The organism is Cobetia sp. BMC6, assembly GCF_029991385.1.
GTDB lineage: Bacteria > Pseudomonadota > Gammaproteobacteria > Pseudomonadales > Halomonadaceae > Cobetia.
Genome location: NZ_JAKUMF010000007.1, coordinates 1 through 115343, shown reverse-complemented (window position 1 = coordinate 115343; position 115343 = coordinate 1). Strand labels below are relative to the sequence as shown.

Sequence of the window (115343 nt, the reverse complement as noted above, 5' to 3'; positions counted from 1 at the left end):
CATGAGAATCGTGGCCCTGTCTATCTTGATTACCTGATCGCCCAGAACCTGACCAAGAATCTGCTGACCTTCGGCGTCGCCAACGAGGATTTCGATATCATTGCCGATTTCGATGTCCAGTATCGTCTCTACGACAAGAACGAGCAGTTGCTTTACAGCAAGGATTACGCCGTTCAGGACTCCGTGCCTCACCAGGCAGGCAACTTCGACTTCGGCGATCGCATCTTCCTGCCGGCCCAGAACATGATGAAGAAGTACCTGCTGTTGACGATGAATGACTTCTTCGTCAACGCCAGCCGCCCGAGCCCAGAACTTGCCGTCGTGCTCAGCGATAGCTGACAGCGAGCCAGATCAAGCACGCACTGGCAACACTCGACTTCCTATATGTCACATCACGACAACGCCTCGCCAGCCATGCTGACGAGGCGTTGTCGTAAGTGACTATTAGTCTAACTTCGATAGCTTTTCTGCATAGGTCTTCACTGACAAAACTAAAAAACTCATCAACAGATTCAATGACTTGATGACCAGGAAATTTTGTTGAGCCACTGGTAATACCAGATGACCTCAAGTAGCAGAAACAAATGGACTCTCTTACCTTGAGCTAGCGTCAGGTGCGACATGACAACGCACCCATCCAGCAACAAAGACTTCCAAACGATGTTCGCCACGCAACATAGGGAGAGTGCTGCACATGAATCAGTCGCTATTGGCACTATTGGCCTTTGTGCCATTGCTGCTCGCCGGGGTGCTGTTGATCGGCTTTCGCATGGCCGCCCGCCTCGCCATGCCCATCGTCTTCGTGGTCACTGCATTGATCGCACTGCTGGCCTGGGACATGACCTTCACTCGTGTACTGGCCTCGTCCCTGCAGGGGCTGATACTGACGGTCGCGATCCTGTGGATCATCTTCGGCGCCCTGCTGCTGCTCAACACCCTCAAACATTCCGGCGGCATTGCCGCAATACGCAACGGCTTCTCCGGCATCAGCCCGGACCGCCGCGTACAGGCCATCATCGTGGCCTGGCTGTTCGGCTGCTTCATCGAGGGGGCCTCCGGCTTCGGCACTCCCGCCGCCGTCGCCGCTCCCTTGATGGTGGCGCTGGGCTTCCCGGCCCTGGCGGCGGTCGTGGTGGGCATGATGGTGCAATCGACACCGGTCTCCTTCGGCGCCGTCGGCACGCCCATTGTGGTCGGGGTTTCCGGTGGCCTCGACAAGGCCGGTATCAGCGAGACACTGGCCGCGAATGGCTCGAGTTGGGATGCCTACTTCCAGCTGGTGACGTCTGAAGTCGCCATCACTCACGGCATCATCGGCATCTGCATGCCGTTGATCATGGTTGCGGTGATGGTGCGGTTCTTCGGTGCCAATCGCTCCTGGCGTGAAGGATTGGAAGTCGCCCCCTTCGCGCTGTTTGCCGGCGTCTGCTTCGTGGTGCCTTACGTACTGGCCGGCATATTGCTGGGGCCGGAGTTCCCGTCGATGATCGGCGCCATGGTGGGGCTCGCCATCGTGGTACCGGCGGCGCGCAAGGGCTTCCTGCTGCCCAGCCGGACCTGGGACTTCCCGAACGCTGACAGCTGGCCCGCGGAGTGGATCGGCAAGCTGGACATGACACTTGTGCCCGTCGAGGGCCGCAAGCCGCTCTCGGTCGGCATGGGGTGGCTGCCGTACGTGCTGCTCGCGGTGCTGCTGGTGATGTCGCGCGTCATCGCACCGATAAAGGAAGCACTGACCTCTTGGAGCTTCGGCTGGAGCGGCATTCTCGGGGAGGGTGACATCTCCGGCAGTCTGCAGCCCCTGTACCTGCCCGGCGGTATTCTAGTGGTGGTGGTACTGCTGACCATCGTGCTGCACCGCATGCGCATGCGCGATGTCAGTGCTGCCGTCAGCGAATCCAGCCGCACCATCCTCGGCGCAGGCTTCGTGCTGCTGTTCACGATTCCGATGGTGCGCATCCTGATCAATTCCGGCGTCAACGAGGCGGATCTGGTGTCGATGCCGGTGGCGATGGCGCAGTTCATCGCCGATGGCGTGGGCGATATCTACCCGCTGTTCGCGCCGAGTGTCGGTGCCCTCGGGGCCTTCATCGCAGGCTCCAACACCGTCTCCAATCTGATGCTGGCCGATTTCCAGTTCAACGTCGCCCAGGCCCTGGGCATCTCCAGCGCCATGATGGTCGCCCTCCAGGCGGTCGGCGCGGCTGCCGGCAACATGATCGCCATCCACAACGTGGTCGCCGCCTCGGCAACCGTCGGCCTCCTGGGTCGCGAAGGCGTCACGCTGCGCAAGACGATCCTGCCGACGCTCTACTACGTGATCTTCGCTGGCCTCATCGGCATGATTGCCTTCCACGGCCTGGGGGTGATCGACGGCTTGATGGGCTGACAGCACACCGCGTATTACTCTGGCAGACGACAGCAGGCCCGCATTGTGTGCAGGCCTGCTGTCGTGTGGAGATCATCAACGAGATATTGAATGTGTTTACTCCAGAGGGCTGTTTATCAACAGGGTGCGGCGTAATAAATTGCCCAACATCACCGAAACGCCAACCCTCATACCGCAAGTTTCTGGAGCAGACACCCCATGACCCACTCTGTATTGCACCCTACCCGATTACAACAGGCCCGCGAGCTCGAATTGCCTTCCCGCGAGGCCATGCTGCGGCGCGCGCCCTCCGTCCAGCAATTCTGGGACGATCACCGTCAGCTGCTGAGTGACGCCTGGCGTGAATGGGAAGCCGTCGAGCAAGACGACCTCGCCATCCTCGACAGTACCTTGATCGACGAGGCGCTGCGCACTGCCGTCAAGCAGGCGTGGGAGAATCCCGAGCGCGAGACGGACGTCAAGGCGCTGATGACCGAAGTCGCCACTGACGTCTATCAGTTCCAGCTCTTCGATCCCGAACGCATCGCTGACCTGCGCAACCTGCTGGAGCAGGCATGGGACGCCGGCATTCCACTACGCCCGCCGTATGGCATCGTGCTCAATCGACGCGGCGCGATGCTCGACCAACGCTCACAGGGCTACTTGGCGGCACCGAATTTCCAGGCGTTCTACCAGCAGCTGCTCGACACCTACATGCGCCCGATCTCCCGCATGCTGTTCCCGGAGATCATGGGCTACGATGGCCAGACCTTCGGCTTCTCGATCCACTATCAGCCCACCACGGACGCCTCGATTCGACCGCATACCGATGCCTCATCCGTGACGCTCAACATCAACATGAACCTGCCGGACGAGCCCTTCGAGGGCTCTGAACTGGACGTTCTCGATGCCGCCAGCGGTGATGCGGTGCGCTTCTCGTTCACGCCCGGCTCGGCCATGCTGCATCGCGGTAACGTGCCGCATGCCCCGCAGCCGATCACCAGCGGACAGCGCTCCAACCTCGTGCTGTGGCTGTATGGTGAACGAGGCCAGATACCGCCGCAGAGCGCCCAGCGTCGGGCGATACCTGCCGAGGATCGCTGGGTCGCCTCGAGCGCTGAACAGGATGATTACGCTCCGTTCTGATGGATATCGCTATCGAACAAAAACGACAAAGGGGGCCTTTGATAGGCCCCCTTTGTCGTTGTCATGTGATCGAAACGCCGCTCGATCACCCGCTCATGACCATCGGATCATGGCCTCGCCTGGCATGACGGGAAAGCCGAGCAGATCACGAAGGAACGCGGCATCCGGCGAGAGCGTCAGCCAGCTCACGGCGGCGATATTGAGCAGTACCACACACCAGAACACGAACTGGTAGCTTGTCTTGCGCGTCTTGTGGCGCAGACTCTGCTGGGCGATCAACGCGCCCGGCCAGCCACACGCAAGCTCCATGAAGTGCAGGGTATCCTCGCGGACTCTCTGTTCACTCTCAGCAGCGGCCAATTTATCTACCCGATACGCCATGTACGCCACCAGGCTCATGCCCAGATACGCTACAGGCAATATCCATGGCAGACGCTCCTGCCACCATCCTGCACCGAGCACCACCGCAACGGCCAACGCCACCAACCATGCAAGCCCCACCCCGGTTGAAGTGCTGGAAGCTCCGGCCCCATGGGTGCGAAAGCAAATGGCACGTGGACGATTGTTGTCATCCATGCCCAACTGATAATGCACCTGCGCGCTGGCCTTGGGTCGCCCACGCCCCTTATATGCACTGATGTGGGCAAAGACATCCTTGCCACCCGACGCCGGGGTAATGAAGCCGAAGCCCTTGGCATCGTTCCAACGCGTCAATCGTCCTTGAAGGTTCATCGTCTCTTCTCTTCCTGGTCTGGCCCCTTAGCCGATGAAGGTACCGGAGGTATTGCCGCCCCCCTTGCCGCCGGCGCCACCTTCACCGTGGTCGTCATCATCTCCATCATGTCGGCCATCCTTATGCTCTCGCTCGACGTCGCGCTGCCCCTGGGAAACTCCCTGATCCTGAGAGCGAGCGCCGCCTTGTTCATGATCACGGATATCGCCAGCGGGAGACGCCTGCGCATTGGCATACACCGCCAGCGCATCATCGGAATTGCGCGCCTCGACCTGAGCCTGCTCTCGATAGCCCTGGGTTTCCAGCAGGCTCGCGTACCACTGGTTGCCCTTGAGGCTGATGGTCAGATTCAGGCCCAGAAACAGCACATTGGAGATGAGCTGCCCTTCCATGGTCGCCGGAATGAAGACCGAGCTGAGCACGATGAAGCCGAACAGGCTGCCCGCCAGCAACCACATGCGCTTGTAGAGCGCCCAGAACATGCCGAAGAAGAACGCCGGCCAGGACCAGCCGATCTTGACGGCGAGCGTGCCGTGCTGGGGATGCGTCAGAATGCGAAATGAAGCCATCGAGGAGATCCTAGTCTATGGCGCCGGGCCAGCCGTGAGCCGCCAGGGGCGCGGAACAAATGACATACATCGTCCACTATACCGCTGCCCACTTGTCAGGACCATGAACCTCGCTGGCGCTATCTCACTGATTCTCCTCAATCTTGTCAGCCGCGCGAGTCATCGAGCTCAGTCATTCAAGCTCAGTCATTCACAGCGGGCCATTCGCGCCTGACGACACAGCTCACAGCGTCTGGATGACCAGAGGCGCCTCTCCCGCCGGGTAGGCACAGCACATCAGCACCTGCCCCGAAGCCACGCCAGCCTGTGGCGGCTCGGGATACTGCACCTGCCCCTCGACGAGTCGCAGTGCACAGCTACCACAGCGCCCGGAACGACAACTGGACATGGCATTCACGCCTGACTGCTCGGCTAGCTCCAGCAGGCTGCCCTGTTCGGGCGTCCACTGACGTGTGATGTCCGCATCGCTATCCGGCGGCTGGCCGGGTGCCCCGCGCGGCGTGAAGGTGACTTGGGCATGTTCCGGCAAGCTCGCCTGGAAGTCTGCCGATAGTGCAACCGCAGTTGCCTCGCCCTCCTCCAGTGAGCCGAGGCCGAAGAATTCGTGATGCAATTGCTCTCGCGGCAATCCCAGTGTCATCAGGGCGGCGTATTGCGCGCGCATGAAGCCTTCCGAGCCACACAGGTAGACATGGCTCACGGCAAGCTCTGGCAGGCTTGCCGCCAGACTCGCCAGCTCCAGCCTGCCGACCGATTGATGGTGTCCGGCTGCGAGGTCCGCCTCGGTCGGGCGTGACAGGGCGATATGTAACCGCAACCACGCATGCACACGCGACCAGCGCTTGAGCGTGTCGAGAAATGCCAGCTCTTGCCCATCCCGCGCGGCATGCAGGAAGAGCACCTCGCCGAGCGGAGGGTCGCCCGCCTCTGCCTTGTGTATCAGCTCTTCCAGCATGGCGATCATCGGCGTGATGCCGACTCCGGATGACAACAGCACGATAGGTGCGGTCGCGTCCTGCAGGATGAAATCCCCTGTCGGGGGTAGTGCTTCCAGTTCATCTCCCACCGCGATTTCATCATGCAGCAGTCGTGAGGCGAGCCCCTTGGGATCGCGGCGTACCGAGATGCGGTAGGCACTCTGCCCCTCCTGCCAGGCCCGGGAGAGACTGTAACTGCGCATCACCGCTATCTCGCCGATGGACAAGGGCTTGCGTGGCGTGGAGGCCAGACGCAGCGTCAGAAACTGGCCGGCCTGATAGGCAGGTGTCGGTGTCGCGGCGGACTCCTGCTCCGCCTGCGACAACGGTGCCAGATAGAAGGAGGTGATCGACTCGCTTTCGCGCACCTTGTCGATGACGCGCAGTCGGCGCAGGCGGGCGGGCGCCTCGTCAGCGGCCGGCCAGTCACCGGTCTGCTCAAGCGACGGTGAGAGTTCGATCAGACGTCCCTGGGCGGGCAAGACATGCTCGACGTGCAATATCTGCTCCGGCACCACATCCACGATGCGCTCGGCCCCTTCGACCAGTGCTGCTCGCTGGGGATTCCAGTCGACCCGGGCATGTCCCTTGAGCAACAACACCTCGCCCGTGATGAAGTCAGGAATCAACAGGCTGACCCGCGCATCCAGCTCGATATTGCCCAGGGTGTTGAAGAAGCGATTGCCAGCAAAGTCCGGAAACGACAGGCTGCCATCGGCATTCAAATGCACAAAGCCGGGTCTGCCGCCACGATGCGAGACATCCACTCCGTTGGGCGCAGAATCGTCAAGCTCACCTGCGCGAGTGGCGATGAAGAAGGTGTCCGCCCGGGCCAGCAAGGCCCGCGCCGCTGCATCGTGGCATGTCGTCTCATCATTGAGTGACACCTCGCGACTGACCAGCGATTTCGTCTGTCCACCCGCCCAGTCGATCTCACGTTGCTGGATATATTGCGGACAGTTGCCAAAACTCTGGTCGACCCCGATCCGCAGCCCATCCGGCACCCTGCCCGCCACCGCTTGCGGGGCAAGCAGGGTGCCATTCATTCGATTGCGTCGACGACTGGCAAGATCCAGCCCCAGCACGCCGATTCTAGTGCCGGGAGTGAAGTCCAGTCCCAGCAAGTTCTCCAATGCGGGACGCACCTTTACCTGCAGCTCAGCGGACGTGGCGTCACACAGCTGCCCGGGCGGCGCGTAGCTCACCACGGCCCATGGCCAGCCATCGCCGTCAGGCACCCCCATGAACAGCACCGGCAGGCTTTCGAAGAAGGCGACGTGCTGCTCGGGCATCCGCTCGCGGACGTAGGGCGCGACCTGCTCGAGATAGCGCTCTGGTACCCCTGCACGTGCCTGCACACGCTGCTCACCTGCATGAAAGACCTGCCGATGCTCACTCATGGTCAATCCCTCGCGAAGATGTGGAGACTCAGGCCAGTACAGGACTCGTGGCCATGCCGACGAAACCCGGCTCGCCTTCGATACGCGCAAGCCAGCCACGGATATTGGGATAACCTCCCAGGCCGACACCTCCCTCAGGGGCATGGGCGATATAGCTGTAACCCGCGATATCGGCCAGGCTGAGGCGCTCTCCCACCAGGTAATGACGCTGATCCAGATGGGACTCCATCACGGCGAACAGGGCATGTGCACGAGCGATGGCCTGTTCGTGGTCGAAGGGAGCACCGAACACGGTCACCAGACGTGCGGTGCAAGGCCCGGCAGCGATCTCACCCGCCGCCACCGAGAGCCAGCGTTGCACTTCAGCCACGGCCAGTGCCTCAGTGGGCATGAAGCGCTGCTCGCCGTCATAGCGCCGGGTCAGATAGACGAGGATGGCATTCGAATCGCTGAGGAAGACCCCATTGTCCTCGATGGCCGGCACCTGCCCGAACGGGCTGATCTTGAGAAACTCGGGGGCCTTGTGCGCGCCGTTGGCCATGTCGAGATCCACCGTCTCATAGGGAATCTCCAGCAGTGCCAGCAGCAGCTCGACGCGGTGGCAGTGGCCGGACTTGGGATTGCGGAACAGGCGAATGGGAGATGCTTCAGCAGGAAATAGCGAGTTCATGGGTCACCTTCGTGGGCAGTGGAAAGACACGGTCTGAATCGTCTCATGCAGTCGAAACACCACGACCTATCAGACCTCCCCACGGTAATCCAATCACCACAAGGCTAGAATCCTCGAACAATACAATTCATCATTCCATGAAATGATAGTAATCGATGCCAACGAGGCGCGAAGAATGGATAGACTGCAGACACTGGAGGTCTTCGTGGCCGTGGCCGATGCGGGAGGCTTCGCGGCCGGCAGCCGCGCACTGGGGATGAGTGCCCCCTCGGTGACCCGCGGCATCAATGCCCTGGAAGCTCGCCTGGGGACGCGACTGTTCACGCGTAGCACGCGACGCGTGCGTCTGACCGAGATCGGGCAGCGCTATCTGGAGGATGCACGCAGAATCCTGGCGGAACTCCAGGCGGCCGAGGACAGTGTCAGCGGCGCCGCGACTCGCCCGACTGGCGTATTGCGTATCACCTGTCCCACCGAATTCGGTCGCCTGCACGTGATGCCGTTGCTGATGGAGTATCTCGAGCGCTATCCCGAGATGCGAGCCGAGGTGGTGATGGTGGACCGCGTGGTCAACATGATCGAGGAGGGTTTCGATATCGCCGTGCGGATCGGCTCACTGCCCTCCTCGGGACTCTCGGCATTGCGCGTCGGCAGCGTGCGACGCGTGGTATGTGGCTCACCGGCGCATTTCGCCCGCGAAGGCATACCGAATTCGCTGGAGGCCCTGGCCGCCCAGCGCATCATTGCCTCCAGCAATCTGGGCGCTGGCAAGGAATGGCGCTTCGGTCGTGAGGGCGAGTATGCGATACGCATCAGCCCGAGGCTGACGATGAGCAGTATCGCCGCCTGCATCGAGGCGGCCCGCAGTGGCTGGGGCATTACCCGCGTGCTCTCGTATCAGGTCGGCGAGGATCTCGTCGCCGGTCGTCTGCAGGCGGTACTGGAGGAACTCGAACCGCCTGCCCTGCCGATTCATCTGCTGCATAGCGAGGGACGCGGCGCAGTGGCCAAGGTACGTACCTTTCTGGATTTCGCCGCCGAGCGCCTGCGCGCCAATCCCGTACTGAATCCCTCACCGTCAGCGCGATTGACCGACTGAGCCTGCCTATGGCGGGTTGAAGGCCGCCATGTCCTCACGCAGCAAACCAAGCAGCCGATTGGCACCGACGCTCAGTTGCCGACCCAGTCGGCTGATCAGTTGCACATGGGGTGTGACGAACTGAGCTTCCTGCAACGGAATGCGGCACAGCCGTCCAGCATCGACCTCCTCAGCCACCACGAAATCCGGCAGCAGGGTCACGCCGCCCTGCAGCGCGAACTGCTTGAGCATCGCCAGCGCGTTGCAGGTGAGCGTCGGGCTCAGCATCACCCCGGCCTGATACTCCGCCTGGGCGACAATCTGACGGATGCCGAACGACACCTCCGGCAGCGCCAGGGCATGGCCCTCGAGCGCCGCCAGCGTCAGTGGCTTGCGTGGATCCTGGGTCTGACGTGCCAGAGGGTGCTCGGGATTGACCACCGCACACACCGGCTGCGGCCGCGAGGCATGCGTGCGGATCTTGGGATCGCGTGTCGGATGGAACACAAGTCCGAGATGCGCCTCGTCCTCGACGACCTGACGGATCACTTCATTGGTCCCGCACAGATTCACCTTGAGCTCGATGCCCGGATGGCGGGCGGAGAAACGGCTCAAGGGCCCTGCCAGCCCCTCGATGAACCCCTCACCGATCGCCAGCACCAGCGAGCCGCTCTGCAGTCCCTTCAATGACTGCAATGACTCCAGCAACACCTCCTGCTGGGCCAGACGCTCACGGTAATACTCCAGCACTCGCTCGCCGGCCTCGGTGGGCTTGACCCCGCGGCGATGACGCTCCAGCAGCGGCATGCCCAGCTCATGCTCCAGCTGGGAAATCTGACGACTGACCGCCGACGGCGCCACATTCAGGAAATCCGCCGCCGCACGCACACTGCCAAGCCTTGCAGCCTCATGAAAGTGACGGATACGCCGCTCCTGCACCAGACTCATCACGCCTCCAGCATTGCCTTGAAGGCAACATTATAGTGAATTCGGGATTATTGCTGGAACACAGAAGCGCTGTCCATACTCGAGTCACCGGGTAGTACTCCCCCTTTCACCACGACAGGCACACCACAATGACAACAACCGTCGGTGTCATCGGCCTGGGCAACATGGGTGGCGGCATGGCCGCCACACTTGCTCGCCATGACTTCCCCGTCTTCGGGTTCGATCTCTCACAGGCTGCGCGTGACAAGGCCGCTGCGGCAGGCGTCACACCGGTCAGTTCACTGGCAGAGCTGCTGGACAGGATCGACGTCGTAATCCTCTCGCTGCCCAAGGCAGAGCAGGTAGAGCAGCTATGTCTGGGCAAGGAAGGCGCACAGGAAGAGGATCAAGACGCCACTCGTCTCCTTACGCTGGGCAAGCCCGGCCTGATCGTGATCGACACCACTACCTCGACTCCCGAGACCAGTCGCAGGGTGGCGGCGGCGCTGGCGACTCGTGGTATCGACTTCATCGATGCCCCGGTGTCCGGCGGCCCCAAGGGCGCGGCGAGTGGCAGCATGTCGATGGTGATCGGCGCCGAGGAGGAAGTGCTGGCCCGCGCCATGCCGGTACTGGAAGCCATGAGCGGCAGCCGCGTACACGTTGGCAGCTGTGGTGCGGGCAACGTCGCCAAGATCGCCAACAACATGCTCGCGGCCTGTCATCTGATCAGCACGGCGGAGGCCGTCAGCATGGCCGCCAAGGCAGGCGTATCGCCGGAGAAATTGCTGGAAGGCGTGAATGCGGGCTCGGGACGCAGCGGCGCGAGTCAGGTCATGTTCCCCAGCTGGGTGATCAACCAGGCCTATGATTCCGGCTTCACCATGGGCCTGATGCGCAAGGATGTCGGGCTGGCCAGTGATCTGACGGCAGAACTGGGGCTGGCGCTTCCGCTCTCCAGTACCGTCGCGCAGCTCTGGGATGAGAGCCGCGCGACGCTGGATGACAGCGAAGACTTCTGCGCCATTGTGCAACGCACTGACCCGACCCTCTTTGGCCACGGAGAATAAGCCATGCTGACCCAGAACATGACCCCGACCTCCCCGATCGCTAAGCGCATCGCCGAGCTGATGCAGAATTTTCAGAACGGCAGCCAGCCTCATGACGACAACTTTGTCATCAGCAGCCTGATCGGTGGTGAGTTCATCACCGGCACGGGTGAGCCCATCGAGGTGCGCAACGCCCAGGATGACAGCCTGATGCTGTCCTTCCCGGATGCCGATGCGTCTCAGGTCGCGCTCGCCAACGCCGCCACGCGCCAGGCACAACCGCAGTGGGCCGCCATGACCGCCCAGGCACGTGGGCGCGTCATCTATCAGGTAGGGACCTTGATTCGCGAACAGGCCGAGGCGCTGGCCGAACTCGAGGCGCTGAGCGCCAACAAGCCGATTCGCGATGCGCGTGTCGAGGTGGCCAAGGTCGCCGAGATGTTCGAGTACTACGCGGGCTGGGCAGATAAGCTGCACGGCGAGGTGATTCCGGTCCCGACCTCGCACCTCAACTACGTCACCTACGAGCCGCTGGGCACCGTGCTGCAGATCACGCCATGGAATGCCCCCATCTTCACCGCCGGCTGGCAGGTAGCCCCGGCCATCACCGCCGGCAATGCGGTGATCCTCAAGCCCTCGGAGCTGACGGCGCTGTCCTCGCTGGCCCTCGGTGTGTTGATCGAGCGCGCCGGCGTGCCACGCGGACTGGTCAACATCATCGCAGGCTACGGCCATACCATTGGCCAGGCCTTCATCGCCGAGGGCGACATCCGCAAGGTGGTGTTCGTCGGCTCGCCCGCGACTGGCCGCCACATCGCCACCGCCGCGGCGCAGCGCTGCATTCCCAGCGTGCTGGAGCTGGGCGGCAAGTCGGCCAACATCGTCTTCGAGGATGCCGATCTCGAGGTGGCACTACGTGGTGCCCAGGCGGCCATCTTCTCCGGCGCTGGTCAAAGCTGCGTGTCGGGTTCGCGCCTGCTGGTACAGGCCTCGATCTTCGAGAAGTTCACCACTGCACTGGCCGAGGCCGCCACGCAATTCACCCTCGGTGATCCTCAGGACCCGGCGACCCAGATCGGCCCGATCAACAACGCCAAGCAATACCAACATGTGACGTCGATGCTTGCCGGCGCCATCGAGGACGGCGCGCGTCTCGCCGATGGCTCAGCAGACCCCATCCCGGACACCGGCGGCTATCATGTCGCGCCGACGGTACTGCTGGGCGACAACGCCATGGCCTGCGCACAGGAAGAGATCTTCGGCCCGGTCGTGGTGGCCATACCGTTCGAGGAGGAAGCCGACGCCATCCGCATCGCCAACGACAGTCGCTTCGGACTGGCCGGCGCCGTCTGGACGCGCGACGTCGGCCGCGCCCACCGCGTGGCACGCCAGGTACGTGCCGGCACCTTCTGGGTCAATGGCTACAAGACCATTCACGTCAGCTCGCCCTTCGGCGGCTACGGCGAGAGTGGCTATGGCCGCTCCTCAGGGCTGGATGCGCTGCGTGAATACAGCGAAGTGAAGAGCGTGTGGGTCGAGACGGCTGCCGAGCCCGCCGCCAGCTTCGGCTATGGGGCGAGTCTAGAGTAGCAAGATAGCGTCGTGTTGCCTGTCAGCTGGGCAGCACTCAAGACACGCAGTGGTTGACGGGATGCATGGCCTTGAAAAGTCCTGCATCCTTGCTCCCTCCCCGCATGACACCGCAAGGCGCCGTGGATTTCCCACCACGGTGCCTTGCGGCGTTTGACGGCTTGCGCCAGCATCGACTTCTGATTTCCGACTTCCGAGTTCTGAGTCCCGGCATCGCGGCCAGTGGCAAGCAGTACTCCCGTGGCAAGCAGTACTCTCGTGACAAGCAGTACTCCCGAGACAAGGCATTCGTCCATCGCCCCGACGACTCAAGGATACGTGAATGCGCGTCAAGACCGACTTCCCCCATCGCGTCCGCGAGATCGAGCACACGCTGATTCCGCTCTCGGACGGCACCCGGCTGGCCGCCAGAATCTGGCTGCCGCAAGATGCGGATCGCACGCGTGCCGAGATCGTCTGGCACTACCATGCCGGACGTGGTCAGCACGGGCGTGACAGTGCGCTTGGCGAGACCACCCCGGGCCAGTTCGACGTCCGTGTCGAGAGCCACTACCGCATGCGCTGCGACGCCGAGAACTTCTATCTCGAAGCCGAGCAGATCGCCTGGCAAGACGACGAGGAGGTCCACCGACGTGGCTGGCAGCGTACAGTGCCGAGATCATCGGTCTGAGACGCCCGCTCAAGCGCCTGGCGCATACCTGTCCTGCGAGCGTTGCTGCCAGGACGCCAGCTCCGCCGCCAGATAGGGCATGAAGCGCTGCCCCTGACGCGAGACGGGATGAAAGCGCGAGGTGACCAGCGCGATGTCAAGGGTGATGCTCGGTGTGAAAGGCACGATGCGTATATGGCAATCGTGGCGCGCCAGCATCGCCTCCGCCGTCACCGGATCGATCAGCGCGATCCCCAGCCCTTCATTGACGAGCATCGCGACCGAGGGAAACAGATGGGTCTCGATGCTCGCCTGCAGTGTCATGCCGACCTGCTGGAAGGCCCGCGCGAGTTTCAGCGTGCTCTGATGATGCTGGTCCAGCGTGATGATGGTTTCCCCGGCCAGGTCCGCAGGGCCCAGTGACGTCTTCTCGGCGAGAGGGTTGTCTTCTGGAACTGCAAGCGCCATGCACAGCCGGTACTCCTCGAGTATCAGCTCATCGATGGCGGCGTCCGACTCGATCACGCCGAGATCGAACTGGCCCTCAGCGACCCACTCGGCGATCTTGCGCGAACTGAAGGTCTGCAACGACAAACGACTGTCGGGAAAATCGACAAGATAGCGCGCCATCACTCGAGGCATCACCGTGGGAGACAGCCCCGGCATCGACGCCACGGTGAGCTTTCCGGCATGGCCGTCACGCAGTCCATCGGTCAACTCATCAAGGTGGCCCACCGAGGCCAGCACCTTATCGACCCCTTCGGCCAGATGGACGGCCTCCGGCGTCAACTGGGTACCGTAGTGGTTGCGGCGAAAGAGCAGAAAGCCGACTTCACTTTCCAGATTGGTGATCGCCGTGCTCACCGCGGGCTGGGTGATGGCCAGGCGACGCGCTGCCTGGGAAAGACTGCCCGTACGTACCACCTCCTGAAAGATCTGCAATTGACGCAGGTTGTGCCTGAGTTTCATGACGGCTGGGCTCTCATCTGATGGCAGGGCTCTTGTGGCAGAGCTCTCGCGGCGAGGCCTCATGCCCGGATTCTCGAGACTAGCCTTTCTCGGGCAGACTCTAAATTGTTCTTATGACTTAATAGATCGCCTTTAGTTGTGCTTATACCCTCTGTGGGAGGAAGCTGACCAGACCCTCATAACCAACAACAAAGGGCCACACAATGCATATGATCGACCTCATGGGGCTATTGCTGTATTTCGCGATACTGCTCTACATCGGCTACCGCAGCGCCAAGAAGACCTCCAGCAGTGCCGACTTCGCCGTCGCTGGCAACAAGATCATCTGGCCGGTGCTGTTCGCCACGCTCGCTGCCTCCTTCCTCGGCGGGGGGGCCTCGATGGGTCGCGCCGGCAAGGCCTTCGATGAAGGCTACGCCTTCATGTTCGCGGCCTCTGCCTTCCCCATCGCCACCATCATTGCAGGTCTCTACATCGCACCGCGCCTCAAGCGCTATGCGGGTGCCCAGACGGTTGGGGACATCATGGCGCACCACTATGGCCGCAGTGCTCGCCTGCTGACCGGCGTCTTCTCGCTGATCTTCTGCGTCGGCATCCTCGGGGCTCAGGCGCTGGCCATCGGCACCGTCTTCAATGCCATCTTGGGCATCGACATCAGCACCGGCATCCTGATCGGCATGGCAGTGGTGCTGGTGTACTCCACGGCCGGTGGCATGTGGGCCGTGATCCAGACGGATGTGGTGCAGTTCGTGATGCTCGCCGTCTTCCTGCCCATCACCATGATCGTCGGGCTCGACAAGATCGGTGGCCCCGATGCCTTGATCGCCGCGCTACCCAGCGAGCACTTCAGCCTCATGGGCGATTACACGCCGCTGATGTTCATCAGTATCTTCATCGCCTTCCTGCTCGGCGAGACCCTCGTCCCGCCCTACACCCAGCGCGCCCTGTCGGCACCGGATTCCCGTCATGCCAAGATCGGCTACTCGCTGGCCGGTGGCTTCGGTCTGCTGTTCTATGCCGTCAGCTCCACCATCGGCCTGATCGCGCTGGTGCTCTATCCGCAGATCTCGCCGGATCAAGCCATGCCGGAACTGATTCGCGACGCCCTGCCGCTGGGCCTGACCGGCCTGGTGCTCGCCTCACTGCTGGCCGTGGTGATGTCGACGGCGGATTCCTACCTGAACTCGGCAGCGGTCATCTTCGTGACCGACATCTACAAGCCCTTCCTCAACCCCGCCATGTCCGGCAAGCAGCAGCTGTGGATCGAGCGCGGCGTCAACCTCGCCATCGGCATCGGCGCCATCGTCTTCGCGCTCTACGCCACCTCGATCATCGATGCACTGCTGCTGAGCTACGCGCTGTGGGCACCGACCATCCTGCTGCCGTTCATCTTCGCGGTGCTGTTCAAGATCCGCTGCAAGCGTGCCGGCATCGCCGCGATGCTCGCCGGGGCACTGGCCACCAGCATCTGGAAGTGGAGCAGCCTGGAGCTCGAGGCATTAAGCGGCATCACGCCGCTGATCGCCGGCGTCATCGCCAATATCGTGGTCTTCACCCTTGTCTATCAGTTCTTGAACGCGGCGCCGGATCACAACGGCAAGAATGCCCCGACCCAGCCCACCCACTCCTGAGGACCTGACCATGTTCGGATTGACCCTGTATGTGATCTGCCTGCTGAGCATCCTCACTGCCGTGGGCATCGCCATCGCCTCCTGGAAGTTCTACCGCGACAACTGAGCCACCGGCAGGGTCTGCAACGCTCGGCCCAAGGTCACCCAAGGCCCCGTCGTGCCCTTGTCATGGCCCTGCCACCGTCTTCATCACGCCGAGCATGCCGGGTAACCCGCCCGGCACGCTCGGTCAAGAGAGTCCACGCGATGACCCCGCAATCCCCTGCCGCCGAAGCGGCGAGTCACGCCAGCATTGCCGTCATTGGCGCCGGCATCATTGGCCTCGCGACCTGCCGCGCCTTGCAGGCACGTGGCTATCACGTTCATTTGTATGACCCGAAGCCCGTCGGCGAAGGCACTTCCTTCGGCAACGCGGGTCTGATCGCCAACTACGCCACCTCGCCGATGGCCAACGGCGATACCCTGCGCCAACTGCCGGGCCAGCTGCTGAGCAGGCAGCCCTCCCTTGGCATCGCCCTGCGCCACACCCCTGCCCTAGCGGACTTCGGCTGGCGCTTCCTCAAGGCGGCAACGCCCACCAATTTCCAGCGCCACAAGTCAGATCTGATCGCCCTGCTGGCCAATGCCGTCGAGCGACAGCATGCCCTGATCGATGATCTTCAGGCCCACACATCCGCACCACTTTTCCAGCAGCACGGCTGCCTACAGATCCAACGCGACACCGCCATCACCCCGGCAGCGCTGGAGACGATGGCCCGAGCGAAGCGACATGACGGGGTCGAATGTCAGGCACTGAGCGCAAACCAGCTGCGAGATCTGGAACCGTCGCTCAACTCGAAGGGACTGGCAGGCGGCCTCTACTATCCTGACACCCGCCACCTCACCAGCCCACTGTCACTCAGTCGCCAACTCTACGCACAGCTGAAAGAAGGCGGCCTGGAGTGGACGGCGCAGCAGGTTGACACCCTCACGCCGCTTTCCAGTGGTGGTTGGCGCATCAACACCGCCGCCACCTCGCAGGAGGCCTCGCATGTGGTGATCTGCGCCGGCATCGCGAGCAATACGCTGCTGACGGGGCTCGGCAAGCGACTGCCGGTGGTCAGCGAGCGCGGCTATCACATCGAACTCGCCACCTCACTGCCACTCTCACGCCCGGTGGGTTGGCTGGCGCATCACTTCTACGCCTCGCCCATGGCCGAAGGGATACGCCTGGCGGGCACCACCGAATTCTGCGCGCCCTCGCGTCCCGCATCGTCACAACGCTGGCAAGCCCTGAAGCAATGGGGCGAGACACTCTTCGGTCAGCCGCTGGACGTCGCCAGCCACTGGATGGGCGTGCGCCACTCCACCCCTGATGGCCTGCCGGTAGTGGGCGAAATGCCCGGCTGCCCCGGCCTGCTACTCGCCTACGGGCACGGCCACCTGGGCCTGACACTCTCGGACGAGACGGGCGATCTGGTGGCACGCACAGTGGCGCACGAGCCCCTGCCGGAATACGCGCGCAGCCTGTCGCCCGCCAGGTTCTGCCAATGATCCCGCTGCCCTGAGCAAGCAGGACGACACCCTTGCCCCTGAAGACGAAAGCCCCTGAAGACGAAAGCCCCTGACAGGCGAACCTGTCAGGGGCTTCTTGCGTCAGAGCTTCTGCTTACAGAAGGTGAAGAGAAAATTTCCCTTCCTCAATACACGAAAGCGAACAGGAAATTGAAGATCAGCGCAGCCCCGAAGCCCAACGGCGCTGCCTTGAACAGCAGCTTGGGCAACAGGTCATTGCGACGCTCTTCACTGGGGCATGAACCCAGAATCAGGCTACCGCCGGAAGAGAATGGCGAGATAGCGGTGGACTGAGCACCGATGACAATGGCGACAAACAGGATCATCGGGTCAATTCCCAGCTGGGTGGCCAACGCCGGCACGACAGGGAACAGCGCAGGCGTCACCACTCCCAAAGTGCTGGCGAAAAGCGACATGATCGCTGAGATCACTCCAAATACGATCGGCACCGCGTAGACCGGGATATTGCCGCTCACCCAGGAAGCCAGAAGATCGATCGTGCCGACCTTGATGGCAATCGAGATCAGCATGCCGACGCCACAGATCATGATGATGGTGCCCCACGGCAGCGAGGCGATCGCCTTGCGCTCATCTCCCAGCTTCATCAGCAGCGCGATCACCGAGAACACGCTGGCGATCAGGCCGATGTTGATACGGTCATTCACGTAGGCCACCAACGCATTATCCGGCAGGATCATCGCGGCGATCGGCGGTGCCAATACAGTGACCATCAACAGCAACGTCAGACGCAATGTCAGTCGCTGCTCACGATTCATCGGTGAGGGCTGGGCGGCATCGGAAATCTGTACACCGCCCTGACTCCCTCGCAGCGAGAACAGCACCAGCAGTCCCAGCACCACGATGGGCACGACCATGGTCGCCAGGAAGATGCCGAAACTGTAATGGAAGGCATCACCGGACGAGATACCGGCACCGGTCATCAAACCTTGAAAGATGATGCCACTCTGACTGGAAACGAAGTTGGCCCCCGCCAACGCGCCGTAGTTGACCGCCATGGCACCGACGATCAGCGACAGGCGAGTCTTGTCACACAACAGCAGTGTGATGGGCGCCATGAAGGCCAGTACCGTGTAGTAGCCTGCACCCAACGCCGAGATGATCACCGACGAAAAGAAGATGGCAAACGGCAACAAGGCTGGCACATTGCGACAGCGGTACAGCAGATGTTCCGCCAGCTTCTCAAGCGTGCCGTTGACGATGGCGAAGTTATAGAACAGACAGACCGAGAAGATGATGAAGAAGATCTTCAGCGGCCATAGGCCGATCACCTCGTTGGGCGACATTCCAAGCCAGAAGCAGCCAATCAGATAGGAGAAGGCAATGGCGAACAGACCGATATTCAGGCGCAAGCGATAGCCCAGGACGATCGAGACCACGATGGCCAGTATGACGACAAGACTCGACATGGCGAACACTCTTGTTATGTGGGGACAGGGCAGATGTGGCAGGACAATGAAGTTACAGCTGCAGCAAACGACGCGGGTTGTGGATCATTACCTGTTCGATCAGCTCCGGGCTCAGCAACAGCTCGCGTATGCGCCGGGTCTGGGCTGCATGATCGGCCACGTGTTCGAAACGGGTGTGCGGCCAGTCGCTGCCCCAGATCAGCCGCTGGTCATTGCCCATGGCCTGGCGCAACACGGCGAGCGAACGTCGTGACTGCTCAAGCGTTGCGTCCGAGCGATACGGTGCGGAGACCTTGACCCACAGCTGCGGAGAGCTCAGCAGTGTCAGAAAACGCTGATGCTCAGGAAGTGTCGGGACCAGCTCGCCCTCCTTCGGCAGGCCGAAGTGGTCGATCACCAGTGTCACGCCGGTCTCGATCAAGCTCGGCAGAAAGTCGGCGAGATCGGCCACGCTGCGCTGGATTTCTACATGCCATCGGCGGCGCGCCAGCTCACGATAGAGCGACAGCCATTCCTCCCCTAGATAGTCCGCCGGTGTCGCACCGATCAGATTGAGGCGAATGCCGACCACGCCCTCCGCTTCCATGCGATCCAGCTCCGCCATGGAGATGGCACTGTCGACCACTACTACGCCCTTGAGGCGCTCAGGAGATGCGGCAAGCGCCTGCAGCAGGAAACGATTGTCGGTGCCCAGAAAGCTTGGCTGGACTAGCAAGCCATGTGACAGCCCCTGCGAATCCAGCTGCGCCAGATATGCGTCGACCGTGGCATCATACTCAGGGCAATAGCGACGACCTTCCACCATGGGGAGGTCATGAAGAAAGACGTGGGCGTGGCAATCAACGCCACGACAGGAAGTCAGGAAATCTACAGTCATCAGGGTCACTCACTATCGGTGTGTATGTCAGGAAGCCCGAATATCAGGCCATACCGCCCGAAATTCATGCAAACATATATATGTATTTCGAGTGACAGGTTAGCGTAAAACTTACGCTGATAGCAGAGACCCATGACCAAAGGAGTAATGCATGCCGCAAGCACGGTCAGTTCGGAGGATCACTGGAACGGACAGCCGACTACCGCTTTACCAGCGCCTTCGCGATGAATTCCTTCTGCAGATCGCCGAGGGGCATTGGGTGCCGGGCACCCCCATCCCGACCGAAGCCGAGATGACGCGAGAGTATGAAGTCGCGATCGGCACGGTTCGCAAGGCCATCGAGACACTGGTGCAGGACGGTATCCTGGAGCGCCAGCAAGGACGCGGTACCTTCGTTCGCCGCCCGGAATTCACGCATTCGTTGTCGCGCTTCTTCCGTCAGGTCGACTCACAGGGCATTACCCGGATTCCGGAGAGCGATATCCTGTCATTGGAGAGCGAGCCTGCCAGCCAGCATGTCAGGCAGGCACTGAACCTTGGAGCCAGAGCAGGAGTCATCCACTTGGAGCGTCTACGCCGCCTGGAGGGAAAACCGCTGTTCCATGAGCGAATCTGGCTCCCTCAGAAGCGCTTTGCCGCACTGCTCGAGACCCCGAAGGATGCACTGGGTGACCTGCTCTACCCGACCTACGAAACACTATGTGGGCAGCTGGTCGCCCATGCGCGGGAAACACTCTCCATCGGCGTGGCAGACGCGTCTACCTCTGAGTTGCTAGGTGTAACTCTCGAGACACCAGTCGTGGTGATCGACCGCATCGCCAGTGGCTTTGATGGCACTCCGTTGGAGCTGAGGCGCTCCTACGGTATCGCCAGCGAGTTCCGATATCAGATCGAGATCGCCTGAGGTAATTGAAAGGAAACAGCAAGATGTGACGTTGCAGGTTCAGTCTGCAAGTTGTCATGTCAGTCACCCTCAACGACAAGGCCCCTGATCGGTGACGATCAGGGGCCTTGTCGTTGAGGGTGTAACACCTGACGGGTATTCATCAGGGCGCATGAACGCCTTCGAACATGCGTCGGCGCGCGCCTTCGAGATGCGCCCGCATCGCGTTTTCGGCCGCCGTGGCGTCCTTGTCGGCAATCGCATCGATGATTGCCTGATGCTCGTCCTGGACGATGCGCAGGCGCTCCTCGGAGGCGCGCAGTGACAGGCCGCGCGTCAGATTCATGCCTTCCTTGATGCTCTGATTCAGCGAACGCAGCACGGTGGCGTAGTAATGATTGCTGGCCGCCTCGGTGATCGCCAGATGGAACTCGAAGTCTTCATCCGAGGCCCGGTCATGATTGAGATTGGCCTGGTTGATGGCCTCGAAACGCTGGCGGATCTGCTCCAGCTGTTCCGGGGTGCGTCGCTGTGCGGCAAGCCCCGCCGCACTGGCCTCGACATTGGTGCGAAACTCGAAGCAACGCTGGATGTCGGCGATGCTGGAGATACGTGCGAATTCGAGCACGGCGCTGTCGGGTCGATTGATGACGAAGCTGCCGGAGCCCCACCGAGGCCGCGGTGATCGCGGTGGTCTACGCGCTGGTTCTGGGCTTCGTGATTTATCGCGAGCTGGATCTCACCAAGCTGCTCAATGCCTCCACCGACACCGTCAGGCTGTGCTCGCTGTCGCTGTTCAGCCTGGTGGGCGCGGCCATCTTCGGGTATCTGATCAGCTTCTATCAGATTCCGCCCAAGCTGATGGCAGGCGTCAGCATCACAGACCCGACGGTGCTGTTGATCGTGATGACCATCGTGCTGCTGGTGATCGGTACCTTCATGGATGCCCTGCCCGCGATGGCGATCATGGCGCCCATCTTCTATCCGTTGGCGATGTCGGCAGGCGTGCACCCCGTGCAGTTCGGTGTCATCGGCGTCATGGCGATGGGCCTGGGCCTGATCACACCGCCCTACGGCCTATGCATGATGATCTCCGCCAAGATCGGCGGCATCCCCCTGCTCAAGGCCATGGCGACCACCCTGCTGTACCTGGGCGTGATGTTGGCCGTGATTCTGATGATGATCCTGTTCCCGGAGTTCGTGTTGACCATTCCGCGCCTGATCGCCCCCGATTTCGTCTGATCCACTGCATTATCCGGACATTCTGAAAACTGTTTGAGGAATGTCCGGAGTTCTCCTTTTCTTGCCCAGACGCAACGCCTGTCTTCTCCTCGCGGCTCATCCCTGCCCACTTCACCCCGCCGGCCTCAACGTAGTGCCTGCATGAAACCGCCCTGAAAGTACGCCAACGTCGTGGTTCGTCAAGAAAATTTCTCGCTTCACGGCAAGAACTGCTACGCGTATCGTGACGTCCCTCGGGAAATGTCGCCGGTAACATGCCAAAGATGAACTCACGATTATCGTGTTTTTATTGAAAGTCTTTCATCCATATGCCGCTATATTCGGGCACCTGCCCACTACAGGATTTACGGCGTCAATCGTCAGCACACTGGCGATTCATTTTTCTTTTCCATGTTCAGACAGGCAGGCAATTCTCATGAAACGCCCCTTTTCCCTTGCTCTTCTCGGCCTCTCGGTCGCCTTCGCCAGCATGACCGCCCACGCCGATGACCACGCCACGCTCACACCAACCAGTGAAGTCGTCCAGCAGTCTGACGTCGACTGGGGCTACCTGAACCCGCTGCGCGGTGACAAAAGTCCCGCCGCCGGCGACCTGTGGGGTGATCGCACCAAGGATGGCGCTTCGGGCTTCCTGGTGAAGTTCAACGAAGGCTTCTCCTCACCGCCCCACATCCACAACATCACCTACCGTGGCGTGGTCATCCAGGGCGAGGTCCACAACGATGACAAGAACGCCGATGAGCAGTGGCTGCCCGCAGGCTCGTTCTGGATCCAGCCGGCAGGGGAATCGCACATCACCGCGGCCAGAGACAAGGTCAACATGGCCTACATCGAGATCAATGAAGGGCCCTACCTGGTAAAGCCGGAATCCGAGGCCTTCCACAACGATGAAGAGCCGCTGAATGTCGCAGAGAACAACATGGTGTGGCTTGATGCCAATGACATCCGCTGGATCAACCTGCCGGGCAGCGACGACGCCGAGCAAGGCCCGAAGACCGCCTTCCTGTGGGGCAACCCGGAGGTCGGCCAGCTAAGCGGCCGCCTGGTGAAACTGCCGGCCGACTTCTCCGGCGAGATCGAAAGCCACGCCGACGAATTCCGCGCCGTGGTCATCAAGGGCGACCTTACCCACGAGACCGAAGGCAAGGACGATAGCCAGAGTCTGGCGACCGGCAGCCACTTCGGCTCTCAGGGCGAGATCACCCATGTCATCACTACCGGCGCTGACGGCGAGGCCCTGCTCTACGTGCGCACCAATGGTGATTTCGACATCGTCGAGGACTGAAACCTGAGGTCGTCTGAACTCTTGGCTCTGAGCTCTGAGACCAGAAGCAGCAGACATCCCGACCTGCAGCAAACACGAACGGCCACCCCGATCTCAAGACCGCGGGTGGCCGTTCGTGTTTGTGTTGCGTTGGTATGCGTACCCGCCATCAGGCGACGCGGTCAGGCCAGTCTTTGGACCGCCATTTCGAGGCCACGGATTTCCGCCAGCCCCTTCATGCGGCCATAGAGAGGATAGCCGGGACGGGTCTCGCGGCGTGCATCGTCCAAGATGTGGTGGCCATGGTCCGGGCGCATCGGCAGGGGAGCTCCGCCCGATACCAGGCGACGGCGCTCCTCCGCGACCAGCACGCTGATGATGTCTACCATGTCCAGGTCGCCCTCGAGATGCTCAGCCTCATGGAAGGAGCGCTTGTCTTCACTGTCACGCCCGGTGGCCCGCAGATGGGCAAAGTGGATGTGAGGGGCGAAGCGCCGCGCCATGATGCTCAGGTCGATCTCCAGATTGGCCCCGTAGGAGCCGGTGCAGAACGTCAGGCCATTGGCGGGACTAGGCACGACGCCCAGCAGCCAGTCAGCATCGACCATGCTCGAGACCACGCGCGGCAACCCGAACATCGGCCGCGGCGGATCATCAGGGTTAATGGCCAGACGAATGCCGACCTCTTCCGCCACCGGCACGATGGCCTTGAAGAAGGTGGCCAGATGCTGGCGCAGGCGCGCGGCATCGATACCGTCATAGGCCGCAAGCGCCGCTCGGAACTGGGCCAGCGTGTAGCCTTCTTCCGCCCCCGGCAACCCCGCGATGATGGTGCGGATCAACGTCTCGCGCCCGGCATCATCCAGCGTCTCGGGATGCTGCCGCGCGGCAAGGGTCAGCTTATTGAGCAACGCCACTGCCCCCTCCACGACCTCCGGCGACAGGCCTTCGATCATGGAGGCCTCTTCCGCGACCAGCTCGGCGTGAATCTGCTGGTACAGCGCCCTGCCCTCTGGGGTCAGCGAGAGCTCAACAGCACGCCGGTCGCTGGGGTCTTCGATCTTACGCACATAATGCTTGCGGATCAGCGAGTCGGCGACCCGGCTGGTCGTGCTCTTGTCGAGGTACATCTCGTCCGCCAGCGCCTGCAGCCTCAGCGAACCACGCTTGACCAGCGTCTCCAGCGCATAGCATTGAGCGACGGAGACGTTGTGGTGACAGATGCTTTCCCTGTCACGAAACTGATGGACACGAATGAGCTGATTGACGGCTTCGTACAGCGCTTCTGCTTGATCCACTCTGATGCCTCACGTGACGGTGGTCCTAAAGGGAGGAAGATGCTGGCCAAGATAACCGAGCACGACCAAGAGTGCACCGAGTCCAGCCACCCTTATCCTTCCCCCTTATCCAGCTTCCCTTGACCAACCACCCTATTCGGCCTGCACGTGGCAGTGCTTTGCGCGAGCAACTCAATCGCGACTCTTCCCCCCGAGACGGCTCCAGCAAACCTTTCAGGCAAAGACTGTGCAAGAATCTTGCAATTCAATATTGAGAACGATTAGCATTGCCAGCCGCAATATATAACTATTCATGCAAGGGAATCCACGTGCATCTTCGTCTCCATCCGCTTACCGCAGCCGTCCTCTCCGCCAGCACATTGACCCTGAGCCTCTCGGGCCACGCCTCGGCCGACGACATGTCCACCCTCGTCATCAGCGAAGACCGTCTTGAACAGAATGTCGTGATCAGCGCTGAAGAGATCGATCAGCGCCAGGCAGGCGATCTGGAAGACCTGTTCCGCGCCGAACCGGGCGTCAGTGTCGGCGGCGGCATCGCCATTGGTCAGAAGGTCTATGTACGCGGTCTGGAAGACACCAACCTGAACGTCACCATCGATGGCGCGCGTCAGGGCGGCTACCTCTTCCACCATACCGGCCGATTGACCATTGATCCGGCGCTGCTCAAGCAGGCGGAAGTCGATAAAGGCCCCGCGACCGCCGATGACGGCCCCGGCGCGCTTGGCGGCAGCCTCCGCTTCGAGACCAAGGACGCGCAGGACCTGCTCAAGCCCGGCCAGGACCTTGGCGCACGCGTCTCCGTCGGCACCGAAAGTGCGGCGGATGCCACCTCCGGCACCACGGCGTTCTATGGTCGTCTGGGGGAGAATCTCGGCCTGATGGGATACGTCAGCGGCCGCAACAGCGATGACTATGAAGTTGGCGGTGGCGGTGAGCAGGAACAGACCGCAGGCCAGCAGCGTGGCTACCTGCTCAAGATGTCATTGCTGGACGTCAATGATCAGGACCTGCGCATCAGTGCCGAGCGCACCACCGATCAAGGCACCTATTTCACGCGTCCGCACATGCCGAGCTTCAGCAGTCAACAGCCGACCTACCAGGAAATGGAGCGTGAGACCTTCACCATCAATCATGCTTGGCACCCGGGCAATGATCTGATCGACACCAAGACCACCCTCTACCACACCACTCAGGAACTGGATCGTGTCGAGGCGGGCAGCACCAGCCGCTCCAGCGAATTCGGCGCGGATGTGCGTAACACCTTCCGTCTCAAGACGGGTGATGTGGCACATGCTCTGACCACTGGTGTGGACTTCTACGATCAGGACACCCGTCGTTCCGATGATGCCGGCAGCTCCGGCCCCAACAACGAAGACACGTCACGCAACCTGGGGGTCTACGCCCAGAATCGTATGACACTGGGTCCGTGGGCCCTGTCCGTCGGTGCACGCTTGGATGATTACGACAGTGATTACGGCGAGGCCGGCAGCGTCAGTGGCAGCGAGGTATCTCCCAACGCGATTCTGAGTGTCGATGCGACTGACAACCTCACCCTGCATGCGGGCTACGGCGAGGCCATTCGTGGCGCCAAGGCGCGGGAAGTGATCCTGATCGGCGATGAAGTCGCCATCGCACAGGGGCTTGAGCCGGAGAAGGCACGTCAGCGCGAAATCGGTCTGGATTGGCATCAGAAAGATGCCTTGATGGAGGGAGATCGTCTCGGCTTCGCGCTGACCGGCTTCCATACCGATATCGAGAACTATCAGGCCTATGATCGCCGCAGTGATCCGGCGCTGCTCTACAACCTGGATGGCGAAGTCGAGAGCCGTGGCTATGAAGCCAGCCTGAACTGGGGCGTGGGCGGCTACGACACTCGCCTGGGCTACGCCAAGGTCGTGATGAAGAACAATGAAGGCAACCCGCTGGGCGACGAGATGAACATCGGTGCTTCCACCGGCGACAAGTGGACCTGGGATCACCAGTATCGCCTGCCGAACCACAACGTCACCCTGGGCTATACCCTGAACGCGGTAGAACGTCTGGAGCGTGTGGCTGAAGGCGACGAGGAGAAGCCGGGCTACGTGACGCACGACATCCGCGCCCAGTGGACACCCGCCTCCTATCAGGACCTGACGCTGACACTGGCGGTCAACAACGTATTCGACAAGCGCTACAGCGATCACAGCAGCTTCCTGCTCAGCAGCGGTGACAGCATGCTGGAGCCGGGCCGCGACATCCGCCTGGGTGCCAGCTACAGCTTCTGACCCAGTCCCTGGCTTCACGAACAGCTCGCGATCAGCTGACGGAAAAATGCCCCACAGGCCAGGCCTGTGGGGCATTTTCCTATCTGGGACTCGGTAATATCGCATTTGAGGGAACAGACTTCAGTTCGCCTCTTCCGCCTCGGCATCCTGCTGTTTGGCCAGCTTGTGGCCATCTTCTGACTGCCCGATCTTCCAGTAGCTGGAGACATAGAAGTGGGACTTGGGAATCTCGTAGGCCTGCTTGAGGTGAGCACGTAGCGCTCGCATGCTGCCGAATTCACAGGCCGCCCAGACAGAGATCTGACCTTCCTGTCGGGGCAGTGCGGCAACTTTCTCCAGCAGCGGCCGCCCTTCCGGGTCAGGCTGCGGATTGACCAGCCAATGCAACTCGATCCCCGGCGGGTGCTCCAGCGTCTGGATATCGGCCTCGCTGATCACCTCGATGACGGCGTGACCGCACGCATCAGCCGGTAGCTCGGCTAGATTGACGCTGATCGCCGGCAAGGCCGTCATGTCACCCGCCAGCAGGAACCCGTCGGCCTCCATATTGATCAGCTTCGTCGGGCCGGGGCCGCCGATAGTGATTCGATCCCCCGGCTGCGCATTGGCGGCCCAGGAAGATGCCGGACCGGCATGATCGTGAAGTGCGAAATCGACATCGATCTCGGTCGCACGCTGATGACGAATGGTATAGGTGCGCATCATCGGGCGCTCGCCTTCCCCACGCGGAAACACCAGTTTGATATAGGCGCTCTCCTGCCCCTCGGGGATGGAGTCGATATTCTCCCCGCCCAGGGTGACGCGCAGCATATGCTCCGTCACCTGGGCAGAACGAATCACTTCAAGCTCTCGCATCGCGGGCTTACCCATCTTGCGCACTCCTCTGGCAAACGCCTTCAAGTTGTTCGGCAGCGCGAGTTTCATACTCGCCTGCATTGTGAATCATGGCAGATGCCGTCTTCACGAATGCGGCGACCTCCTCATCGCTGAGGTCGCCCGCCATACGCTGAGCTGTCTCAGCTTCCAGAGCTTCAATTTCCTTGAGCATGCTCTGCCCCGCCTCCGTGGGGGCGAGAAGCAGGCTGCGACGGTCTTGCGGGTTTTTCGACTTGACGATCAATCCCGCCGTCATCAATTCATTGAGCACCCGCGTCACGCGCGCCTTGTCCTGCCCCAGATGCTGCACGATCTTGTGCGCGGTGCACTCGGAGGTACGGTTAATGCCCTTCAGCACCCGAATATGCGTGACTGGCAGATCAAGCTGGTAACGCTGGATACCCAGACGCAGCTGCCTGCGATAGACATGCATCAGCTGATGCAGCACATCATTGAGTGATGCCTGACTCATGTGTCGCTCACCATATGGTTGGTACAAGTCAACTATATTGGCAGATGGTTGACACTGTCAACAAAAACAGGATCGAGAAGCATTCTCATATTAATACCAAAAATCTCATATGCCTATCACTGTTCCTTCCACTACCAGACGCCTATCAGACAACACTTGCCGCGTGAGATGGTGACAGCGAGCAAGAACCTGCTAAGGTCGAAGGCCCCACATTCCTGACGCCCACGAGAGGCATCGATGGCTGAACTCTGCCTGCTGTTTGATTCCGATGGCACCCTGGTCGATAGCGAAATCCTCCTCGCCGAAGCCATGTCCAGCACCCTGCCCCGCTATGGTCTGCCATTTACCAGCGACCGCTATATGAACGAGTTTCGCGGCATGCGTTTCATGAGCATCGTGCGCACGCTGGAGGCAGCACATGGCGTTCTGGAAGAAGAGCCCATACGGCGCATGGAAGGCGAGATGCGAGCGCTGCTGGAAGAGTTGATGAAGGCGCGCCTGACAGCGATGCCCGGCATGTCAGCCGCCTTGATGGAACTTGAGGGCTATCCCTGTGGCGTGGTGTCCAATGGGCCCGAACGCAAGGTACGTCTGGCGTTGGACACTACGCGGCTGGCGCGTTTCTTCGACGGGCATATCTTCAGTGCCTATACCCTGGGCGTGTGGAAACCGGACCCTCGAATCTATCGGCTCGCCGCTGAGCATATGGGCTTTGCGCCTTCACATTGCGTGGTGATCGATGATGCCATCGTCGGTGTACAGGCAGGATTGGATGCTGGCATGCAGGTCATCCACTTCGCCCACCACGACGACGGCCATGAAACGCCGCATGGTGCATTGCGCATGCACCATGCGCGCGAGCTGCCGAGGCTGGTGGCGCAGATTTCCCAGAGACTCGCTGCGCAGTACTAGACGTCGTCGATTCTTCTCTCTCAATTCCCGCTCGCTGAAATTCTGCACCGAGAACTTCTTCATCGAGAAATCCTGCCCCTCGAGGCGGGGTTTTTCATGCCCGGCGTACAATACGGCTGCTCGTGGTGTGACTCGCTTTGCGTGTCGCGCCAACCAGTACTCCCGTTCAAAAATACCGCATGCCGCCCCTCACCCTTTGATATAAATAGGCAAGTTTTAGCGACTAAAGCGCCTATATATCACCTTTCCCGATACCTATAGTGCCTCTACAGCAAACCCGCGCAAGACACGCAAGGCTCGCGCACGGACAGCCAGATGCAGCTGTCTTGCGCGCCCTTGACGTGATCAGAGCGCAACCGCCGCACACCTGATATCAGGATCATGACCATGACTCGCAATATCCCCTTTGGCCCCAAGGGCTGGACCCCAGACAGAATCGGCTCGCTCGTCGGCAAGACCTATGTCATCACCGGCGCCAATAGCGGCGCGGGTTTTCAGGCGACGCGCATATTGCTGAGCAAGGGGGCGAGCGTCGTGATGTTGAATCGCAACCCGACCAGATCAGAGATCGCCATCGCGGCGCTGCAAGAGGAGTTTGGCCCCGCGGCGAATGTCCGCCATATCCGCATGGATCTGGCGGAGCTGGCCTGCGTACGCAGCGCGGCCGCGGAAGTACTGGAGAAGGTCCCGCAGATCGATGCCCTCATCTGCAATGGCGCCATCGCTCAGGTTTCCCGACAGCAACTCACCGTCGATGGTTTCGAAAGTCAGCTCGGCGTGAATCATTACGGGCATTTCCTGCTGTGCGGGCTGCTGTTCGAGCGCATCGATGCCTCCCACGGGCGGATCGTCGTGGTTTCCAGTGAAGGCCACAAGATGGGCCTCAAGACCATCCAGTTCGATGACATGAACTGGGAGCACAACTATCACCCAAACAAGGTCTATAGCCACAGCAAGCTGGCACAGATGATGTTCGCCTATGAACTGCAGAACAGGATTGAGGCCGCAGGCCGCCAGGCAAGAGTTCTTGTCTGCCATCCGGGCGCGTCCAACACCTCACTGATTCGTGACGACGCCAACCTGGCGACTCGACTCAGCTGGGCACTGATGGTGAAGACAGGGATGGCGCAGACGGCAGAGAAAGGCGCTTACCCGGAAGTCATGTGCGCCACCGAGGAGAACCTCAGACAGCATGCCTACTACGGCCCGACAGGGCTGATGAATTTCGGCGGGCCGGTAGGCGAGTGTGAGTTGGGAGCATTCGTTCTCGAGAAAAACGTCATGACCCGACTGTGGCAAGTCTCGGAGCAGGCAACGCGGTTCAGCTGGTCAATCTGATCTTGAACCGACCATCGCCCTTCCCACCCACTTTCAGGGAGGTGAGTTACATGAACGCATCAATGGTACTTTCAGGACTCCTGATGATGATTCCGAACCTGTCGTTCGCCAACAGCCTTTATGACGAGCTGATCCAGCCGGAGACCTCGATTCAGGACAGTGAAGGCAATCTCTATCGCAGCGTGAAGATCGCCGATCAGACCTGGCTTGCCGACAACCTCAGAACGACTCGCTATCAGGATGGCTCGCCCATCAAAACGGCATTCATTCCTGATGATGATCACGACAACCTTCTGCCGTATGGCCGTCTTTACGACTGGCACGATGTCAATGATGCTCGCAATCTCTGCCCAGCGGGCTGGAGAGTCGCCTCGGATGAGGACTGGAAGACACTGGAACGCACCATTGGAATTGCAGAAAAGGAAATCGACTCGACGGGCTGGCGTGGCGATGATGATATCGCCATCACGCTCAAGGCGGCTCAACCCGACTCCCTGTTGACGTCCTTCGATCAGGCACGCATCAATCTCAGCGGCTTTTCTGCCAGACCGGCGGGCGTGAAGTGGAAGGGTTGGTATATCACCTAGGGGGCATACACCGAATTCTGGACCCGCACGGAGGCCACACCGGCGAAAGCGTTTGCCAGAACATTGGCCTACTCCTGGTGGAATCCGCACAAGGGCGAGATCCGCCGCGCGGCACTTGGCAAGAATGGCATGTTCTCGGTGAGATGCATCAAGGAGTGATCAGGTCAAGATACTGGTGTCGCGCTGATGCGGTTTTCAGGTCAGATGAAAACTCCTCCCTCATCAATCGCCCAGCGAGAGATCGCCAACTCAAGACCTGAGGGCCAGACGTTCAGGCCAGGATTGTTGCGTCCTGTCATCCAATCCGCGCGGCTCGACACACTCGATGCTGCCCCTCAACCACCATCAATCCGCACGGACGCAGGCCCACCGCGACCCCACTCCCCCACTCTCTGCCTTGTCCGCCGCTGCCAACGCCTTGTCAGGCATGTCCATACGCCAGAAACGACAACGGCCCCTCATGTTGAGGAGCCGTGAGTGAGGAGCCGTTGTCGTGAAGTCTTGCGACGTATCTGTCAGCGCATCCCGCGGTTACGCCTGACGATTCGTCTTCTTCGGCTTGCGCTGGAAGGCCGGCATGTCATCGATGACCAGTACTGGGTTCAGCTCTTCCTTGGGGAAGTCATTCTTGAGCCAGCGCAGCATGGACAGCCCCAGAATCAGCATCACCGGAATCATCGGCAGCGCCACCACGATGGTGGAGGTCTGGACGGTCTTCAATCCCCCCAGCTGGATCAGAGCCACCCCGACAGCGGCGATCAGGAAGGCCCAGATCAGGCGGAACGAGCGCTTGGGCTCCTGATACCCGGAGAGCTTGCGCGACGTGACCGAAGCCAGCACGTAGGCCGAGCTGTCCAGGGTGGTTGCCAGGAAGATGAAGCACAGCAGAATGAAGGCCACCGTGACCAGCTTGGCAAACGGCAGGGTCTGCAGGATACCTTCCACCGCCAGCGGGATACCGCCGCTGTCCAGCAGCGCCTTGATGTCAAGTGCGCCACTGATCTGCAGGTCCAGCGCGTAACCACCCCACACCGCGAAGAACACCCAGGTGCCCAGCGAGCCGAATACCAGCTCGGCGATGATCAGCTCACGGATGGTACGGCCGCGCGAGATGCGCGCCACGAACAGGCCAACCATCGGCGCGTAGGCGATCCACCAGGCCCAGTAGAAGACGGTCCAGTCCTTCCAGAAGGTGGAATCCCCCGCCGGGTCGGTCCACAGGCTCATTGGGATGAAGTTGCCCAGGGTCTTGCCGAGGCTGTTGACGAAGCCTTCGACCATGAATTGCGAGTCACCGACGAGGAAGGTGAAGGCCAGCAGGAAGATCGCCAGGATCACGTTGACGTCGGAGAGAATCTTGATGCCCTTGGCCAGGCCGAACCAGACACTGGCGGAGAACATCGCCGTCCAGATGCACAGCACCGCGACTTCCAGCCCGAAGTTGGCTTCCATGCCAAGGATGCCACTGACCAGCTGCGAGACCAGCGGGACCGCCAGCCCCAGCGAGGTGCCGACGCCGCCGACAATCCCGAACACGACGATGGAATCCAGCAACACGCCCCAGGCACCATCCGCATGACGACCCAGTACACCGCGTGAGGCGACGGACAGACGCACGCCATCACGCTTCTTGACGTACATGGAGTAGGCGATCGGCAGGCCCGGCAGGCAGTAGAAGGCCCACGGCGTCAGCCCCCAGTGGAACTGACCGAAGGCCAGCGCCCACTCCGCGGCCTCACGACTCTTGGCCGCCACGTGGTAGGCCGGCGAGGTGTAGTAGTAGATCGGCTCGACCCATGCCCAGTTGACGATCGCGATCCCCATCCCGCAGGTGAATATCATCGCCACCCAGCTGAAATAGGAAAAGTCAGGTGTATCCTCAGCCCCGCCCAGGCGGACGTTGCCGTAGCGGCTGAACGCCAGCCAGATGAGGAACCCGACGACACTCAGGCCGGCCACCAGGTACAGCCAGCCGAATTTGCCGGTGGCGAAGGAGAAAGCGGCATTGATCAGCGCGGTGCTGGCCTCCGGGAAGAGGATGACCGGAGCGATGAAGGCCACGATGACCAACACGGCAGGGATGAAGACACGCGGGTCCAGATGATCGCCATCACTGGCGGGGGGAACGGCTTCTTGCACGGCTACCACCTTGGTGAGAAAGCCCGAGCAGGAACGGCGAGACGCCGCTCTTGCTCGGGCTATTCGCTATATTCGATAATTTTTCGTAATGGAAAGAGCGCGGCATTATACATTTTTTTATTCCACGCGCATTATACTTTCCCGGCAACCGCGGGGAGCATGAATCGCGACACGGTATTTTCTCATGAAAACATGAATTTCATTCATCAATCTTGCACTGCGCACTTCACATCCTCGCGCCCTCCTCATGCCTTCTTCGCGCCCTCCTCGACCCAAGGTTCCACCAGACGCGAACAGGCCGCCGACACGTCGATGTCGGCGGCCTGTGGGTCTCAAGCGCTCATGAGCGGCGACTGTCACGCAGAAGCCAGCACCTGACGCGGCAGTCTTTCCGCCCCTTGCTTCGCGAGGGTCACGCCAGCTGATGCATCACTATCAAGAGCAGCATCATCAACGTTAACCTCATGTCACAAGAGGCTCAGCGCTTGAGCACTTCTCATGCGCGGTAAGCTGCCCTCTGCAAGCTCAGGGTCAGACGAGCCGGCCTTGAGCGATCAGCACTGGCTGACGTGATGAGTCACGAAAACGCCCCACCTCGTGAATCACGAGATGGGGCGTTGGAACGTCTCAGACGCTATCGACTGCCTTCAATCGGCGGCCCTCGGTGAACAATCACCGCATGGCGGGATCAGCTTGGCAGGTACTCCTCACTCCAGCTTTCGGACACCACGCCCTCCTCAATCAACTGATCGATCTCTTCATCGCTGTGATCAAGCCCTTTGAGTACCGAGCGAGTCGAGGCGCCGTATTTTTCGGCCGGCGACAGCGGGTAGATACGTCCACGCCGCGGACGGATGGCGTAGGGATCAAGCTGGGTGATCTCGTGACCACTGGGGTGATCCGAGTAGACCGAGAACGAATAGCTGCCGGCATCGATCCCGGTCCGCTCGCCAGCCGGATGGACGTTGTAGGAGCGCAATGTCTCCAGGTTCTCGCACACGGCCGCTGCGATATCCGCCGCCTGCAGCCGCTCGACCCAGTCACTGGCTCGCGCGCTGATGAAACGCGGTGCCAGGTAGGCGGCCCGCTCCTCACGCGGCATTTCCGGCAGCTCTTCCAGCCCCTCGACCTTGCGGAATTTTTCCAGCTCCGACTCATAGACACTGACCAGCAGGATGCCATCGGAGGCCGAATAGAAACGCGCCAGATCATCGTAGCCGGTTGCCTCACGACCGGACGGCTCGTCGAACAGGCCACGGCGCTCATAGTCATAGCAGAACGGCAACTGGGCCAGACCGCTCAGTGCCGACAGCGAGGTCTTGATGCGCGAGGTGCGGCCGGTCTTGAGCTTGCGATACAGCGCGGTGGCTATCCCCAGCGACGCGCCAAAGCCGCACATGACATCGATGGTGCCGACGTGGGCGTGCTCTTCCGGAGTGTCCATGCTGCCGCCGAAGCGCAGCATGATGCCGGTGGTGGCCTGCACCAGATCGTCATAGCCAAGGTAGTTGGTGCGCGGCCCGGGCAGCACGCCACTGAAGCAGTCCAGCTGACAGAAGACGGCGTCCGGATTCAGCTCGCGCATGGCCTCCTCGCTCAGTCCCATGGAGGCCACCTGTCGGTCGGTGGCATTCCAGACCACCACATCACTCTGACGAATCAGCTCATCCAGGATGGCGCGCCCGCGAGGCTGTCTGACGTCGGTCAGCAGCGAGCGCTTCGAGCGCATGTGCGACAGGCCGAAGATGACGGTATTCCAGCAGTCATAGAACGGCTTGGCCGGGTCAACCTTGATGACCTCGGCACCGAAGCGTGCCAGATAGGCTACCGAGTGCGGCCCGGCGATCACGTTGCACAGGTCCAGAATCTTGACGCCTTCCAGCCAGCCATCGCGGGCATTGCGTGCCCGCACCCGTGGCAGCTTGGTCTCGATGCGGGTCAGCACCGACAGCGCATGCGTGACGCTCACCCAGCGCCGCGGCCTGGGCGTCAGCATCTCCTGGCCGCTGTCGGCCATCCACACCATCGGGCCAGGCTGGATCATCAGCCCGAATTCCGGGTCCTCGACCTCGACCATCAGGCCCGCCGTCTCGGCGTGGTCATCGTGGATCCACTCCTGCAGCCAGCGCTGCGGCGCGCCGGGGAACTTGCCCTTGCCGAAGATCTTCTCCCATTCCTTGGAGGTGCGCGTGAGGAAGACTTCCTTCATGCGCGCCGCGATATGGTCCGCCCAGGATTTGGGCAACGGATAGACGCCCAGCGACATGTCGGATTGCCATTCGCTGCTCGGGCGATAGGTATCCGGCTCCTCGCTCATGCCTTCGGCGACCAGCTCATCGTAGAGGCCCAACACCTTCAGGCAGCGCTTGGCGTGCTCGCGGTGGCTCGGACAGACCACATAGAACATGCGGCCATCCTTGCACTTGTAGCTGCGATAGAAGGGATCGAGCAGCTCCTGCAGCTCGTCGTAGTCGAGATTCATCGGCTGGCCTTCGATACGCCGACGCTCGATCTCCTTCTCGCGCTGGGTCTTGTATCGCTCTGGCAGGCCCTCGATCTTGATCGAGTTGTAGCAGAGCCCTTCCATCAGCGCGCAGACCAGCGGCACCTCGATCTCGTCGCCCATGCCGGTCCGCTCGCGGGCCTGCAGCGCCAGTACCACCGAGGAAGCCGCCAGCATGGTGCCGTAGGCCGAGCCCAGCGGCAGCGGCGAGAAGGAGGGGTTGATGCCCATCAGCACTCGGTTGAGGCCCATGTCGGTGAAGACGCCGGAATTGGCGGCGATCACGCTCTCGAAGGCGCGCCAGTCGCGGCGCAGGGTGTCATTGGAGGCAAAGCCGGGAATCGACAGCGTGATCAGCTCATTGCGCTCTTCACGCAGGGTCTGGAAGTCGATGCCCAGCCGCTTCATGACCCCGGGGCGGAAGCTCTCGATCACGATGTCGGCCTCCTCGATCAGCGCCAGCGCCTGCTCGACGCCCTCCTCGGACTTGAGGTCCAGCGAGACGATCAGCTTGTTGCGATTGAGCGTGGCGTTGGCCGGCGACTGCCACATCGGCCCGCCGGGCGGGTCGACGTGAACCACGGTGGCGCCCAGGTCGGCGAGGATCATGGCGACGGCCGGGCCCGCCATGTATTGACCGAAATCGATGACCTTGACGTCAGTCAGCGGCAGGCGGGTTTCGGAGTGGATTGTCATCGGTGCGGTCCTTCTGTCCGGGGGGCATGCGGGTCGCGTCAGCCCCGGTGAGCGTCATATGTTGAGAGAGACAGGAAAAAGTGCACTCAGCGAGGCTTGGCGTCATCGCGCGAGCTGGGAGTCTCCAACACCAGATGCGGTTCCAGCACCTTGCGCGCGAAGTCCTGGCGCAACCAGCGCACCAGCGACCAGGTCAGGATAAACAGCACCGGAATCATCGGCAGCGCGACCACGATGGTCGAGGTCTGCACCGCCTTGAGGCCGCCCAGCTGGATCAATGCCACCCCGACACCGGCGATCAGGAAGGCCCAGATCAGACGCACGCTGCGCTTGGGCTCCTGATAGCCAGAGAGCTCACGAGTGGTCACCGACGCCAGCATATAGGCGGAGCTATCCAGGGTGGTGGCCAGGAAGATGAAGCACAGCAGGATGAAGCTTGCGGTGATCAGCTCGGAGAACGGCAGCGTGGCGAGAATCGCGGACACGGCGCCGGGGATACCGCCGTCGCTCAGTGCAGCCGCGACATCCAGGGTGCCACTTACCTGCAGGTCCAGCGCATAGCCGCCCCAGACCGCGAAGAACACCCAGCAGCCCAGCGAGCCGAACACCAGCTCGGCGATGATCAGCTCACGAATGGTGCGCCCCCGCGAGATACGGGCGACGAACAGCCCCATCATCGGCGCGTAGGCGATCCACCAGGCCCAGTAGAAGACGGTCCAGTCCTTCCAGAAGGTCGAATCGCCCACCGGGTCGGTCCACAGGCTCATGGTCACGAAGCTCGACAGCATGGTACCGAGACTGTTGACCCAGCCTTCCACCATGAACAGCGACGGCCCGGCAATGAAGGTGAAGGCCAGCAAGGCGATGGCCAGAATCACGTTGATGTCGGAGAGAATCTTGATGCCCTTGGCCAGCCCGAACCAGACACTGGCGGAGAAGATCGCCGTCCAGACCAGCAGCACTCCCAGATTGAGCGCAAAGGACGGCTCGATCCCCAACAGATCGCCGAGCAGTCGTGATACCAGCGGCACTGCCAGCCCCAGCGAGGTGCCGACACCGCCGACGATGCCGAACACCACCACGGCATCCAGCAACACGCCCCACCAGCCATCGGCACGCTTGCCGAGCACGCCGCTTGAGGCCACGGAAAGACGCACACCCGGGCGGTTGCGCACATACATGGAATAGGCGATGGGAATCGCCGGCAGGCAATAGAACGCCCAGGGCGTCAGCCCCCAGTGAAACTGGCCATAGGCCAACGCCCACTCGGCGGCCGCATCACTGCCGGCCTTGACGTCAAATGGCGGGCCGGTGAAATAGTAAATCGGCTCGACCCATGCCCAGTTGACGATGGCGATACCGATGCCGCCGGCGAAGATCATCGCGACCCAGCTGAAATACGAGAATTCCGGGGTGTCCTGCGGGCCTCCCAGACGGACGTTTCCGTAGCGGCTGAACGCCAGACCGATCAGGAACACGACGACGGAGAAGCCCGCCAGCAGGTAAAGCCAGCCGAAATTGCCGGTCGCGAAGGCGAAGGCCGCATTGACGGCAGCCTCACCGGATTCGGGAAACAGGATGATGGGAATGATGAGGCCGGCGATGACGAGCACCGAGGGCAGGAAAACCCGCCAGTCGATCTCGTCGCGGGCCTTGTGGGAGGCGCGGGGCTCGCGTGTCGGGCTCCCGCTGCCGGAAGACGTCTTGGGCGCAGAACTGCTCATGTTGATCACCGTTATTGTGGTTGTGCGGTTCGGTGTTTAGGCGAGGTCCACCGCGATTGGCGTATCGCTGGTGGACCACTCAACGCATGGTGTTGAAAGGGGCTAAAGGGTCTGGCTGGCTAAAGTCGGAATCTCTGACGCGTCACATCGATTGCTGTCACTTCTCAGACACGGCACAAACGATGCCGAGGCTCATCAGCCCCGCTCAATCCGGACAGAATTGCGCAATGCCATCCTCGAATGACCAATCGATATCGTGATTCTCCGAGATCGTGATCAGGACGTTGCCGGGGGCAATCCCCGGGTTTCTGCCCAGCGCCTCGACCACTCTGGTGTAGAACGCCTTCTTGGCCTGGTCCGGCTTTCCGCTGCGCATCACCAGATGCATCATCACGCGGTCCTGATCACGTGACTGGAATTCGAGGTCCTGATCGGTACATTCATGGATCACCTGGTAGCGATCATCTGCCGGGAAATCCAGGGTCTCGATGACGGCGGCATTGACCTCATCGGCAATCGCCTTGCGATAAGCATCAGACTTGCCTTTCAGAACATTGATCGTGACAAAGGGCATCATGGCCTCCGCTGGCACCCGGACAAGGGGTGCGGTGAATGAACATCGAACTTGCCAGACCCCGGGGCCTAGCGATGACGGAAGACCGGCGCTCGCTTGGCAACGAAGGCGCTCATGCCCTCCTTCTGGCCCTCGGTCGCGAAGGCGGCCTGAAAGAGCAGACGCTCTTGACGAAGCCCCTCATTGAGCGGGGTCTCGAATGCCGTGTTGACGGCTGACTTGGCCATCTTGACCGCCGGCGTGTTGTAGCCCGCGATGGTATGCGCGGCCTCGAGCGCGTTCTGCATCAACTCATCCTTGGGCACGACCCGCGCCACCAGGCCAATCTCCTTGGCCTCCTGAGCGCCGATGTTGCGGCCGGTCAAGACCATATCCATCGTCATCGCCTTGCCGACCGAGCGGGCCAGGCGCTGTGATCCGCCGATGCCCGGCAGGATGCCCAGCTTGATTTCCGGCTGGCCAAACTGGGCGTCTTCCGAGGCGATGATGAAGTCGCACAGCAGGGCCAATTCACAGCCGCCACCGAGAGCAAAACCACTGACGGCGGCGATGATCGGCTTGGAAATCCTGCGCACCTCGTCCCAGGGCGAGAGAAAGTCATCCATGTAGAAATCAGTGAAAGATTTCTCGGCCATTTCCTCGATGTCCGCACCGGCGGCAAAGGCGCGGGGATTGCCGGTGATGACGATGGCGCCGATGCCCGGGTCGGCGTCCAGCTCGCGGAGGACCGCCAGCGTCTCCTCGGCCAATTGGCGGTTGAGCGCATTCAGGCTTTTTGGACGATTGAGGATGATCAACCCGACGCGCTCACGACGCTCGACGACGATCATCTCGAGACTCTCCGACTCCGGCGCGTCAGAGGCCGACTGCTTGGCTTGGGGTTGCGATTTCACTATCTTGTTCATTCTTGTCTCCCGGTGTGGAGTGGCGTCACTTTGGCGTAAATTCGGCGTACTCACTGCGCATCGCAGATCGTTGTGCCGCTGGACGATGACGCGTCGCTGAATGACGAGGTGTCTGGCGCTGCGCTGCGCTTTTTCTTGGCGGTACCTGATGGCTTGCGAACCGGACGGGCCTTGTATGCAATGCCATTCTCGACGGACGGTCCGGTGTTCTTCTGGCGGTCAGATTCGGGCAGATGATAGGCACCATGGCGTGCCATCAGCTCGTCCAGAATCGCCTCGCGATGCTGGCCAAGGCCCGGCGCACTGCATGGCACCTGACTGTCGATGTCCCGACGTCCCGTGAGCTTGATCGGATTGCCCGCCGTCCTGAATGGCTTGCCGGCCTTGCCCTGGACCTGAACGATCATGTTGCGGGCCTTCAGCTGCGGATGATCGAACAGCTTGTCGATGGTATTGATCGGCGAGCACGGCACGCCCTCCTCATTGAGCAGGTCCACCCAATGCTGAACCGGCTGCTGCACCAGGACCTTTTCCATCTCGATCACCAGTTCCGGACGATTCCTGCAGCGCATGTCGTTGCTGAGAAAACGCGGATCGAAGGCCAACCGCGCCGCACCGATGGCATCGGCCATCAACAGGAACAAGGTGTCGTTGCCGGCCGCGATGACGAGCTTGCCATCTTGCGCATTGAAGCTTTCAAACGGCGCCAACGAAGGATGACAATCGCCGGTGCGGTGCGGCACCTTGCCCTCGATATCGAAGCGCGCCAGCGCCGTTTCCATCAGCGCCGCCTGGCAGTCGAGCATGCCGATATCCACCCGCGTGCCTTGGGCATCCCGGGTGCGGCTATAGAGCGAAGCGAGAATGCCCACCGCCGCAAACAGCGCCGCACTCAGGTCGCCAAAGCTGGTCCCCACGCGGGCGGGCTCTCCATCAGGCCAGCCCGTCAAGCTCATGATGCCCCCCATGGCCTGCACGACCATGTCGTAGCCGGGCAATTCACTGAAGGGGCCGGTGTGCCCGAAGCCCGAGATCGAGGAATAGATCAGGTGAGGATGCGTTCTGGCCAGGCGCTCAGGGCCATAGCCCAGGCGATCCATCACCCCAGGGCGGAAGTTCTCCACCAGTACATCCGCCTCATCCAGCAGACGCTCAAGCAGCTCGCGATCACGAGGCGACTTGATATCCAGCACGATGCTTTCCTTGTTGCGGTTGAAGCAGCTGAAATAGGCGCTTTCTCCCTCCACGAAGGGACCGAATTCGCGGGTATCGTCTCCGGTCCCGATCTTCTCTACCTTGATGACACGTGCGCCCAGGTCAGCCAGCACCATGGTGCAATAAGGCCCGGCGAGTACCCGTGAGAAATCCAGCACGGTGATCCCGTCCAGCGGCCCCTTCTTGAGTTCCGGTTGCGTCGAGATGGCCATCGGTCAACTCCCAAAGTCGTGGCGTATTACTGTGCGTTCAGGATCCATCCCGCGGCTTTTTCCGCGATCATCAGGGTCGGCGAGTTGGTATTGCCGCTGACGATGGTCGGCATGATGCCGGCATCTGCCACCCGCAATCCCTGGATACCGCGCACACGCAGACGGCTGTCAACCACCGCCATCGGGTCATCCGCGCGCCCCATGCGCGTGGTGCCCACCGGATGGAAGATGGTGGTGCCGATATCGCCGGCGAGTCTGGCGAGCTCTTCATCAGTCTGGTACTCGACCCCCGGCTTGATCTCTTCGGGCTTGTAGCGCGCAAAGGCAGGCTGGGAGGCGATGCGCCGCGTGACCCGCAAGGAATCGGCCGCGACCTTGCGATCTTCTTCCGTGCTCAGGTAGTTGGGCGCGATGGCCGGAGCCTGACGCGGGTCGGCGCTCTGCAGACGCACCGTGCCACGGCTGGTGGGGTTGAGATTGCAGACACTCGCGGTGATCGCCGGGAAGGGATGCAACGGCTGCCCGAAGGCCTCGAGGCTCAGTGGCTGGACGTGGTACTGGATGTTGGGATGGGCGTAAGTCTCGCTGCTGCGCGTGAAGGCGCCCAGTTGTGACGGCGCCATGCTCATCGGCCCGGAACGCTTGAACAGGTACTGCATGCCGATGCCCATCTTGCCCAGCAAGGTGCTGGCCATGGCGTTCAGGGTCTTGGCATTGGTGACCTTGTAGACCGAGCGGATCTGCAGGTGATCCTGCAGATTCTCGCCGACACCGGGCAGGTCCTTCACCACCTCGACGCCATGTTCCTCCAGCAATGCCCTGGGCCCGACGCCCGACACCTGCAGCAGATGTGGCGAGCCGATGGCGCCGGCACACAGCACGACCTCACGCTTCGCCGAGAGATTGATGACCTTGCCGTCACGCACGACCTGCAGCCCCGTGCAGCGCAGATCGGTTGCTTCTTTCACCGCCCCTGTTTCAGCCCCCATGCCCTGCTCGCCGCCCGAGAACAGCAGACGATTGACCTGGGTGGAATGCCACAGCGTCAGGTTGCTGCGCTTGAGCGCCGGGCGCAGGAAGGCCTTGGCCGTGTTCCAGCGCCAGCCCGAACGCTGATTGACCTCGAAATAGGCCACCCCTTCATTGCTGCCGCGATTGAAGTCCTTGGTGCGCGGAATGCCGGCCTGCTCGGCCGCACTGGCGAAGTCATCCAGCACTTCCCAGTTGAGGCGCTGACGCTCGACGCGCCACTCCCCACCGTGACCATGGAAATCACGCTGCTCAGGATCACTGCTGGCGCCGTCATCCAGCAGCGCGTGATCCTCGTGACGCATGAAGTCAGCCAGACACTGCTCCCAACGCCACTCGCTGTCGCCGGTCACTTCGGCCCAGTGGTCATAGTCCCGCGCCTGACCGCGCATGTAGATCATGCCGTTGATGCTGGAACAGCCGCCCAGCGTCTTGCCGCGCGGATAGATCAGCGAACGGCCGTTGAGTCCCTTGTCCGGCTCGGTGCGGAACATCCAGTCGGTGCGCGGATTGTTGATGCAGTACAGATAGCCCACCGGAATATGGATCCAGTGGTAGTTGTCACGTCCGCCCGCCTCGACCAGCAACACGCGGTTCTCAGGGTTGGCGCTGAGGCGATTGGCCATCAGGCAGCCGGCGGAACCGGCGCCCACGATGATATAATCGAATTCAGAGAGATCGTCGCCCGGTTTGGCGGGGCGAGCGTCCTGCTCGCCCTCCGGGGATCGATGCGGATTGTTCTTGTTGTCTGACATGGCGCGTCCCTCTCCAGACAGATGACGTAGGCTGGTAGGTAACCAGAATGCAGATGACTACGATGCAGATGGCCCAGTCGCGAGCGACTTACTTGGCCGTCGGCATGGCGAATTCGGCACCGGCATCGATGGAATCCGACCAGCGCTGCATGATGGACTTCTGCTTGGTATAGAAACGCACACCCTCTTCTCCGTAGGCGTGGGTATCCCCGAACAGGGAGCTCTTCCAGCCACCGAAACCGTGCCAGGCCATCGGAACCGGAATCGGCACGTTGATGCCGACCATGCCCACCTGGATGCGACGCCCGAATTCCCGCGCGACACTGCCGCTCTCGGTGAAGCAGCTCACGCCGTTGCCGAATTCGTGGTCATTGATCAGCTGGATGGCGGTCGCGACGTCCGGCACGCGGACACAGGCCAGGACCGGGCCGAAGATCTCTTCCTTGTAGATGGTCATGTCCGGCGTGACGTGATCGAACAGCGTACCGCCCATCCAGAAGCCTTCAGTGCTGTCGCCACCGATGTCGTTGCCGGTGAACTCACGCCCGTCGACGACCATCTCGGCGCCTTCCGCGACACCCTTTTCGATGTAACCGCAGATACGCTCATGCGCCTGACGGGTGACGATCGGCCCCATCTCGGCATCCAGATTCATGCCGTCCTTGATCTTGAGCTCGCGGGCACGCTCGGCCAGACGCGGCACCAGGGTGTCTGCCACATCGCCCACCATCACCGCGACGCTGATGGCCATGCAGCGCTCGCCGGCAGAGCCGTAGGCCGCGCCGATCAGAGCATCCACCGCCTTGTCGAGATTGGCGTCCGGCATCACCACCATATGGTTCTTGGCGCCACCCAGTGCCTGGATACGCTTGCCGTGACGTGCGCCGCGCTCGTAGATCAGGTTGGCGATGGGGGTCGAGCCCACGAAGGACAGGGCGCGCACCTTGGGGTGATCGATCAGCGCCTCGACGGAATCCTTGTCGCCCTGCACCACGTTGAAGACGCCATCCGGCAGGCCCGCCTGCTTGAGCAGGTCCGCTATCATCAGCGAGGCGCTGGGGTCCAGCGGGCTCGGCTTGAGCACGAAGCTGTTGCCTGCCGCAATGGCCACCGGGAACATCCACATCGGCACCATCACCGGGAAGTTGAACGGCGTGATGCCGGCGACGACGCCCAGCGGCTGGCGCATCGTCCAGTTGTCGATGCCGGTGCTGACCTGGTCGGTGAAGTCACCCTTGAGCAGCTGCGGGATACCACAGGCGAATTCGACGATATCGATGCCGCGTGCCACTTCGCCCTGGGCGTCGGTGAATACCTTGCCGTGCTCGCGGGTGATCGCCTCCGCCAGCTCGTCCTTGTGCTCGTTGAGCAGCGCGAGGAACTTGAACATCACACGGGCACGGCGGATCGGCGGCGTGTCGGCCCAAGCCGGGAAAGCGGCGTCGGCAGCGGCCACGGCGGCATCGACATCACTGTTGCGGGCCAGCGCGACCTGACCGGTCACCTTGCCGGTGGCCGGATTGAAGACATCCTGAGTGGCGCTGGAATCGCCTCGGGTCACCTGACCGTTGATGAAATGCTGGATGGGGTTGGCTGCTGTCGTCATGGTGCTGATCTCCGCTGGCGGTGTTTTATCGGAATGAGCCTGTGTCATGCACATGTCTGGCGCTGAAGGTCGTTCGCTTCATCAATGACGTTCGCTTGAACAATGACGTTCGCCTGGTCAATGACGAACGAGGACATGTCATCAGCAGGTGTTCATGAAATTACGCCGCCACGCGCAGGGTGCAATTGAGTAATTCTTGGGTGAGATATAACGATTGCTGATATCCGATTATGCTCATAAACGCCTTGGCTCTCCTCGAGAACCAGAGCAACAATTAAGCGCCGAAAATCAATTAGTTATAGCGAAAACAACGGGAGGAGTGCCGACAGCGGCGGGCGATTCGATCACGAGGGCTGTCCCGGGTGAACACGGCTTACCGCGACCAATGGCCAATAGGTGGCAGAGAACGGATTCAGGCCACAATGCGAGATGCTGGACCAGCAGCACGCGTCTCGCCGGCCAGAAAAATGCCAAACACATGGATGTCACTGATGCAGGACCTGTCCCGACTCAATGCCTTTGTCACCGTAGCGCGCACCGGCAGCGTGTCGCGAGCTGCCGAGGCATTGCACCTCACCCAGCCCGCGATCAGCCTCAAGCTCAAGCAACTGCAGGAAGGCCTGGGGTTAAGTCTGTTCGAGCGTCACCCCCATGGTCTGTTATTGACGGCCGATGGCCAGGCCTTGCTGCCCAGTGCAGAGAAGGCCCTGGCTAGCGCGCGTGGCTTCGAGCAGGCCGCCGCGGCACTACACAGTACCGTGCGCGGTAAGCTACGCATCGGCACCATCGTCGACCCGGAATTCATTCGCTTGGGCAGCTTGCTGCGCCACCTGCTTGAGCGTGCGCCCAATCTGGAAACGGAGCTTCACCACGGCATGAGCGGCTGCGTCCTCAAGGCTCTGTGCCAGAATGCGCTGGAAATCGGCTTCTACCTGGCACCACCCGGAGAGGGACCACGCGATGACTCCCTCTGTTATCGCGAGCTGGCATTCTTCGACTATTTCATTCTCGCCCCCACCGGCTGGTCAGCACGCCTGACGGAGACTGACTGGCCCTCGCTGGCCGCCCTGCCGTGGATCGTGACGCCGGAGAACTCCGTCCACTCACGCCTGCTGGCGCATGCCATGCGTGACAGTCAGTGCACCCCTCACCGTGTCGCGCAGGTGGATCAGGAAGTCTGCATGCTGGACCTGGTGCGCGCGGGCGTCGGGCTGACACTGGCCCGCGATGTCCTGGCGCTGGCCGAGCGCCAGGAACGTGGCCTCAATATCGTGCCGGATACCCGCCTGCCCTGCGCCTTGAGTGTGGTATGGCGCCACGACAAGCAGCACGAACCCTGTGTCGAAGCCGCCCTGCAAAGTCTCGAAGAAGTCTGGCCATCCAAGTAAATGACGCTTTCAGGACAAGTGAGTGAGGCCTGATATTTCACGCGGCAAGCCCAGTCCTGCTGTGCCTTATCTTTCTTGCCTTACCCTCACTCTGCGACATGCCGACGGCATCGGGCTGCCCGTTCATGCGGGGCTACTCGATTGGTGCAGGATGGATTATTCTATTCGTGTTTCGAGTGAAATCGTGTGCCCCGTCACGAGCGCGTGATGCCTCCTCACGTTCGGTGTCGAGGCCTCATCGGATGACAGTCCTGTCGAATCACAAGGTAAGAAATGATAGATTTCAACAATAAAGGCTTTTTCAAACTCAAACAGAATGATGAATATGCCGAGCGCGTCAATGACCTGCTGATTGATGGCGAAGAGATCATCTCGGCCTACAAATCGATGCGTGACGGCGTCGTCTTTACCAACAAGCGAATCATCGCCGTCAATGTTCAAGGCTTGACCGGCAGCAAGAAAGATTTCACCTCTCTGCCGTACAAGAAGATTGAAACCTACTCCATCGAAACTTCCGGCACCTTTGATCTTGATTCAGAGCTCACAATCTATTTCTCGGCACTCGGTACGGTGAGGTTTGAATTCACCGGCAAGACACGCCTTACCGAAATCTCGCAAGTCATCACCACCTATGTGTGCTGATGCCCTACTGCTTCCATTGTGAATTCCTTTGATCAAACGGGGTTACCCAGATGAGTGACATGTCAGTCGAACAATTCGAAGAAAACATGAAACGTGAACTCGACAAGTTCGTGCGCAGTACCACGGCACCTGCCAAGCCAGTTGCCAAGCCACGTGCCACGCAAAGCACCACGCCTCTCAAGGGGCTCAGGGTGACGCTGGGCGTCAAGAACAAGCGACTGGCATTGGAAGAACCCTTCACGGTGCAGACCGACAGCATCTCCAAGGTTCAAGCCAAAATTCAGGCAGAGAAAGCGGCGCGCAAGGCCGGCTGGAAAATCATCAGCCATGTGATCGACTGGAACGACACCGAACGAGCCCCCGACGCTCGCTGACGACGCGCCAGCCACGGACATCAAATATTCCGCTAATCCATATCGATATAACCGAAAGGCAATCCTTAAGCGCGTGACATAGTCTCTGTAGACACACTCGTTGTCTAGAGGGGGATATCGATGAAATACTTTGATGCATTATTCTCGTTGATCGCCGCGGTACTGGTCTCTGCACTACTCCCTTTTGAAGTGGAACAAGGCAATCGTTCTACTCCACAAGCACCGCATGAACGCTCTATTCTGGTGATAGAGGGATTGCTGAAGGAGAGTGAGGACAACGCGTCGGTTGATACGTGAGTCACCATCACTGGATCATCGCGATAGGGAGCCGGCTTGCGGCGTAAACGGACAATCCCGTCAATTGCCAGGATATTCCCACAGTACGCTCATGCGCAGCGACGTCACTTGAGGAGGCCGAATGGCGGACATTCAACTACGTATTGAATTGATGGACACGGATCCCCTGGTCTGGCGTCGGGTCGTCGTGCCAGAAACGATCAATCTGCACCGACTCCACGAGCTCATCCAGGACGTGATGGGGTGGGAGGAGCGACACCTCTACGAGTTTGAGTGTGACGGTCGCTACTACGCTGAACCCGACGACCTCAGCGAACGTCCCATTACCATGTCGCGAAATGCCAAGCTGAAGACCCTGGTGAAACGGGCCAAGGGAAATGCCTTCCACTATCTCTATGATTTTGGCGATGACTGGAAACATCGCATCATCATCGAAGCAACAGGGATGGAAACTATCTCCCCCTGCCCAAGATGGCTGGATGGCGCCATGGCATGCCCCCCGGAGGATATCGGCGGTGTGCAGGGGTATGCTGCCCTGAAAGCCGCCAGCGCCGGCGAGCAGAATCCTCATGGTCACGAGCTACTTCAGATGCTGGGGGAAGACTTCTCGCCGGAGGCACTGGACGAAGAGGCCATTGAAGAGCACCTCATCCCCTTCCAGGCGGGCTTCAATCGCATGGCATGACTCAAGAGACAATAGCGGCCATTATTGAAGGTGAGTCGGCAAATCAAGCGCTTGCGCACTCCCGTGGAGCCGCACTTCTCTCGCCAGTACACGACAATGCCCCGCCCTGGCGACAGGTCGGGGCATTGTCGTAGTGAAGGGATCACAGGAGGTAAACCCACCCCCTCTCTGACGGCCCACTGGCCGCCAGCGCTAACGCCGAAACACCACGCTCAGATTGTTCGCCGGCATCTCGATCACCTTGTCGAGCTGCAAGCCGTTGCGCTCCGCGTAGTCGATGACCGCTTCCAGATCACGCACGCCCCACAGCGGGTTGCGGCTTCTGAGCTGCACGTCAAAGGCTTCGTTGCTCGGCGCCGTGTGTTGCCCTCCCCGCTTGTAGGGGCCGTAGAGATACAGCACGCCGTCCTTCGGGAGACAGCGACCGGCCTGCAACATCAGCTCGGACGTGACCCGCCACGGCGAGATATGGAGCAGATTGATCGCCACCAGCGCATCGCAGGCCACCTCAGACCACTCGGACAGTACATCCAGCGTGATCGGCGCCTTGAGGTTGGGCAAGGCGGCCTCGGCGCGCCAGTCCGCGATGGACTCCAGTGCTCGCGGGCTGGCATCGCTGGGTTGCCACGCCAGATGAGGCAAGCCGCGGGCGAAATGCACCGCGTGCTCGCCGCTGCCACTGGCCAGTTCCAGCACCTGACGCCGCTGTGCCAGCACCTCCCGCAGGACATCGAGAATCACGTCACGATTGCGGGCAACCGCCGGACTGGCGAGACGCTGACTGTGCGCCACCTCGACATCCTTCTGCGCTGCTTGCGACGCTACGCTTGGCAAGTCATCGGGTAACTCGGGGGTGGCCATGCAGCACTCCTTTCAACAGGGCAAATGACTCAGAACGCAAAGATGGCGAGATCATAACAAAGCGCCGCCCCCCTGAGGGCACGGCGCTTGAGCAAACCGTGATTGGGTCGAGCGATGTCGGCCAGGCTATCTTGTTCGGGCTATCTGAAGCAGGCCGCATGAACGACTCTAGCGGGCACGCGCCACCGTCGAACGCGCGCGCCAGAAATCCAGCACCCTCAGTGGGTCACCCACCTCATGGGCCTTGTGTTGCGCGTTGTGCGCCATGGCACGCGTCGCATCACGATCGCCCAGCAGGCGCTCGAGGGCGGCTGTCCACTCTGCCGGGTCATCCCCCACCAACAGGCCATCAACGCCGTCCTCGATCAGATCGACATAGGGCGCCCGTCGACTGTAGATGCCCACCCCGCCCATGCGGGTGATATCGAGAAACCGCAGCCAGGAGGCATCGCGATTGTCGGAGTTTTCCATCAAGGGGGCCAGGCCGATGGCGATCCGACGCCGCGAGCAATAATCCTGGAAGCCCTCCCAGCTGACGGCCTCCATCGTCTTGAGGCGGGGAATGTCGCTGAGTGCCAGCGGCAGATGGCGCCCCATCATCAGCTCCACCTCACTGTCCGAATGCCGCGTCTGGATATCGCGCAACACGGGGGCCAGCGCCACGATATCGTCACGATGCGCCAGAGTGCCGTGAAAGCCGATGCACCAATCGCTCTGCTCGAGATGGTGAAAATCCGGCAGCTTGCCGGTCAGTGGCGGCGTCAACAGGCTGACCTTGGCATGCAGACTCGCCAGAGCGGCCTCCAGCTGCTCGCTGACCACGACGATTTCATCCGCCAGCGTGAACAGTCGCTGCTGCAATTGGGCAGCCTCAGAGCCTGCTTCAGGGGTAGAGTTGCCCTCCTCCGCTGACAGCAGCTCAGGCGAATACAGATGATCGACGAGATAGCAGATACGACCGTGCTGCTCACGGTGTGTTTCCAGCATCTCGATCCATTCCCGCCCCAGGCTACGCGCGATCAGCAGGCAAGCGCCGGTAAGGCGCGCCTGGGCAAGCCTGGGGGAGAACTTCCAGCGGCGGGTTTCAAAACGCTCGACACGTGTGCCTTCCTTGCGCAACGCGGCCATGGCAGGCAGGAAGAAGTAGATATCTTCCAGCGCCTGGGCTTCATCACTGAGTACGATCCAACGAGGAGTGGTCGGGAAGGCGGTCATGTCAGTCTCCTTTACTCAAGGCATTCATGGTCCCGGCACGTTCAGCGTTACCGCCAAACAAGCGCGAGCAAGAGCACACACTGACTCTGGGACGCTTACTTTGAGCTTAATGATTTCTGGGCATCACACCACTCAAATTTTGCTGGTGTGTAGCGGATGTAATCAACGTGTTACCTGCGTTGGCCATCAAATCGGCGCTGACAGCACCTGATCGAGCGGCCTCAGGCCCAGAATCGACAAAGCCCGCAGGGTTAGCCGCGGGCCTTGTGGGTTGTGGTCGCTCAGGTCAGCGCGAACTCCAGAAGTTGATGCACGTCTGTATAGCGCCAATATCTCGGGCTTTCTGCAATGCCCGCTCTGCCATGGCCTGCGTAGCAGTTGGGTCAGCCAGCAATTGCTCCAGCGCTGCCCGCCACTCGCTGGGGTCGTCCCCGACCAAGAGCCCATCGACGCCATGCTCGACGATCCCGTCATACGGCGCCCGACGACTATAGATACCGACGCCGCCCATCGCGACGATATCGAGAAACTTGATCCACGACTTGCCGCGATTGAACGGCGTCTCCAGAAGTGGCGCGAGGCCGATCTGGATGCGGCGTGTCGCTTGGTACTGTTGAAAAGCCTTCCAGGGCAGCGCCTCCGGGGTCTCCAGCCGTGCAATACCGGATAATGATTCCGGCACGTGCCGCCCCATCATGATCTCGAGGCGTACCTGGGGATGTGCTGCCATCACTGGCGTGAGTGCCGGCGCCAGGTGCGCGATGTCATCACGATGCGCACGAGTACCGTGGTAGCCGATGGTCCAGTCAGACTGAGTGAAATCGGCCAGCTCCGTTGCTGGCGCCAGCATTGGCGGTGTCAGCAACGAGACATTGGCATGCTCTCGCCCAAGCTGGGACACCAGCGCCTCACAACAGGCCACTACCTCATCCGCGAGCGCAAGCAGTGCGGGCTGACGCATCGCCAAGCCGCTCAAACGCGCGACATAGGCGACAGGCAATCCAGCGGTACGGGTCACGGCGCCAAGATCATCGTCGATCAGATAGACAATACGGCCTAAGCGCTCACGATGACGTTCGAGCAGACGCACCCAGCGCTCGCCCAACGAGCGCACGATCAGCAGATTGGCGCCCGCCAGGCGCCGCAATGCCCATCGCGTCGGCAGGTGGTAGCGGCGGGTGTCGAAACGCTCGACGATGGCCCCCTGCTGGCGAAGAGCAGGTGCGGCTGACTCAAGAAAGTAGATATCTTCAGTGGGTCGAGCACCATCGCTGAGAACGACCCACCGCACACCTGCCAAGGGTGAAGCTTCAGCCGACATCAGTACGGGTCCTGCGCACGCGAGGAGTCACGTGTCACGACATGCCAGGAAGACTCGACACCACGTGCTGCGGCACGCTTGTCATCCCGCGCCCGCTCCGCCTTGAGCACACGATACTGCAGGCGATTTAGCCATTCGCCGCCCAGCCCCGGCAACGGCAGGAAGGGTGTCGTGCGACTCATTCCCCAAAGCGCCAGACGCGAACTGCCCGCCTCGGCAGGACCACGGCCGTGCATGCCGAAGGTGTCAGCGATCAGCAGCGTGTTGGCAGGCACCTTGAACAGCGTGGGCGCATTGAGACCGAAGCGAGCCAGTGCGCCCTCCTCGACCCGGAAGGACCCTCGCTGGGTATAGCGATTGGCATGCTCACGCGCCGTCAAGCTCATGTGATACTCCCAATCCAGACGGCCCTTGTTCAACTGCGTGGACTGGGGCACGAACATGAAAGGTCCGTTGCGCTCGCTCACCTCCTCCAGGTAAAGCCAGAACTTCATGGTCGGCTGGAAGGTATCCACGTGCAGGGACTTCTGCGGGTCAGCCTCAATACTCTCGCGGGCGCCATTGAACACCTTCTCGAGATGCACGATGGGCAGGCGCCGATGGCCGGCGCAGAAACGCAGCAGACGCTTGAGCTGTGGGTCAGCCAGCACTTGCCGCGCCACCGGCAGCTCGCTCAGGGTTTCCGGGTCAAGCAATACGCGATGCGTGCGGGTATCCCCCTGACAACACTCACGTACCTCACCGGGACCGTGATCATGCACGGTTTCAAGCTCTGCCTTGAGCCGCGCGAACAGCTCCGACGACAGGAAACCCTGTTTGCACAGATATCCCTCACGCAGGTAAGCCTCACGCTCATCCTTGGATACACCACGGCTTAGCATCGTCATTCGCCAGCGCATGACCCGAGACGCTGCCTTCACCCGCCAGACATGCAATCCGCGGCGATTGAGAAGATCGCTGCCGATCAGCGGATTAGCGATGAAGGACTTGGCACCGGTGAAAAGCGCAAGGCCCCACAGGGGAGCTTTAAGTAGAAATCGTGAACGGGACATGGCGATCCTTGCGAAACGGTGTTCAGTAGGCTGCTACGGGCATTACGGGCCGGCACCCTGCTCAGCGTAACGAAAAGTCTTCGTGGACGAGAGTCAGGTTGGGGTTGTAGGCCGGATCATTATCCAGCTGCTCTGCCCAGGTAGTGCGCATGTACTCACATTCAGAGAGCCAGCGTGCTCGCTTCTTCGGCGTATCATCAGCCCCCCTCGAGATGGATTCGTGATGATACAGCTCGGAGTAAGGCGTCCAGAGGTTGCGATAGCCAGCCTCCCGTACCTTGAGACATAGATCCACGTCATTGTAGGCAACCGCCAGATGCTGCTCGTTGAGGCCATTGACCTCTTCGAAGACCGAACGACGCAACAGCAGGCAGGCAGCAGTAACCGCAGACAGGTTCTGGGTCGCCTTCAGTCGCCCCTGAAAACCATCTTCATCACGGTTGAAGAAGCGGTGGGCATGTCCGGCAATGCTGCCAAGTCCCAGAATCACCCCGGCATGCTGGATCGTGTCATTGGGATAATAGAGCTTGGCACCGACACAGCCGATGTCCGGACGGCATACCTGCGATACCATTTCCGTCAGCCACTCACCATTTATCGGCTCGATGTCATTGTTGACCAGGCCAATGATATCGCCGCGCGCCTCGCGGGCGCCGAAATTGTTGATCGCCGAATAGTTGAACGGCGCGTCCCAATGCAGCACACGCACACGCTCATCGCGTCTGACCACGTCACGCATGTACTCAAGAGTCTTCGGGCAACAGCTTTGATTGTCGAGAATCAACAACTCGAAATGCCGATACTCGGTATGCGCAAGAATGGCATCGACACAGGGCTTGAGAATCTCTACCCCGTCCCGGGTGGGGACCAACAACGATACCAAGGGTTGTGATTCCGGCAATTGCCATCTCACGCGGACGTTCTCTCCGACATCATCCTTGGCCTCTACCAATACCTTGCCCGGTTCAGCGACAGCCGCCACATCATGGCGTGCAAGGTAGTCGCTCACACGTGCCAGATGCCGTGTCCCCCAGCTTCCTTGGTCGGACACTGCTAAGGGAAGATAATTGTCGGGAACATGCACCAGTACCTGGGGAACCCGCCACGCCAGCGACTGATGGCTCTCGTGAGCCGGTTCAATCATCTCCAGTGCCAGCTGATGGATAAGATCGGCAGTGTCCACTGTCGCGGCATGTCCCGTCCCCAGAGAATGGCGGCAGACCTGCCACTGCTCACGAGACCAAAGCCCCAGATGCCCCAGATACGGTTTGGAAAGCAATAGATCCGGATTCCAGCCAGGCTTGAAGTTCGGTGAATGGCGATGTCCAGCCGAATCAAGACGATCTTCATCGCAATACAGAAAACCGGCCTGCGGCATCTCCCCCAACAACTCTACGAAGCGTGACAGCGCTTCAGAAGCGAGTGCAGCACCCACCGTCATCAACCCGACCCAGTCCCCCAGCATCTCGCTGCTGATTGCTTCAATCTGGCCCGCTACGCCATCGGATGAGCTCTCCTCCTCTGTCAGCAGCCTGACGCGCACATCACTCTCGCAGGCGACAACTAACCAGTCATGCTGCTGAACGGCCTTGTTCGTCGCTGAGACCACTAACTCCCACTGTATATGCGTCTGAGCTACCAGACTCGCTAGACTATTGCCAAAGGCTTCCTCGCTGACATTTTCATCAATCAGCATTCCCAGGCTGAACACTATATCAACATCGCTTTCAGCCGCTGAGCGAGCAGTAGCGGTAACATTCGTCAGGCTTAGTCCCGGTGATTCGACCATTCCAACCCACTTAGAGTAATCTGACATAATACAGGGATTGAAATGCAAAAACGTCGAATCATAGTAATCTAGCGCTATCTCCTTCCATGTTAGACGATGCGTATGAGCTTCATGATCAAGTAGCGATAATATTTCTTTCCTGCTCAACCCTCTACAGACGCGATGATTAGTGGCCAAGCGCTGTATTAATCGATCTTTTGCAAAGCGTGGTGTCAGCCATACCAGCCTGAAATGTTTGAGACGGAAAGTGCCACGGCTGTTGATGGGACATAGTGTGATACGTCTTACTCCACGTGGCACTCTCAGCATGCGACGCGTGATCTTGCCTGCTCTCAGCGGCAACTCCACCGTATGAACTCGATCGACCGTTTCAAAAGTGATGACCGCCGCAGCCCCGGTGACTGAGCGCTCCATGTCTATTTCGACCATGTTCCAGCCTGGCAACGGCCGAGGCCCTTCCCAGAGAAAAGCGGGTGTGCTGGAAAGCGAACGCCACTCCCCATCGTCAAGAGGCGCAAGGTCACTATCGATTCGCAGGTAACGCGGTACGCGGATATGCAGAGGCAGTGAAAGAAAGGTAGGGGCTTTGGCAGCGGAGGACTGAAGCTGTGATCCTTCCAGAAATGGTATTGTCGGCAAAACTTTCTTCCATTAGAGGTAACAGATGACAGAAACAATTCATGTCGAACGACTATATGATTAAAAATCGCCCGCTACTTTAGATAAAGCTAGTAACTGCATCGTCTGGGAGAGCATTAGTGTACAGAAATATCAGGATCATTCATCTTCTCCAAGACCGATTTCTTGTGTACGATACGTCGTTTAATTTTCTTAATTCCTTCCCCCCCTGGGCGAGCTTCCAAGGCCTTTTCAAGCAGTAACAAGGCATCATCCAAGAGCCCCTGTTGCTCAAAATAGACACCCAGTTCTCGAAGGCGATCAGCTTCCTTCCTCTTGCCACTCGCAATGATACCGCGGGTGCGAGCACTCAATCCTTGAAGTGGTACTGGCTCCTCAAAGGAGATACCAAGTAAGTCAAGCAATTTCAGAAAAGTATAGCCTTGGTTGCCCTCTTTATATTGTGTCCAAGCTGCTTTTCTGATGGCATCAAGCTCCTTAGAATATTGATCCTCAAGATAGGCCAGTGGCCGATAGGGGTTAGTAACATCCGCCGTAAAACTATCTTTCGCAGGTTGAGGCGGGAACAATATTTTGCGATCAAGAGACGGGAATCTCTTCAAAGCCGGCTCCATCGCCGAAAGAAATTTCGCATTAATGTCCTTGTAAAGTACAGCCGGAATATCCTGACTCCCAATAGAGCCTTCATCAGGATGGAGATCTGAATACTCTTGCAAAGCCCAGTCAATCTGTTGACCAACTACAGAAGGAAGCCTGGTTAGGACTGTATTAAAGATACGCTTAAGCTCTAGCGCAGACCGTACATAGCTGCGATTAGTAATCTTTCTTTCAGGAAGCAGTGCAATTATCTCTGAAATTGGAACTCCTAGCTCTTCCAGAAAAATTGCTTCAATCTGTCGCGTACTATCTGCAGGCTTCTGGTAGGTAAGAAAATGGCAGTTATCGTCTCCAAAAGCATCAGCCCACTGAAGCAATGGACCACCCGATAGATTACTGGGATTATTATTCTGAAGAACCGGGACAAGTTGACTGTAGAAACTTCGTGAGTGTCCATGACGCTTGATCCCTTGGTTATAGTTTCCCAGAAGATAGTCTACAGGTGCACGAACAAAAGCAATTACGCGAATAGCGTCAGGAGATAACCGCAATTTTTCATGAAGTAATCTCGCCATCGACTCTGATTGATAAAAAAAAGCCTCTGATGATAGTACAAGTATTAGACCTTTCTTTCGAGAATAATTCAGCCATTTCTCAAGCTGCGCCTCTGCCTCGTCTACATCACCTTCGCTTAACGCCATAGATAATCTGCCATGTCCACCCGACACACCATTCTTATCTATATTATGCTCAGGGTAATAGTAACCAATTCTTTCAACAGATTCTCGAGAACTTAGCATAAAGCGTTGTATTGCTGAAGAACCTGCTTTAGGTGATCCTATATGAATAACCAAATCCAAAGGAGGTGTATAATCTGTAGATAAACCCGAAGATGAAGTGAATATCTTACGTATAATCTTCATGTAGTATCAAAATCTCGACATTGCTTGGTGTAGGGTCTCGGATGTTCAATTGACTAGAATAAGCTATGCTTCGCTTGCTGCCAGAGGGCTTATTCGTCAGTTCGTTCAGGAGCATCGAGATGGACATCAAGCTTCATAAGCAAGCGACTACCACACCCAAGGTCCGCGCTGAGATCCAGGCCGCTCCTGCCCACATCCCGGACACGATATTGGCGAAGCGCTTTGGTGTGAGCGATATGACCATCCGTCGGTGGCGGCATCGAGACGACGTCTATGATCGTCCTCACACGCGCCATAACCTCCTGGCCACCCTCAACAGGGAGCAGAAAGAAGTGCTCATCGCCGCCAGAACGTTCCTTCGTCTGGGGCTGGATGATCTCCTCGTGGTGGCTCGTGAGCTTCTTCATCCGACCCTTTCCCGCGCAGCCTTGCACCGGATGCTGAAAAGACGGCAGGTGCCGACGCTTGCCGAGCTGGCACGCCAGGACCAAGAGGACAACAAGCAGGCTCCCAAGGCATTTCGGAACTACGAGCCAGGCTACCTGCATATCGACATCAAATACCCGCCGCAGTTGCCCGATGAGACCCAGCGGCGGTACCTGTTCGTGGCCATCGACCGCGCCACGCGCTGGGTCTATCTTGAGGTGCGCTCCAGCCAGTCAGCGAAAGACGCAGATGGGTTCTTCCATCGCGTTATCGACAAGGCACCGTTCAAGGTTCAGAAGGTGCTGACAGACAATGGAAAGTGCTTCACCGCTCTTTTCACGTCGGGCGGTGAACGGAAGCCGACAGGAAGCCATCTTTTCGACAAGGCCTGTGCCAAGCATCATGTCGAACACCGGCTCATCCGTCCGGGTCACCCCCAAACCAACGGGATGGTCGAGCGCTTCAATGGCCGTATCAGCGATGTGCTGACGACTCGAAGCTAAGAATCGAGGGAGGATCTGGAGCAGACACTCAAGCGTTACTGTTGGCTCTACAATCACTGCATCCAGCAGAAAGCATTACATCATCAGGCGCCGATATCAGACATGAAAGATTGGCAAAAAGGCGGCCCGAGCTTTTCCACAGGCGGGTAATCAATCAGGCGAGCCCCGACAATTAGATAGAAATTACTATAGTATGGTAAGGCCATTAGCCACTTTTATTGCTTCAGGATCACCCTTAGCTATCAGTTTTTTTAGCAGTCCGATTGATTTCTCCGACTTCAACTTAATAGACGCCATATCAGACTTAACGTATAAATCAATATCTAGCTCAGCAATAGCGCTGGAGCGGGAATTCATATAACCAAGATAATTTTGTTTCGGCCAGTCAAAATATCTATTTATTTTATCCCAATCATGAGGTTTATACCCTGGACGATTGGTTTTAATCGACAAGGGCTGAGATGGCCTGCCCCTTAATAACAAAGCGGTATATTCAACTTCTGATCTAAACATACGATGAACGATATAGGCCTTTTTTGGTCTGCGCATAACATTAGTAGTATGTTGATCTATAGTTTTGTCGAATTCTATGCGCTTACCGTTTGCATCAACTGGAGATACATCACCATTATACACGGGCACATGAACCCTTACATTTTTAATACTAATGTACTTAATAGGTGTAATAGTTTTCACTAAGGGAGGAATAAAATAGCCATGTTGATTGTCCAAGAATGTGAAGGGTACATTCTTACCAACCTCACAGTGCCATTGGAAACAGATTGGTTGGCAACTATCAGAACTAGTCTTCTTTAAAAAATCTTTTATAGATGTTTTAAAATCACTGGGAATCCAATATTCATCCACATCTATGCACAACCACCAGTCAACATGTTTCTCCAATGCAAAGCTAAGGTCTTTTGCATATGCGATGTTTTGTAATTTACTGGAGACTTGTACATCACAGTAATCTAACCAATCTATAGTTTCATAAGTAACCTGTGGGTATTTTTCGCTTACTTCCTGTAGGATAGATAAGGAGTTATCTGTAGTACGATTCACATAGATATGTATTTGATCAAATCCAAAGTATAAATGATGATAAATCCAGTCTACAAGATAGGGCCCTTCATCTTTAGCAATAGCACAAACACGAACAACTGCACTGTTAGTAAAGTCGTTATCTTTCATAGCTATACTCCAAGAATTCTATTTCTCGACTTTACGTTTGATTTCCGAATATTTATCGTTGATAGTTTTACCTCCAGGCCGTATCTTTTTTGCTTCTATAATAAGCTCCAATGCGACCGCAGGCCTTTTATCTTCAAAGTAAATTGCCAAGTCCCGTAAAATATCTGCATTTTTTTCCGGGTTTTTTATAACTTTTTTATTTTTAGTTTTATGTCTATGCTTCCATTTACTTGCATCAGCTTCGATGCCGTTATTATTTAGAAAGCTAATTAAGGTGTCATTATTCATCGTATCAATATTAAAATACAGGAATCGAGGATTACCAATAAACAGCTTTAAGACATTAGAAGTATGTTTTTCATAATCCATGCCCCACCTGCTTATAACAGCATCTATATCATGACCGCCTTCATCTGAGACCCGTTTTAAGTATGAGCCTTCGTCATGATTAATTCTACTTTTAAGCCATGCGTTTTTATTTCGAGTATTAAATATAAACAATGCTTTGGGATATTGCTCTATCAGTTGTTCTATCAACTCCATAGCTACATACCGAAATACACCATTACCTTCGTAATGCTCCATATCTGTGAATACATCGTAATGTTCCAACCCACTTAACAATGGTTGACCAAGATTATGATTGTCAAAGATTCTCTTCGATACTTCACCATGTTCCCAGTGCGCTGCATTAAAGCCATTCTCTTTGAAGAACCAGTATAAAGACCCTGTACCAGCTTTGTTGAAACCTATTTGAAAAATCATAAACAGCACCTATATAATTTTAAAATTAGTTATTTAATGAGTAATATAGCTTTAATCAAAGTTAGGCACAAGATCACTGAACAATTATAAAAGCTTGTGCGCTTAATTACGCTTACCTAAATCATATTTTACAGTTAATTCTTTGTAGCAATATAATCTATATTTAATCTTTCCTAGTGCGACTAAAAGAGTTTTTGTAATATAAAATTATCCCAAGTCCTCCATCGAGAGTTGGTCTACTGGCAACACCTTGATCGGCTGATAGCCAGACTTGTTGAGGCTCTCGGCCGGTAGACCGAACCACTCGATCAGCTTCTGGTTACCTTGCTTGAAGTGGGCATCAAAGGCCTGCTGCTCCGCGACCGTGAACAGCACATGCTTGTCCTGCTCGGCATCCAGTGCCTTCGACAGGGAGATGATCTTGTCTCGGCGGCGCGCGAATTCTGCATTGCCCATCTGGCCACGGCCGAATCGCTGCACCAGCGGCAGACAACGTGTCGGGAGCGAGGGGTTGATGATTGCAGTCTCATCGGCCTGATTGGCACCGGCACGATACTCGATACCGAAAGATGCCAGGAAATCCTGTACCACCTGTCGGCTATAGGGAATCACGGAGAGGTTCTCTCCACCGACGTGCTTTTCCCACTGACGAACGTGATTCAGATAGTTCAACCAGCTCACATTGCGCATGGCGAGGGTGAACAGTGACGCCCCGTAGCGGATGTTGGGGTCTTTCACCAACTGATTGAACAGCGACAACAACAGCTCCGACTGCGGGCGCACTGTGAAGATGACCTTGACCGTCTCGAAATGCTCCGCGACGAATACCTTGAACCGCGGGTTGTTGAAATACATCGGCGACAGCTCGGAAGACAGCAATACGCTTGCAGCTGAGCTTGCCTGCATCTCTACACGTAACTTCTCCAGGGCATCCGCTGGTGACATGTCGCTCTGATAGGCGCCACTACCTTTGAAGGACAACGCGAAGGGATGATGAGAGTGATCAGGCCATTGCAGAGATTGCGGATAGAGGATTCCCTTGGCAAGGAAATCCTCATGTTGTGCCTGTATCTGCGACTGAACAGCAGATGTCCCCGTCTTGGACCAACCAACATGAAGGTACAGTGTGTCTTTTTTCATCATTCACCAATAAACGGGTTGCGGCCGATCTGGCTTACCAGAGCGCCCCATTTCAGAATCTGGGCTTCATCAAGTGCCTCATCGCCCCTCAGGACGTCCGGCATTCCGAGGGCGCGCCACTTGTCCATCGGATGAAGAATATGGAAGGTCGCCAGGCCCATGTCGCCTGGGCGCTGTGCATCGGCCACGACATTGTCACCGATATGAAGATGACGTTGCCCCTCTTCACGAGCCAGGTCCTCCTTGACCATCGCCCACATGGTGCCACTGTCCTTGCGCTTGCCTTTCTCGCTGGACACCATCAGACGGTAAGCCGCCGAGATACCGGCCTTGCGCAGCATCAGACCGACTTGGTCACGCGTGTAGTAGGTGTCGGAGATGACCCACAGCACATGTCCTGCAGAGCCGAGATGATTGAACAGCTCCACCATCTCGTCCTTGGGCTTGATCATCGCGAGATCCAGCTCGAATTCCCGCTGCATCCAGCCCTGTGCGACATCCTTGCTGACCTTGAACACATCCGCCAATTCGTCATAGATGGCGTCGATCCGGATATCCCCCTGGAAGTTGGCACGCTTGCGGAGTGTAAACTCCGCCTCATTGCGCGTCTTCACGAAATCATGAGCTGAGGAGGCGATGCCCTGCTCCACCAGCCACTTGCCCAACTTCAGCTTGGCATAATCCGGTACGGTGAATTCGCGACGAACCAGCGTATCGAAGACATCGAAGCTGATGATCTGGTGCGCCTGGATGGCCGGCATGTGCTGCTCGATGGAGCCGTGATAACTCGCGGTGATGTAACTCTGGTCAACCGTAAAATCGCCACCGGACGGATAATAGAAGAACTGACGGTAGCCCAGGTTTTCCGCCTGAGCGCCGAGAATACGTTCAAGCGCATGCAGCTTGGAGCCATCATTGGGCAACGGCTCTTCGGGGAAGTCTTCGTACTTCCAGTCCTTGCCGACAATACCCTTGAGCGCATGTGGGCGTGCCCAGAACATGCCGCCTGCGGGATAGCTCAGGAAGTCGCTGACATGATCGATCTCCAGCGCCTGCTGCCACTCGCGCATGAAGCCCTTGTTCATGGTCTGATGATTCACCCAACTGGGCATCATCCAGAATGTCGTCGGGTAATAGACACCGAGAGTCTCGTCAGCAGCGAAGGCATTGAGCGAGCGCTTGACGACTGACTTGTCACTCAGCAGAAATTCAGTGAGGTAATCGGCCCATTGGGTCTGTTCCCGTCCCGAGTACAGGGACTTCTTGGAGTGCAGGTGGCAGAAGAGGTCATACTGCGCAAGCACATCGCCATACTCGACCAGCAGCGGACCGAAGTTGCGCCCACGATTTGGCACGTGACGAATCTCGACATGTCTGACGCAGGCATGCTTCTCGAACGTCTTGCGTGCCAGGGATTCATTCACACCCTTGGCAAGCGTCAGCAGAACATCCACCTGGATTGGCATGTCATCCAGCGCATGGGCGAAACGCTCCAGAAAATCCTCGTAGAAGATATGCAGACAGACCGCCATCTTCAATTGGCTGGCTGCCTCGGTGAGCATGGTGTCCAGAGGCATGCGTGTCTGTGGTATCCAGCGTGGCGTCAAGGGCACATGCTGACGCCCTTCGCGCTTGCCATTCTTCAGATAATGGAACAGCGGGCTCTGCTGGTCGTAGAACACGTCCATATACATGCGATGGTAGCTTTCACCATCGAATGCCGGTGAAGGGTGAATCGGCGCGAAGCGTGACTTGTGGAGATAATCCTTGAAGGCATGTGCCGGTGAGGAGAATTTCTGACCATAGCGCTGCTGATACCAGCTGGCATCGAACAGGCCTAAGGCTTCGGCTTGCTCGAATTCCCGGCGCTGTGTCTTGGTGAGTGATGCAGAATTACGATTGGAGAAGATATTGAGCGGGTTCATGAAAGCTCTCGATCAGATGTTGAAAAGGGCCAACGGGTTCAAGATGCCATTGCCCGAAAAGTCATCGTCGACGAAGAACAGATGCCACGCGCATTGCGGAATGGCCCCCTGACGTGTCGCGAAGTTTTCATACATCTGCTCGACCTCCTCCGGCGTGAAGCTGACCCCCGCCGCCAACCACTCCGCCACCTGCTCGATGGCGCCATCGAAGACTTCCTGCATGTCCTGGAAGTGACGCTGCGTCGCCGCCTGGCGGCCATAGCAGAATTCGAAGCCACCATCGCTGTCCTGACGCACATCCACCACCTGTCCATGCGGCGCCGTCATCAGCGATTCGAACAGCAACGAGCGATCCAGCATCTGATAACCGTCGCCCCAGCTGACGCCCTCACGGAAGACACCGGCAAGATTGGCTGTCGCCCCGCCCTGCAAGGACTTGCCTGGCTTGGTCGCCACATAGTAGAGACCGAAGGTCTCGCGCTGGAGCATGCGCGTCAGCAGCTTCTGGATCGTGCCGGAATAGCCAAGGTCCAGCATCACCGGCGCAGCCCCATCTGTCAGACCCAGCGCCTTCAGGTAGGCCATCACGCCCTGTCGTGTCGGTGCGACCAGCGCCTTCAAACGCTCAAGATGCGGTGTAAGCCATGTGACGACATCATCCTGCTGTTCGGGGAGCTTGACGTGTGTCTGCAGCAATTCGGCTGGCAGTACGCTGAAGGCCTCATGCATCTGCAAACCGAAACGCTTACGCATCAGATCCAGCATGCCGCCTTCAAAATCATTGCCAAGCGCCAGAGGCCAGAGGAAGTCTTCCCCGAGATTGGCCCGGAACAGTAGCGTACGAGAAACCTTGAGATACCGTGGTGAGTGCTCGAATGTCACCAGGTTGCGTACCTGCAGCTGCGTCAGAAGACGCTCGAAGCACCAGCCCTCACGGGCCAGACACACCGGTACACGTCCCGCACCTTGCGCTTCTACTGCCTTTGCATACACCAGGAAGGCCGGCCCCATGAAACTGGCGCCGAACTCCCTGAGAGCCTGACGAGTATTCTTCATCTTCTCACCCATCCATAGCGTTCGAGCTGAAAATTTCCCTGACTGGCATGATGCCGTTCACGTCATGCAAAGACAGCAGCCGTCTCGAAAGATTCACCGTCTTCATCCTTGCCCGACAGCTGCGGCGCTTCACCATTCACCAGCGGCCACTCGACACCCACGCTGGGGTCATTCCATTTCAGCGAATACTCATCACCCGGTGCGTAATAGTCAGTGCACTTGTACTGGAATTCGGCTGATTCGCTGATGACATAGAAGCCATGAGCAAATCCCGGTGGCACCCACAGCATCTGCTGATTGTCTTCACTCAGGTGTGCACCTACCCACTGCCCGAAGGTCGGACTGCTCTTGCGCATGTCGACGGCCACATCGAAGACTTCCCCTTGGGTGACACGTACCAACTTGCCCTGCGGCTGATTCAGCTGGTAGTGCAGTCCACGCAGAATGCCCTGTCGGGATTTGCTATGGTTGTCCTGCACGAAGGTGTAATCACCGCAGTGCTCGACGAATTCGCTCTGGCGAAAGGTCTCCATGAAGAAGCCGCGCTCGTCTCCGAATTTTTGCGGGGTCAGCAGCACGACATCCGGGATGGCGAGTTTTTCGAAATTCATGCGGGAATTGCTCCTTGTCGGGGACAGAAATAGCGTTGGCAGCGAGGTGGCTCATTGCCTTTCTCATCCAGCTAGCTCTTTGCCAAGCCATATTTCGTCAAGCGGTCCTGCGGCACTGACGGCGTCGACTGACACGATACACCACAAAGATTACATACCTCACCGTCATATCACCGCTCGCCAGAGAAGCTATAACCGCCTGCCATAAAAATTCCCGCAGTCGTCGTCATGGTCGGGACGACTGCGGGAGCCTGACTACATTAGCATTGCCTTTAGCCAATTCGTAGCGAAGGCATGACACAGCTCATCATGAAATTTCACTGCAGGACATGTCATTGCAGGGCGTGTCACTGCAGGCTATGTCATCGATCGCTGCGTCACTGATTGCCGCGGCGCTTGTCATCCAGACGCTTGAGCAGGTACTGACCGTAACCGGTCTTCTTGAGTGCCGTACCCTGCTCCTCAAGCTGCTCGTCGGTGATCCAGCCATTGGCCCAGGAGATCTCTTCGAGACACGCCACCTTCAAGCCCTGGCGATGCTCGATGGTCTGCACGTACTGGCCAGCCTCCAGCAGGCTGTCATGGGTACCGGTATCCAGCCAGGCGAAGCCACGACCCAGGCGCTCGACACGCAGGTCACCACGTTCCAGATAGGCATTGTTGATGCTGGTGATTTCCAGCTCGCCACGCTCGGACGGCTCAACAGACTTGGCGATCTCGACCACATCATTGTCGTAGAAGTAGAGGCCAGTCACGGCATACGGTGACTTGGGCTTCAGCGGCTTCTCCTCGATGGACATCGCCTTGCCGGACTCATCGAACTCCACGACACCGAAGCGCTCCGGGTCCTGCACCAGGTAGCCGAAGACCGTCGCGCCGCTCGGCTGGTCCGCCGCACGCTTCAACTGATCTGAGAAGTGCTGACCGTGGAAGATGTTGTCACCCAGCACCAGACAGACCGAATCATCACCGATGAATTCCTCACCGATGATGAAGGCCTGCGCCAGGCCATCCGGGCTCGGCTGCACGGCATATTCGAAGCGCACGCCGTACTGCTCACCATTGCCCAGCAGCTTTTCATATTGCGGCAGGTCTTCTGGGGTGGAGATGATCAGGATCTCGCGAATACCGGCCAGCATCAGGACAGAGACCGGATAGAAGATCATCGGCTTGTCATAGATAGGCAACAGTTGCTTGGAAACACCCCGAGTGATCGGATGCAGACGTGTACCGGAACCACCGGCGAGAATGATGCCCTTGCGCGCCATATCAAAAGTCCTTGTCGTATCGACGTGTAGCGTTCTATTCAGAGAAGATCAGGTGCCGCGGATTGCCACGCACTGAACATGATCCTGCAGTATTGCAGACGTCCCGGTCTCAGCGGTCCAGATGCTCCTGGAGCGTCAAGGCCAGCTGAGATTGCCAGTCCGGCAGCGTAAGGCCGAGCGCGGACTCCAGCTTTTCGAGTGCAAGCCGCGAATTCAGAGGGCGTGTCGCAGGCGTCGGGTAATCTGCCGTCGGGATGCCACCCAGCGTCTGGGGGTCGATCGCCAGCGTTTCGCCCTGCGCGATGGCCAGACGGAAGATGCTCTGGGCGAACCCGTGCCAGCTGGTGGTACCCTGCGGCGCCATGTGATAAAGCCCAGAGTCGATCCGTTGGCGCAGTGCCTCACAAGTAAGCTGGGCGATCAGACGCGCCGGCGTCGGAGCTCCGATCTGGTCATTGACGATATTCAGCGCATCGCGATCACGCCCCAGCTTGAGCATCGTCTTCATGAAGTTGTTGCCGCGAGCGGCATAGACCCAACTAGTGCGGAACACCAGGTGACGACAGCCACTGGCCAATACCGCTTCATCGCCGGCCAGCTTGCTCTCGCCATAGACGGAGAGCGGCGCTGTCGGGCTGTCTTCACGCCACGGCTGCTCTCCATCTCCCGGGTAGACGTAGTCCGACGAATAATGCACCAGGGTGGCGTCGAGTTCAGTGGCTTTCTCGGCCAACAGGGCAGGCAGCTCCGCATTGAGGCGCATAGCGCCCTCGCGCTCCTCTTCTGCCTTGTCGACGGCCGTCCAGGCGGCGGCGTTGAAAATCAGCTGTGGTTGATACGCCTCCACCCAGGCTGATACCGCGGCTAGATCACTGGCATCCAGTTCACTGCGGCGCGGTGCACTCACCTCACCGAAGGGCGCAAAGCTGCGTTGCAACTCAAAGCCGACCTGACCGTTACCCCCCAGAATGAGGATACGGCCCATGCGATGGGAAGTCGTCATCATCAGCTCCCGGTGCCCAGGCGCTCACCACGGTAGCTGCCATCCTGCACGCGCTGCCACCAGCTCTCATTGGCCAGATACCACTCAACCGTCTTGCGCAGGCCGGTCTCGAAGGTTTCCTGCGGTACCCAGCCCAGTTCACGCTCGATCTTGGCGGCATCGATGGCATAGCGCACATCATGACCGGGACGATCCGTCACATAGGTAATCAAGTCTTCGTACCTGGAGATTCCCGCCGGTTTCTCGGGCACCAGCTCTTCCAGCAGGGCGCACAGCGTCTTGACGACTTCGATATTTTGCTTCTCGTTATGACCGCCGATGTTATAGGTTTCGGCGATCTTCCCTTCGGTGGCAACCTTGATCAGCGCACGGGCATGGTCTTCCACGTACAGCCAGTCACGTACCTGCTTGCCATCGCCATACACCGGCAACGCCTTGCCTGCCAGCGCATTAAGAATCATCAGCGGGATGAGCTTCTCGGGGAAGTGGTACGGGCCGTAGTTGTTGGAGCAATTGGTGACCAAGGTCGGCAGACCATAGGTACGCTGCCAGGCACGCACGAGGTGATCCGAACTCGCCTTGCTGGCAGAGTACGGTGAACTCGGCGCATAGGGGGTCGTCTCAGTGAAGAGATCTTCCGGCCCTTCCAGATCGCCATACACTTCATCAGTGGAGATGTGATGGAAGCGGAAGCCAGCGGCCTTCTCGGCATCAGACTCCTTCAGGCCCTTCCAGTACTGACGTGCAGCTTCCAACAGCTGATAGGTACCAACGATGTTCGTCTCGATGAAATCCGCCGGGCCATCGATGGAGCGATCCACGTGGCTCTCGGCCGCCAGGTGCATCACGATATCCGGCTGGAATTCCGCAAAGACAGCTTTCATCTTCTCTCCATCGCAGATATCAGCCTGCACGAAGTGATAGCGCTCGGAGTCCGCGACATCCGCCAGAGATTCGAGGTTACCAGCGTAGGTCAGCGCATCGAGGTTGATGACAGTATGTTGAGTGGAGCGAATCAGCTCACGGATAACTGCTGAGCCGATGAAGCCAGCCCCACCGGTAATCAAAAACAACTTATTGTGCATATTTAGCTTAGCTCCAAAATCAACTTCTCAATTCAAATAAAGCTAAAAGTTCGATATGAAATCAAATCGAAAAATGATCGACAATAAACTGATTCAACTCATCATCACGATTGAGTGCCAAATACTCTAAAATCAGCAAATACGACTTAGACGAAACATCCAATCTATGGTAGTATTCTTTGAACTGAGCGCTTGAGCTAACTGACAAAAGCTCGGTCATGTATTTGTTATTATTGACATTCCAACTAGGACGAGTTGAGTCAACCACTTTCCTATTCGGGCTGATGTGTAAACCATGTATAGGCCGGTATTTATTTTCAACTGAAATAAACACCCCTTTTCTCTTTAAGATCTCATGAAGGATCCGTTCGTCATTAAAGTTTTTAATATCTAAATCAGACAAGCTTGGTATAGGGTATTGAATTTCCTTAGGAGCAAAATGGCAACCAGTAAGCCTAGGATATTTATCGGCAACTGTCTTCGGCCTTACTATATTGCTAAATGATAAATTATTCTTATCCATATGGCTTAAGTGCAACCCTAGGATATCATGCTCCAGGATGAGAATATCTACATCACCAATGTAAACATGTGTATACTCTGTTGACTCAGGCTCTTCAAGAAATCTTATAGTGTGAGGCTTTATTTTCCCGAAAAGATCAGAGCCCCTTATTTTTATTTTGCTGGAGAAATTATTATCAATGTAATCGAGAGCAGGACCATGAATACTAAAAAAGTCTTCAACATCCTCCACTACAATCTCTATATCAGAATCGGGATTATAAGATAAAGCAAAAAAGATATATAAAGGTACAAACTTATAGTACTTCTTATTAGCTACCGTAAAAAAAAGCAGCTTATGTTTGTCAGAAATTGGCATTTAACTATCCCCAGCATTTATTTAGAGAGAATATCTTTTTCGATATAATTCAAGGTTTCTTCTAACCATAACACGCCAAAATCAGAATTCATATGCACATTATCTAACTCCGGATGTAACTCCTCATCAGTCTTTTTACCGATTGACAATTTTCTAGATCCAGATGTATAAATAGGCTTTGTATTTCTGCCATTTACTATTGTTATATCTGGTTGAGATATTAGCATAGAATTTTTATTATTGTAATAACGCTTATTGATGAAAGAAATACCTTTGCGATAATCTTCATTATTCTTTTTACTTTCAGATATCCCTCGACTCACTAGAGGATTGTGACCAAAGTAAATTTTTTTATTTGTGGCTTCGCGCAGCATATTAAGTAAGTATATACCCAACACATTGTTAGTATTATCTTTTATTGACTGATTTAAAACCGCTTCCGAATAGAATCCATTACTGGCGAAGTAGGGTTTAATCCCTGATCCGTAAATAATAAATACATCATAGAAGCTAATATCTATAGGCATTTTATTGTTAGATGTGAAATTTAAAGCATTTTCCAACACTTCATCATTCGTAGTGATGACTCCGTTATCATAAAATAAACCATAGAGCTTAGTACCTCTTTCAGCGTAAAAATCAAAATTTACGTCAGAGTATCTTTCATGAATTATATTAGTCCATGCTTGATATAATGAAGCAACATGACTGTTCCCTAAAACACAAACATTAATCATTTCCGAAAGCCTCGAGTAGCTCTTCTTCACATTTAATATCAGCGACCTCCCTCTCTTCAACTACGTTAAAAGGTGAGCCGTATTTACCATGAAGAGATATAAAGAAGGAGTTCATAACAAAATTCACTCCAGGCCTACTAACACCTCTCTTATTAGTATTGAAAAAGGCTCCCTGATATACAGGACTATTAATTATTTCGTACGAAGGGAAATAATCAACAAAATCATATTGACTTGAAACCTCACCTGCGACCGCTCTTAAAATAGATTTTGAATGCATAGTAGCTACAAGTACATTATTAGCAGATTTAGTAGCAGTTAATGGCACAGGGGATACAGTTAGTATTACTTTTATCTTTGGGTTTATCTTACGAATCAAATCAAGAGAAGACACCAAGTTATTATAAACATCACTAAATGAGCTATTTTTATATGAATGTAATTCATCATTAAATTCACCAGCTATCGTGCCTGGACATAAAGGGTACTCGTAACCTTTGTCAGAATTTATCCAGCACTCAGTTAACCCCATAGTAAAAATAAAAACATCTGATTTTAATATAGAAGTATGAAACTTATTTAGGCACTCAAGTCGTGAAAGAACTAGTTCATTTTTATTTTCAAATCCCAAGGGCTCAATGGCTGGACGAAAAGGGTCAAAATATCTACTGTTTGATAACCAAGTTTCATCGGGAATATTATCCGGATCAATAGACCACTCTATCCATTGTTTTAATAATGATGTTGTATAAATATTGCCGGTACGCGCAGAGAAAATATTATAATTATATACTTTGCAACTCTCCTTAGCTAAGCTATGCGGTGGACGTTCGAATATCATCCACTTATACCCTCTCGACTTTAAAGCTTGGCCTATATGTTGAGCAAAGCAAGATCCATAGCTTACAATCTTATCATTTAATTCAATATTAAATTTCGGATCCCATAAATCATTTATTTCTAAGAAATTTTTTTGAGCTACAAAAAGTTTCCAGAACTTATCTTGAGGTAATTTTTTATATGGATGCATTCTGAATGCCTCACTGTAAAAGCTATACGTAAGTGTCGGGTGCCGTCTGATTGACTATAGCTTGCGTAAACAGCTCAGGTCGTTCGACCTGCCACTCCTTCATTGCTGCTATAGGCGCTTTGTGGTGTAGTGCTCTCTGAGGAATGTGGTGGTTATAGAGCCAGCAATAACGCTCGAGTGTCTGTTCTAAATCTTCACTTGAGTCATAACGCCGAGTCGCCAGTACATCGCTGATACGCCCATTGAAGCGCTCCACCATCCCGTTCGGTTGGGGTCTGCCTGGCCTGATCAATCGATGCTCGATGCCATGGCTCTGACATTCCTGATCGAAAAGGTGATGTCCACTGGGCTTAGGTTCGCCACCCACGGTAAAGCGATCGGTAAAGGATTTACCGTTGTCCGTCAGCACGGTTCGAATCGTGAAGGGAGCCTCCTCTTCCACACGCTTCATGAACGCCTGGGCGTCCTTTGCAGTTTGACTTGATCTGACCTCCAGATACACCCACCGAGTGGCACGATCAATCGCGACGTAGAGATAACGCTTATGATCTTCGTTAGGCATTTGGGGCAGGTGCTTGATATCAATGTGCACATACCCGGGCTCATAATCCTTGAAAGGCCTATGCTTGGGCTTCTCATCCTCCTTCGCATCTTGACGCGCCAGCTTGGCGAGAGTTGGTACATCACGTCGTTTGAGCATGCGCTGAAGTGCGGAACGCGACAGATTGGGGTTCAGGAATTCCCGAGCAACGACAAGTAGATCATCGAGCCCCAAGCGAAGCAGTTCACGAGCGGCAATGACGATCTCTTCCTGTTTTGAGGTCAGAGTCGCGAGTAGATTATGACGTGTGTGGGAATGATCCAGGACATCATCACGATAGCGCCAGCGATGTATAGTTGAGACGCTGACCCCGAACTGACGAGCGAGATCTTTGTTCGTCATGCTGGAGGGAGCTGCTTGGATGTCGGCACGGATTTTCGGTGTCGTCGTCGCTTGCTTATGAAGCTTGATGTCCATGAAGCTTTTCCTGAATCAATTGCTTGATGAGCTCACGAGAGGCTAACAAAGGATAGCTTCGTTGTGAAATCTGATCATCCGGCACCCTACACGTAAGTTAGATTTTACTAAATTTCTCTATTTCATATAAAGTAGTCCTATCCATATTTTCATCCAAATATAGCTTTCCTTCTTCGCTAAGATTTCTCAGCTTAGGTTTGACCTTTTCAGCATACTCTTCCATCATTTTGCTATGTGTATTTTTTAAATCATCAGTTTTTTTAATATCTAGGTGTGAAATTATCCTTTCAATATTATAGCTAGCCAAATCAGCAGTAGCATCAAATAAAGCTTCATATTTAATTACTAGTATATCTACACCAGAGTTTAATGCCTGCAATGTTTTAACTATTGAGTCATTCCAATGAAATACCGCTTTTTTGTAATTATTTTCCTTTGGCCAGCTATCCTTAGGATTTTCTGCACGCACATTAAAAGAGTCAGCTACATCATAAAGATCTCTATAGATGAATATAAACGTAGGTTTCTGAGTAAAGCTATTTGTCAAACTATTATAAAATTTATAGATCATGGGGTATTTATCCCCTCTGATCGTGGTTGAATCATATTTTAATTTCAATTTATCATAATACTTAACATACTTACCTTGAGACATGTTAATATTTGTTTGACTATCTGAAAATTTAAAAAAACTATCTTTACTAAAAAATGATTCATTTATATTTTTATCTTTATATGCATACTTGAAGCGCTCCATTCCAATTGCAATTTCATCGGATGAAGAAAGGAGCTCTGTCAGTGCTGAGGTGCCAGATCTGGGACAACCTGCAATAAATATATATTTCATTTTAGTATATCCTTTTAAATAAATAGCTTGGCTATTGATGCAGAAGCCCGGTTAACACTAAATTCACTTGCTTTACTTAATGCTAGTTGATGCATAGCGGCCTTTTGAATAGTGCTCTTCTCTATATATAAACTAAGGCACTTTAAAAACTCTTCATCTGACCGAGTATCGATAATATAGCCATCCACATTGTGGTTGATGAACTCAGGAGCACCTCCAATCATAGGCATTATAGAAATTGCTCCGCATGCCATTGCTTCTATCCCTGTTCGACCAAAAGCTTGAAAATCCGAAGCGTCTATAAATAAATTTGAAAGTCTTAACTCCTGAGCGACCTGCTCACGAGTTAAGCGTCCTTTATTTACAACTCGCGGGTCAAGAATAATACCCGCTGTATATAGCTCTGAGTTTTCACATCCGAATACTGAAACTGAGACATTATCGTACTGCGCGATAATTTTATTAAGAACTCTTGCTGTTCTGTTCGGCGCTCTACGTGGAGTGCCTGGCCGTATCATAGCAGTAACATGAGTAGCATTAGAATAGGTTCGTGCTATAGGAAAGTAGCAATCATGGTCAATACTTGGAGAAACTAGATTTACCAATGCATTATGATTACCTTTAATAACATCAATGATCCATTGTGTTTTGGCAAAAGCAATTACATCATCTAAAGAGCCGTAGGACTGTCGTACTTTTTCCCATTCCAATGATTTTTCTTGGAAGAACAGCGGCTCATAGTCCTGTATATAATAAGCCTTAGTGACTTGAAGCCCTCCCAAAACCAACTGATCAACCATAGTAAAAACATCGACTGCTTGTGTTCCAACAGTCGCAACGACTATTGTATCATTCTCTATTTTTCGAGAAAGGTCACTGTATCCGTTAAACTCAATCAGACGTGTAACGACTTCTGATATTGTTGCATAACATTGTTTAAAAGTAGAAATATTTTTATCGTTGACTGCAATCCTTGCATCTATACCTAATTTCACTAGCCCTTTGACTTCTTGTACAACTGAATTAGCACCACCAGAATAACCTGCTACAGGCAAAACGAATATGATTGACTTCATTATATTATCCCTTGACTCTTTCTTGTATATTTGAGCGCACAGCAATCAGATCTTCATTTTTTGATAATGTAACTTCTAGATCCTGAAACCTTTCAATACCATAGCGCTCTCTAAGAATGTTATTCGATGTTTTAACTAGCTCCGAACGCTTTGAGACTCCGAAACTCTTGGTTTTTGCGTGATGGATATAGGTATTCACCAAAATTTTTAAATTGAATCCCGAATCAATAGCGCGGAAGCAAAAATCATTCTCCTCCCCATAACCAGCGGGGAAAGCCTGTTCATCAAAATAACCAATCTGGTCTATTACTTTCTTCTTAATCATCATACAAAACCCATTAAGAATAGGTGTATCAACGAGATCTGTATGAGCTGAATCTTCAACAATTTCAGAAAACAAATCTAACGAGTATCCCTTAGGTATTTCATTGATAGCCCAGCCACCGCTTTCATTCTTTGTATGCGGTACTGATTGCCAAGATGCAGCGTTAGATAAAGGACCAACAATACCGATACTATCGTTTGAAGAAGAAGCATGTAAAAGTTTATTCAGCCAACCTTCTGTAACTTCAGTATCAGAATTCAATAAGACTTTATAATCAGACTTTGATGCTTTCAACGCCCTGTTAATTGAACGAGTATAACCTTGGTTTTCAATATTGTGAATTAGTTTTACCCAGGGTTTATCGGATGCGAAACTCTCTAGGTAAGTAGCAACTTCACTTTCACTGCCATCATTTATCAATATAAGCTTATAAAATATTTTGGTTTTACTTAGTATTGAGTTAAGACAATTTTTTACATATGGCAACGCATTGTAGATAGGTACAATTATATCAGGAATCACACCTGACGCATGCAAATCAAACTCCTCTGGAACAAGAGTTTTAGTCGGCTTGATAAAATTCTTTAAGTTTTGATATTGCGATTCAATAACTGTATCTTCAAAACGCTCATTGTTACCTTTAGAGTGTGAATTATTGTTACTGAATAAATGTTCTATTTCAACAGAATTGAATCTTAGATTGAATTCATCTTTAAACTCAAACATTAAAAAAAGCTTATCTGGTTTTTCTGATACAATCCTATTGATACTAACATGTGCAACTCTAATAGTATCATCGAATGTCGCCATACCTGGGATATGTATCAAACTGCTCCAGTAGTTTATTTTTCTGCCATCTAATCCAACACCGACTAATTTAACTTTAATATTTTTAGATACATTGCTCACATTATCCAATGAAACCCTAACAAAGTAATCGCTGAGAGTGTAAATACTTGGCTTCTGGATATCTCCGAATAATCTAACTAATTTAGAGCTATGCGTAGTTTCTAAACATAACGATGTAAACAGGTCACCGTTAAGTTTTTCAGAGAGATGTGGCCATACTCTAATATTACCATAGCTTCCTTTATCTGCTTCAATATGCCAAGATGGACATATTGAAGCATCCTCTTTAGTCAACAATCTTTTAGTCAAGCTTAGTTCAGAAAAACTAGGGTTGATTACTATGTTGTTGGGGGTATGACTTATCTCAGGAGAATCTATAGTTGGTATAAATCCTTGTATTTTAATTTCGTTATGATGAAGCAACTCATCATTTGGCATATAAACTTTCAAGTAATGCAGCTTACCATCAGCAAATTTAGTAGGGACAGTCCATATAAAGGCACATACTCCTGCATTAAAGCCCGCGGCTTCCAAATCTGCTCTATATTGATCAGCAGAAATTGTGTCTACATAACTATCATCAATAAATATTTTCAATTCAGCTATATGATTATCTTTCCCTGCATAGCACCACCCTGAGATCATTCCATTACTAAAACCATCAAAGTACCCAGTTGGCTTAGTCCAGCTTTCGACAGACATTCATACCCCCTTATTTAATCTGATTATTGATACTTACATGTCAATCTCTATGATCTTTCACGATCATAACCAACATGCTGAAAATGAAACCAAGGAAGATCATGACCAACCCGAAGATGGTCACGTTGTAGAGACGCTCCGGTTGTTCCGGATATTCCGGCAAGATCGGGCTCTGCAGAATGCTCACCTGCTTGAGCTTGCGCGCCGCTTCAATCCGCGTGTTTTCCAGTGCCGCCAGTGCATTGGAATAGGTCTGTTTGGCAAAGTCGGCGCGAAGCTGCAGTGTCTCGTACTGGCTGGAGACACTGTTGAGCGCATTGCCGGACTGACGTGCCAGGCGTTCCTTCTCCAGATCAATCTGCTTCTTGATGGCGTTGATCTCGCTTTCCACACGCACCATCTCGCTGGAACGCTGGCTCTGATAGCTTGCCAAGGCGCTCTTGCGTGCCTTGTAGGTGGCCAGCTGGGCTTCCAGTGAGGAGACGACAGTGTTCAGGCTTTCCACTGTCTGGGTCGGGGAGACCAGTCCGTTCTTATTCTGGTAATCCAGCAGGTCCTGACGGGATTGTTCGAAGTTGTCTTCCAGCAGCGAAACCTGCTTGTCGAGGAATTCCACCTGGTCTTCCGCAAGACGCTGTCCCATCTCATTCATGTGGCGCTCGCCTTCATCAAGCAGCAGCTGGGCGAATTTCTGCGCAAATTCCGGAGTCCAGGCCTGTACCTCGACATTCAATACACCGGAGTACTCATCCATTTCCACCGAGATGCGCTTCAGGTAATAGTCATGAAGTTCCTCGATTGGCGTATCGGCATCACCCAGGCGAGCAAAGACATCACCTTGCTGGCTGTAGTGAGACCGAAAATCGAGCTTTTCCTGTACCTTCTTGAGCATGTCCACGCTCATCAGGTACTCGCGGAGCAGCAAGAGGTCACTGTCAGTCTGGCTACCAGACAATAGCGACCCGAAGCTGACTTCACTGGACGCACTGACCTGTGGGCTTTCCAGCACCACTGTCGCCTTGGAGACATAGCGGTCGTCCGCCCATACCAGCCAATAGAAGCCGACGAGCACAATGGACAGCAGAACGACGGCCCATTGCGGATAGCGTTTGATAAATGAGGTCATGCGTATTCCCGTTGAAGGCGCTCACCGAATGCACCGGCGGCAATGATGTGAAATCGATGGGAGTCGTGTGATGCGTGCGCTTGAGCGCGGCGGGTGTTGAACGTTACTGAGTATCCCTTGCCCAAGGCGAGAGTCACTCGCCTTGAGCGTCTTCGGTGGGGCGCGAAGCCCTGACCTGGCGAGATTCGATTTCCTCACGCACTTCACGCAGTGCTTCTCGCGCGGCGCGCAGGGCATCACCGTAAGGTTTCTTCTCGCGCGGCGGCAGTGTTTCCACAGCTTCCCGAGCCAGTTTGGCATCTTCCATCACTGCGCGACGCTCCTTGCGCAGCTTCTGCAGTGCCTGCAGCGTCATCTTGTCGAGCTGAGGGCCATCGCTGTCCGCGTAATAGGCCTTGATGGCGTCATGAACACTGTCATACCAGTGGGCCCGCCCTTCTTTCAGATAGATGCCGGCCTGACATAGCTCCTTCAGGATGCCTTCCCCATGCGAGACCATGATGAGACTGGCCTGGCCGACCTTATCCTTGAAGGCCTTGGAGGCCTTGGCCTTGAAGGAGCGATCCCCCACAGCCGTCGCCTCATCGGAGAGATAGACATCGAAATCGAAGGCCAGAGACAGCCCGAAGTTGAGGCGCGAGCGCATGCCAGAGGAGTAGGTGCGAATCGGCTCGTCGAACGCCGGGCCGATCTCGGCAAAGTCCTGCACGCGTTCGATGATGCTTTTGATGTCGTATTCCGTGCCATGCATGCGCGCGACGAACTTGACGTTCTGGCGCCCTGTCATGCTGCTCTGCAGGCCTGCGGCGAGACCTATCGGCCATGACACCTTGGAGTGGCGTATCACCCGGCCCTTCTGGGGGGTATCCATGCCGGCAATCAAGCGCAACAGGGTAGATTTCCCTGCGCCGTTGGCCCCCACCAACCCGACACTGACGCCTGTCGGAATGGTGAGATTGATATCCTTCAGCACCCAGTGATCATCACTCTGACTGTAGTGCGAGTGGTAATAGCGCTTTGAGAGGTTCTGAATTTCAATCATTGGCTTTTCAGACGCTCCTTGAATCGCACATGCATCAACAGCCCCAGCGCGAGGGAAGACAATGTCCATGCCCAGAAGTAGGTCAGGCTGGTGCCGTGTACCACCTGATAACCGTCAAAGAAGCCGTGACGGATATATTCGAGACCGTGGACGATGGGATTGAGCATCAGGTATTCCAACAGGTAGTGCGGCAGTTGGTTGAGCGGCATGATGACACCGGACAGAATCAGCAGCGGCATGTTGAGCATGCGGATGATCTTGCTCACCTCCGGGACCAGTGTGCCCAGTACGGACGTCACTAGCCCGAGTCCCAGCCCGAACAACCAAAGTGACAACCAGCCGCCGATGGCCTGAAAACCGTTGTCAGGACGGAAGTCTGTACCCAGCATCAGTCCACCCAGCATAAACAGCAGGAAGATGAGGGTCCTAATCAAGCCGTCGAGTGCATTGCGAACGAAGACTCCATCGACAGGATGTACTTGCCGGTAAGCAAACAGTGCCTTGTTGGCATTGATGGCGCCCAGGCCCTGCATCATCCCCTCACGGATCAGGAAGAAGCCCATCATGCCGACCAGCATCCAGGGAATGAATGGCGCATTCACAATAAGGTTGTCACCCCGGATGAAGCTGCGAATACCGATCATCACAAGCAGCAGCATTGCCGGCTCCGCAATCATCCAGAACCAGCCCATGCGGTCAGTCATGGTGCGACCGATGGCTTCGCGCATGAACATGGCAAACCAGACACTGCGCGTCACGGCCCAGGCGGAACGGGCCTTGGGCCCGCTCTTGTTGTCACCTGAAGAGTGATCTGATGATGGACTAATGTCCCCGTTCATATCGCTGGCCATGATCAGAGGTCTATTGCGACTTTGGTGGCAACGGCGACCTGGTAGAGAATCTGCGTGATGCTGGTGGCCAGCTGCAGGTTCTTGGTCGGCGGTTCCGGCAGTACCAGAATCTGATCACCCGAGCGCAGCTCGATTTCCTCGGCGCGACGTACGGCGCCGTTCTGACGCACCACCAGAATCTGGTCTTCATCCGCGTGCTGCGTGAAGCCACCGGCGCTGTTGATGTAGTCCATCACCGTCATGCCCTGGGTGTAGACCATGGCCTGAGGCACCACGACTTCGCCGCTGATCAGCAGGGAATCGCTGATTTCCGGAATGGTGATGACATCGCCATCCTGCAGGCGCACATCGGCGATGTTGCCATCGTCACGTGCCACGACCAGGCGTCCGGTCGGCTCTTCCTGCTTGGCCTGCTCGACGAACTTCTCGATCATCTCGGCTTCCTGGACTCGAAGCTCGGATTCTTCGGTGGTCGAGGAAGATGCGCCGAGATAGGTGGCCTGAAGACGCTTGAGGCTATCCTGCAGAGCCTGGGCCTGCTGTTCCTTGACGCTTTCACGACGGATGGAGATGCTCTGATAGTCCGTCAGCCCCCTGGGCACCCCGACAGCATTGAGCAGTTCGCCCAGGTGGGCATCGCGCGGCAGCGCATAACGCGACGGGCCATAGAAGCTGCCTTCCAGCTGCACGACGATGGTCTCGTCACGCTGATCGGCACTGAACAGCACTTCATCCCCTGCGCGCACGTCAGCGCCGCGGAATTCCGCCACCGGCAGATAGCGCGAGATGGGGCCGTCCGGACGAGAGCCCCGTAGCAGCACGTGAGAGACACCCGACTTGAGACGCGCCAGGTTCAGGACATCTTCGCCACTCAGACGCGAGTCGGTGAGCTCATAGCGATAATCACGCTCGACATCCCCGACCACGCTGATCGCCGGGCCACGCTCTTCGACAACGACAGTATCGCCATCACGGAACTGCGGACGAGCGATCTCGCCATTGATCAGAAAGTCATACAGATCGACCGTATTGATGACGCGGCCATTGCGCTTGATCTTGATGTTGCGGTAGCTGCCCAGCGCCTGGTCGATACCGCCGGCCTGATCGAGGAAATACAGCATGGAATCATTCGGGGTGCCGGCGTAGCGGCCCGGATTCTTAACATACCCGGTGACGAAGACGCCCACCGGCTGCACGCCCTGCAGATTGGTGTAGACGCTGACGTTCTCGGGGTACACCTCTTGAATGGCGCTGCGCACCTTGCCATCCAGCTGGGCATTGGTGGTGCCCTGCACCTTCACCGGACCGATACCCGGCAGGAAGATGTTGCCCTGCGCATCAACGGGCAGCACGGACTCCATCTCGACCCCACCCCACACCCGCAGGGTGATCTGATCACCCGGCTTGATGGTGTAGCTGCTGTTGAGGCCATCGGCCATCATGCCGCGGAAACCACCACTGAAGAGGTTTTCGCCGAACGGCGGCAGAGAGTCCGGGTCGGTCTGCTGTTGAGACGTCAGCGGGCCATAGGTGCCACTGCGCCAGTCGGCACGCGCCTTGTCTTCCACGCTGTCCGTCTTCTGCGGAATGCTGGAAGCCTGGTCGCCACTGGACAGGATGGAGCCGCTGTCCAGCCCGACCGCCATGGCAGGGCTGGCGTTCAGGCACGCTACCGCCACCAGGCACCCGGCCCGGAGCAAGAATCTGGAAATTGTCATCGGGCTAGGCCCCTCGTAGTGCAGAAATGGTGCAGTGTTGATCAGGAATGTCAGTACCGGTCACGCCAGCCTGTCCCTGTTGTCGTCGGTCCACGCTGAGCCCGAGGCGGGCCTGTCAGCGAGAAGGTGCCGCAAGCGCATCAGCGGGCCTCTTCCAGCAGGCCGGTCACCAGCCGCTGGGTCACCCAGGTGCCTTCACCGGCCTTGCCGTCATTGCTGGTTCGGCACGCCAGTTCCTTGCTGGGCAGATCACGCTGATTGGAGACCGTCAGCTCACGACAGATACGTCCGCTGGCCGCGAAGTAGCGCTCATGGGCGACCACTTCGACGTTGCTGCCCCAGGGGCTGGTCGGCACGGCAATCACGCTGCCGGGGGCGGCGCTGTCGAGAAATGACGAGACATCCGCCGGCAGTGACGCAGCGCCGGTCAGGTTGGCCAGGTTGGTGCTGCCGGCACCGGTGGATTCCGGATAGGAGGTCGCGCAACCGGTGATGGCCAGTGCCAGGCCTGCCACTGCCGCGAGACGCACGACATGCGGCATGCGCTGTTTGAATCGGGAGAAAGTCATATGGAAGTCCTGAAACGGCAAACGCCCCCGCCTTGCGGCGAGGGCTGATCGGTGTGAATGCATCAGCCGATGACGTTGTAGTGCTTGAGCTGATTGACCAGCTTGAGTGCGGTCTGCTCGAGGCTCAGTTCACCCGTGTTGATCTCGATTTCCGGGTTCACCGGCGCTTCATACGGCGAGCTGATGCCGGTGAAGTCGCTGATCTCCCCGGCGCGCGCCTTGCGGTACAGACCCTTGGGATCACGCTCTTCGCAGACGCTGATCGGCGTGTTGACGAAGACTTCGATGAACTCGTCGGTGCCGACCATGTCGCGCACGGTCTGGCGATCGGCCTGGAACGGCGAGATGAAGCTGACCAGGGTGATCATGCCGGCATCGACCATCAGCTTGGCGACTTCGCCGACACGACGGATGTTCTCGGCGCGGTCGTCTTCGCTGAAGCCGAGATCCCCACACAGGCCGTGACGCACGTTGTCGCCGTCCAGCAGGTAGGTGTTGTAGCCCATGGCGAACAGCTGACGCTCCAGCGCATTGGCGGCGGTGGACTTGCCGGCACCGGACAGGCCGGTGAACCAGATGATGCACGGCTTCTGCTTGTTGCGATCGGCGCGGCGCTGCTTGGTGACCGCCATGTCGTGCCACACGATGTTGCTGGCACTCAGGGTCTCCTTGACCATGCCCGCACCGATAGTGATGTTGGACAGACGGTCAATGAACACGAAGCTGCCGGTGTGCGGCGAGCGCTGGTAGCTGTCCATGGCCAGCGGCTGGGTCAGTTCAACCTGCACGCGGGCGATGCCATTGAGCGGGATGTTCTCCGCCTCGTTGCGCGCCATGGTGTTGACGTCGGTCTGGTGGATGATGCGACCGACGCGACCGATGACACTGGACGTGCCGAGCTTGAGCTCGTATTCCTTGCCGACGACCAGCGGGTCCTCGTGCATCCACACCACGTCAGCGGTGAAGGCGGTGCACGGCTCCAGATCAGAATCTTCTGCCACGATCATGTCGCCGCGCGAGATGTCGATCTCGTCGGTCAGCGTCAGCGTGATGGCCTGCCCCGGCCAGGCGATGTCGAGATCACCGTCGAAGGTGACGATGCGCTCGACGGTGGAGGTGCTGCCGGACGGCAGCACCTTGATCTGCTGACCCGGTGAGACGGTACCGGCGGCCAGGGTGCCGCAGTAGCCACGGAAGTTGAGGTTCGGGCGGTTGACGTACTGCACCGGGAAGCGCAGGTCGGTCAGGTTGCTGTCCTCGGTGACATCGACGCTCTCGAGAATGTCCATCAGCGGACGTGCCTCGTAGGCGGCATCGTCGTACCACGGGGTGTGCTCGCTGATGGAGACGACGTTGTCGCCTTCCAGTGCGGACAACGGCACGAAGCGGATGTCCGGGACCTCGAGGTCCTTGGCGAACTCTTTATAGTCCGCGACGATCTCGTCGAAGCATTCCTGGGAGTAGTCGACGATATCCATCTTGTTGACCGCGACCACCAGGTGCTGGATACCCAGCAGCGAGCAGATGTAGCTGTGGCGGCGGGTCTGGGTCTGCACACCGTAGCGGGCGTCGATCAGGATGATCGCCAGGCTCGCGGTGGACGCCCCGGTGGCCATGTTGCGGGTGTACTGCTCGTGTCCCGGGGTATCGGCGATGATGAACTTGCGCTTGTCGGTGGAGAAGTAGCGGTAGGCGACATCGATGGTGATGCCCTGCTCACGCTCGGACTGCAGGCCATCGACCAGCAGGGCCAGATCGACCTTGCCGGTGGTACCGCTCTTCTTGGAATCGCGGGTGATGGCGGCCAGCTGATCCTCATAGATCATCTTGGAGTCGTGGAGCAGACGACCGATCAGGGTCGACTTGCCGTCATCCACGCTGCCGCAGGTGATGAAACGCAGCAGGTCTTTCTGCTCGTGTTCCTTGAGGTAGGCTTCGATATTTTCCGCGATCATCGTCGACTGGTGTGACACTGTCATTCTCCCCGAACGAGGTCTGCCCGGCGCGAGCGTCTTGTGGCGTATGAGGCGCGACGCTTCCAGCGCTGAGGACATCCCTCGTCCTGTCAATTTGTAGAGTCCTGCATGCCTTGAGGGGCGACATGGCCCTTACTGGCCAGTTGAAGCAATTTCCGGGGATGAATCCTAGAAATAACCTTCGCGCTTCTTCTTCTCCATCGAGCCTGCCTGGTCGTGATCGATGGCACGCCCGGAGCGCTCACTGGTACGCGTCAGCAGCATTTCCTGGATGATTTCCGGCAGGGTCGCGGCGGTGGATTCCACGGCGCCGGTCAGCGGGTAGCAGCCCAGGGTACGGAAACGCACGGACTTCATTTCCGGCACTTCGCCTTCCATGAGCGGCAGACGATCGTCATCGACCATGATGTCGAGGCCGTCACGCTTCACCACCGGACGCACGGCGGAGTAGTACAGCGGCACGATCTTGATGGACTCGAGATAGATGTACTGCCAGATGTCCAGCTCGGTCCAGTTGGAGAGCGGGAAGACGCGGATGGACTCGCCCTTGTTGATCTTGGAGTTGTAGATGTTCCACAGCTCCGGACGCTGATTCTTGGGGTCCCAGCGGTGGTACTGATCACGGAAGGAGTAGACGCGCTCCTTGGCCCGCGAGGCTTCCTCGTCACGACGTGCGCCACCGAAGGCGGCATCGAAGCCGTGCTTGTCGAGTGCCTGCTTGAGACCGGCAGTCTTCATGATGTCGGTGTACTTGGCACTGCCGTGATCGAACGGATTGATGCCCGCCTCGACGCCTTCCTGGTTGATGTGCTCGATCAACTCCATGCCGACTTCCGCAGCCATCTCGTCGCGGAACTTGATCATTTCGTGGAATTTCCAGGTGGTGTTGACGTGCATCAGCGGGAACGGCGGGACGCCCGGCGCAAAGGCCTTGCGCGCCAGGTGCAGCATGACGGCGGAATCCTTGCCGATGGAGTACAGCATGACCGGATTGGCAAATTCCGCGGCCACTTCACGGATGATGTGAATGGATTCGGCCTCAAGCTGCTTGAGGTGGGTCTGACGTTCCGGTGTGATGCCGAGCTTGTCGGCCGTGGATGATGCAGTCATTACAGGTTCCTTGAGATCACTCTGCTGGTTGTCCCTATCGCCTCCGCAGATGCTGATACATGACATTCCATGCGAAGAGGACATCTTGTCGTTGACACGAGAATGACATATGCCGGAGTCAGCCCCGTGACGCTACCTTATCGTTCAACTCATCTCTGGAGCAGCTTGACTCACGCCCAGGGAGCGGCCGGCTTGGCACAGACGATGAAATAGGGGTTGAGCACACTGTCATGCTGGTTGTAGCGCAGCGCCTGACGGGTCTCAGCATTCAGCACCTGGCCCCCCGCGGCTTCGACCACCGCATGCGCGGCACCGGTATCCCATTCACAGGTCGGACCGAGGCGCGGGTAGAGATCTGCCGCCCCTTCCGCTACCAAGCACAGCTTCAGTGAGCTGCCCATGGCGACGATATCGCAGGCAGCGAAGTCGGCGACGAACGCCTTGAATTCTTCGCTCTGGTGAGAGCGGCTACCGACGATGCACCAGCTATCGGTGCTGCTCGGCACGTCACTGACGGCGATGGCCTGACGCTCACCCTCGCCAACCTGCTTCTCGGCGATGGCAGCCTGGCCTTCGCCCTGCTGGGCACCGACGTAGAGCGTCTCGATGGCCGGCGCATAGACGACGCCCATGGTCGGCACGCCCTGCTCGATCAGCGCGATGTTGACGGTGAATTCGCCATTGCGCTTGATGAATTCCTTGGTGCCATCCAGCGGATCGACCAGCCAGTAACGCGTCCAGTCACTGCGCACGTCCCAGCTGATGTCCGCGTCTTCCTCGGACAGGATCGGTGTGGCGCCAAATTCGGCGTCCATGGCCTTCAGCCCGTCGACGATGACGGCGTGCGCCGCGCGATCTGCCGTGGTCAGCGGGGAATCATCCGACTTCATGTCGACCGTGAAGTCACCGCTCTCGTAGATCTCCATGATGGCAGCGCCCGCCTTGCGAGCAATGGCCTCCAACGCATTCAACATGGCGCGTGTCGTGCTGTCGGTCGTGCTCACTGTCGTATCCGTCATGTGTCTTCCTGTCAGTGTGAATTCGCCAGCCAGGCTGGCGATGTAAAGGGTAACGCTCGCCAGCGACTACCAGACGAAGCAGAGCCTGGATCAGCCCGCGAATGGCCAGATCAGCCCGTGAATGGCCAGATCAGCGGAATCAGAGCGACCGAGGTAACACCGACGATGAGACTCATCGGCAAACCGACCTTCATGTAATCGGACACCTTGTAGCCCCCCGGGCCCATCACCATCAGGTTGGTCTGATAGCCCAGCGGGGTGAGAAAACTGGCCGAGGCCGCGAACATGATGGCAATCGCATAGGGCATCAATGAAACCCCCAGCTGCTCGCTGACCGCCATGGCAATCGGAAACATCAACACGGCGGCGGCGTTGTTGGTGATGATCTCGGTAAATAGCGTCGTGGCGAGATAGACGAGTGCCAGCATCAGAAGCGGCGAGCCGCCACCCAGCTGCATGAGCTGGTCTGCCACCATCTGGGCTGCACCACTGTCGGTCATCGCCTGCCCCAGCCCCAACGCAGCGGCAATGACGACCAGCACGCTGCCATCGATGCTGGCTCGCGCCTGCGAGGCCGGGAGGCAACCGGTGAAGACCATCAGAATGGCGGCCGCCACCGCCGCCTCGACCAGCTCGGCCATGCCCGCCAGGTGCGTGATGATCATCAGACTCATGATGGCGAGTGCGATGGGCGCCTTGGTCAGATTGGGCATGCCATTGCCATCCAGCGTACTGACCAGCAGGAATTCGCGGTTATAGCGATGCAGGCGCGTGAAATCGGCAGCGGCTTCCAGCAACAGGGTGTCACCGGGGCGCAGCACGATGTCACCGACCTTGCTGTTGATGCGCTCACCATCACGTGACACGGCGAGGATCACGGATTGATAGCGAGTACGAAAGCGCGCTTCACGCACGTTCATGCCGACGACGGGGGAGCTTGGGGCGATGACGGCCTCGACCATGCGACGCTGGTGATGATCCAGGTCCAAGCCTGCCGCATCACTTTCCAGCCCGCGGAAAACACGCACTTCATGCGCCGTGTCTGCCACACCGACGAAGATGAGGCGATCACCGGACTGAAGAATGGTGTCGGGGCCGACCATGGACAGCAGCTTGCCGGAACGTTCTATCTCAGCCAGATAACCGAATTGAAGACTGCGCAGGCCCGCCTCTTCGATGCTCTTGTCGTGCAGCGGCCCCTTGTCGACGACTCGCATGGCCACGGAATACTCGCGCCCATTGCCGAGCTGCTCGACCAGCCCTTTGCGCTGGGGCAGGAAACGCCAGCCGATCAGCACCATCCACAGGGTACCGATGATCAGCACAGGCACGCCCAGTGCAGAGATATCAAAGATGCCGAGTCCGGGCAGATTGGCCTGGGACTGCAGCAGGCCGTCGACGACCAGATTGGTACTGGTGCCGATCAGGGTGCAGGTGCCGCCGAGAATGGCGGCATAGCTCATGGGCATCAGCAGACGCGAAGGCGAGATCTTCATGCGCGCGCACCAACCCTGAACCAGGCCAATGAAGAGTGCGACGACGGGAGTGTTATTCAGAAAGGCGCTGAGCAGCGAGGTGATCGGCATCAGGCGTGCCAATGCTGAAGAAGGCGAGCTGGGGCGCCCGAGCAGACGCTCGAGCATCCAGCGCAGCGCACCGGTTTCCTGAACGCCGGCGGCGACCACGAAAAGCGCGCCGATGGTCATGATGCCCGGATTGGCGAATCCTGCCAGGAAGGTCGCCGGAGAAATGACGCCCAGCAGAATCAACGACACGGCAGCGGCCATCATCAGCCACTCCGCCGGCCAACGATTCCAGACAAGCCCTGCCAACACTCCTACCGTCACCACCAGGGTGACAAAAGCATCCATGTGCTGCGCGATTTCCATCTACTAGCGTTCCCTTGGCGTCCTGCCGCTTTTTCTGGTCAAGCCCTGCGCTTCACGTTCATATGAAGCTCAAGCATTAATGAAAATGCATCGCAGAGCGTGGCACTTTAGCAACAAAACTACTACTGCTGAAGCATGCAGTGAAAAAGCTGACAAACAAAATAAATCACAGGTTAATGATTTGCCTGCTACCAATATCGCGAGCAAAGACTTGATTGAATTCGTCCGTCACTTTGCGTACTTTCCCTATTTGCGGACTCTGAGTCAACGGTCTCACACGACAGTCTCACCAGGCGTGCTGAGCATCACGAGTAAGCAGTCACTTTTCTTATCTGGAACGGACACCCTGCATGCTGAAGGCGGCAATGAACCAAGGATGGGAGCTTCTCATGCGTGCTCTGCCCTGCGCCTCTCACGCTCGGCACGGATCAGCAGATGTCACGAATGACGCGACCTCCGGGGCATCGCTCTGTTTTTCTTCAGGTATTTATCGCCAGCCACTTCTTGACTGCTTCATTCCCGAGTTGCTGCCACTGAAAAGAGGGCGTACACCCCTTTCGTGTCAGAACAATGACAACTCACCTGCCTTCAAGAATTTATCTTTCACTGCTAGGCGACGTGCCCCGAAGGGCACACTGAGCGAAAAAAATGTAGGAAAAGAACGACATCCTGCAGCATGCGAGGCTGATGTTTTGTCAGAGCTCGGTGCATCGAAAAAGATAAATGTCGCGCCAGAATTCGCGGGCCACAAATCTTCGACAAACATCATGCGTGTCGTCGGTTGGGGACATAAACCCACGGCGAAACGTGCGCGCCAATATGCGCTTGAACATGGATTGCCCTACGTCGCATTGGAGGATGGTTTCCTGCGTTCTCTGACCCTGGCAAGCGCCGGTTACCCTAGCATGGCGATGGTGGTCGATCATCAGGGCATCTATTACGATGCGCTCCAACCGAGCGATCTCGAACAACTGATCAAGGAAGCACCGACGCGCCAAGCAGAGGCGTTGCTGGCCCGTGCGCGCGCGGCTCTCGAAAGCCTGCGCATGCATCGCTTGAGCAAGTACAACCATGCACCAGAGCGCAAGCTGCCTGCCCGAAAGCCTGGCAAGCAGCGGCTTCTCATCGTGGATCAGACCGCCGAGGATGCTTCTGTCGTGGGCGGCATGGCCAGCCCGGAGACTTTCCTTGCCATGCTGAGGGAGGCCTGTGCCATCGAGGGAGCCGAGGTGTGGGTCAAGGTGCATCCGGATGTGATCGCCGGCAAGAAGCGCGGCTATCTACTGGAGGAGGCGCGCAAGCTTGGCTGCACGCTACTGAGTGACGACATCAACCCCTGGTGCCTGTTCGAACAGGTCGATGGCGTCCATGTCGTGACCAGCCAGCTTGGGTTCGAGGCCCTGATGGCAGGCCTGCCGGTGACCTGCCACGGCATGCCGTTCTATGCCGGCTGGGGTCTGACGGATGATCGCCAGCAATGCCCGCGCCGAGGTCAATCACGCACGCTTGAGCAGGTGTTTGCCGCGGCCTATCTCGAATACAGCCGCTATGCCAACCCCTATACCCACCAGGCCGCGACGCTCGAAGAGGTCATTCAACTGCTTGCAGACCAGAAGCGAATGGCTACCAGACTGGCAGGTCACTGGTTAGCGCCGGGGTACTCGCGCTGGAAGCGTAATTTCCTGCCCGGCTTCCTGGGGCCCTTGGCGCACTGCGACTTCGTCAAAAACGATGCCATCGCACTGCAAAAGCTGCAAAAGAAAGCGGGTGCCACCATCGCGCATGATCCGCAAGCGATGTCGCAGTGCGAACAACAGGCCCCACACCCTACCCGCGTACTGAGCTGGGCAAGCCGAACCACAGCAGAGCTGGAAGCCTCAGTCATTGCACAAGGGGGCGCTCTGTGGCGGATCGAGGACGGTTTCTTGCGCTCAGTTGGTCTGGGTGTGGATCTCACGCGGCCACTTTCGCTGATCCTCGACCCGCTCGGCATGCATTTTGACGCCAATTGCCCAAGCACACTGGAGCAGTGGTTGACGCATCATGATTTCACCGATGCCGAGTTAGGCCGCGCACGCCAATTACGCGAGCGCCTGATCACGTTGGGGCTGAGCAAGTACAATTCGGAGGGTGATGAATTACCGGACCTTCGCGCGATGGCCAAGGGCCGTGAGGTGATATTGGTCGTCGGCCAGGTGGAGTCAGATGCCTCCATACGTCATGCCTGTCCCGGGATACATACCAATCGGGCTTTGCTTGAGGCGGCGCGAAAATTGCATCCTGAAAGCTACGTGATCTATAAGCCGCATCCCGACGTTGTCACAGGGGGGCGTAGTGGAGATGTGGCGACCGAAGGCCAGACGTACGATCTCGAATTGACCACCGGCAATATCAGTCGGTTATTTGAGCAGGTGGATCATGTACACACGCTCTGCTCGCTCGCGGGCTTTGAAGCCCTGATACGAGGTGTGCCCGTCACGACCCATGGCCTGCCCTTCTATGCTGGCTGGGAATTGACTAATGACCTTATCGAGTGTCCAAGACGAACTCGGCACTTGAGTGTGGATGCCCTGGTGGCTGGCGCTCTGATCGAGTATCCCGTGTATGTGGCCCCTGAGCACGGTCACTTATGCAATGCCGAGACAGTCGTCACGATCCTGGAACAAAAACGTGACAAGCTTCGCAGAGGCACCTTGAAGCCTGCATTGCCTTGGAAAACCCGTCTTTATCGAGGCTATCGCGCCTTATTCATCGGGAAGCATTGAATCATGTCACATGGACGTCTGGCATTGCCTTTCACCGCTTCAGCATCCGCCCTCATGTCGGCGGATGCTCGCGCTCAAGAGAGCCTTGGGGAACAGAGCCTCTCACCGGCAACCTCCGTGGCTAGCGCGATCGAAAAACTGCGCCAGCTCAAGATGTCAGATGATGCCGTCCTGACACGCCCGCCAGCTCAGCCCGACGTCTCGCGTGGTGCTGAATTCCACACTCCGGGGCAGCCACCCTCTGCTCACATCCGACCGGGCGGCGGCCGCCGGCGCGTCTTCATGTTGCTGCAGGGGGTGTGCTCACCCTTCTTCCTGCAGCTGGCGAAAAAGCTCAAGCAGGATGGCCATGAGGTCATCAAGGTCAACTTCAACAGCGGCGACAGCTTCTACTGGCGCCACGACAAGGCGTATGCCTATCGCGGCAAGCTCGAGGACCTCGGCGACTGGATCGCCGAACTCTGGCGCAAGCATCACGTCACCGATCAGGTACTGTTTGGCGACAGACGCCCGGTGCATCGCGACGCCGTGCTCAAGGCCGAGTACCTCGGCATTCGCACCCACGTGTTCGAAGAGGGCTACTTCCGCCCCTACTGGGTGACGCTGGAGCGCGAAGGCGTCAATGGCCACTCACTGCTACCGCGTGATCCGGACTGGTTCCGCAAGGCAGGCAAACATCTCGAGGATGCTCCCAAGCCGCAGCGCTTCAAGGCACCGTTCAGCGAGCGTGCCCGGCATGACATCACCTACCATCTGGCAGGTGCCGCCAATCCGCTGCTGTTCCCGCGCTACCGGCCGCACAGCATTCACGCCGTGCAGGAATACGCCGGCTATGCCACGCGTCTGCCCTTGATGCGCTGGTACAAACGGCGTGACGCCAAGCGTATCGATCAGCTGATGGGCAGTGGCGCGCCCTACTATATGCTGCCGCTGCAGCTGAATACCGATGCCCAGATACGCCACCACTCGCGCTTCGCCAACATGCAGGAAGTCATCCAGCGGGTGATGAAGAGCTTCGCCCTGAATGCGCCACGCGGTGCGCGCCTGGTGATCAAGAACCACCCTCTCGACATGGGGCTGGTGGATTACCCGGGGCTGATTCGCTCATTGGAGCGCCGCTACGACCTGATCGGGCGTATCGTCTATCTGGAGAGCGGCAATCTGGAGAAGCTGCTCCAGCAGGCCAAGGGCATGATCACGGTCAACAGCACGACCGGCAACGTGGCGCTGCAATATCGCTGCCCGACCTACTGCATGGGCGACCCGATCTTCAACTTGCCGGGCCTGACCTTCCAGGGCTCGCTGCATGACTTCTGGACCCAGGGCCAGCGCCCTGACCCGACGCTCTTCCGACATTTCCGCAATACGGTGATTCATACCGTGCAGCTCAATGGCGGCTTCTACTGCAAGCCGGGCATGCAACTGGCCGTGGTGGGCGCCTCCAAGATACTGTGTGCCGAACGCTCGCCGCTGGAGAACATGTTGAGCCGCTGCTGAAAATGCAAAAACACTGCTGGACCACGCAACACTGGTGAGATACGCCAATGATGGCAGCCCCTCTCACCCGACCATAACGAGAAACGCAAGGGAACTGCCGACCTTCGGTGTCGGGATTCAAGGAGACCAAAGATGACGGCCATGCCCCCCCAGCAGCCAGCGCCTACCGACACTGAGCGCACCGCTGACACTCACCGAGCGGATCATCGACCAGCAGAGCATCGACCTTCAGAGAGCGACGCCAGTGCGCAAGCCGCGCAGAATGCCAGCCGTCTGCGGCGCGTCCTGATCACCGGTGCCACGGGCGAGATCGGCGGTGCTCTGGCACGCGCCTATGCCGATACGGGCACCACGCTGATCCTCACCGGCCGCAAGCAGCGCAAGCTCGATGCGATCGCCAGCGACTGCCGCAAGCTGGGCGCCGAAGTGGAATGCACGGTACTCAACCTATGTGATGAAGAGACCTTGTTCACCTGGTTGGATGAAGTCTGCGCGCGCGGCGTGCCGGACATCGCCATCGCCAATGCCGGCATGAATACCGATATCGGCCCTCAGGGCAAGGGAGAGCGTTGGGAGGATTCACGCCGCCTGCTGCAGACCAACGTGATCGGCACGCTGGGCATGGCCCACCAACTGGCCATGGCGATGAAGCAGCGCGGCAGTGGCCAGCTGGTACTGCTCAGCTCACTGGCGGCCTGGCATGGCCTGGCATTGACGCCCAGCTACAGCGGCAGCAAGGCGGCGGTCAAGGCATATGGCGAAGGCCTGCGTAGCTGGCTCAAACCCTATGGCGTAGGAGTCACCGTCGTCATGCCCGGCTATGTCACCTCACCGATGTGTGAGGCCATGCCCGGGCCCAAGCCCTTCGAGATGCCACCCGAGAAGGCCGCACGCCGCATTCTCAAGGGCGCAGCGCGCAACCGGGCCCGTATCAGCTTCCCCTTCCCGCTCAACTTCGGATGCTGGTGGTTGAGTGTCCTGCCCGCCGGTATCTCCCAGCGCCTGCTCGGATGGTTCAATTACACTCATTGATTGGGGCTTGCGTCTTCATGAGCCATGAACCTGAGCGGTGAATCTGAGTCATGAGCCGGCCGGCCATGAACAGCGGGTAATGGCTCAGGGTTTTTCCATTGTCATGACAATGAGTTAGCGTAATACCCCAATACCTGCCACTTGAGTACATCGTGCAGAATTGAGGAGAAAGACAGTGACGGGAACGCCATAGCGATAGTTGAACACCCTGGAACGATCAGGATCTGGACACCAGAGCGCCTGAAAATACTGCGGCGAGGGGCCGGATTACCGCTCCCCTCGTCGCCATTGATCTTGATCAGGGTCGAGTACTCGACCGGACACTACACAGCCCCTGCGACGGCAGAGGCTAACGAGGTCGGCATTACATGGAGTTTGTCATTGCGTTTGTGTCTTTCATGGCCGGGCCACTGCTGGTCGGCCTCGGGTTGACGCTGGGGCTTGAGCATCTGCTGCTGAAACAGATGACGACACCGCCAGCCGCTTTCTGGCGTCGCCCCGTCAGCGCCAGGCTGGCACATGTCGGGTACTGGTGCGCCAGCTGGTCACTGTGCACCTTGATCACCCAGCGGCCATGGTTCTCGCTGATCGTCGTCAATGCGCTGTGGCTGGTGGTGCTGCAGGTCAGCCACACCAAGTACGTGTCGTTGCGTGAACCCTTCCTCAGCCAGGACTTCGAGTACTTTACCGACGCCATCAAGCATCCGCGCCTGTATATCCCCTTCTTCGGCATCGGGCTGACCATCGCCGCGATCACGGCAGGGGCGCTGGCGATCGGTCTGGGGCTCTGGCTCGAACCCGCGCTGGGCTTCTCCACCGCCTATTCAGGCAATGCCGCTTTGTGGCTGGTGCCGTTGATCAGCGTACTGATCGGCGCGAGCCTCCTGGTCTACGCCTTGGGAAATCGTCTGGCCAGCAAGGTGATTCTGGTACCCGAATTCGATCTTAGTGAGCTGGGCATGGTGCCCTACCTGCTGGCCTATGCGCGGCTGGCGCGTCGCCCCCTCTCGCCACAGCACAATCCCCTGGATGAGGGAGAGCGCGATCTCGCCGATACCCTGCGCGAGCTGGATGACGAGAATGCCACCCAAGCGCTGCCCCATGTCGTCAGCGTGCAGAGCGAATCCTTCTTCGATGCCCGCCGCGTCTACCCCCGAGTACGTGATGACCTGCTGCCGAACCTGGATCGCTGCCACTTCACCGCCCTGGCCCAGGGACTGCCGTGCGGTCGTCTGGCCGTGCCAGCGTGGGGTGCCAACACCGTGCGCACCGAAACCGCCTTCCTGACGGGCCTGACCGCCGAGGAACTCGGCGTGCACCAGTTCAACCCCTATCATCAGCTGGCGCGTCGCGCCGTACCGAATCTCGCCGCCAGCTACAAGGCGATGGGCTATCGCACCCTGTGCATCCATCCCTATCCCGGCTCCTTCTATCTGCGCAACCAGGTGCTGAAACAGCTCGGGTTCGATGAATTCCTCGACATCGCCCACTTCAGCGATGCCGACAAGAGTGGCCAGTACATCAGCGATGCCGCCGTGGCGGCCAGGGTGGAAGACTGCCTGCTGGAAGCCGGCGACACGCCGTTGTTCATCCAGGTGATCACCATGGAGAATCACGGCCCGCTGCACCTGGAAACCTTCGACAGCACACGTCTACCGGAGTGGTATGAAGGAGACCTAGCGGAGAACTGTCAGGAACTGGGCATCTATCTGCGCCATCTGGTAAATGCCGATGCGATGATCGATCAGCTCACCACCGCGCTTTCGCGACTGCCGCGCGGCGGGCTGCTGTGTTTCTATGGAGACCATGTGCCAATCATGCCCGAGGTCTATACGACCCTGGGTGAGCCCAATGGCGTGACCGACTGCTTCATCTGGTCCAGCGCCCTGCCGGAGTCCGACGACACTGCCCGACAGACCATGGCTGCCGTGCGCGACGAGGACCCGGAACTGATGGAATGGGCCCTCGACTGCGAAGGGCCCTTCAAGACCGACGAGCAATGCCGCAAGGGCGATCCGCGCGTCACCCATATCGATACATTAGGAAGTGCGCTACTGCAGGCGACCGCGAAACATGCTCGCCACAGTGCCGTGATTCAGAAGTTCAGGAGCTTGTCATGACCCGACGCGTTGCCATCATCGGCGCAGCCAGCCGTTTCCCCGGCACCACTCAGGCCACCCTGTGGGACGACCTCCTGGCCGGCAAGGACATGGTGACCGAAGTCGCCGACGACCGCTGGAGCAAGGAGTCTCTCTCGCACCCGGACAAGAAAGCCCCGGGCATGAGCTATAGCTTCGCCGCAGGTTCATTGGGCGACATCACGGGCTTCGACCCGGCCTTCTTCGGCATCAGCCCGCGCGAAGCCGCCAGCATGGACCCCCAGCAGCGCATGCTGCTGGAGATGAGCTGGGAAGCCATCGAGCACGCCGGTATCCCGGCCGAGAAAATGCGCGGCTCACGCTGTGGCGTCTTCATGGGCATCGCGAGCCTGGATTACTCCTACCGCATGGCGGATGACCTGAGCGCCATCGGCCCGAATACCGCAACCGGCAATACCTCCAGCGTGGCCTCCAACCGCCTGTCGTATGCCTTCGATCTGCACGGCCCGAGCCTGTCGCTGGATACCGCCTGCTCCTCCTCGCTGGTCGCCTTCCATCAGGCCTGCCAGTCGATCCGAAGCGGCGAGACCGACATGGCGCTGACCGGCGGCATCAGCCTGCACCTGCATCCGTACGGCTTCCTGATCTTCTCCAAGGCCACGATGCTGTCGAAGACCGGCCGCTGCCAGGTATTCGATGAAGCCGGCGACGGCTACGCGCGCTCCGAGGGCGGCGGTGTCTTCCTGCTCAAGGATCTCGACCAGGCCATTGCCGATGGCGATCGCATTCTCGCCGTGGTGGCCTCTTCCGTGGTCAATACCGATGGCTACAAGTCCGGCCTGACCGTGCCCAATCCGGCGGCGCAGATCCAGCTGATGGAGCAGGCTTGCGAGCAGGCCGGCATCCAGCCGGACGAGATCGACTATCTCGAGGCCCACGGTACCGGCACCGCGGTCGGTGACCCACTGGAAACCCGCGCCATCGGCGCCGCAATCGGCCAGAAGCGCTCAAGCCCGCTGCCGATCGGCTCGATCAAGAGCAACATGGGTCACCTGGAAACCGCCTCTGGCGTGGCAGGCCTGGCCAAGGCACTCGGCGTGATCGCGCACCGTGAAGTGCCCGCGACTATCAAGATCCAGCGCCTGAATCCGAAGATTCGTAGCGACGAGTGGAATCTGGATATCGTCACCCAGCCGCGCAAGCTCAAGGCAGACGGTCGCCTGGTCGTCGGCGTCAACTCCTTCGGCTTCGGTGGTGCCAATGCCCACGTGCTGCTGGAAAGTGCCCCCGAACAATCAATAGCGCAACCGCACACTGCAGGTGAACAGACGCCGCCGCTGCGCCTGAGCGCCCGTTCGCCGCAGGCGCTCAAGCAATCCGCGCTGGAGCTGGCAGAGCACCTGCGTGAGCTCGCCGCCCACGACATGGCGCCAAGCCTCTACGATCTCGCCTGGCAGCTGGCCGCCCGCCGCGAGCACCATGTGCATGGTGCCCTGCTCAGCGCAGATAACTTCACCACCCTGCTTCAGGACCTCGATACCCTCGGCAGCGAAGGGGATCTCGGCGACCATCCGCGTATCACCCTGGCGGACCGTCTGCCGGCATTACCGAGCGCCAGTGACAATGATGCATCACCGCGTGCCACGACGAATGCCCCGACTCCCGTAAAGGAGCGCGGCCCGGTGTTCGTGTATTCCGGCAATGGCTGCCAGTGGGCCGGCATGGGCCGTGCCCTGATGGAAGAATCCCCCAGCGTGCGCGCCTGCCTGGAGCGCCTCGATGCCGCCTTCCGTGACTTCAATGGCTTCGAGTTGCTCAAGGAGCTGGACGGCAGCCTGAGCGAGAAAGGCGAGAATCGTCTGGACGCCACCGAGATCGCCCAGCCGACGCTGTTCGCGCTGCAGGTCGCAGTCACCGAGTGGCTGATCGAGCGTGGTATCCGTCCTGCTGCCGTCACCGGTCACAGTGTCGGCGAAGTCGCTGCCGCCTGGGCCAGTGGCGCCCTTACGCTTGAACAGGCCACCCGCGTCATCTTCCAGCGCAGCTACCACCAGGGGCGCACCCGTGGCACCGGCGCGATGATGGCCGTCGGTCTCGGCGAGTGCGAGATGCGCGAATGGCTGGAGCAGCCGCAATGGGCCTCGCTGTCACTGGCCGGCATCAATGGCCCGCGCGGCACCACCCTGGCCGGCGAGCGTGAGCTGCTGGAAGCGCTGAGCAAGGAGCTCTCCGCCCAGGGCACCTTCGCACGGGTGCTGGGGCTGGATTACGCCTTCCACAGTCCGGCGATGGATCCAATCAAGCCCGGCCTGCTCGAATCCCTCGACGGCCTGGCGCCCCGCGCCACCCATACCCCGTTCATTTCCACCGTCACCGGCAGCGTCATTGCCGGCGAGCAGCTGGATGCGCGCTACTGGTGGGAGAACATCCGTCAGCCGGTCATGTTCGAGGCCGCCGTCACGTCGCTGGTCAACTGGCACTCCGAGGCGGAAGAGAACGCTGCCCTCGGCCGCCATCGCCTGCTGGTCGAGATCGGCGCACACCCCATCCTGCGCAGCTACCTGAACGACATCCTCAAGGCGCGCAGTGACGAGGCACCCACCGGCCAGGTGCACGCCAGTCTCGACCGTCGCCATGCCGGGCTAGATGCCCTGGAGCACCTGCGCTGTCGCGTGCTGCTTTCCGGCGCCGTCGACATCACCGGCCTGTTCCCGGTCGCCGGTCAGTTCGTCGAGCTGCCAAGCTACCCGTGGCAACGCATCCCGTGCTGGCTCCAGACCACCAGCGAAAGCCAGCGCCTGCTGGATCGTCATTACGTTCATCCGCTGCTCGGCTATCGTCTCGCCCAGCAGCGTCTGACCTGGGAAGCCCAGCTCGATACCCAGAAGGTCGCGTGGCTGGCCGATCACCAGGTCGGCGAGAGTGCCGTCTTCCCGGGGGCCGGCTATCTGGAGCAATGCCTGGCCGCCGCCCACGAATGGCAGGCCGCCAGCGCCGATGCGGACAGCCTGCCCGACGTGCTGGATCTGGAAGACTTCGAGATTCGCGCCCCGCTGCTGCTCGATGACAGCACGCTGCGTCTGACGCGCCTGTCACTGGACAGCGCCAATGGCTACATGCGTCTGGAAAGTCGTGAGACTCGCGCGGAGGATGCCGACAAGTGGAATCTGCACGCCGTGGCGCGCGCCTTCACCGCCACGCGTGGACGCCTGCTGGAGCGAGCCGCCCCGGTCATGCCGACTCGCGCCGCCGATTTCGGCCGCGATGAGCACGTGGCGGCTGCCGCGCAACTCGGCCTGCATTACGGCCCGCATTTCCGCGCCGCCGAGCAGATCTGGGTCGACGCGGGCGCCGACCATCACACACCAGGCACTGCGCGTCCGCAGGTGCTGGCCCGCTTCTCGCTGACCGAGGAAATGGCCAGCCAGGACGCCGACTTCTACCTGCACCCCGGTGTGCTCGACAGCGCCTTCCAGCTGTTCATTCCGCTGCTGGGTGTACTCAAGGGCCAGATGGCGGCCAGCAATGGCATGGCCTTCGTGCCGGTACGTGTCGGTCGCCTGCAGGTGCGTGAGCAGGTACGTGCCTCGCAGATCGTCACCGCGCGCGTCGTGCTGCGCTCGCGTGGCCCACACTCGCTGTGTGCCGACTTCGAGCTGTTCGACGCCGAAGGCCGCGCCGTGGCCGTTGCCGAAGAGGCCCGCTTCCGCGCCGTACGCCTGGGACGTGATGGCACGGCGCATCTGGATTATCTGGATATCGCACTGACTGCCGCCCCGCACCCGCTCACTCAGCCGACCGCTCCGATATTGAATCTCGCAGGCCTGGTGAATGACGCCATGCAGGCGTCAGAGGCTGCCGATGACGGTGAGGATGATGAGGCGAATGTCGGTGAGAGTACTGGTGAGAATAATGTTGCTGAGAGCGACGCGGCCGCCAGCGCACAGACACTGCTGGCCGACAGCCAGTGCTTCCGCGATGAGCTGGAGCCGCTGCTCGACAGCCTGATGCTCGCCAGCGTCCACGAGACCCTGCTGCGTCACGCCGCGCCGGGCGACCCGGAGGTGGCCCATCTCGATCACGAGGCGCTATCGCGCTGGCAGCGCCGTTGTCCGCTGTTCAGTCGTACCCTGCTCGACTGGGCCGAGTCACAAGGCCTGACGGAAGCACTCGACAGCGGCGACTGGCAGATCAACTCGCTGGACCTGCCCGCCGCCAATGATATCTGGCAGCTGCTGGTACGCGACTACCCGGGCCAGTTCCCGCTGACGCATGCCACCGGTCGCCTGCACCTGCACCTGGATGAATGGCTCAATCGCGGCATGCCCTTGGGCGGGCAGTTAGAAGGCGCTCAGTCAGAAGAGACTCAGCTGGACGGCACCGCTGATGAAACGGTGGCGGACCGCGAGGCGCTGCTCTCGGCGGATGCCAGTGCCGCACTGGAACATCTGCGCCAGCCGCTGATCCCGACGCTGCTCAAGACGGCGGTCGGCAATGCCGGCTGGCAGTGGTTGAGCGCCCAGCTCGATCAACGCATCAGCAGCGCGCTTGCTACTCTGCCTGCTGGCCAGCGTCTCGATGTGCTGGAGCTGGGTGCCGGCGGCCCCTGGCTGGGCCAGCGTCTCGCGACACTGCGCGAGGCGGATGCACGCAACGGTCGCTACGCCGCGCTGGATTACCGCTTCGTCGCCGCCAGTACCGGCGCCCTCAGTGAAGCCAATCGCCTGCAGGATGACCTGCCGCTGATCGACGTGATCGCAGGCGAGACCTTCCAGGACACTGCCCCGACCCGCAAGGCTCAGCTCGCCATCGTGCATCTGGACTTCGAGGCACCGTCACAGGCGCGCGAGCTGCTGACAGCGCTGATCGCCCATCTGGCGCCCGGCGCGCAGCTGCTGCTGTGTGGCTGTGAACCGGCGGCTTGGGCCGGGCCGATTCTGGCTCTCGATGATGGTGAGCAGTTGCGCAGTCATCCGGGCATCGCCCAATGGCAGCGTCTCTTGACCCAGCTGGGCCTCGTCATCGAGACACCAGACGCGTCTGTTGCCGGTGCCTGGTGGCTGTCCGCGACCCTCGCCGCTCAGGCACCGCTTGCGGCTCTTGCGAAAACCGCTGAAGACCAGATGGCGGCAGGTGAATCAGTCGAGAGTGAATCATTGGAAAGCGAAGCAGTGGCAAGCCAGGCCGCCACGCTCTCCATCGCGTTGCTGGATAGCCCGCAGGCACCGGCGAATCAGACACTGCTGACAAGCTTGAGCGACTCGCTGGCTGCACGCGGCCATCAGGTCAGCCATCAGCGCCTGCCAGCCAGTCTGCCGGTGGATGCCTCCGGATTGATCGAGCAGCTTGGCGACGTTGATCATCTGATCGCGCTGCCCAGCGCGGCGGCGACAGCTGAGAAGAATGATACGGACAGCACCAACGCCCTCCAGTGCGCACGCCAACAGCTACTGACACAGGTCGCCCAGGCCTTTGACAGCGCCCAGGAGCAGGACGACAGCCGCCTCGCCCCGACCCTGTGGGTGCTGACACATGACGTGGCGACGCTGTGGCAGACAAGCGATGCCCCCGCAGCGACTCCTCCGGCGGATGCGGCCAGCTGGGGCTTTGCGCGCAGTCTGGCCAACGAGAGCCAGTCGCTGACCATTCGCCTGCTGGATACGCCGACACTGGAGCACGATGCCATCAGCATGTCGGCCTTGATGGACGCACTGGTGCAGGAACTCGAAGCGCCGGATCACGAGCAGGAAGTGGTGCTGGATGCCACTGGCGCGCGCTTCGCGACACGCCTGCGTCAGGTGGCGGCGCCTCAGCAGGCCGCTGGCGCAGAGAATGCCCGCTTGCAGGCATCTGGGACCCAGCGCCACGCCGTCAGCCTCGGCTTCAGCCAGCCCGGCCAATTGCGCAATCTGGAATGGCAGCCACGCATATTGCCCGCCGTGGCAGCCGGCGAAGTCGAAGTGCGTGTCGAGGCGACCGGCCTCAACTTCCGCGATGTCATGTACACCCTCGGCCTGCTGTCGGATGAAGCCATCGAACACGGCTTCTCCGGCCCGAGCCTGGGGCTCGAGTTCTCCGGCATCGTCACTCAGGCCGGTGCCAATGCCGAATTCACGATCGGCGATCGTGTGGTCGGCTTCGGCCCGGCCAGCTTCTCCGACCGTCTGGTGATCGCTGATACGGCGCTGGCCCATGTGCCCCACGGCGTCAGCCTGGAAGCTGCGGCGACCATCCCGACCACCTTCTTCACCGTCTACTACGCGCTCAAGCATCTGGCGCGGTTGGAAGAAGGCGAGAAGGTACTGATTCACGGCGCCGCCGGCGGCGTGGGCATCGCGGCATTGCAGATCGCCGAGTGGCTGGGCGCCGAGGTGTTCGCCACCGTCGGCTCGCCGGCCAAGCGTGACTTCCTGGCGCTGATGGGCATCGACAACGTTTATGACTCGCGCAGCCATGGCTTCGCCGAGGATATCCTGGCCGATCTCGCCGCACATCAGCAGCGTGATTCGTCTGTCGATGCCCGCGGTGTCGATGTGGTGCTCAATTCGCTGGCCGGTGAAGCCATCGCCCAGAATCTACGCGTGCTCAAGCCGTTCGGGCGCTTCTGTGAGCTGGGCAAGCGCGACTTCTACGAGAACACCCCGATGGGGCTGCGTCCGTTCCGCAACAACTTGAGCTACTTCGGCATCGATTCCGATCAGCTGATGAAGGAATGCCCGGGCCTGACCACGCGCCTGTTCCGCGAGATGATGGCGCTGTTCGAGGACGGCACCCTGGCGCCGCTGCCCTACACCACCTTCGATGCCAGTCAAGTAGTCGAGGCCTTCCGCTACATGCAGCAGGCCCGCCAGATCGGCAAGGTCGTCGTCACTCAGCATACTGCCGAACACGCCGCTGAGAAGACAGCTAGTGCAGTGCCCCATCAGCCCGATACGCTCGCGGCCGATCAAAAGACACTGACGATCGACCCGGCGGGCAGCTATCTGGTCACCGGCGGTCTGGGCGGCTTTGGCCTGCGCAGCGCTGAGTGGCTGGCCGCGCTGGGGGCACGTGAGCTGGTCCTGCTCGGACGCTCCGGCGCGGCCAGTGAAGAAGCACAGCAAGGTGTTGCGCGTCTCGAGGCCCAGGGAGTGAACGTGCATGCGCTGGCCTGTGATGTCGCCGACGAAGCCGCGTTATCCAAGGTGTTCGCACGCTTCGGCAAGTCCGCTGAAGACGATGGCATCGCCCCGCTCAAGGGCATCATCCATGCCGCCGCGGTAATCGATGATGCACTGATTCGCCATCTCGATGCCGAGCGTATCCAGCGCGTGATGACGCCGAAGCTGGAAGGTGCACGCCTGCTGGATCGCCTGAGTGCCGAGCATGCGCTGGACTTCTTCGTGCTCTACTCCTCGGCCACCACCCTGTTCGGCAACCCGGGACAGAGCGTCTACGTGGCGGCCAACCACTGGCTGGAGGGCCTCGCCGCCAACCGTCGTGCGCGTGGCCTGCCCGCCACCTGCGCACGCTGGGGCGCCATCGAGGATGCCGGCTTCCTGGCACGCAACGAGAAGACCCGCGAAGCACTCAAGAATCGCCTCGGCGGTGATGCGCTGATGGCAGACCACGCGCTGGCCTGTCTCGGCGAGATGATCAGTGCAGATCAGAACGCCCAGGCTCTCGGCCTGCCTGGCCGCTCACTGGGCGTGCTGGAACTGGACTGGGCCGCGCTTGCACGCTTCCTGCCGACCGCCGCCACGCCACGCTTCGAGGAAATCGCTCGCCGCGCCGGTGAGGATGACAACAGCCAAGCGCAGCAGGATGATATCGCCGCGGCACTGGCGGGGTTGAGCGGCGAAGCGCTGCAGACCGCTATCGTTGAGATTCTCAAGGGCGAGCTGAGCAAGATCCTGTTGATCGACGCCAGCGCCATCGACGTCAACAAGAGCGTCTACGACATGGGCTTCGACTCGCTGATGGGGGTCGAGCTGATGACGGCAGTCGAGGCACGCCTGGGCATCAGCATTCCGGTGATGATGATCAGCGAAGCCGCCACCCTGTGGCGCCTCGCGGAGCGCCTGATGCACAAGATGGGCAACGCCGACGGCGAGGAAGCCGAAAGCAACTCCGAAGACCAGGCCATGGCACAGCTGGTGAAGCAGCATGGTGGCGAGACGGCCACGCTGACAGAGCGGGGAGAGATGGTCAGCAAGTAGTTAAATCTCCACTAGACACGGCAAGGCACGGATTCTTGGTGCCTTGCCATATTCAGCATTTCTACCTGATCGAATCAGAAGATTGTTATTCAAAAACCTAGTTGAAGGTTAAAAGAACCATTGGGGGTAATTGTTGATGAAGATAGCCATCGCAGGCACAGGCTATGTCGGCCTCTCCAACGCCATGCTGCTCGCACAGCATCATGAAGTGATCGCACTGGATATCGTGCCAGGCAAGGTGGAAGGGCTGAACCGTGGTGTCGCACCGATTGAAGACGCCAAGATTGACGAGTTTCTGGCGCGTGGGGACCTGAATTTCCGCGCTACCCTCGACAAGGAAGAGGCTTATCGTGGTGCCGATTTCGTGATCATCGCGACGCCGACGGATTACGATACCACCACCAACTACTTCAATACTTCCAGTGTTGAAGCGGTGATTCAGGATGTACGCGACATCAATCCTGAAGCGGTGATGGTGATCAAGTCCACTGTGCCGGTGGGCTATACGGTAGAGGCGCGTGAGCGTTTCAATACCGAGAATCTGATCTTCTCGCCGGAGTTCCTGCGCGAAGGCAAGGCACTGTACGACAACCTGCATCCGTCTCGCATCATCGTCGGTGAGTGCTCCGAGCGTGCCGAGGTGTTCGCTGGTCTGCTCAAGGAAGGCGCGATCAAGCAGGGTGTTGATGTGCTCTTCACTGACAGCACCGAGGCGGAGGCCATCAAGCTGTTTGCCAATACCTACCTGGCAATGCGCGTCGCCTACTTCAATGAGCTGGATACCTACGCCGAATCGCATGGCCTGGATGCCAAGCAGATCATCGAAGGTGTGGGACTGGACCCGCGCATCGGGCAGCATTACCACAACCCGTCATTCGGGTATGGGGGCTACTGTCTGCCGAAGGATACCAAGCAGCTGTTGGCCAATTATCAGGAAGTGCCCAACAACATGATCCAGGCCATCGTCGATGCCAACATCACGCGCAAAGACTTCATCGCGGAATCCGTGCTCAAGCGCAACCCGCAGGTGGTGGGGGTGTACCGCCTGGTGATGAAGTCCGGCTCTGACAACTTCCGCGCCAGTGCAATGCAGGGCGTGATGAAGCGCATCAAGGCCAAGGGTGTGGAGGTGGTGGTGTACGAGCCGGTACTGGAAGAGGACACCTTCTTCGGGTCACGCGTCACGCGAAATCTCGAGTCGTTCAAGCAGGAAGCAGACGTCATCCTGAGCAATCGCATGGCGGAAGAGCTCACTGATGTGGTTGAAAAGGTATACACCCGTGACCTGTTTGGTAACGACTAAGGAACGATGATCAATTCGGCTCTGCGCGCCTGAAGCGCTAAAAATGGTGCTTCAAACGCAATAGCGGTCGCGTTCTGAGCTGTAAAAGTTGCCTATTGTCCCTACCAGCCGGATTCTCCGGCTGGTAGGGAGGATTCAGGCTCTGCGATATTTCATGTAGATTTGACTTCATCCGGCATGAAGTGGATCCACCCTTTGGGCTACTTGGGTCAGTGAGACTAGATTCATGGACGAAATGACCATCCTGTCCGTCAATGCACATCATGATCTCAACGATCATGCTCCCCTGTCGCTCATGACCAGCGCCGAGGGCTTCACCCTACTGCTCGCCAAGACCGACAGCGCGACCTATCTCGTGATCGCCCAGCATATGGGCCGCACGGTGTCGACGGTAGAGCTCGCCTCAGTACGCTATGCAGACTTTGTCATCCAGCTAATTGATGAGCACATTCGACAACATCCGGGGCTACAGTGTGAAGAGCTGGATATGCACATTCGGCTAAAAGCCAGGGACCATGTCCCCCGCACCCCTCTGCCTGACGATTTCATGGCACCTGGTGCGTGATCCTTCCCATGATGTTGCAGACGGTAGGCGAGAAGACCGAGCGGCCAACGCATTGAAAAGGCATGCGAGTCTCGATAAGGGGCATTATTGTGGGTGGCGCTTGAGCAGCCCGGGCGGGTGACTCACCGACCGCACGCGCGCAACCGCATGTGGCGGGTCCTCAGCAAGTCCCATCGAGATTCGTTCCCACGCGCGCAAAGGCTTGCCCTCTTGCCGACACCCCATCATCATCAAGGGAAAGATCGCTTCAACTTCAAGGACTTCCTCTTTGGCAACACGTCACTCCTCCGGCCTCTCTCCCCGCGACATGAAACAACAGCTGCTGGACAAGGCGCGTGCCCGTCGTACCCAAACAACCGCTCGCGTGGCGGACGACGCAGGCGACGATGTGTTTGCCAGCAAGCCAACACCGCTGGTGATCAGCGATGACTTCGTGCGTTTCGATCGCCAGCCCGGTTATCAGCAGCTGAGCATGATGCAGCAGGCCGGTGCCGCCTTCGGCGTGCCGGAGCCCTTTTTCCGCGTGCATGAAGGCTGCGCCGGCGCCACGACACGCATCGATGGGCGCGAGCTGATCAACTTCGCCAGCTACAACTACCTCGACTATTCCCGTCATCCCGAGGTGATCAAGGCGGCGGCCGAGGCGGCGGCCCATTACGGCACCTCGGTGTCGGCCTCACGCGCCGTCTCCGGTGAGCGTCCGATCCATCGGCAGCTGGAAGCGGCGGTGGCGCGCACCTACGAGGTCGAGGATGCGGTGGTGTTCGTCAGCGGTCATGCCACCAATGTCTCCACGCTGGGCTATCTGCTCGGCCCGAAGGACCTGATCCTGCATGACGAGTGGATCCACAACAGCTCGCTGGTGGGCGCTCAGCTCTCCGGCGCTCGTCGCATGCCCTTCGCGCACAACGACCCCGACGCGCTGGAAGCCCTACTCAGCAGTCAGCGCGGCAAGTTCGAGCGCGTGCTGATCGTCACTGAAGGCCTCTACAGCATGGACGGCGACGTGCCGGACCTGCCGCGTCTGATCGCCCTCAAGCAACAGTACCGCTGCTGGCTGATGGTCGATGAAGCCCACTCCTTCGGCGTGCTTGGGGAGCGCGGGCTCGGCCTGAGGGAGCACTTCGACATCGCTGCGCGTGACGTCGATATCTGGATGGGCACGATGAGCAAGACGCTGTCCGGCTGCGGCGGCTACATCGCCGGCTGCAAGGAGCTGGTCAGCATGTTGCGCTACTTCGCGCCGGGCTTCCTCTACTCGGTGGGCATGCCGGCCCAGGTCGCCGCCCCGTCGCTGAAGATCCTCGAACTGCTCCAGGGTGATGATGCCAGACAGCGCATCGCGCGCCTGCATGCCGTCTCCGGCTACTTCCTCACGCGCGCCCGTGCGCTGGGGCTGGATGTCGGCGACAGCCTGGGCGTCGCGGTGGTGCCTGTCATCCTCGGCAGCTCCCTGGTGGCGGCACGCCTCTCCAACCAGTTGTTCGAGGCCGGCTTCAACGTCCAGCCCATCCTGCACCCCGCCGTGCCGGAGAAGAGCGCTCGTCTGCGCTTCTTCCTCTCCTGCGAGCACACCGAAGCCCAGGTGGACGCCGTCCTCGAGACCCTCATCCAGCAGCTGAGCGACATTAAGGCAGGGCTCTGAGGGTCGTCAGCCCACACGGGACGGATCGGCCAGTTCTGCCATTTCACACCCCGGAACGAAAAACGCGGCCCTGCTCAAAAGCGGGGCCGCGTTTTTGTCACGGGATCGTCACTACCGAAAATCAGTAAGCGACCGGTGATCCCATCTACCGCAGAGTCCTGAATTCCGTCACGTTAGATGTCCATCTATCAATAAGTGGACACTTATCATGACGGAATCAAGCGTGTTGGAAGTTCCTCGCAAGCGTCGCCGCTTCACTGCCGCCTTCAAGGCCAGGATCGTCGAAGCGTGTCAGCAACCCGGTGCCTCCGTTGCCGGAGTGGCGTTGGAGCACAGCCTGAATGCTAACCTGGTCCACAATTGGATCCGTACCACCCGTCAGCAAACGGCTGTGCCAGAAATACCGGCATTTGTACCGGTGCCCATGACTCGCGAGTTGTCACCGGCCACTCCCCAGCATCAGGTGGCGGACCCTATTCGCCTCACCATCCCGCACCCCAACGGCCCGATGGTCATCGAGTGGCCTGCCTCGGAGGCCGACACCTGTCGATCTCTGATTCGGGAGCTGCTCGCATGATCCGCATCGACGAAATCTGGCTGGCTACCGCCCCCCTGGATATGCGGGCCGGTCCGGACACTGCGTTGGCCCGAGTGGTGAAGGTCTTCGGCGCGGCTCGCCCGCATTGTGCTTATCTGTTCGCCAACCGGCGTGGCAACCGCATGAAGGTGCTGGTCCACGATGGTCTGGGCATCTGGCTGTGCGCCAGGCGCCTGAACCAGGGCAAGTTCCACTGGGCTGGCAACCGGCATGGCGATTGCGTCGAGCTCTGCCCCGAGCAGGCCATGGCACTGGTGCAGGGCCTACCCTGGCAGCGTCTCGGCACCGACGGCGTCATCTCTGTCGTCTGACACGCCAGGCCAGGTACGGCACAGAACCTCCCGGCCCGCTATTCGCTGATGCGCCAATCCCACTGCCTTCGGCGGGCTGGCATACTGGCGGAATGACGACGCCCCCCGACCTGACTCAACTCTCTCCCGATCAGCTCCGCCACTTGGCGGCAACGCTGATGACGCAGGTGGAGGAAAAGGAGAAAGCGCTACGCCACAGCGAGCAGGTCAATCAAAAGCTGACCTATGAAATGGCATTGCTCAAGCGCCACGCCTTCGGCAAGCGCAGCGAGCAGCTCAATGTCCTGCAGATCAGCCTGCTGGAGGAAGGGGGGGACGCCGACATTGCTGCCATCGAGACCGAGCTGGAAGAGCTCCACCTCACTGCTGCCACGCCAGTGGCAAGGAAGACGCCCAAGCGCACGCCCTTACCTCCCGAGCTACCGCGCACCGAGATTCATCATGATCCGGAGAATGATCACTGCCGGTGTGGTTGTCAGCTGAGGCGGATCGGCGAGGAAATCAGTGAGAAGTTGGATTACACGCCGGGCGTGTTCCACGTCGAGCGGCATATCCGTGGCAAGTGGGTCTGCGACCAATGCGAGACACTGACCCAGGCACCGATGCCGACGCAGGTCATTGACAAGGGCATCCCCACCGCCGGCTTGCTGGCCCAGGTGCTGATCGCCAAATATGCTGATCACCTGCCACTCTATCGCCAGGAGCAGATCTTCGCCCGCGCCGGCGTAGCGATTCCGCGCTCCACCCTGGCCGAGTGGGTCGGCACCTGCGGGGTGCGACTTCAGCCGCTGATCGATGCACTGCGTGAAGTGTTGCTCAACGAGCCGGTGCTGCATGCCGACGAAACGCCGGTACCGATGCTGGCCCCTGGCAAGAAGAAGACGCACCGCGCCTATCTCTGGGCCTACGCCACCACCCCGTATGCCGGGTTGAAGGCCGTAATCTACGACTTCAGCGAGGGACGTGGCGGACAACATGCCCGCCGTAAATTTGTCGATCTGCACGTCGCTGGCAAGAGCCAGATCGCCGGGCAGGCTATCGAACTGATCGGTCAGCTATACCAGGTGGAGCGTGAGGTACAGTCACTCAGTGCGGAAGAGCGTCAACGGCTGCGGGAGACGAAAGCAAAGCCCATCGCCGATGCGCTACATCGCTGGATGCTGGCGCATCGCGAGAAGGTCCCGAATGGTTCGGCGACGGCGAAAGCGTTGGATTACAGCCTGAAGCGCTGGGCGGCGTTGACGCGCTACCTGGATGACGGCGCGTTGCCGATCGATAACAACCGGGTGGAGAATCTGATTCGCCCCTGGGCGCTGGGGCGTTCAAACTGGCTGTTCGCCGGATCTCTGCGCAGTGGCCAGCGTGCTGCCACCATCATGAGCCTCATTCAGTGTGCCAAGCTGAACGGCCATGAGCCCTATACCTACCTGAAGAATGTGCTGGAAAGGCTGCCGACCCAAAAGGCTAGCCAAGTGCACGAACTTCTGCCCCATCATTGGCAGCATACTGCGTGATCACTCGCAAGCGGTGATGCCCGAACGCTTACCCTGATCTCCCGAAAGCTCGCTCAACACCTGCTCGAACACCTCTTTAGGCTGGGCCCCGTTCAGAGCGCTGCGACGATTGAAGACGAAGGTCGGCACGCTGGAGATGCCCATCTGCTGCCACTGGGCTTCGTGCGCCCTTACCTGCTGGAGGGCTTCCGGGTCGTCCAGTTTTGCCAGCCCTTCAGTGGCATCCAGCCCGACCGCGGCCAGAGCGTCCGCCATCACGGCGCGGTCTGACATGTCCTTCTGCAAGGTGAAGTAGTCAGCATAGAACTGCATCATCAGGTCATGCTGCATGCCCTGTTCGGCGGCGTACTCGAGCAGAACGTGGAGCTCGAGGGTATTCACCATGCGCATGTCGTCGAAGAAATTGAAGACCAGGCCTTCCTCGGCTGCCAGAGCGGTCAGGTTGCGACGTACCTCGGCACTGGCCTTGGGCGTGGTGTCGTACTTGCGCTCGATATGGGCGCGCAGATTCTCGCCATGTGCCGGCATGTCCGGATTCAGCTCGAAGGGCTGCCATTCGATCTCGACGCTATCTTCCAGGCCGAGTGACTGAATGGCGCTCTCGAGGCGCTTGTAGCCGATCACGCACCACGGGCACATCACGTCGGAGACGATGTCGATCTTGAGCTTGTCTTGCATGTCAGTTCTCCTGAGCGGTGAAGCAACCTCCTCCACCCCACGTAAATAGTCGTGAGCGACTGCTCAAATTTTGCGCGTACTGTAGACCCGTCACCTTCGCAGGTCAAAATACTTTCAGGGTGCCTGCTGTGTCTCGAGGCGTCGCTCGTGGGCGCGCAGCGTGCCCCACACGATCGCCAGCCAGAAGGCGTAGACCATCACGCCACTGGCCTGGGAGAACATCACCCAGGTCATCCCGAAGTCGAGGAAGGTCAGCGGCAGTAGCACGCCGGCGACAGCCAGTGAGCGCAATGTCAGATCATCGCTGTCCAGGCGACGGTAGAAGAGTCGCAGCGGCACCAGATAGAGTGCCAGCAACGCCAGCAAGCCCAGTATCCCGCGCTTGACCCAGGCATCGAGAAACTCGTTGTGGGGATGCTCGTAAGGTTGAACGTGGCGACTAAGCTCTCCCCGCTCGATCATCGCATCACGCGCCTCGGCATACCCCGTCTCGCCCCTGCCCAGCCACGGCTGCTCGGCGATCATCAGCAGAGCCCCCCGCCACATCTCGAGACGCGCCCCCGCAGAGGTGCCGGCATTGCGGTCCTCCACGTACTTCGTGACATCCGAGACACCGGCTTCGACACGTTGCTGAATGCCGGTGGCCGGCGTCATCACCATCAAGGCGATCACCCCGGCGCACATGAAGACGCCCAGTCTGAGCACACGGCGTGAAATCACCTCACCATACCTGCGATACAGCACCCAGGCCGCGAAGGGAAAGCCGATCCAACCGCCGCGTGTCCCCGACATCAACGAGCCGATGATGCCGAAGGCCCCGCCAACCAGCAGCGCCAGTATCCAATAGCGCCGCCGGGCACCTGCCTGACTCATGGCCCAGCCAAGTCCCGCGAGACACATCAGCCCCATCAACATGCAGATATCGCCGAAATTGATGGTGTTGGTAAAGCCACCGGCGCGGTGCACACCCCACACCAGCTTCTGCCACATCGCCCAGCTGCCGGTCAGCACGCTGCCGAGGATCAACCCACCCCACATCGCCCCCAGCAACGGAGGACACGACAATACGAGCAACAGCACCGGCACAGCCAGCAACAGGCGGATAGGCACGCCTGTCGTCTGCCACGCATCCCCCTGCAGCAGGAGGCTAATCAGCAACAAGGCTGCGAGGCCCACCATCACGCCGATGACGGTCACGTCCTCCTTGCGAGGCGCGCGCAGCAGCGTGCGCGGCTCGCGCAGCAGCCCATAGCCACTGAGCAACACCAGCAGTGCCGGCCCGATGCTATAACCAGAGGGCACGACCAGACTGAGCAGACCGAACAGGAAAACGCCGTAGGACACGGGGCGCGACGTCACCGTGGAAACATCGGCATCAACGGGGGATGAAGCTGAACGAGCGAGGGAATCGTATGACGGCATACCTGGCCTTCCTGACCCAGTGATGACTCTATGAAGGATGGCCCGAGCCACTCAGGCGCATGCTGCAGAGGGCTATTGAGGACTCCATGGGAGAGATAGCCTGACACAACTCCCCTCCTTCTTGGCATCAGGCAAGCAGCATGAAAGTCATCACCTGCTCCCTCTTACCCGGTACCCTGTGCGCTCATACAAAAACGCCGCATCACGGGGATGCGGCATTGTATTTTCGATCAATAAGCAGCGCTCAGGATCAATCGTTGCCGAACAGATCCCGGGTGTAGACCTTGTCGACCACATCGGCGAGCTCTTCCGCCATGCGATTGCTCAGAATGACGTCAGCTTCCTGCTTGAACGCCTCGAGGTCTCGCATGACGCGTGACCCGAAGAAGGTGTCCTCTTCCAGTACCGGCTCGTACACCACCACTTCCACACCCTTGGCCTTGATGCGCTTCATTACGCCCTGCATGGCACTGGCGCGGAAGTTGTCAGAGCCGGACTTCATCACAAGGCGATACACCCCCACCACCTGAGGGTTGCGCTTGAGCACGGATTCCGCAATGAAGTCCTTGCGCGTAGTGTTGGCATCGACGATGGCCTGGATCATGTTGTTGGGCACTTCCTGATAATTGGCCAACAACTGCTTGGTATCCTTCGGCAGGCAGTAACCCCCATACCCGAAGGACGGGTTGTGATAATGCTGACCGATGCGCGGGTCCAGCCCCACCCCTTCGATGATCTGCCTGGCATCCAGGCCATGTGATTCGGCGTAGGTATCCAGCTCATTGAAGTAGGCGACGCGCATTGCCAGGTAAGTATTGGCGAACAGCTTGATGGCCTCTGCCTCGGTGCTGTCAGTGAACAGCACATCGACACCCTGCTTGATGGCACCTTCCTTGAGCAGCCCAGCGAACACCTCGGCACGCTCGGAGCGCTCACCGACGATGATACGAGATGGGTGCAGGTTGTCGTACAGCGCCTTGCCTTCACGCAGGAATTCCGGCGAGAAGATCAGATTCTCGGTATTGAAACGCTCACGCGCCTCTACCGTATAGCCTACCGGCACAGTGGACTTGATCACCATCACCGCGTCAGGATTGATGTCGCGCACATCCTGAACCACTGCTTCGACACTGGAAGTATTGAAGTAGTTAGTGGTGCTATCGTAATCCGTCGGCGTGGCGATGATCACGAAATCGGCACCGCGATAGGCCTCTTCCTTGTCGAGGGTAGCGCGGAAGTTCAGGTCCCCACGTGCCAGAAACTCGTCAATCTCGGTGTCTTCTATCGGTGCGACACCACGGTTCAGCCCCTCCACCTTCTCTGGCACGATATCCAGTGCGATCACTTCATGATGCTGCGCAAGCAGCATGGCATTGGAGAGACCGACGTAACCTGTGCCTGCGATGGCGATTTTCATACTGAAGATTCCTGTAATTCATAAACAACCATCGAGCAGCATATCCCCAACGATCAGTTCATATTCAGAACACGAAAAGAACATTCGGGATGCTTCTTGTTGCGCAACGAGACAGCGCCATAGCATAACGCCGAATTACGAAATACTGCATCCTTGGTGCAGCTCTCAAAAGACGCAAAATTCTCATACCGTGAAATCCCATGAAGCGCTGTCGTGACATGGACGACTACTGGCGCGGCTTCTCCTCACAGGTATGGAAGTGATCCTGACCGCGAGCTGAGCTCTGCTCTCGCAGGCAACGTCCGGTCGTGCTGAAGCCCCTCAGTTACCTGCCGTACCAACCAACAGGCCCCAATCCTCTAGATCGGGGCCTTCTTGTCTGCACCTTCACTCAAGAGTGCATGAGTGAGTCACAATCTCTCACGCCGCACTCACCGACCGGTGAAGTTGTTGCGCACCAGATCGACCACATCATCCATGCGCCCATTGAGCACCGCCTTGGCGGAGTAGAGCGCGGTGGAGGCGATCTGCCCGGCTTCGACGTGCGGCGGCATCACCAGCTCCATGCGGTTGACCTTAACCTCCAGCACCCCAGGGCCGTCCTGCGCCAGCAGGCTCTGCACTGCCTCATCCAGCTCGTGTTTCTCCTCGACACGCCGTCCCCACAGCCCCATGGACTGGGCGACCAGCGAGAAGTCGGGGTTCTCGAGTTCGGTGTAGGTATCCAGGATGCCCTCGACCTTCTGCTCCAGCTCCACGAAGCCCAGCGTGCTGTTGTTGAAGATGACGATCTTGAGCGGGATCTTCTCCTGCTTGAGGGTCAGCAGGTCCCCCATCAGCATCGACAGACCGCCATCACCGCACATGGCGATCACCTGACGTTCAGGGTAGGCCTTCTGGATGCCGATGCCCTGGGGGTAGGCATTGGCCATGGTGCCATGCATCAGGCTTGGCAGCGTGCGGCGCTTGCCGTTAGCGCGGATATGACGCAGGCACCACACCATGGGGCTGCCGCCATCGGCGGTGAAGACGGCGTCCTCACTGGCATGGCGGTCCAGCGCCAGAGTCAGCTCCTGCGGGTGAATCAGATGCTCATCGTCGGAGGTGACGGCGGCCTCGTCGCGTGCCTCGAGATATTTCTTGCGGCAGCTGTCCAGCCAGCCGCTGTCATCACGCGGGTCCACGCGGGTCAGCAGAGCGGCACAGGTGTCCTTGACGCTACCGACGACACCGAGATCCACCGGATGACGGATACCGATCTTGCCGGGGTCGAGATCCACCTGGATCACGGTGGCCTTGTCCGGATAGAACTGGGACCAGGCAAAGCTGCAGCCCAGCAGCAGCAAGGTGTCACACTCCGCGACGGCCTCGTAGCCGCCCTGCAGGCCGAACACGCCGGTCATGCCGACTTCGAGTTCATTGTTGGGCTCGATGAAGTCCTTGGCACGCGACGTCCAGGCCACCGGCGCCTTGAGGCGACGTGCCAATGCCAGCACTTCTTCCTGCGCATCCTGACAGCCGACCCCGGCGTAGATCGACACCTTGCCCGGCTGATTGAGCGCCTCGGCGACGGCGGCCAGCTCCTGCTCACTCGGGCGGATCACCGGCGAGAAGCGATGGGCACGCCAGGGCAGCGAGGCCTTCGGCTTCTGCGGGAAAAGATCCCCCGGGACGATCAGCACCGCGACCCCACCTTCCGCCAGCGCCTTCTGCGCCGCGATGGCCACCATGCGGCGAGCATTCTCGGGATTGGTCAGGTATTCACAGAACACGCTGTACTGGGAATAAAGCGCCTTCTGGTCCACATCCTGCGGGAAGCCCACGCCCATCTCGGCGGTATCGATCTGCGAGGCGATGAACACCACCGGTGCGCCATTGCGATGCGATTCGATCAGACCATTGAGAAAGTGGGTGCTCCCCGGGCCACAGGTGCCGGCACAGCAGGTCAGCTCCCCGCTGATGAAGGACTCGCCACCTGCCGCGAAGCCGGCCACCTCCTCATGCCGCACATGCACCCACTCCATCTCGGAGCGCCGGATGGCGTCGGTGAAATGGTTGATGGTATCGCCGACGATGCCATAACAGCGCTTGGCACCTGCCTCGAGCAGGGATTCGGTGATGATCTCGGAGACGCTATGGGCCGAAGAATGGGACTTGGACATGGGGGCGCTTTCCTTTTCCGTTGAGTTGCGGTGAAGGATGAGCAATGCATTCACTCATTCGAATAAACAGTAAACAAGACGTTGGGATGACCCGAGGAAATGCAATGGTGAGGACGCAAGGCATCAGTGGCACACGGCGTTGCGTGCGGCGTAGCATGAGCCTGAGGCACCCGAACCACGAGGGCCTGATCACGCCACGCAGCGTGCACAGGCGGAGTGCACAGGCAGAGCTGTGCATGCAGAGCAGAGCGCAGTGATGGATGGAGCGATACTGGAGAGAGCGCAATGCCGGAGAGAACGATGCTGAGGAGAACGAGAATGCTGAAGAGGATGGGCATGCAATGGCCGATCATTCAGGCCCCGATGGCAGGCGTCTCGACGCCTCATCTGGCAGCCGAGGTCTCGAAGGCAGGCGGGCTGGGCTCGATCGGCGTCGGTGCCACGGATGCCGACGGCGCCCGCAGGATGATCACAGAACTGCAAGCGCTGACCGACAGGCCCTTCAACGTCAATGTCTTCGTGCACTCGGCCCCGGCACATGACACTGCTCGCGAGACAGCCTGGCGGGAGTGGCTGACGCCGCACTTCCAGGCCTTCGAGGCAACGCCCCCCACCAGACTCGACACGCTCTATACCAGCGTTGCCGATGACCCCGACATGCAGGCGATGTTGCTGGAGACTCGCCCACCCGTCGTCAGCTTTCACTTCGGCCTGCCCTCACGCGATTTCATCCGCGCCTTGAAGGAGGCAGGCATCTGGCTCATGGCGACGGCGACCCACCTGGAGGAAGCCAGCGCTATCGAGCGGGCCGGCCTGGACGCCATCGTGGCGCAGGGATTTGAAGCGGGAGGCCATCGCGGCATGTTTGATCCAACAGCCGCGGATACCCAGCTGAGCACTGCCGCCCTAACCAGGCAGCTGGTAGGCGCCACGCATCTGCCGATCATTGCCGCAGGAGGCATCATGAATGGTGAGGCCATTGCCGCCGCTCTCGCGAATGGCGCCGTGGCAGCCCAACTCGGAACCGCCTTCATCGCCTGCCCGGAATCCAGCGCCGATGCCGCCTATCGAGACGCACTCGCAGGGCCAGCAGCGCATGACACCCGCATGACCTCGATCGTCTCGGGCCGCCCCGCACGCATTCTCGCCAATCGATTCGTCAGTCTGATGGAAGACCCATCATGCCCCACACCACCGGACTACCCTCTCACCTACGCCGCCGGCAAGGCGCTCAACGCCGCCGCCAGATCCCAGGGCGACACCGGTTTCGGGGCACAGTGGGCGGGCCAGGGCGCCCCGCTGGCCAGAGCGATGCCAGCGGGAGAGCTGATGGCAATATTGGGAAAGGAATGGACACAAGCGTCTAGCAATACGCAATGATCAGCGCTTCATCTTGTCCCGCGTCGTGTAATAGACGCTGTCGATATGCGAGAGCATGGCGCGTTCGGCGGCGTCAGGGTCGCCGGCGCGCAGCGCTTCGACGATACGTACGTGCTCTTCATAGCTGCGCTTGATCGAGCCATGCTCGGCCATGACCTGGCGACGAATGTTGAGCGCATAGGTATAGAGCTCGTGGGCGTAGCGGATCAGGATCTCGTTGCGCGAATACTCCGCGATCACCTGATGGAAGTTCTGATCCGAGAGCTGGAAGTTCACCGGCGAGTCGAAATGCTGGGACTGGGCGTCCAGCAAGGCATCCAGCTTCTTGAGGCCCGCGGCATCGATGTGCCGTGCTGCGCGGCGGGCGATGGCCGACTCCACCACGATACGGCTCTCGAAGACGCTCTCGATGTCCAGATTGTTGAGCTCATCGCCCTGCTGACGTGCGGGATGATTGCGGAAGCTGTCGATCACGGCCTCACTGGCACACACCCGTGACTTGCTGCCATGCGAGACATTGAGCAGACCATAGCCCGTCAACAGCGCCAGCCCCCCGCGCACGGTCTCACGACTCACTTCAAACAGCTGCGCCAGCTCACGCTCGCTGGGTAGTTCATCTCCATCGCGCAACAGGCCGGTCAGGATCATCTCGATGAGCTTGTCGGCGAGAATTTCCTTCTTGGTCTGATTCTTCAGCGCTTTCTCGAAGGCGAAAGGCGTCTGGTTCATGCGGCCCCCACTGGTATAGATTTCATACCAGAATAACTGACAACCGAATCAGGCGCACCAGAAAACCGACCATGGTCGCAATTTTCGAGAAATCCTTGACCAATCATCGTGCGCTCGGCTAATTTTCACCTCAACTGATCCGGTAAACCAACCAGCAGTCCAATCAAGTCGTGATATTTCACAGTCCTGAACTGTCTTGAGAAGACCCTGACGCCAGAGGCCGGACTGCTGAGCACGCCCGACATCGACACGATCGACAACGATCTACCACATCAGGGAAAACGCATGAAAGCTTTCAGACCGCGAGAATGTCAGCAAGATATGTCTCAACCAGTGCCGCTTTCTTCTGTTTCCGCCGAATTCCGCCTTTGAAAGATTTCTCTCCTTTCAGGTAATTCAG

Annotated in this window: 89 protein-coding genes and 1 pseudogene (1 of these 90 running past the window's edge); 34 read left to right on the top strand and 56 right to left on the bottom strand. The window is 58.5% G+C overall.

Annotated elements, in window-relative coordinates:
• From MKZ40_RS13360 to MKZ40_RS13350, 3 genes are all read left to right on the top strand, one after another.
• A protein-coding gene (locus MKZ40_RS13360; protein WP_217485932.1) for a hypothetical protein crosses the window boundary here: on the top strand, window positions 1-339 show its 3' portion. It extends 336 nt beyond the left edge of the window; 339 of the gene's 675 nt are visible here — the last part of the coding sequence; its start codon lies off the left edge, out of view; its stop codon occupies window positions 337-339.
• 355 nt (window positions 340-694) lie between these two features.
• Entirely contained in the window at window positions 695-2389 is a 1695-nt protein-coding gene (locus tag MKZ40_RS13355) for an L-lactate permease (RefSeq protein ID WP_175090386.1), read from the top strand.
• A gap of 198 nt (window positions 2390-2587) precedes the next feature.
• Entirely contained in the window at window positions 2588-3514 is a 927-nt protein-coding gene (locus MKZ40_RS13350; protein WP_217485933.1) for a 2OG-Fe(II) oxygenase, read from the top strand.
• A gap of 93 nt (window positions 3515-3607) precedes the next feature.
• On the opposite strand, the gene MKZ40_RS13345 is transcribed toward MKZ40_RS13350, so the two are convergent.
• From MKZ40_RS13345 to MKZ40_RS13330, 4 genes are all read right to left on the bottom strand, one after another.
• Entirely contained in the window at window positions 3608-4246 is a 639-nt protein-coding gene (locus tag MKZ40_RS13345) for a cold shock and DUF1294 domain-containing protein (RefSeq protein WP_175090387.1), read from the bottom strand.
• Between the two features lie 27 nt (window positions 4247-4273).
• On the bottom strand, window positions 4274-4816 hold the full coding sequence (locus MKZ40_RS13340; protein ID WP_175090388.1) for a DUF2628 domain-containing protein: 543 nt from the start codon (window positions 4814-4816) through the stop codon (window positions 4274-4276).
• A gap of 223 nt (window positions 4817-5039) precedes the next feature.
• Window positions 5040-7193, bottom strand: coding sequence for a pyridoxamine 5'-phosphate oxidase family protein (locus MKZ40_RS13335; RefSeq protein ID WP_175090389.1), 2154 nt, complete (start codon window positions 7191-7193; stop codon window positions 5040-5042).
• 28 nt (window positions 7194-7221) lie between these two features.
• Window positions 7222-7863 carry a glutathione S-transferase gene (locus MKZ40_RS13330; RefSeq protein ID WP_175090390.1) on the bottom strand — a complete coding sequence of 214 codons (642 nt, stop codon included), beginning with the start codon at window positions 7861-7863 and terminating at the stop codon, window positions 7222-7224.
• Between the two features lie 175 nt (window positions 7864-8038).
• Between MKZ40_RS13330 and MKZ40_RS13325 the strand changes: the two genes are divergently transcribed.
• Window positions 8039-8962 (top strand): LysR family transcriptional regulator, encoded by a 924-nt coding sequence (locus MKZ40_RS13325; protein WP_175090391.1) that lies wholly within the window; start codon window positions 8039-8041, stop codon window positions 8960-8962.
• Window positions 8963-8968: 6 nt separating this feature from the next.
• Here MKZ40_RS13325 and MKZ40_RS13320 read toward each other — a convergent pair whose 3' ends face one another.
• Entirely contained in the window at window positions 8969-9889 is a 921-nt protein-coding gene (locus tag MKZ40_RS13320) for a LysR family transcriptional regulator (protein ID WP_175090392.1), read from the bottom strand.
• 128 nt (window positions 9890-10017) lie between these two features.
• On the opposite strand from MKZ40_RS13320, the gene MKZ40_RS13315 reads away from it, so the two are divergent.
• The 3 genes from MKZ40_RS13315 to MKZ40_RS13305 all read left to right on the top strand — a co-directional run bounded on the left by MKZ40_RS13315 (window position 10018) and on the right by MKZ40_RS13305 (window position 13177).
• On the top strand, window positions 10018-10938 hold the full coding sequence (locus tag MKZ40_RS13315) for an NAD(P)-dependent oxidoreductase (protein ID WP_175090393.1): 921 nt from the start codon (window positions 10018-10020) through the stop codon (window positions 10936-10938).
• 3 nt (window positions 10939-10941) lie between these two features.
• The gene (locus tag MKZ40_RS13310) at window positions 10942-12507 is read left to right on the top strand and encodes an aldehyde dehydrogenase family protein (RefSeq protein WP_254627176.1); all 1566 of its coding nucleotides are present in this window, start codon (window positions 10942-10944) and stop codon (window positions 12505-12507) included.
• A gap of 322 nt (window positions 12508-12829) precedes the next feature.
• Entirely contained in the window at window positions 12830-13177 is a 348-nt protein-coding gene (locus MKZ40_RS13305) for a hypothetical protein (RefSeq protein ID WP_217485934.1), read from the top strand.
• Between the two features lie 9 nt (window positions 13178-13186).
• Here MKZ40_RS13305 and MKZ40_RS13300 read toward each other — a convergent pair whose 3' ends face one another.
• Entirely contained in the window at window positions 13187-14125 is a 939-nt protein-coding gene (locus MKZ40_RS13300; RefSeq protein ID WP_175090395.1) for a LysR family transcriptional regulator, read from the bottom strand.
• Between the two features lie 203 nt (window positions 14126-14328).
• Here MKZ40_RS13300 and MKZ40_RS13295 point away from each other — a divergent pair, with 203 nt between their 5' ends.
• Together MKZ40_RS13295 and MKZ40_RS13290 are read left to right on the top strand one after the other, a co-directional pair.
• Window positions 14329-15756 (top strand): sodium:solute symporter family protein, encoded by a 1428-nt coding sequence (locus MKZ40_RS13295; protein WP_175090396.1) that lies wholly within the window; start codon window positions 14329-14331, stop codon window positions 15754-15756.
• Between the two features lie 246 nt (window positions 15757-16002).
• A complete protein-coding gene (locus tag MKZ40_RS13290; protein ID WP_175090397.1) occupies window positions 16003-17289 on the top strand; it encodes an FAD-dependent oxidoreductase in 1287 nt (428 codons plus the stop codon).
• A 146-nt stretch (window positions 17290-17435) separates the two neighbouring features.
• Here the strand turns inward: MKZ40_RS13290 and MKZ40_RS13285 are convergent, their stop codons facing one another.
• Window positions 17436-18737 (bottom strand): SLC13 family permease, encoded by a 1302-nt coding sequence (locus tag MKZ40_RS13285; RefSeq protein WP_175090398.1) that lies wholly within the window; start codon window positions 18735-18737, stop codon window positions 17436-17438.
• 52 nt (window positions 18738-18789) lie between these two features.
• A complete protein-coding gene (locus MKZ40_RS13280) occupies window positions 18790-19614 on the bottom strand; it encodes an amidohydrolase family protein (RefSeq protein WP_175090399.1) in 825 nt (274 codons plus the stop codon).
• Between the two features lie 151 nt (window positions 19615-19765).
• Here MKZ40_RS13280 and MKZ40_RS13275 point away from each other — a divergent pair, with 151 nt between their 5' ends.
• Entirely contained in the window at window positions 19766-20518 is a 753-nt protein-coding gene (locus tag MKZ40_RS13275; RefSeq protein ID WP_175090400.1) for a GntR family transcriptional regulator, read from the top strand.
• Between the two features lie 142 nt (window positions 20519-20660).
• Here MKZ40_RS13275 and MKZ40_RS13270 read toward each other — a convergent pair whose 3' ends face one another.
• Entirely contained in the window at window positions 20661-21125 is a 465-nt protein-coding gene (locus MKZ40_RS13270; protein ID WP_282627924.1) for an FCD domain-containing protein, read from the bottom strand.
• A 53-nt stretch (window positions 21126-21178) separates the two neighbouring features.
• On the opposite strand from MKZ40_RS13270, the gene MKZ40_RS13265 reads away from it, so the two are divergent.
• Both MKZ40_RS13265 and MKZ40_RS13260 read left to right on the top strand, forming a co-directional pair.
• Complete coding sequence (locus tag MKZ40_RS13265; RefSeq protein ID WP_282627923.1) at window positions 21179-21739, top strand: TRAP transporter large permease subunit; 561 nt, start codon at window positions 21179-21181, stop codon at window positions 21737-21739.
• Between the two features lie 415 nt (window positions 21740-22154).
• Window positions 22155-23024, top strand: a complete 870-nt coding sequence (locus MKZ40_RS13260; protein ID WP_175090401.1) for a DUF4437 domain-containing protein — start codon at window positions 22155-22157, stop codon at window positions 23022-23024.
• Between the two features lie 161 nt (window positions 23025-23185).
• On the opposite strand, the gene uxuA is transcribed toward MKZ40_RS13260, so the two are convergent.
• Window positions 23186-24301 carry a mannonate dehydratase gene (gene uxuA, locus MKZ40_RS13255; RefSeq protein ID WP_217485936.1) on the bottom strand — a complete coding sequence of 372 codons (1116 nt, stop codon included), beginning with the start codon at window positions 24299-24301 and terminating at the stop codon, window positions 23186-23188.
• A gap of 308 nt (window positions 24302-24609) precedes the next feature.
• On the opposite strand from uxuA, the gene MKZ40_RS13250 reads away from it, so the two are divergent.
• Window positions 24610-26565 (top strand): TonB-dependent receptor, encoded by a 1956-nt coding sequence (locus MKZ40_RS13250; RefSeq protein ID WP_175090402.1) that lies wholly within the window; start codon window positions 24610-24612, stop codon window positions 26563-26565.
• A 120-nt stretch (window positions 26566-26685) separates the two neighbouring features.
• Here the strand turns inward: MKZ40_RS13250 and MKZ40_RS13245 are convergent, their stop codons facing one another.
• Together MKZ40_RS13245 and MKZ40_RS13240 are read right to left on the bottom strand one after the other, a co-directional pair.
• Complete coding sequence (locus MKZ40_RS13245; protein ID WP_175090403.1) at window positions 26686-27435, bottom strand: siderophore-interacting protein; 750 nt, start codon at window positions 27433-27435, stop codon at window positions 26686-26688.
• Window positions 27428-27874: a MarR family transcriptional regulator gene (locus tag MKZ40_RS13240; RefSeq protein ID WP_175090404.1), complete on the bottom strand. Its 447-nt coding sequence runs from the start codon at window positions 27872-27874 to the stop codon at window positions 27428-27430. The genes MKZ40_RS13245 and MKZ40_RS13240 overlap by 8 nt, the downstream gene beginning before the upstream one ends.
• A 276-nt stretch (window positions 27875-28150) precedes the next feature.
• Between MKZ40_RS13240 and MKZ40_RS13235 the strand changes: the two genes are divergently transcribed.
• From MKZ40_RS13235 to MKZ40_RS13225, 3 genes are all read left to right on the top strand, one after another.
• Window positions 28151-28825 (top strand): HAD-IA family hydrolase, encoded by a 675-nt coding sequence (locus MKZ40_RS13235; protein ID WP_175090405.1) that lies wholly within the window; start codon window positions 28151-28153, stop codon window positions 28823-28825.
• 381 nt (window positions 28826-29206) lie between these two features.
• A complete protein-coding gene (locus MKZ40_RS13230; RefSeq protein WP_254627177.1) occupies window positions 29207-30163 on the top strand; it encodes an SDR family oxidoreductase in 957 nt (318 codons plus the stop codon).
• Window positions 30118-30750 (top strand): fibrobacter succinogenes major paralogous domain-containing protein, encoded by a 633-nt coding sequence (locus MKZ40_RS13225; protein ID WP_217485937.1) that lies wholly within the window; start codon window positions 30118-30120, stop codon window positions 30748-30750. Before MKZ40_RS13230 ends, MKZ40_RS13225 begins: the two co-directional genes overlap by 46 nt.
• A gap of 531 nt (window positions 30751-31281) precedes the next feature.
• Here the strand turns inward: MKZ40_RS13225 and MKZ40_RS13220 are convergent.
• From MKZ40_RS13220 to MKZ40_RS13185, 8 genes are all read right to left on the bottom strand, one after another.
• The gene (locus MKZ40_RS13220; protein WP_175090406.1) at window positions 31282-32889 is read right to left on the bottom strand and encodes a BCCT family transporter; all 1608 of its coding nucleotides are present in this window, start codon (window positions 32887-32889) and stop codon (window positions 31282-31284) included.
• A 688-nt stretch (window positions 32890-33577) separates the two neighbouring features.
• Complete coding sequence (locus MKZ40_RS13215) at window positions 33578-36088, bottom strand: CoA transferase (protein ID WP_175090407.1); 2511 nt, start codon at window positions 36086-36088, stop codon at window positions 33578-33580.
• An 86-nt stretch (window positions 36089-36174) separates the two neighbouring features.
• On the bottom strand, window positions 36175-37812 hold the full coding sequence (locus MKZ40_RS13210; RefSeq protein WP_175090408.1) for a BCCT family transporter: 1638 nt from the start codon (window positions 37810-37812) through the stop codon (window positions 36175-36177).
• Window positions 37813-38017: 205 nt separating this feature from the next.
• Window positions 38018-38386 (bottom strand): tautomerase family protein, encoded by a 369-nt coding sequence (locus MKZ40_RS13205; RefSeq protein ID WP_175090409.1) that lies wholly within the window; start codon window positions 38384-38386, stop codon window positions 38018-38020.
• Window positions 38387-38454: 68 nt separating this feature from the next.
• Window positions 38455-39216, bottom strand: coding sequence for an enoyl-CoA hydratase-related protein (locus MKZ40_RS13200; RefSeq protein ID WP_131433075.1), 762 nt, complete (start codon window positions 39214-39216; stop codon window positions 38455-38457).
• Window positions 39217-39341: 125 nt separating this feature from the next.
• Window positions 39342-40718, bottom strand: a complete 1377-nt coding sequence (locus tag MKZ40_RS13195; protein WP_254627178.1) for a CoA transferase — start codon at window positions 40716-40718, stop codon at window positions 39342-39344.
• A gap of 26 nt (window positions 40719-40744) precedes the next feature.
• A complete protein-coding gene (locus MKZ40_RS13190) occupies window positions 40745-42502 on the bottom strand; it encodes a GMC family oxidoreductase N-terminal domain-containing protein (RefSeq protein WP_175090411.1) in 1758 nt (585 codons plus the stop codon).
• 88 nt (window positions 42503-42590) lie between these two features.
• Window positions 42591-44108 carry a CoA-acylating methylmalonate-semialdehyde dehydrogenase gene (locus MKZ40_RS13185; protein ID WP_175090412.1) on the bottom strand — a complete coding sequence of 506 codons (1518 nt, stop codon included), beginning with the start codon at window positions 44106-44108 and terminating at the stop codon, window positions 42591-42593.
• 491 nt (window positions 44109-44599) lie between these two features.
• Here MKZ40_RS13185 and MKZ40_RS13180 point away from each other — a divergent pair, with 491 nt between their 5' ends.
• The 5 genes from MKZ40_RS13180 (at window position 44600) to MKZ40_RS13160 (ending at window position 47494) form a co-directional block, all read left to right on the top strand.
• Complete coding sequence (locus MKZ40_RS13180; RefSeq protein ID WP_175090413.1) at window positions 44600-45496, top strand: LysR family transcriptional regulator; 897 nt, start codon at window positions 44600-44602, stop codon at window positions 45494-45496.
• 273 nt (window positions 45497-45769) lie between these two features.
• On the top strand, window positions 45770-46138 hold the full coding sequence (locus tag MKZ40_RS13175; RefSeq protein WP_054557116.1) for a PH domain-containing protein: 369 nt from the start codon (window positions 45770-45772) through the stop codon (window positions 46136-46138).
• 59 nt (window positions 46139-46197) lie between these two features.
• On the top strand, window positions 46198-46512 hold the full coding sequence (locus MKZ40_RS13170; RefSeq protein WP_175090414.1) for a hypothetical protein: 315 nt from the start codon (window positions 46198-46200) through the stop codon (window positions 46510-46512).
• A gap of 120 nt (window positions 46513-46632) precedes the next feature.
• Window positions 46633-46809: a hypothetical protein gene (locus MKZ40_RS13165; RefSeq protein WP_156941181.1), complete on the top strand. Its 177-nt coding sequence runs from the start codon at window positions 46633-46635 to the stop codon at window positions 46807-46809.
• A 121-nt stretch (window positions 46810-46930) separates the two neighbouring features.
• Complete coding sequence (locus MKZ40_RS13160) at window positions 46931-47494, top strand: plasmid pRiA4b ORF-3 family protein (RefSeq protein ID WP_175090415.1); 564 nt, start codon at window positions 46931-46933, stop codon at window positions 47492-47494.
• Between the two features lie 192 nt (window positions 47495-47686).
• Here the strand turns inward: MKZ40_RS13160 and MKZ40_RS13155 are convergent, their stop codons facing one another.
• From MKZ40_RS13155 to MKZ40_RS13130, 6 genes are all read right to left on the bottom strand, one after another.
• Window positions 47687-48355, bottom strand: coding sequence for a DUF938 domain-containing protein (locus tag MKZ40_RS13155; protein WP_175090416.1), 669 nt, complete (start codon window positions 48353-48355; stop codon window positions 47687-47689).
• A gap of 168 nt (window positions 48356-48523) precedes the next feature.
• A complete protein-coding gene (locus MKZ40_RS13150; RefSeq protein ID WP_175090417.1) occupies window positions 48524-49570 on the bottom strand; it encodes a glycosyltransferase in 1047 nt (348 codons plus the stop codon).
• A 286-nt stretch (window positions 49571-49856) separates the two neighbouring features.
• The gene (locus MKZ40_RS13145) at window positions 49857-50891 is read right to left on the bottom strand and encodes a glycosyltransferase (RefSeq protein ID WP_175090418.1); all 1035 of its coding nucleotides are present in this window, start codon (window positions 50889-50891) and stop codon (window positions 49857-49859) included.
• Complete coding sequence (locus MKZ40_RS13140) at window positions 50891-51943, bottom strand: phytanoyl-CoA dioxygenase family protein (protein WP_175090419.1); 1053 nt, start codon at window positions 51941-51943, stop codon at window positions 50891-50893. The genes MKZ40_RS13145 and MKZ40_RS13140 overlap by 1 nt, the downstream gene beginning before the upstream one ends.
• 61 nt (window positions 51944-52004) lie before the next feature.
• Window positions 52005-53732 carry a glycosyltransferase gene (locus MKZ40_RS13135; RefSeq protein ID WP_282627922.1) on the bottom strand — a complete coding sequence of 576 codons (1728 nt, stop codon included), beginning with the start codon at window positions 53730-53732 and terminating at the stop codon, window positions 52005-52007.
• Between the two features lie 755 nt (window positions 53733-54487).
• The gene (locus MKZ40_RS13130) at window positions 54488-55891 is read right to left on the bottom strand and encodes a hypothetical protein (protein ID WP_175090421.1); all 1404 of its coding nucleotides are present in this window, start codon (window positions 55889-55891) and stop codon (window positions 54488-54490) included.
• A gap of 119 nt (window positions 55892-56010) precedes the next feature.
• On the opposite strand from MKZ40_RS13130, the pseudogene MKZ40_RS13125 reads away from it, so the two are divergent.
• Window positions 56011-56996, top strand: a pseudogene (locus MKZ40_RS13125) (IS481 family transposase).
• A 10-nt stretch (window positions 56997-57006) separates the two neighbouring features.
• Here MKZ40_RS13125 and MKZ40_RS13120 read toward each other — a convergent pair.
• From MKZ40_RS13120 to MKZ40_RS13000, 25 genes are all read right to left on the bottom strand, one after another.
• A complete protein-coding gene (locus tag MKZ40_RS13120) occupies window positions 57007-58011 on the bottom strand; it encodes a glycosyltransferase family 2 protein (protein ID WP_175090422.1) in 1005 nt (334 codons plus the stop codon).
• An 18-nt stretch (window positions 58012-58029) separates the two neighbouring features.
• On the bottom strand, window positions 58030-58776 hold the full coding sequence (locus MKZ40_RS13115) for a sulfotransferase (RefSeq protein ID WP_175090423.1): 747 nt from the start codon (window positions 58774-58776) through the stop codon (window positions 58030-58032).
• Between the two features lie 207 nt (window positions 58777-58983).
• Entirely contained in the window at window positions 58984-59721 is a 738-nt protein-coding gene (locus MKZ40_RS13110) for a hypothetical protein (RefSeq protein WP_175090424.1), read from the bottom strand.
• A 194-nt stretch (window positions 59722-59915) separates the two neighbouring features.
• The gene (locus MKZ40_RS13105) at window positions 59916-61841 is read right to left on the bottom strand and encodes a rhamnan synthesis F family protein (RefSeq protein WP_175090425.1); all 1926 of its coding nucleotides are present in this window, start codon (window positions 61839-61841) and stop codon (window positions 59916-59918) included.
• A gap of 12 nt (window positions 61842-61853) precedes the next feature.
• Entirely contained in the window at window positions 61854-62897 is a 1044-nt protein-coding gene (locus tag MKZ40_RS13100; RefSeq protein ID WP_175090426.1) for an HAD family hydrolase, read from the bottom strand.
• A 62-nt stretch (window positions 62898-62959) separates the two neighbouring features.
• Window positions 62960-63508 (bottom strand): dTDP-4-dehydrorhamnose 3,5-epimerase, encoded by a 549-nt coding sequence (rfbC, locus tag MKZ40_RS13095; protein WP_175090427.1) that lies wholly within the window; start codon window positions 63506-63508, stop codon window positions 62960-62962.
• A 377-nt stretch (window positions 63509-63885) separates the two neighbouring features.
• Complete coding sequence (gene rfbA, locus MKZ40_RS13090; RefSeq protein ID WP_175090428.1) at window positions 63886-64776, bottom strand: glucose-1-phosphate thymidylyltransferase RfbA; 891 nt, start codon at window positions 64774-64776, stop codon at window positions 63886-63888.
• Window positions 64777-64885: 109 nt separating this feature from the next.
• Entirely contained in the window at window positions 64886-65779 is an 894-nt protein-coding gene (rfbD, locus tag MKZ40_RS13085; protein WP_254627179.1) for a dTDP-4-dehydrorhamnose reductase, read from the bottom strand.
• Between the two features lie 2 nt (window positions 65780-65781).
• Window positions 65782-66864: a dTDP-glucose 4,6-dehydratase gene (gene rfbB, locus MKZ40_RS13080; RefSeq protein WP_175090429.1), complete on the bottom strand. Its 1083-nt coding sequence runs from the start codon at window positions 66862-66864 to the stop codon at window positions 65782-65784.
• Between the two features lie 61 nt (window positions 66865-66925).
• Window positions 66926-67744, bottom strand: a complete 819-nt coding sequence (locus tag MKZ40_RS13075) for a hypothetical protein (RefSeq protein ID WP_175090430.1) — start codon at window positions 67742-67744, stop codon at window positions 66926-66928.
• Window positions 67745-67761: 17 nt separating this feature from the next.
• Window positions 67762-68481 (bottom strand): hypothetical protein, encoded by a 720-nt coding sequence (locus tag MKZ40_RS13070; protein ID WP_175090431.1) that lies wholly within the window; start codon window positions 68479-68481, stop codon window positions 67762-67764.
• Complete coding sequence (locus tag MKZ40_RS13065) at window positions 68474-69511, bottom strand: GSCFA domain-containing protein (protein ID WP_175090432.1); 1038 nt, start codon at window positions 69509-69511, stop codon at window positions 68474-68476. Before MKZ40_RS13065 ends, MKZ40_RS13070 begins: the two co-directional genes overlap by 8 nt.
• 22 nt (window positions 69512-69533) lie before the next feature.
• On the bottom strand, window positions 69534-70529 hold the full coding sequence (locus MKZ40_RS13060; RefSeq protein WP_282627921.1) for an IS481 family transposase: 996 nt from the start codon (window positions 70527-70529) through the stop codon (window positions 69534-69536).
• Window positions 70530-70626: 97 nt separating this feature from the next.
• A complete protein-coding gene (locus tag MKZ40_RS13055) occupies window positions 70627-71376 on the bottom strand; it encodes a sulfotransferase (protein WP_175090787.1) in 750 nt (249 codons plus the stop codon).
• A gap of 14 nt (window positions 71377-71390) precedes the next feature.
• Window positions 71391-72452, bottom strand: a complete 1062-nt coding sequence (locus tag MKZ40_RS13050) for a glycosyltransferase (RefSeq protein ID WP_175090786.1) — start codon at window positions 72450-72452, stop codon at window positions 71391-71393.
• A 4-nt stretch (window positions 72453-72456) separates the two neighbouring features.
• Complete coding sequence (locus tag MKZ40_RS13045; protein ID WP_175090785.1) at window positions 72457-74328, bottom strand: glycosyltransferase; 1872 nt, start codon at window positions 74326-74328, stop codon at window positions 72457-72459.
• A 40-nt stretch (window positions 74329-74368) separates the two neighbouring features.
• Window positions 74369-75454: a chain-length determining protein gene (locus MKZ40_RS13040; RefSeq protein ID WP_175090784.1), complete on the bottom strand. Its 1086-nt coding sequence runs from the start codon at window positions 75452-75454 to the stop codon at window positions 74369-74371.
• A gap of 133 nt (window positions 75455-75587) precedes the next feature.
• Window positions 75588-76496 (bottom strand): ABC transporter ATP-binding protein, encoded by a 909-nt coding sequence (locus MKZ40_RS13035; RefSeq protein ID WP_175090783.1) that lies wholly within the window; start codon window positions 76494-76496, stop codon window positions 75588-75590.
• Window positions 76493-77347: an ABC transporter permease gene (locus MKZ40_RS13030; RefSeq protein WP_254627239.1), complete on the bottom strand. Its 855-nt coding sequence runs from the start codon at window positions 77345-77347 to the stop codon at window positions 76493-76495. Before MKZ40_RS13030 ends, MKZ40_RS13035 begins: the two co-directional genes overlap by 4 nt.
• A 2-nt stretch (window positions 77348-77349) precedes the next feature.
• Complete coding sequence (locus MKZ40_RS13025) at window positions 77350-79065, bottom strand: polysaccharide biosynthesis/export family protein (RefSeq protein ID WP_175090782.1); 1716 nt, start codon at window positions 79063-79065, stop codon at window positions 77350-77352.
• 140 nt (window positions 79066-79205) lie between these two features.
• Window positions 79206-79634, bottom strand: a complete 429-nt coding sequence (locus MKZ40_RS13020) for a DVU3141 family protein (protein ID WP_254627238.1) — start codon at window positions 79632-79634, stop codon at window positions 79206-79208.
• A gap of 62 nt (window positions 79635-79696) precedes the next feature.
• Entirely contained in the window at window positions 79697-81613 is a 1917-nt protein-coding gene (cysN, locus tag MKZ40_RS13015) for a sulfate adenylyltransferase subunit CysN (RefSeq protein ID WP_217485976.1), read from the bottom strand.
• Window positions 81614-81778: 165 nt separating this feature from the next.
• A complete protein-coding gene (gene cysD / locus MKZ40_RS13010) occupies window positions 81779-82720 on the bottom strand; it encodes a sulfate adenylyltransferase subunit CysD (RefSeq protein WP_282627919.1) in 942 nt (313 codons plus the stop codon).
• Between the two features lie 170 nt (window positions 82721-82890).
• Complete coding sequence (gene cysQ / locus MKZ40_RS13005) at window positions 82891-83739, bottom strand: 3'(2'),5'-bisphosphate nucleotidase CysQ (protein WP_175090689.1); 849 nt, start codon at window positions 83737-83739, stop codon at window positions 82891-82893.
• A 110-nt stretch (window positions 83740-83849) separates the two neighbouring features.
• Complete coding sequence (locus MKZ40_RS13000) at window positions 83850-85610, bottom strand: SLC13 family permease (RefSeq protein ID WP_175090690.1); 1761 nt, start codon at window positions 85608-85610, stop codon at window positions 83850-83852.
• 368 nt (window positions 85611-85978) lie between these two features.
• On the opposite strand from MKZ40_RS13000, the gene MKZ40_RS12995 reads away from it, so the two are divergent.
• From MKZ40_RS12995 to MKZ40_RS12945, 11 genes are all read left to right on the top strand, one after another.
• Window positions 85979-88393: a capsular polysaccharide biosynthesis protein gene (locus MKZ40_RS12995; RefSeq protein WP_254627225.1), complete on the top strand. Its 2415-nt coding sequence runs from the start codon at window positions 85979-85981 to the stop codon at window positions 88391-88393.
• Window positions 88394-88510: 117 nt separating this feature from the next.
• Window positions 88511-89890, top strand: a complete 1380-nt coding sequence (locus MKZ40_RS12990; RefSeq protein ID WP_282627918.1) for a capsular biosynthesis protein — start codon at window positions 88511-88513, stop codon at window positions 89888-89890.
• A 132-nt stretch (window positions 89891-90022) separates the two neighbouring features.
• Window positions 90023-90922 (top strand): SDR family NAD(P)-dependent oxidoreductase, encoded by a 900-nt coding sequence (locus MKZ40_RS12985; protein WP_254627226.1) that lies wholly within the window; start codon window positions 90023-90025, stop codon window positions 90920-90922.
• A 398-nt stretch (window positions 90923-91320) separates the two neighbouring features.
• Window positions 91321-93042 carry an LTA synthase family protein gene (locus MKZ40_RS12980; RefSeq protein WP_217485964.1) on the top strand — a complete coding sequence of 574 codons (1722 nt, stop codon included), beginning with the start codon at window positions 91321-91323 and terminating at the stop codon, window positions 93040-93042.
• The gene (locus MKZ40_RS12975; protein WP_175090692.1) at window positions 93039-101219 is read left to right on the top strand and encodes a type I polyketide synthase; all 8181 of its coding nucleotides are present in this window, start codon (window positions 93039-93041) and stop codon (window positions 101217-101219) included. Before MKZ40_RS12980 ends, MKZ40_RS12975 begins: the two co-directional genes overlap by 4 nt.
• 136 nt (window positions 101220-101355) lie before the next feature.
• Window positions 101356-102522: a nucleotide sugar dehydrogenase gene (locus MKZ40_RS12970; protein ID WP_175090693.1), complete on the top strand. Its 1167-nt coding sequence runs from the start codon at window positions 101356-101358 to the stop codon at window positions 102520-102522.
• Window positions 102523-102748: 226 nt separating this feature from the next.
• Window positions 102749-103087, top strand: coding sequence for a hypothetical protein (locus tag MKZ40_RS12965; protein ID WP_175090694.1), 339 nt, complete (start codon window positions 102749-102751; stop codon window positions 103085-103087).
• Between the two features lie 307 nt (window positions 103088-103394).
• Complete coding sequence (locus tag MKZ40_RS12960) at window positions 103395-104732, top strand: aminotransferase class I/II-fold pyridoxal phosphate-dependent enzyme (protein ID WP_175090705.1); 1338 nt, start codon at window positions 103395-103397, stop codon at window positions 104730-104732.
• 223 nt (window positions 104733-104955) lie between these two features.
• Window positions 104956-105309 (top strand): transposase, encoded by a 354-nt coding sequence (locus MKZ40_RS12955; protein ID WP_156941220.1) that lies wholly within the window; start codon window positions 104956-104958, stop codon window positions 105307-105309.
• On the top strand, window positions 105306-105641 hold the full coding sequence (tnpB, locus tag MKZ40_RS12950) for an IS66 family insertion sequence element accessory protein TnpB (RefSeq protein WP_175090695.1): 336 nt from the start codon (window positions 105306-105308) through the stop codon (window positions 105639-105641). The genes MKZ40_RS12955 and tnpB overlap by 4 nt, the downstream gene beginning before the upstream one ends.
• A gap of 92 nt (window positions 105642-105733) precedes the next feature.
• Window positions 105734-107155, top strand: a complete 1422-nt coding sequence (locus MKZ40_RS12945) for an IS66 family transposase (protein WP_175090696.1) — start codon at window positions 105734-105736, stop codon at window positions 107153-107155.
• Here MKZ40_RS12945 and MKZ40_RS12940 read toward each other — a convergent pair whose 3' ends face one another.
• The 4 genes from MKZ40_RS12940 to MKZ40_RS12925 form a co-directional block, all read right to left on the bottom strand.
• Window positions 107156-107833, bottom strand: a complete 678-nt coding sequence (locus MKZ40_RS12940) for a DsbA family oxidoreductase (protein ID WP_175090697.1) — start codon at window positions 107831-107833, stop codon at window positions 107156-107158. It abuts the gene before it with no gap.
• Window positions 107834-107947: 114 nt separating this feature from the next.
• Window positions 107948-109255, bottom strand: a complete 1308-nt coding sequence (locus MKZ40_RS12935; RefSeq protein ID WP_175090698.1) for an O-antigen ligase family protein — start codon at window positions 109253-109255, stop codon at window positions 107948-107950.
• A 250-nt stretch (window positions 109256-109505) separates the two neighbouring features.
• Window positions 109506-110672: a nucleotide sugar dehydrogenase gene (locus MKZ40_RS12930; protein ID WP_175090699.1), complete on the bottom strand. Its 1167-nt coding sequence runs from the start codon at window positions 110670-110672 to the stop codon at window positions 109506-109508.
• A 431-nt stretch (window positions 110673-111103) separates the two neighbouring features.
• A complete protein-coding gene (locus tag MKZ40_RS12925) occupies window positions 111104-112834 on the bottom strand; it encodes a thiamine pyrophosphate-dependent enzyme (protein ID WP_175090700.1) in 1731 nt (576 codons plus the stop codon).
• A 318-nt stretch (window positions 112835-113152) separates the two neighbouring features.
• Here MKZ40_RS12925 and MKZ40_RS12920 point away from each other — a divergent pair, with 318 nt between their 5' ends.
• Window positions 113153-114214 (top strand): nitronate monooxygenase, encoded by a 1062-nt coding sequence (locus tag MKZ40_RS12920; RefSeq protein WP_175090701.1) that lies wholly within the window; start codon window positions 113153-113155, stop codon window positions 114212-114214.
• Here MKZ40_RS12920 and MKZ40_RS12915 read toward each other — a convergent pair whose 3' ends face one another.
• Entirely contained in the window at window positions 114215-114943 is a 729-nt protein-coding gene (locus tag MKZ40_RS12915; RefSeq protein WP_077373794.1) for a FadR/GntR family transcriptional regulator, read from the bottom strand.
• Between the last annotated feature and the right edge of the window lie 400 nt (window positions 114944-115343).

What these genes read in the sequence shown, in the direction of transcription:
- MKZ40_RS13135 (WP_282627922.1), bottom strand. Translation starts at nt 53,732, where the DNA reads ATGGTCGAATCACCGGGACTAAGCCTGACGAATGTTACCGCTACTGCT.
- MKZ40_RS12970 (WP_175090693.1), top strand. Translation starts at nt 101,356, where the DNA reads ATGAAGATAGCCATCGCAGGCACAGGCTATGTCGGCCTCTCCAACGCC.
- MKZ40_RS13325 (WP_175090391.1), top strand. Translation starts at nt 8,039, where the DNA reads ATGGATAGACTGCAGACACTGGAGGTCTTCGTGGCCGTGGCCGATGCG.
- MKZ40_RS13305 (WP_217485934.1), top strand. Translation starts at nt 12,830, where the DNA reads ATGCGCGTCAAGACCGACTTCCCCCATCGCGTCCGCGAGATCGAGCAC.
- MKZ40_RS13340 (WP_175090388.1), bottom strand. Translation starts at nt 4,816, where the DNA reads ATGGCTTCATTTCGCATTCTGACGCATCCCCAGCACGGCACGCTCGCC.
- MKZ40_RS13020 (WP_254627238.1), bottom strand. Translation starts at nt 79,634, where the DNA reads ATGACTTTCTCCCGATTCAAACAGCGCATGCCGCATGTCGTGCGTCTC.
- rfbC (WP_175090427.1), bottom strand. Translation starts at nt 63,508, where the DNA reads ATGAATTTCGAAAAACTCGCCATCCCGGATGTCGTGCTGCTGACCCCG.
- MKZ40_RS13350 (WP_217485933.1), top strand. Translation starts at nt 2,588, where the DNA reads ATGACCCACTCTGTATTGCACCCTACCCGATTACAACAGGCCCGCGAG.
- MKZ40_RS13165 (WP_156941181.1), top strand. Translation starts at nt 46,633, where the DNA reads ATGAAATACTTTGATGCATTATTCTCGTTGATCGCCGCGGTACTGGTC.
- MKZ40_RS13075 (WP_175090430.1), bottom strand. Translation starts at nt 67,744, where the DNA reads ATGCCAATTTCTGACAAACATAAGCTGCTTTTTTTTACGGTAGCTAAT.
- MKZ40_RS13130 (WP_175090421.1), bottom strand. Translation starts at nt 55,891, where the DNA reads ATGAAGATTATACGTAAGATATTCACTTCATCTTCGGGTTTATCTACA.
- MKZ40_RS13145 (WP_175090418.1), bottom strand. Translation starts at nt 50,891, where the DNA reads ATGTCGGCTGAAGCTTCACCCTTGGCAGGTGTGCGGTGGGTCGTTCTC.
- MKZ40_RS12975 (WP_175090692.1), top strand. Translation starts at nt 93,039, where the DNA reads ATGACCCGACGCGTTGCCATCATCGGCGCAGCCAGCCGTTTCCCCGGC.
- MKZ40_RS13040 (WP_175090784.1), bottom strand. Translation starts at nt 75,454, where the DNA reads ATGACCTCATTTATCAAACGCTATCCGCAATGGGCCGTCGTTCTGCTG.
- MKZ40_RS13175 (WP_054557116.1), top strand. Translation starts at nt 45,770, where the DNA reads ATGATAGATTTCAACAATAAAGGCTTTTTCAAACTCAAACAGAATGAT.
- rfbD (WP_254627179.1), bottom strand. Translation starts at nt 65,779, where the DNA reads ATGACGACTTCCCATCGCATGGGCCGTATCCTCATTCTGGGGGGTAAC.
- MKZ40_RS13120 (WP_175090422.1), bottom strand. Translation starts at nt 58,011, where the DNA reads ATGAAAGATAACGACTTTACTAACAGTGCAGTTGTTCGTGTTTGTGCT.
- MKZ40_RS13170 (WP_175090414.1), top strand. Translation starts at nt 46,198, where the DNA reads ATGTCAGTCGAACAATTCGAAGAAAACATGAAACGTGAACTCGACAAG.
- MKZ40_RS13300 (WP_175090395.1), bottom strand. Translation starts at nt 14,125, where the DNA reads ATGAAACTCAGGCACAACCTGCGTCAATTGCAGATCTTTCAGGAGGTG.
- MKZ40_RS13345 (WP_175090387.1), bottom strand. Translation starts at nt 4,246, where the DNA reads ATGAACCTTCAAGGACGATTGACGCGTTGGAACGATGCCAAGGGCTTC.
- MKZ40_RS13100 (WP_175090426.1), bottom strand. Translation starts at nt 62,897, where the DNA reads ATGAAGAATACTCGTCAGGCTCTCAGGGAGTTCGGCGCCAGTTTCATG.
- MKZ40_RS12980 (WP_217485964.1), top strand. Translation starts at nt 91,321, where the DNA reads ATGGCCGGGCCACTGCTGGTCGGCCTCGGGTTGACGCTGGGGCTTGAG.
- MKZ40_RS13190 (WP_175090411.1), bottom strand. Translation starts at nt 42,502, where the DNA reads ATGTCAGACAACAAGAACAATCCGCATCGATCCCCGGAGGGCGAGCAG.
- MKZ40_RS13245 (WP_175090403.1), bottom strand. Translation starts at nt 27,435, where the DNA reads ATGGGTAAGCCCGCGATGCGAGAGCTTGAAGTGATTCGTTCTGCCCAG.
- MKZ40_RS13275 (WP_175090400.1), top strand. Translation starts at nt 19,766, where the DNA reads ATGCCGCAAGCACGGTCAGTTCGGAGGATCACTGGAACGGACAGCCGA.
- MKZ40_RS13235 (WP_175090405.1), top strand. Translation starts at nt 28,151, where the DNA reads ATGGCTGAACTCTGCCTGCTGTTTGATTCCGATGGCACCCTGGTCGAT.
- MKZ40_RS13320 (WP_175090392.1), bottom strand. Translation starts at nt 9,889, where the DNA reads ATGAGTCTGGTGCAGGAGCGGCGTATCCGTCACTTTCATGAGGCTGCA.
- MKZ40_RS13315 (WP_175090393.1), top strand. Translation starts at nt 10,018, where the DNA reads ATGACAACAACCGTCGGTGTCATCGGCCTGGGCAACATGGGTGGCGGC.
- MKZ40_RS13185 (WP_175090412.1), bottom strand. Translation starts at nt 44,108, where the DNA reads ATGACGACAGCAGCCAACCCCATCCAGCATTTCATCAACGGTCAGGTG.
- MKZ40_RS13330 (WP_175090390.1), bottom strand. Translation starts at nt 7,863, where the DNA reads ATGAACTCGCTATTTCCTGCTGAAGCATCTCCCATTCGCCTGTTCCGC.
- MKZ40_RS12965 (WP_175090694.1), top strand. Translation starts at nt 102,749, where the DNA reads ATGGACGAAATGACCATCCTGTCCGTCAATGCACATCATGATCTCAAC.
- MKZ40_RS13115 (WP_175090423.1), bottom strand. Translation starts at nt 58,776, where the DNA reads ATGATTTTTCAAATAGGTTTCAACAAAGCTGGTACAGGGTCTTTATAC.
- cysN (WP_217485976.1), bottom strand. Translation starts at nt 81,613, where the DNA reads ATGACAGTGTCACACCAGTCGACGATGATCGCGGAAAATATCGAAGCC.
- MKZ40_RS13065 (WP_175090432.1), bottom strand. Translation starts at nt 69,511, where the DNA reads ATGCATCCATATAAAAAATTACCTCAAGATAAGTTCTGGAAACTTTTT.
- MKZ40_RS12915 (WP_077373794.1), bottom strand. Translation starts at nt 114,943, where the DNA reads ATGAACCAGACGCCTTTCGCCTTCGAGAAAGCGCTGAAGAATCAGACC.
- MKZ40_RS13050 (WP_175090786.1), bottom strand. Translation starts at nt 72,452, where the DNA reads ATGAAGTCAATCATATTCGTTTTGCCTGTAGCAGGTTATTCTGGTGGT.
- cysQ (WP_175090689.1), bottom strand. Translation starts at nt 83,739, where the DNA reads ATGACGGATACGACAGTGAGCACGACCGACAGCACGACACGCGCCATG.
- MKZ40_RS12960 (WP_175090705.1), top strand. Translation starts at nt 103,395, where the DNA reads ATGAAACAACAGCTGCTGGACAAGGCGCGTGCCCGTCGTACCCAAACA.
- MKZ40_RS13055 (WP_175090787.1), bottom strand. Translation starts at nt 71,376, where the DNA reads ATGAAATATATATTTATTGCAGGTTGTCCCAGATCTGGCACCTCAGCA.
- MKZ40_RS13030 (WP_254627239.1), bottom strand. Translation starts at nt 77,347, where the DNA reads ATGGCCAGCGATATGAACGGGGACATTAGTCCATCATCAGATCACTCT.
- MKZ40_RS13140 (WP_175090419.1), bottom strand. Translation starts at nt 51,943, where the DNA reads ATGTCCCGTTCACGATTTCTACTTAAAGCTCCCCTGTGGGGCCTTGCG.
- MKZ40_RS13150 (WP_175090417.1), bottom strand. Translation starts at nt 49,570, where the DNA reads ATGACCGCCTTCCCGACCACTCCTCGTTGGATCGTACTCAGTGATGAA.
- MKZ40_RS13200 (WP_131433075.1), bottom strand. Translation starts at nt 39,216, where the DNA reads ATGATCGTCGTCGAGCGTCGTGAGCGCGTCGGGTTGATCATCCTCAAT.
- MKZ40_RS13215 (WP_175090407.1), bottom strand. Translation starts at nt 36,088, where the DNA reads ATGACAATCCACTCCGAAACCCGCCTGCCGCTGACTGACGTCAAGGTC.
- MKZ40_RS12940 (WP_175090697.1), bottom strand. Translation starts at nt 107,833, where the DNA reads ATGCAAGACAAGCTCAAGATCGACATCGTCTCCGACGTGATGTGCCCG.
- MKZ40_RS13180 (WP_175090413.1), top strand. Translation starts at nt 44,600, where the DNA reads ATGCAGGACCTGTCCCGACTCAATGCCTTTGTCACCGTAGCGCGCACC.
- MKZ40_RS13155 (WP_175090416.1), bottom strand. Translation starts at nt 48,355, where the DNA reads ATGGCCACCCCCGAGTTACCCGATGACTTGCCAAGCGTAGCGTCGCAA.
- MKZ40_RS12945 (WP_175090696.1), top strand. Translation starts at nt 105,734, where the DNA reads ATGACGACGCCCCCCGACCTGACTCAACTCTCTCCCGATCAGCTCCGC.
- MKZ40_RS13240 (WP_175090404.1), bottom strand. Translation starts at nt 27,874, where the DNA reads ATGCATGTCTATCGCAGGCAGCTGCGTCTGGGTATCCAGCGTTACCAG.
- MKZ40_RS13355 (WP_175090386.1), top strand. Translation starts at nt 695, where the DNA reads ATGAATCAGTCGCTATTGGCACTATTGGCCTTTGTGCCATTGCTGCTC.
- MKZ40_RS13035 (WP_175090783.1), bottom strand. Translation starts at nt 76,496, where the DNA reads ATGATTGAAATTCAGAACCTCTCAAAGCGCTATTACCACTCGCACTAC.
- MKZ40_RS13070 (WP_175090431.1), bottom strand. Translation starts at nt 68,481, where the DNA reads ATGATTAATGTTTGTGTTTTAGGGAACAGTCATGTTGCTTCATTATAT.
- MKZ40_RS12920 (WP_175090701.1), top strand. Translation starts at nt 113,153, where the DNA reads ATGCTGAAGAGGATGGGCATGCAATGGCCGATCATTCAGGCCCCGATG.
- MKZ40_RS13335 (WP_175090389.1), bottom strand. Translation starts at nt 7,193, where the DNA reads ATGAGTGAGCATCGGCAGGTCTTTCATGCAGGTGAGCAGCGTGTGCAG.
- MKZ40_RS12995 (WP_254627225.1), top strand. Translation starts at nt 85,979, where the DNA reads ATGCTGAAGGCGGCAATGAACCAAGGATGGGAGCTTCTCATGCGTGCT.
- MKZ40_RS13205 (WP_175090409.1), bottom strand. Translation starts at nt 38,386, where the DNA reads ATGCCCTTTGTCACGATCAATGTTCTGAAAGGCAAGTCTGATGCTTAT.
- MKZ40_RS13105 (WP_175090425.1), bottom strand. Translation starts at nt 61,841, where the DNA reads ATGAACCCGCTCAATATCTTCTCCAATCGTAATTCTGCATCACTCACC.
- tnpB (WP_175090695.1), top strand. Translation starts at nt 105,306, where the DNA reads ATGATCCGCATCGACGAAATCTGGCTGGCTACCGCCCCCCTGGATATG.
- MKZ40_RS12935 (WP_175090698.1), bottom strand. Translation starts at nt 109,255, where the DNA reads ATGCCGTCATACGATTCCCTCGCTCGTTCAGCTTCATCCCCCGTTGAT.
- MKZ40_RS13160 (WP_175090415.1), top strand. Translation starts at nt 46,931, where the DNA reads ATGGCGGACATTCAACTACGTATTGAATTGATGGACACGGATCCCCTG.
- MKZ40_RS13260 (WP_175090401.1), top strand. Translation starts at nt 22,155, where the DNA reads ATGAAACGCCCCTTTTCCCTTGCTCTTCTCGGCCTCTCGGTCGCCTTC.
- MKZ40_RS13000 (WP_175090690.1), bottom strand. Translation starts at nt 85,610, where the DNA reads ATGGATGCTTTTGTCACCCTGGTGGTGACGGTAGGAGTGTTGGCAGGG.
- MKZ40_RS13285 (WP_175090398.1), bottom strand. Translation starts at nt 18,737, where the DNA reads ATGTCGAGTCTTGTCGTCATACTGGCCATCGTGGTCTCGATCGTCCTG.
- MKZ40_RS13045 (WP_175090785.1), bottom strand. Translation starts at nt 74,328, where the DNA reads ATGTCTGTCGAAAGCTGGACTAAGCCAACTGGGTACTTTGATGGTTTT.
- MKZ40_RS13210 (WP_175090408.1), bottom strand. Translation starts at nt 37,812, where the DNA reads ATGAGCAGTTCTGCGCCCAAGACGTCTTCCGGCAGCGGGAGCCCGACA.
- MKZ40_RS13110 (WP_175090424.1), bottom strand. Translation starts at nt 59,721, where the DNA reads ATGTCACCAGCGGATGCCCTGGAGAAGTTACGTGTAGAGATGCAGGCA.
- MKZ40_RS12930 (WP_175090699.1), bottom strand. Translation starts at nt 110,672, where the DNA reads ATGAAAATCGCCATCGCAGGCACAGGTTACGTCGGTCTCTCCAATGCC.
- cysD (WP_282627919.1), bottom strand. Translation starts at nt 82,720, where the DNA reads ATGACTGCATCATCCACGGCCGACAAGCTCGGCATCACACCGGAACGT.
- MKZ40_RS12985 (WP_254627226.1), top strand. Translation starts at nt 90,023, where the DNA reads ATGACGGCCATGCCCCCCCAGCAGCCAGCGCCTACCGACACTGAGCGC.
- rfbA (WP_175090428.1), bottom strand. Translation starts at nt 64,776, where the DNA reads ATGGCGCGCAAGGGCATCATTCTCGCCGGTGGTTCCGGTACACGTCTG.
- MKZ40_RS13025 (WP_175090782.1), bottom strand. Translation starts at nt 79,065, where the DNA reads ATGACAATTTCCAGATTCTTGCTCCGGGCCGGGTGCCTGGTGGCGGTA.
- MKZ40_RS13280 (WP_175090399.1), bottom strand. Translation starts at nt 19,614, where the DNA reads ATGACTGTAGATTTCCTGACTTCCTGTCGTGGCGTTGATTGCCACGCC.
- rfbB (WP_175090429.1), bottom strand. Translation starts at nt 66,864, where the DNA reads ATGCACAATAAGTTGTTTTTGATTACCGGTGGGGCTGGCTTCATCGGC.
- MKZ40_RS13060 (WP_282627921.1), bottom strand. Translation starts at nt 70,529, where the DNA reads ATGGACATCAAGCTTCATAAGCAAGCGACGACGACACCGAAAATCCGT.
- MKZ40_RS13195 (WP_254627178.1), bottom strand. Translation starts at nt 40,718, where the DNA reads ATGGCCATCTCGACGCAACCGGAACTCAAGAAGGGGCCGCTGGACGGG.
- MKZ40_RS13310 (WP_254627176.1), top strand. Translation starts at nt 10,942, where the DNA reads ATGCTGACCCAGAACATGACCCCGACCTCCCCGATCGCTAAGCGCATC.
- MKZ40_RS13295 (WP_175090396.1), top strand. Translation starts at nt 14,329, where the DNA reads ATGCATATGATCGACCTCATGGGGCTATTGCTGTATTTCGCGATACTG.
- MKZ40_RS13290 (WP_175090397.1), top strand. Translation starts at nt 16,003, where the DNA reads ATGACCCCGCAATCCCCTGCCGCCGAAGCGGCGAGTCACGCCAGCATT.
- MKZ40_RS12925 (WP_175090700.1), bottom strand. Translation starts at nt 112,834, where the DNA reads ATGTCCAAGTCCCATTCTTCGGCCCATAGCGTCTCCGAGATCATCACC.
- MKZ40_RS13230 (WP_254627177.1), top strand. Translation starts at nt 29,207, where the DNA reads ATGACCATGACTCGCAATATCCCCTTTGGCCCCAAGGGCTGGACCCCA.